Source organism: Propionispora vibrioides (assembly GCF_900110485.1).
Taxonomy (GTDB): domain Bacteria; phylum Bacillota; class Negativicutes; order Propionisporales; family Propionisporaceae; genus Propionispora; species Propionispora vibrioides.
This window is the reverse complement of the sequence record NZ_FODY01000001.1, coordinates 230,686-345,011: the sequence shown is the minus strand read 5'-3', so window position 1 is coordinate 345,011 and position 114,326 is coordinate 230,686. Positions and strand designations below refer to the sequence as shown.

Below are 114,326 nucleotides of genomic sequence, written 5' to 3'. Positions count from 1 at the left end.
CCTGATTTAGCGATAAAAGTAACGAAAGAGGACAAGGGGGAGAAGGTATGAGCAAAGCTTGCTTAATGCAGGGTAATCAGGCTTGTGCAGAAGGGGTTTTAGCCGCAGGCGTTACGTTTTTTGCCGGCTATCCGATTACGCCAAGCACGGAAATAGCAGAATTTCTAGCTGAAAAACTCCCTCGTATGGGTGGAAAATTTATTCAGATGGAAGATGAAATTGCCAGTATGGGAGCGATTATTGGCGCTTCCCTGGCTGGTGCCAAGGCCATAACGGCTACCAGCGGACCGGGGTTTTCCCTCAAACAGGAATTGATTGGCTATGCGGCGATGGCCGAATTGCCGCTGGTCGTAGTCAATGTGCAGCGTTCCGGTCCAAGCACCGGCCTGCCGACATCTCCGTCGCAGGGCGATGTCATGCAGGCTCGCTGGGGTACTCATGGTGACCGGGGTGTGATTGCCTTGTCGCCGGGGTCGGTGCGAGAAGCTTTTGATGTCGCGGTAAAAGCCGTTAATTTTGCGGAAAAATTCCGTACACCGGTAATTTTGTTGTTGGATGAGGTAATTGGTCATATGCGGGAGCGGGTCGAATTGCCAGAGTTGTCCGAAGTGGAAGTTGTTAACCGGAAAAAGCCGACTGTTTCTCCCGACGAGTATCGGGCTTACAAGCCGGACGAAGACGGAGTTCCGCCAATGGCGCCGTTTGGAGAAGGGTATTTTTACCATGTGACGGGCCTGGTGCATAATTATGAAGGACAGCCTTCCCAGTCCGCCGCCGTGACTGATGAACTGGTCCGCCGGCTGCATACGAAAATCGAACGGGCTCAGGCGGAGCTTACCTTGTACACCGAGCATTTTCTGGAAGATGCCGAAGTCATTGTCGTCGCTTATGGTGGCTCGTCCCGGGCCGCTATTGCCGCAGTTAAGGCGGCCCGCAAACAAGGTGTGAAAGCCGGTTTGCTTAAGCTGATTACTCTATGGCCGTTTCCGGCTGCCTTACTGCAACAGAAGGCGCAAAAGACCAAGAAAATCATCGTGCCTGAAATGAATTACGGACAGTTGGCCTGTGAGATTGAACGGTATGTAAAGCAGGAAAAAGTGGTATCGGTTACTAAAGTAGACGGGACTTTCTTCAGTCCCGATGATATTTTGCGGCCGATCCTGGCGGCAGGGGGGCTGGAATAATGGCTGATATAGAAAAATACTTGCGTAAATCCGCTTTGCCGCACATTTGGTGTCCGGGCTGCGGCAACGGTATTTTGCTGACGGCTATTTTGCGGGCCATTGACAAGCTGCAGTTGGATCAGCAGAAGACCATTATTGTATCGGGCATTGGCTGTTCTTCCCGTGCCTCGGGTTATATGAATTTCAACACGGTTCATACTGCCCATGGCAGGGCGCTGACGGTTGCTACGGGTATTAAAATGGCCAATCCCGAACTGGAGGTTATTGTAATTACCGGCGACGGTGATTGCACTGCCATTGGGGGCAATCATTTCATTCATGCCGCCAGACGTAATATAGGTCTTACCACGATTGTCTTTAATAACAGCATTTACGGTATGACTGGCGGCCAGTCTTCGCCGTTGACTCCTATCGATAGCCGGTCTACGACGGCGCCGTTCGGTCATATGGAACGGTCCTTTGATATTGCCCAGTTGGCTATTGCAGCCGGTGCCACCTATGTGGCGCGGGGAAGCGCGTACCATGCCGCCATGTTGACAGATCTCATTGTCAAAGGGATTGAGAATAAAGGGTTCTCCGTGATTGACGGTATAACCCAGTGTCCGATCGGTTATGGCCGGAAAAACAAAATGCCTACGGCGGCAGCCATGCTGCTATGGCAGCGTGACCATGCCGTTATGGTGAAGGCCGCGGCCAAGATGACGCCGGAAGCAATGACCGGCAAGTTTGTTATCGGTGAGCTCTACCATTCGCCCACGGCGGAATATACGGCGGAGTATGCCAGATTGGTGGCACGGCTGCAGGAAGGGGGCAGGGCGTAATGCTGGAAATCAGTTTAAGTGGTACCGGCGGACAAGGGTTGATTCTGGCCGGCATCATTTTAGCGGAGGCCGCCATTCTTGACGGAAAACAGGCCATACAGACCCAGTCGTACGGACCGGAAGCCCGTGGCGGAGCAAGTAAGGCCGAAGTCATTATCAGTGAAGAAGAGATTGATTATCCCAAGGTATTGGCGCCGGATATTCTGTTGGTGATGAGCCAGGAAGCCTGCAACAAGTATGCCGGTATTCTAAAGAAAAACGGCAAACTGCTGGCGGATTCCACGCTGGTAAAGGAAATCTCCGGCCGTGAGGCCGAAGTGATTGACTTGCCGATTACCAGGACAGCCCGCGAGGAACTGGGCAATGCCATGTTTGCCAATATCATTGCACTCGGGGCGCTGGTGGCCGCGACCGGCGCGGTTAGTGAAGAGTCTTTAACCAAGGCTGTACTGGCCCGGGTGCCGCGCGGTACGGAAGAAAAAAATCAAAAAGCCCTGGCTTTGGGTAAACAGTTATATGCCCAGCGGTAGCTATTCGGAGGGAAACGTTCAGGCAAGGTTGAACGTTTCCTTTTTACATCCGGTCTGTCTGTATAATCTGGCTCTGTTAGGGAACCATTGATGTAATGAGCCTGTCGGTCTGGCGGAAAAGGGTTCGTCAGGCTGTGTACGTGCTCAGGAATAATAAACAGTGTCTTAACGGACCGGCCAAGCAGGAAAACAAGGCGCCGGGGTGGAATAAGATAAAATAAGACAAAATTTGCAAGGGAACCGCTGATAGGTAACCACTGATTAATTCACGCTGCGCGTCCTGACGGATCTTTTTCCGCCTGGCTACGTCAGCAAAACCTTGCCATAGGGGCCGCTATTCCTGCGGTTTTACTTCTTTGCCAGACGAAAAAATCTCTCGCCAGGCCGGCAGGTTCATTTAATCAGTGGTTACCTAGAATGAGTGATTTCCCGGTGTTGCAGGATGGTTTCAGACGATATTGCCGTAGCTGAATAAGGAAGGAAATAGGTGCTTGTCATGCTTAAAAGGGAATGCCGGTGAAATTCCGGAGCGGTCCCGCCACTGTGATGGGGAGTATATTCGCGTTAGCCACTGGGATAACCGGGAAGGTGCGGGTATGTGTTGATCCGAAGTCAGGAGACCTGCCTATTTTAACACGCACCGTTATGACCTACGAAAGATGGGCAGGTGGGTAAAATCTACATTGTGTTGCTTTTTACCCCTTTGTCACAGGGGGTTTTTTAGTTTGTCCAAGCAAATGCGAACAGGGATTACCACAGGTACCTGTGCGGCCGCGGCAGCCAAGGCCGCTGTGTCAGCCTGGCGCGGGCAGCCGGTGGAACAGGTTGTTGTATTATCGCCGCAGCAAAAGCCTATCGCCGTTGTCATTGCCGGCAGCAGCAGAACCGAACGGGGCGGCAAAGCAGCGGTTGTGAAGGATGCCGGTGACGATCCCGATATTACTAATGGCGTTACAATTGAGGCGGCAGTGGAAGTGGCGGAAGGCGCGGATATTGTTTTACGAGCGGGGAGCGGCGTGGGAACGGTTACGCTGCCCGGCTTGTCCGTGCCTGTCGGTGAACCGGCCATTAATCCGGGGCCGCGCCAGATGATTCTGTCGGCTGTCCGGGACGCTCTGCCACCGGGCTGGGGCGCAGTTGTCACCGTATCCATTCCCGGCGGTGAAGCGTTGGCGGCCCGTACTTTGAATCCCGTGCTGGGAATTGCCGGCGGACTGTCGATTATCGGTACAACCGGGATTGTGGAGCCCATGTCGGAAGAGGCGTTTAAAAATTCTTTAGCGCCTCAAATCAGTGTGGTTAAGGCGCTCGGCTATGATACGGTGATCTTTGCGCCGGGCAAAATCGGCCAGGACATTGCGATAAAACAATGCGGTCTGCCGGCCGAGCAGATTGTGCAAACCAGCAATTTTATCGGCTTCATGTTAGAACAGGCCGTTCGGTACGGGATGAAGCAGGTCTTGCTGTTTGGACATTTGGGCAAGATTTGCAAAGTGGCGGCTGGCATTTTTCACACTCATAACCGTATGGCCGACGGACGCATGGAGACACTGGCGGCTTATGCTGCTGCGTTAGGGGCGTCACAGCAGACGGTGCAGGCCATTTTGCGGTGCGCCACCACCGAGGCCGCGCTGCCGATCATTGAAAACGCCGGCTTGCGGCAAGTATATGCAGTGCTGGCGGAGAGGGCCACTCACCGGGCTATGCGGTATGTGTTTCAGGACCTGGAAGTGGGAACGGTTATTGTCACGCTGCAGGGAGCTATATTGGGCATGGATGCAGGTGCTGTCAAGATAGGAGAGAAGTTAGGGTGGAACATAAAATAATTGTGGTAGGTATCGGCCCCGGCTCGGCGGACTATCTGCTGCCGGTTGCCAAGCGAACCATTGAGCAGGCCCGCGTTCTGGTGGGCGGCAAACGGGCGCTGGAAACGCTGGCGCCGGCCGGTGTGAAAAGCAAAGTCATTGACGGCGATATTGCCGGCGTGTTGTCTTATATAGAAGCGGAACTGACTGCGCAGGATGTGGTTGTCATGGTGTCCGGTGATCCGGGGTTTTACAGCTTGTTGCCGGCGATTCGCCGCCAGTTTCCCCAAGGGTGCATCGAAGTGATTCCCGGCATCAGTTCCCTGCAACTGGCATTTGCCCGTACAGGCGATTATTGGCAGGATGCCACACTGATCAGCCTGCATGGGCGCAAAGCGGATGAAACAGGGCTGGCTTACCGGTGTGATAAAAAACTGGGGATTTTAACAGACAGTGAAAACAATTCCTGCACCATCGCCCGGCACTTGCTCCGGGCCGGCTGGCCGGCTGCCACGCCGGCAGTCGTTTGCCTGGCGCTATCCTATGAGAATGAACAGGTTGTTACGGCTACCTTAGAGGAGTTAAGTAACAGGGAAGGATATTCACATTGTGTGATGGTGGTGAAAGCATGACCTATCATGTGGGAATCAGCGACGACCGGTTCATCCGGGGCAATATTCCGATGACAAAAGCCGAGATCAGGATACTTGTACTGGCGCGGGCGAAAATCAATCCCGGCGATACGGTGATTGATATTGGAGCCGGAACCGGTTCGCTGTCGGTTGAAGCGGCCCTGCAAAGCGGCTCCGGCGAGGTATATGCGATTGAGCGGGAGCCGGAGGGCATTGAACTGATCAAGCAGAACGCGGCCCGGTTTGCGGCGGTGGTCCGGCCGATAGCGGGGGCGGCGCCGGAAGCCCTGCAGGGGTTACCGCAGGCCGATGTGATTTTGATCGGTGGCAGCGGCGGGAAGCTGGAGGCTATTTTAACCGAGGCCTGGCAACTGCTGAAACCGGGCGGCCGGCTGGTTGTCACCGCTGTGACCGTGGAAACGCTGCAGCGGGCGCTGGCCTTTCTGGACAGTTGTCCGGAATTTTCCGTGGAAACCATCTGCGCCCAGGTGACAAGGCTGCGTAAAGTCGCATCCAGCCATATGATGCAGGCTCTTAATCCCATTTATATTATCGCGGCTGAGGCGAACGTAAAAAGCGCAGGTAGCGTGTAGAGATACAGGAGGAATGGATATGCAGGTTTGGTTTGTCGGTGCAGGTCCGGGCGATCCGGAACTGATTACGGTTAAAGGGCAGCGGTTGGTCAGTGAGGCCGATGTGATCATTTATGCCGGCTCACTGGTCAATCCGGCGTTGCTGTCGCTGGCTAAGCAGGGGGCCAGCATTTATAACAGCGCGAAGATGACCTTGCCGGAAGTGATTGAGGTTATGGTCAAGGCTGTGGCCGAACAAAAAAAGGTGGTCCGTTTACATACCGGCGACCCCAGTATTTACGGGGCGATTAAAGAACAGATGGACGCGCTGGTTAAGCACAATATTGCCTATGAGGTAATACCGGGAGTCAGCTCGTTTTTGGCTACGGCGGCGGCGCTGAAATGTGAATACACCTTGCCGGAGGTCTCTCAGACCGTCATTGTGACAAGGCTGGAAGGCCGGACCCCGGTACCGGATAAGGAGAAACTTGTCAGCCTGGCTGCCCATAATGCTACCATGTGCATCTTTTTAAGTGTGCACATGATGGATACGGTGGTCAAAGAACTGGTCGACGGCGGCTATTCGCCGGACACGCCGGTGGCCATTGTGCAAAAGGCTTCCTGGCCGGAGCAAAAAATATTTCGCGGCACACTGGCCACCATTGCCGGAACGGTGGCGGCGGAAGGCATTGACCGGACGGCCATGATTGTGGTGGGCCATTGCCTAGGCAGTGATTACGCGCTGTCCCGGCTATATGCTCCGGAGTTTGGGCACATGTACCGTGATGCCTCATGCGATTAGCGGCGATAGCGGTAACGAAAAGAGGGGGCGCTTTAGCGGCACGCCTGGCCCGGGAACTGCCCGGAACGGTTACGGTATATGTGAAAGCGGGACGGGCTGCGGTAGACGGGGCGGAAGAGTTTGATTCGCTGGGAGAATTGATAGGCCGGATTTTTGACCGCTATGAGGGATTGATTTTTATCATGGCTACGGGAATTGTAGTTCGCGTCATTGCGCCCCATATCCGGGATAAAAGGCATGATCCGGCCGTGGTCGTGCTGGGCGATGACGGTCACCATGTGATTAGTTTGCTGTCGGGCCATTTGGGCGGCGCTAATGCTCTGACCATTCAGATCAGCCGGACGATTGGTGCTGAGGCGGTGATTACCACCGCGACCGATCTGGCGCAGCGGCCGGCGCCGGATGTACTGGCTAAACAACTGGATTTTGCCCTGGAACCGTTCGCTCAGTTAAAAACCGTTAACGCCGTCATCGCCAATGACGGTGTGGTAAAATATTTTTTGGATGATACGCTGCCCGGTCAGGCAGCTATCCGTACGGCTGCAGCGGAACTGGGCATCTGTTGGGAGTCTCTGGCGCAGTTGGCGCAGCCCATGGATGCTGCGGTTATTCTCAGCGATAAGTTGTGGAACGCGCCGGTACCTCATATTTATATCCGGCCGCCTGTGCTGGCCGTCGGAGTTGGCTGCCGCCGGGGAACGACGGCGCAGGAGATTAGGCAGGCCATTGAACAGGTGCTGACCGAGAACGGACGAAGCCTGTGCAGTATCGCTGTCCTTGGCAGCAGTGTGGTGAAGGCCGATGAGGCAGGGCTACTGGAAACCGGTACTGCTTTGCAGGTACCTTTGCGTTTTTTTAATAATGATGAATTGCAGGATACGATTGATCAACAGGGACTGGGAATTTCAAGTTTTGTCAAACAGGAGATAGGAGTGGGAAATGTATGCGAAGCGGCAGCTTTACTGGCGGGACAGAGCGACAAACTGCTGGTGCACAAACAGAAAATCGGACGGGTAACGGTGGCGCTTGCCTTAAGCAAGTAGCGGTTATCGGTATCGGTCCGGGCAATCTCGCCGACATGAGCCTGCGGGCCAGGGAAGCGATTCTGGCGGCAGAGACCATCGTCGGCTATGATACGTATATTGAATTGATTCAGGACCTGCTTGCCGGCAAGCAAGTGGTCAGTACCGGCATGATGCAGGAGATTGACCGCTGCAAAGCTGCGGTGGAGATCGCTATGACCGGGAAGCAGGTTGCCGTCATTTCCAGCGGCGATCCGGGAATTTATGGCATGGCCGGTCTGGTGCTCGAACTGGCCGCCCAATATCCGGCCGACGTACGGCCCCAGGTAACGGTCATTCCGGGAATCAGCGCCGTGGGCGCCGCCGCTGCCGCCTTGGGAGCGCCGCTCATGCATGACTTTGCCGTCATCAGCCTGAGTGATTTGCTGACTCCCTGGGATGTGATCAAGAAGCGGGCCGAAATGGCCGGCGCCGGTGATTTTGTTGTGGCTATCTACAACCCCAAAAGCTCCAAACGGGTCACGCAAATTGAAGAGGTGCGGGAAATTCTGTTGAAGCACCGTTCGCCGGCTACCCCGGTGGGCATCGTCGGTCATGCAACGCGGGAAAGGGAACAAGTTGTTATCAGTGACCTGGCCAACTTTACCAAAGAATATATTGATATGTTTTCGCTGGTTATTGTCGGCAACAGCCATACCTATGTCCGGGACGCCCGCATGGTAACCCCGCGGGGCTATAAGCTATGATCCTGGTGCTGGCGGGGACGCAGGACGGCCGGCAACTGGCGGCGCAGTTGGCAAAAGGCTATAAAGTCATAGTTTCTGTGGTCAGCCAGTATGGCCGGCAGTTGGCGTCGGAGAGTCAGGTGCAGGCCCAGGAAGGCATGCTGGATACGGACGGCATGATAGAGTTGCTTCGCCGTCAGCAAGTGGAACTATTGGTCGATGCCAGTCATCCTTACGCGGTCAATGTTTCGCGCAACGCCATGGAGGCTTGTGAAAACTGCGGTGTGGCCTATTTGCGCTACGAGCGGCCGCAGGCGGCGCTACCGGCTTACGATAAATTATATAAAGCTTCCAATTATGAAATGGCGGCTAAGCAGGCGATGGTTCTGGGGAAGGTCATCTTTTTGACTACCGGCAGCCGTCACTTGAAAGTCTTTAAGGCGGCGGCCGACCCGGCTGTTCACCGGTTAATTGCCAGAGTTCTGCCGGAACCGGGTGTTCTGACGGAATGTCTGGAACTGGGATTTCAACCCCGCGACATTGTCGCCCTGCAGGGGCCGTTCTCCCATGAATTAAACAAAGCGCTGTTTAAGGAGTTTGGGACTGAGGTGGTGGTTTCCAAAAACAGCGGTCAAATTGGCGGCAGTGACACCAAATTTTCGGCCGCCAGGGAACTCGGCCTGCCGCTGGTGATCATTGACCGGCCGGTGCTGCCTTATAAAACGGTGGTTTCCTCTTTTGCAGAGGTGCTGGCTTATGTCAATAAACACATGGCTGGCAGCCGTGCGGTAAACGGCTGCCGGTGATGTAAAAACCGCCACACACGAGGAGGGTTATATGATGGAATTTATAAAAGATCCGATGGCTATTGAGCGGCGCAGCATGGAGATTATCGCCCCCTATCTGGACGGGCTGCATTTGTCATCGGAAGCGATAAAAATTTTTTCCCGGATTATTCATGCGGCCGGTGACCCGGACTATGCAAAAGTAATCCGGATTCATGAAGCTGCCGTGGCAGCGGGTTGCCAGGCGCTAAAGCAGGGCTGTGATATTTTTTGCGATGTGGAAATGGTCCGCACCGGCATTAATAAAAAGACTCTGGCCGGCTTGGGCGGTCAGGTCCATTGCCTGATTGCCGACGAGAGCGTGGCGGCAACGGCAAAACAGGAAGGCATCACCCGGTCGATGGCGGCAATGCGCGCTTTCGGCAGCCGGCTGGACGGGGCGGTTGTGGCGATCGGCAATGCGCCTACCGCTTTGTTTGAAGTCATCCGTTTGATGGAAGAAACCGGTATCCGGCCGGCGCTCGTTATCGGTGTGCCTGTCGGATTTGTCGGGGCCAGCGAATCAAAAGAATTGCTGGCGAAAACTTCACCGGTGCCCTATATTACGGTGGAGGGAACCAAAGGCGGCAGCCCGATTGCGGCGGCTACCGTCAATGCCTTGCTGTACATGGATCAGCAGCGGTAGGGAATCACTGTTTACGAGATAACATGGGGCCAGCGTAGCGTCTATGGGGAGGAATGGGTATGCAGAAGAATATACCACGGATTGTTATAGCCGGAACGCAGAGCGGCGTGGGGAAAACGACGGTGGTCACGGGTCTTTTGGCGGCGTTGGTCGCCCGGAATATGAATGTACAGTCCTATAAAGTAGGCCCTGATTATATTGACCCCGGCTTTCACAGTCTGGCCAGCGGCAAACCGGCCCATAATCTGGATACCTGGCTGATGCCGCCGGAATTGACGGCCAGGCTGTTTGTCAATACGGCGCAGACCAGTGAAATGGCTGTCATCGAAGGCGTCATGGGGCTGTACGACGGCGGCCGTCGGGGAATCAGCAGCACGGCGGCTCTGGCTAAACTGCTCAAAGCGCCGGTTATTTTAGTGGTAGATGCCAAGTCGATGGGAGAAAGCATTGCCGCTACCGTATTGGGTTATAAAAATTATGACCCGGAGGTGCATATCGCCGGGGTCATTGTAAACCGCCTGGGGTCGGCTACCCATAAGGAACTGGTGCTGGAGGCGCTGCAAAAAATCCATATACCTGTGCTGGGCTGTTTGTTTCGTGATCCGGGCATTGTTTTGCCGGAACGCCATTTGGGGCTTACGCCGGTAACGGAATATGCGCCGGAGACCTTTGTGGCGGATTTGGGCAAGGTTATGGAAAACCAGCTTGAACTGGACCGAATTATCGAATTGGCCGGTAAAGCAGTGCCCTTGGATATGCCGCCGGCGGAGCATGTTCCGGAAGTGCCGCGGCTGCGCATTGGTGTGGCACAGGACCAGGCATTTTCTTTTTACTATCCGGAAAGCCTGAATGTATTGCAGGTGCTGGGGGCGGAGCTTGTACCTTTTAGTCCCTTAACCGACCAAGACCTGCCAGCGGTGGACGGACTGCTGCTGGGCGGCGGTTTTCCTGAGATGTTTGCTCAAGCTCTGGCTGCTAACCGGACTATGCGGGAGGCCATCCGGGTGGCTGCCCAACATGGTATGCCGGTGTATGCCGAGTGCGGCGGCTTGATGTATCTGACACGGCAACTAGTGGATTTTTCCGGCCAAGCTTATGAAATGGCGGGAGTCATTCCGGCGACCTGTGTTATGGAGCAAAAATTGCAGACCGTAGGTTATGTGGAGGCTATGCCGCTCAGGGATAATCTGTTATGCTCAGCGGGACAGTCGCTGCGGGGCCATGAGTTTCATTTTTCCCGGCTGGTTCCCGATGCGGCGGAAAGTTTTCCCTGGGCGTTTACCATGATCAAGCTACGGACGGGAACCGGCTATCCCGGCGGTTATGCCGCCAACAATGTATTGGCCTCTTATTTGCATATGCATTTTGCCGGCAATAAACCGGCGGCGCACCGTTTCATGAAAGCTTGCATGCAGTACCGGGAGCAAAAGCAAACCGGATTAAATAAGTAAAGTAAAAACCTGGAGTGAGGGTATGGCAGGGAAAATTGTTTTAATCACCGGTGGCGCCAGGAGCGGGAAAAGCAGCTTTGCCGAGCAATATGCGGCAGCGGCGGGAGAAAAGATAGCTTATATTGCCACGGCGCAAATCTATGATCAGGAAATGGAACAGCGGGTGGCGCTGCACCGCCGGCGGCGCCCGGCAAGCTGGCAAACTTTTGAGGCGCCTTACCGGGCAGAGCTGGCTATGGCGGCAGCCGCCGCAGCGGATGTCATATTGTTTGATTGTCTGACACTATATACCAGCAATCTTATGTTATCCCCCGAGGCGCCGACTGAGGTGGAAGCCAGGCAGCAATATATACTGGACGCGGTGGAGCGGCTCTTACAGAGTGCGGTGACGACGCAAAAGACGGTTATATTCGTAACCAACGAGGTAGGCATGGCCATTGTACCGGAAAACGCATTGGCGCGGGAATATCGCGATATTGCCGGTTGGGTCAATCAGAAGGCGGCCCGGTATGCTGGAGAAGTATATCTGATCGTATGCGGCCTTCCCGTAACCATAAAAACCGGACAACAAAGAGGTGTAACGACTAACGATGGCTAAACCAGTCATGATTCAAGGGACGAGTTCCCATGTGGGTAAAAGTATACTAACGACGGCTTTATGCCGGATTTTTCTGCAGGACGGCTTTCAAGTCGTACCTTTTAAAGCGCAGAATATGGCGCTTAATTCCTATGTGACCAAAACCGGCGAAGAGATGGGCCGCGCTCAGGTGGCCCAGGCCGAAGCGGCCGGCTTGGAACCCATGGTGGAAATGAATCCGGTACTTTTAAAGCCGACGGGCAATGCAAAGTCGCAGGTGATTCTCAAAGGCAGTCCGGTCGGTAACATGTCGGCGGCGGAATATCACAACGGCTACAGTCTGAAAGCCCTGCATGTTGTGGAGGAATGTCTTAAGAAACTGGACCGGGAATACGAAATCATGGTTATTGAGGGAGCCGGCAGTCCGGCCGAAGTCAATTTAAAGGCTAATGATATTGTGAATATGCGCATTGCCAAGCTGCTGCAGGCGCCTGTACTTCTGGTGGCCGATATCGACCGGGGCGGGGCTCTGGCCGCTGTTGTGGGAACGCTGGAGCTCTTAGAGCCGGAAGAGCGGGAGTTGGTAAAAGGCATCATCATTAATAAATTCCGGGGCGATATCCGGCTGCTTCAGCCGGCGCTTGAGTTTCTGGAACAGAAAACGGGAAAGCCTGTTTTGGGCGTTATTCCCCATCTGGAACGTCTGGGGATTGATGATGAGGATTCGGTATCGTTGGATGAGAAGAAAACGGCAAGCCAACGTGATTTGGAAATTGCCGTAATCCGGACTCCCAAAATCTCCAACTTCACCGATTTTGACGTGCTGGCCGGCGAAAGCGACGTTGCTATCCGGTATGTGAAGCGGGGAGAAGCAATCGGGCAGCCCGACCTGATTATTCTGCCGGGCAGTAAAAACACGCTGGAGGATTTGCTGTACCTTAAGGAAATGGGCTATGACCGGGAACTGGAGCGGCTTTTGGCGGCAGGTACACCGGTGATCGGAATTTGTGGCGGCTATCAGATGCTGGGCAAAGAAATCCTTGACCCGGAGCATACCGAGTCGGAATTGGAGTCTGCCGCCGGCTTAGGCTTACTTGATACGGTTACCACCTTTGCGGCGGACAAAGTGACCCATCAGGTCAGTGCGACCTGCAACGGAGCGGGGTTCCTCGGTATTGACGCTGCCGGTCTGCCGGTTACGGGCTATGAAATTCACATGGGGCGTACCGAGTTTGGCGAAACGGTGCAAAGCGCCTTTTCCATTCACCGCCGTTCGGAACAGGAAGTGGCCTGCCAGGACGGTGTGGTTCGCCGGGATGGCCTGGTTATGGGGACTTATATTCACGGTATTTTTGACAATGACCAATACCGCCGGGCCATATTGAATGCCCTGCGGGAACGGAAGGGATTGGCGCGACTTGACAGTATGAGCAACAGCCGGGCAGAAAAGCAGGCCAGCTATAACAGGTTGGCCGATACGGTGCGAACTCATCTGGATATGGCTGCCTTATACCGCATCATGGGACTGCGAGGCTAAACTATGGACATCTATTTGCCGTTAGCGGCAGTGCTGCTTGACTTGGTTTTGGGAGATCCCCGTACAGCCTGGCATCCGGTTGTGCTGCTGGGCAAGCTGATTGCCTTTTTCGAACAAAGGCTGCTGAACCGGCAGGCTGCGGCCGGGCAGAAAAGGCTGGCCGGTGGCCTTTTGGTCCTGGGTGTTTTGCTGATTACCTTTGGAACGGTATACAGTCTTACCCAGTGTCTTAGGCAGTTGCCCGGTTGGTTTGCCTTCGGCTTGGAAGCCCTGCTGGCCTCTTTTGTCATTTCGCCCCGTAGCCTGGCAGCGGCCGGCCGGGAAATCCACGATTTTTTGGTTGCCGGCAATCTGGAACAGGCGCGCTATAAGGTGGGCTGGATTGTGGGACGGGATACAGCCAGTCTGGATGTGGCCGAAATAACCAGAGCCACCGTGGAAACGATTGCCGAAAATATTGTTGACGGTATTATTGCGCCGCTTTTTTATTTGGCGCTTGGCGGTTTGCCGCTGGCTTTTCTCTATCGGGCGGTCAACACCATGGATTCCATGATCGGTTATAAGAATGAAAAGTATCTTGATTTCGGCATGATTGCCGCCCGGATTGACGATATATTCAACTATCTTCCCGCCCGAATTACCGGCATTTTGTTGGTGCTGGCCGCCTGGCTGCTGCGTTATGATGCGGTTCGTTCGGCCAAGACCATTTGGCGGGATGCCCATAAACATCCCAGCCCTAACAGCGGTATCCCTGAGTCGGCTACGGCCGGTGCTTTAGGTATCCGTCTGGGCGGGTTAAATTACTATGGCGGTGTCGCTTCCCATCGCGCCCATATGGGCGATGGCACTGCGGCACTGCGACCGGAACACATCACCCGGACCAGCTATCTCATGTATGTGAGTACGGTATTGTTTGTTTTGCTGGCGGGTGTTTTGACACTGATAAAATAAAACTGGAGGCAGGCTGCTTAGACCTGTTTTCAAACTATCCGCAACATTCCCTGCCGGAGCCTTTGTGCCTTAATTAAAATTTTTGGATAGTAATCACTATTCCAAAAAATTTTAACTAGTCTGGTGCAACAATCACTCGCCATGGATTATTCCGTTAGTTTGGAAGCAGCCCTAGCCTGACTGGATGGATGAAAGATTTTATTACTGGCTTGCAATTTTTAACCCGCATCCGGATTTACCGGGAAGTGGAGTGGTCGGCAGAACGTTTTGGCCGCAGCGTGGTCTATTTTCCCCTAGTCGGGGCAGTAATCGGTGCGCTGCTGGCAGGCAGCTATTGGCTGTTGCAGGCGTATTTGCCGCTGGTTCAGCTTGCTTTCCCGCCCCATGCCCTGGCTGCGTTTTTAGTGGGGGCGCACATTTTGCTAACCGGCGGGCTGCATTGCGACGGATTTATGGATACCATGGACGGCATTTTTTCCGGCCGGTCCAGGGAGCGGATGCTGGAGATTATGAAGGACAGCCGGGTCGGCGCCAATGGCGTTACAGCCTTTGCTTTGTTTATTTTGCTCAAGTGGTCGTTACTGCTGGATATGTCTGTGGCAAAGCTGCCGGACGTTTTATTTCTCATGCCTGTGATCGGGCGGCTGGTTATGGTCATCGGAATCACGTCTTTTCCCTATGCCAGGCAGGACGGCATGGGCAAGGCTTTTGCCCAGTATGCCGGAAAAACCGCCTTGCTGGTGGCCGGTATTTATACTTTCGCGTTGGTGAGTGTTTTTGGCATGACAGCTCTGCTGCTATGTCTGGCGGCAGTAGGCGCCGGGCTTGGCATAGCCGGTTATATCAGCCGCAAACTGGGCGGTCTGACCGGGGATGCCTATGGTGCTATTACGGAATTAACGGAATTGGTGGTGCTGTTCTTATATGCGCTTTTTTTTAGTTAACAAAAGAGGCGGGGAGAACCGGTCATGCGGGTAAAGGTGAAAGTACCGGGGTCTTGCGGCGAACTGGTGCAGGGAGTGAGTAAGGGCACCAATTTTCTGATTACCTGCCCGGTCAATCTGTATTCCACAATTGAACTAAGCTCCTGCCGGGAGACGGCCAAGAACGACCTGACAAAAGTGGAACTGGCGCTGGAAAAGACCTTCCGGTATTTGAATACTGAGCCGGCCGGCTACCAGGTCCGGCTTTTTTCCGATTTGCCGCGCGGCAAAGGCATGGCGTCCAGCAGTGCCGATATCAGCGCCGCCTGCCAGGCTGCTGCTCTATGGTCGGGCAACAGACTCAGTGCTGATGAAATAGCCGACATTGCCTTGACGATCGAACCAACCGACGGGGTTTTTTATCCGGGCATTGTCATGTTTGACCATTTATACGGACAACTCAGGCAGCCGTTAGGCCCGCCGCCCGCTTTGGACATCCTTGTGCTGGATGCAGGCGGTGAAGTGGATACGCTGCAGTTTAACCGGCGTCAGGATTTGCGACAACTAAACGAGGCAAAAGAGGAGCAGACAGCGCAGGCTGCTGCCTGGGTTATACAAGGAATTAAAACAGGCGACAGCGAATTAATTGGTAAGGGGGCTACTTTAAGCGCGCTGGCCAATCAGTCGATCCTGCCCAAGCCCTGCTTGCCGGAGGTCATTTCCATTGCCCAAAGCTACGGGGCAGTAGGAGTTAACGTGGCTCATAGCGGGACGGTGCTGGGTATTTTGTTTCCCCCGGCGTTGCGGGAATTTCAGGCAGGCTGCTTACAGGCGGTGCAGTGTGCCTGTCCTGCCGTACGGTATTTGACCACAGTAAGACTGATTGCGGGCGGGCAATCTATGGAAGCAGGTGAAGAGGAAGCTTATGAGGAACTTTGAACATGGCGGCAATCTGTATGCGGCCATGCGTGAGCAAACCGGGCAAATGGTGGATTTTCTCGATTTCAGCGCCAATATAAACCCTTTGGGGGTACCGGATAGCGTAAAGGAGGCGCTGGCCGGAGCTTTGCCGCATATTATTCATTACCCGGATACGGAGGCGGCGGAATTAAAAAAGGCCATCAGCCGCCAGTACGGAGTGGCGGTTGACCATATCACGGTAGGCAATGGGGCGGTTGAACCTATTTATCTGTTGTGTCATATGCTAAAGCCTAAGCAAGTGTTGGTGGCAGCACCGGCGTTCGGCGAGTATGAGCGGGCAGCCAGGGCCGGCGGAGCGCAGGTCCGGTATGTTTACTTGCATCCGGAGGAAGGTTTTGGTATTCAGCCGGAAAAAATCTTGCAGCAGGCCGGTAGTGCCGACATCATTTTTTTAGGCAATCCGAATAACCCGACAGGAACCTTGCTGACGAGTACTCAAATCAGAGTTATTTTAGACAAAGTAAAACAGCAGAATACGCTGGTGGTCGTCGATGAATCGTTTCTTGATTTTCTGCATGACGACAGTGCATATACCTGCCGCAGTTTGTTGCCGTTCTATCCCCGGCTGGTCATTATCCATTCGCTGACCAAATTTTACGCCATTCCCGGACTTCGCCTGGGCTTTGCCTTGGCCGGACCGGATATAACGGCCTTGCTGCATGCTGCAAAAGATCCCTGGAACGTTAATTCACTGGCGCAAAGTGCCGGTGTGGCTGCCTTAAGGGATGAGGCTTACCGTTTGCATAGCAGGGATTTTGTGCAAAGGGCCAAACAGGAGTTGTATGAGAAGCTGACCGCTTTTCACGAATTGAGTGCTTTTGCGCCGGCAGTTAATTTTATTTTGCTGGACATTAAACGGACCGGTTTTACCGCAGGCCAATTGCGGGAAAGACTAAGAACCGAATGTGTTTTGATACGGGACTGCAGCAATTATCCCGGTTTGTCGGATACCTATGTCCGGGTGGCCGTAAAACGGCCGGAACAAAATGAGCGGTTGCTGGCAATTTTACGAAAAGTGATTGATGAGAGGTGAAGTTATGACGAGAGTAATTATGGTGCGACACGGGCAGACAGCCTGGAATCTGGCCCAGAAATATCAGGGACACAGTGATATTGAGTTGAGTGAAGCCGGTATCCGCCAAGCGGAACTGGCGGCTGCCCGGCTGGCGGATGAGCCGATCCAGGCCGTTTTTGCCAGTGATTTGGGACGGGCCTATCAAACAGCCAAGACGATTGCCAGAAACCACAGGCTGCCTGTTCACAAGGTTGCCGAATTGCGGGAAATTAACTTCGGCATTTGGGAAGGTCTCACCTATGACCAGATTTATACCGGCTGGCCGGAGCTTATTGAGCAATTGTACCAGAAACCCGATGAAATACAAATACCGGAAGGCGAAACCTTCCGGGAGTTAAAACAGCGGGCAGCCGGCTGCCTGCAGCGACTGGTGGCGGAGCATGACGGCAGCACGATTCTGCTGGTATCCCATGGTGGGACGATACGTACCTTATTGTGTGCCGCATTGGATATTCATTTGAATCATATTTGGCAGATCAAACAGGATAACACGGCGGTGAGCATCCTGGAATATCATGATAATTACCCGGTTGTAACGCTGCTTAACGATACGCATCATTTACGGTAATGTAGACTGTACCTTGTCAGTCTTAAAACTTAAGGCTGACAGGGTACCAGGGCGTGTTTACAAGCTAACGGAATGATTCATGGCGAGTAATTTTTGCGTCAGACAACTTAAATTTTTGCAGGAATAGTGGCCCCTATTTCAAAAAAATTTAAGGAAGTATGGCATAAAAAGCGCCGTGAGGGAGCGTTTTGGATAGTTTGCAAACACGTCCTAGGTCCAGGCCTTCCAGATTTCGGGCCGGTAGCCCACCGTAGCGGCGGTGCCGTTGCGAACTACCGGGGTATTTAAAAGCATTGGATTTTGCAGCAGGGCTTCGCCGATATCGCGGACCATATGGGTTTTGTATTGACTTTGATAGAGCTTGCCCGATGAGTTGAGCAGGTCGCCCCAGGCAACCTGCTGACTAACGCTTTTCAGTTCGCCTTTGCTCATTCCTTTGATAGTCAGGTCAATAAACTGGTACTTGATGCCCCGTTCTTTAAAAAAGCGTTCCGCTTTTCTGGTGTCCTGGCATTTTTTTATACCGAATATTTGTATGTTCATGTAGGCACCTCTTTCACTATTTAGGAGAATTTTAGAAAACACTATAATCCGTCTGATTTTTTGGAGTATAATATTTGTAGGCGGATACAGAATATACCAAGGAGCAGGTTGTCTTCCCTGCAGAGGAGGAATCACATGCAGGCAAATTTTGAAGCTCTCATTTTAGGAAAGGAACTAAACCTGAACAAAGTTGCTCAGCATTTTGCAATCAACCGCAAGTTTAAATGGGAAGACTCACTGGTGCTGGACGGTACTTATTTAAGGAGCATCCTTCCTGATTCGGAACATAAGGTTGTATACCTTTTTTATTTTGGCAGCGCAGTGTTTATCAATTTTGAACATCACGAAGTGATTCAGGTGGTCCGTTATCTGAAGGAAATTGAACCGGAGGTTGACTTTTCCTATCTTTTCAAATATGTCGATCATTACCAACTGACCATTGATCCCTGCCATGCGCCAACACTAAGCAATGATTATATTATTGCAAACAAGCCTGACGAGTACCATCTGGAAATTATCTCTATTATTTTAGCAAAGTCGGTGGCATTAGAAAAGGTCGAAATTGAAATCGGTGTTCTGCTGGATCAGATTGAAAGCGTCATTGATAAGCTAAATGAAGGACAGTTGGAGGTTTCCGATAAAAAACTGGCAAAAATGTCGGCGAATATACTGGGGTTCAAATTGGACACCATATCTTATATTATGTTGCTGGATAAACCGGATATCACCTGGGAGAACGAGGAAGCAGGAAAACTGTTTGATGAGCTGATGCTGCTGTTTGAATTAAATGACCGCTATAATAATATTCATCATAAAACAGCCGTGTTGATGGACATTACCAATGTGTTTGCCGGTCTGGCCCAGTCAAGCCGCGGGACTCGCCTGGAATGGGCCGTTATTATATTAATTGCGATTGAAATTGTTTTGTCCTTATTTGATATGTTCATTAAGGGAATATGAAACATATTCGCTTCCATGTAGATATAGATTATTACATTAAAGGGAGGTTTTTTATATGTCCACCATTGTTAACGCAAACCGGGAAAATTTCCAGGAGGAAGTTATTGAATCAGCCACACCGGTGCTTGTTGATTTCTGGGCCCCCTGGTGCGGCTACTGCACTAAATTATCGCCTATTTTAGATGAACTGGCGACCGAGCACGCAAGCAAGATGAAGGTCGTTAAAGTCAATGTGGATGAAAATCGTTCATTGGCTCAGGATTACGGTGTTATGAGCCTGCCGACCATGCTGCTCTTTAAAGACGGAGTGCAAACGGAAAAATTAATGGGCTATATGCCGAAATCAGCTATTAACGCTAAACTATCCCCGCTGTTATAAATAAAAGACGCGCTGCATCGCAGACGCGTCTTTTATTTATCGATAGTGCAGTTATTTTTGAAAAGCCTGGCACCTGCCAGGCTTTTCTTATTCATATATCGGCAGAATTTTGCATAGAAGATATTACTATGCTTAGGGAACCGTTGATTTATTCGCCCTGTCCGTCCTGACCGATCTTTTTCCGTCTGGCTGTGTCGATAAAACCTTGAAATAACCTAGTACCGTGTAACATCTAAAACCATACTATTCTGGCGGAATATTTCTCGCCAACCTACGTTGTCGTCAATCGGCGTAGGAACCGCTACGCCTCCTTCCTCCGCCTTGTCTGGCGAAAAATCTCCTCGCCAGCCTATGTATGGTTTTAAAGGTTACAAGGTACTAGCTTTTAGGTTTTGCTTCCCTGTCAGATAAAAAAAGCTTTCGCCAGGTCGACAGGCCCATTACATCGGCGGTTCCCGGGAGGTGGAGGAATGACCGTTGCTGAAAGTGGCGCTGGTAGGCTCGCCTAATGTCGGTAAAAGTGTAATTTTTAATTATTTAACAGGGCGCTATGTTGCTGTGTCCAATTATCCCGGTACTACTGTTGAGGTGGCAAAAGGCTTGGTTACCCTGCGGGGCGTAGCTTGTGAAATTGTGGATACGCCGGGTATCTACTCGTTAATCCCGTTGACGGAAGAAGAGGCGGTAACCCGCCGGCTGCTTTGTGCCGAGCGGCCCGATGTGGTTGTGCACGTGATTGACGCTAAACAAATCAAACGCATGCTGTCATTGACGCTTGACTTGCTGGAAGCCGGGTTTGCCGTTGTTCTGGTCGTTAATATGATGGATGAAGCCAAGCAGGCGGGGCTTCATTTGGAATTGCCCCGGTTAGCTGATAAGCTGGGGATCCCGGTGCTTGCCACTGCGGCGGTAAAAAAGCTGGGACTTGGCGAATTGACCGCCTGCATCGCTTCCTTTCAAAAGCCGGGCAGCCCCGTTCGTTATCACAGCCATTTCCCGCCGGAACTGGAAACGGCCATTGCCGATATGGAAAGTGTTCTGTCCTCAGATTATGGTCTGTCGAAGCGGCTGGCGGCACTGCTATTGCTGCAGCAGGATCCTGTGCTTTTAGCGCGCTTTTCGCCTAACGGTAGTGGCAAGGCGGTGAGTGACAAGCTAAACCGACTGGGAAAAGAAGATCTGTCCTACCGGATTGCCCTGGAACGGCAAAAATCAGTTACCGGCTTATTGCAGGATGTGGTGAGCCGGCAAGCCTCCCAAGCTTTTGTTTTCCGGAATAAACTGGGGGAATGGGCTCGCCGTCCGGCAACTGGTATACCATTAGCTTGCCTGGTACTCTATTTCGGTCTCTACTTGTTTGTAGGGAAATTTGGCGCCGGTTTTTTGGTGGATTATTTTGATCAAATTATTTTTAAAGCATATATTATACCCTGGATAAAAGCTATTGTTCTTGGTCAGATTCCCTGGGAATGGGCGAGAGACTTATTGATCGGTGATTATGGCCTCGTGTCGCTTGGCTTTCGTTATGCCATAGCCATCATATTGCCGGTAGTAGGAAGCTTTTTTTTTATATTTGCCCTCCTGGAGGATTGCGGCTATCTGCCACGACTGGCCATGCTGGCCGACAGACTGTTTAAGTGCCTGGGCCTTAATGGCCGGGCGGTCATTCCGGTCATTCTTGGTTTTGGCTGCGGGACCATGGCGGTCATTGTCACCCGGACACTGGAGACTAAACGGGAACGAATACTGGCCACTTTTTTGCTGTCGTTGACTATTCCCTGTTCGGCCCAGCTTGGCGTGGTTGTCGCGCTATTGTCGGTAAACCCGCTCGCTTTGGGTATTTGGGGTGGGTATATAACTTTACTGTTTATTGCGGTGGGCTGGCTCAGCAGCAAAGTGCTGTCAGGAGAAAGAAGTCCTTTTTATATGGAAATACCACCTTTGCGTCTGCCCGTACTGGCTAATGTATTGATGAAGGTATATACAAGAGTAATATACTATTTGGCGGAAATTTTACCGGTCTTTTTGATTACTAGTTTGCTGCTGTGGTGTGCTGACTATGGCGGGCTTTTACCGGTCCTTGTTTCTTATATTAAGCCTGTGACGACCCTGTTGGGACTGCCTGAAGCGATGGCGTCAATCTTTCTGCTGGGATTTTTTCGCCGCGATTACGGGACAGCCGGCTTGTACGACTTGTTCCGCCTCGGTGCATTAAGTACCGGACAACTCTTAGTGGCGGCGATTACACTGACCCTGTTCGTGCCCTGTGTGGCTCAACTGGCGGCTATGATCAAAGAACGCGGCCTGCCGACCGCATTGGTTATGCTGCTGTTAATTATTCTGCTGTCGGTACTTTCAGGCTTTTTAGCCAATGTTTTTTTGTATTTAGTTGCTGCTAATTGGGAAGGCGGGTTACTATGAACCTGACTCAGTTAAAGTCCGGGGATGCCGGGTTGATCACTGCCTTACAGAGGCTGTCCGGGGCGGATCAGCGGAAGCTGATTGCTTTTGGCCTGGTGCCGGGAGCCTTGCTGCAAGTTCTGCAAACGATGCCGGTCTATGTAGTGAAGATAGAAAATACCGAATTGGCTTTGGATTACGAGATGGCCCGTGCCATTGTGGTGAGACGAAAATTTTAGTGAAAATAAGAAGCAAGCAGCGCACCGTTCTATGGTGTGCTGCTTGCTTTTTATAGTGACCGGCGTTTATTAAGCTTGTGATGTTTGCTGTGCCACTTTATTAAGGTCGGCAATGAGTGCATCTATATTGATGCCGTGAGCGGCAGCTCCCTGGGCAATATTCTCAAAACGGGCGGCCGCACAACCCAAGCAGCCCATGCCATAGCTGCGGAATACATCCACTGCTGCCGGATAGGCCTCTACAACCTCAATAATGCTCATGTTTTTATCAATAGTCACGCTGGTAAACCTCCTTTGCACTAATACTGATCATAATGAGTATAGCATATAAAGCCTTTGCTTACCATGGGACAATATAAGCATTAGTATACCATATCAGTAAAACTTCATACCATGATCTTAGGACTGTGGTCCTATTATGGGACCTAGGAACTAAAATTTGGAAAAAGTATAAAATCCTTTATTTTTGTGAAGGATTTTTATGGTTTTTTCAGAATTTATATATAAAAAGTGGTTTAAAGTGGTGGAAAGTGGTATGAAAGTCCTGGCGGGATGGTGAAGCAGCGGTGTTGATGGGAGAATACCTTCATAGTATTGATAATAAGGGCCGTCTCATCTTGCCGGCAAAATTCCGCGAGGAAGTCGGCGACAACTTCGTTGTTACCAAAGGACTTGATACCTGCTTGTTTGTATATACCAAAGAGGAATGGGGCAATTTAGAAAAAAAATTAAAGCAATTGCCTTTAGCTAAAGCAGACGCCAGGGCCTTTGTACGGTTTTTCTTTTCCGGAGCCTCAGAACTTGACTGTGATAAGCAGGGGCGTTTTTTGCTGCCTGCCAATTTACGGGATTATGCCAAGCTTGATAAAGATGTCGTTATTATCGGCGTATCCAGCCGGATTGAAATATGGAGCAAGGATGCCTGGGATGCTTATAATAGTGAAATCGGACCGACGGTGGCTGGAATTGCCGAAAATTTGGTTGATCTGGGGATATAACGCAAGGAGTGAAACGGGTAATGGAATTTAGTCATGTAAGTGTTTTATTACAGGAAAGTGTCGACTCCTTGGTTACTGACGCCGGCGGAACCTATGTGGATTGTACCTTGGGTGGCAGTGGACATGCCGGGATGGTTGTTACCAAACTAAACAAAGCGGGACGCTTCATCGGTATCGATCAGGATCCGGCAGCTATTCAGGCCGGACGGGAGCGGCTGGCGCAGGCTGTCTGCCGGGTTGATATTATCCAAAATAACTTTTCCCAGCTAGAACGGATTTTAGATGAGCTGGAGATTGAAGCGGTAGACGGAATTCTGTTTGATCTGGGGGTTTCTTCCCATCAGCTTGATGTGGCGGAACGGGGATTTTCCTATATGCAGGATGCACCGCTGGATATGCGGATGAATCCGGCGGCGGAATTTTCCGCTTATCATGTGATCAATGAGTATAGTGAAAGCCGTCTGGCGGCAGTGATTGCCGAATTTGGCGAGGAACGCTGGGCTAAACGGATCGCCAAGTTTATTGTGGCTGCCCGGGCTGACGGCAAAATAAACACAACAGGGCAACTGGTTGATATCATCAAAAGTGCTATTCCGGCAGCAGCCCGGCGGGATGGTCCTCATCCGGCCAAGCGTACGTTTCAGGCCATTCGTATTGAAGTGAACAAGGAACTGGACATACTGAAAGCTGCCTTTACCGCGGCGGTAAACCGGCTTAAAATCGGCGGCAGGATCTGTATCATTACGTTTCACTCTTTGGAGGACCGGATCGCCAAGCAAACTCTGGCTGAGTTGGCCAAAGGCTGTGAATGTCCCCCGCGGTTTCCGGTGTGTGTGTGCAATAAGCAGCCTATTGTTAAGTTGGTGGGCAAGCCTATTAGCCCGTCGGCGGAGGAACTGGATGTGAATCCGCGGGCAAGAAGCGCTAAGCTGCGAGTCGCTGAAAAAGTGTAGGCAACTATGATGTTGTTCTAATATCCAGGGAGGGTAAATACATATGTTAGTGAATAAAAAAGAGAATTGGGATAGTTATTATCAGGAGCAGGCTAATCAGACCATATCGACGCAAGTAAAAGAAAATTCACGTCCCAATTTGGCTTTGCGCGCCAAGTGTTTTGCTACTGTGTTACTACTGGCTGCCATTGCTATTGTATTTACCATTCAAAGTGAAGCGATGATAAGGGCCGGCTATACCCTGGTGCAATCTAAAGCGCAACTGGCTAAAGTGGAAAAAGAAAATGAACAGCTCCATCTTGACATTGCTAAATTAAAATCACCGCAGCGCATTCAAACCATTGCGACCAGTGAACTGGGGATGGTTTTACCTAAGAATATATACTATGCCGTCAATGAAACGGCAACTGTTTCACCGGCCGCTCCACCGGAGGAGAAATCGCTAACCAATCAGTTGATCGGTTTTGTTAAAGCAGCCAGGGCAGAAGCACATAAGGCGCGGTAATCTGTTGGGGAGGAGATGCCGTTGCCGCTGATTACCCATGTTGTTGTCCGCAAAAGGGTGGCTTGTTTGCTGCTGCTCGTCGGTTTTGTTATGGCAGCCCTGTGCTGCCGCTTACTGTATCTTCAGTTTTACAAGAGTGAATGGCTGACCGAGAACGCTACCGACCAACGCGTCCGGGATATTCCCGTCGAGGCGAAGCGGGGGATTATCTTTGACCGTAATGGAAAAGAGTTAGGCGTCAGTATCAGCTCCGATTCTGTTTATGCGATTCCGGCCGAAATACGTGATGTTGAGGACACAGCAGCCAAATTGGCTGCTATTTTGGTATTGGATAATAATAAGCTGGTAAAGCAGCTTAAAAAGCGCCAGGCTTTTACCTGGATAGAGCGTAAGGTGGGCTCGGACCAGGCAAAGGCTATCAAGGCGCTTAACCTGCCCGGGATTGGCCTGACTGAGGAAAGTCGACGCTATTATCCGCACGATAATGTGGCAGCCCATGTTTTGGGCTTTACCGGGATTGACAGTCAGGGCCTGGACGGTGTGGAAATTACTTTTGACAGCTACTTGAAAGGACGACCGGGCAGTATTGTTGTTGAATATGACGCCCGTGGCCGTGAGATTCCCTATGCCGTGCATAAATTTATGCCGCCGACGGACGGGAATAATATCTACCTGACCATTGATCTGATTATCCAGCAAATTGCCGAGCGGGAACTGGATAAAGTGATGAAGGAGACCGGAGCTAAAGCGGCGACAATGGTGGCCATCAAACCGCAAACAGGCGAAGTTTTGGCCCTGGCCAACCGGCCTGATTATGATCCCAATCATTTTGCCGATTTTTCACCGAAGCTCTGGCGCAATATTGCCGTCTCTAACGCTTATGAACCGGGTTCTACCTTTAAGATTATTACGACTGCCGCCGCGCTAGGTGAGGGCGTGGTCAAACTGTCGGACCGTTTTTTTGATCCGGGAGAAGTGGAGGTACAGGGCCGGATCATTCACTGCTGGAAGGATGGCGGACACGGCAGTCAGAGTTTTGAAGAGGTTATCGAAAATTCGTGCAACGTGGGTTTTGTCAATGTAGGACTGAAATTAGGCATCGAGCCTTTTTACCGTTATTTGCAGTCCTTTGGCTTCGGCAAGGCAACTGATATTGACCTTCCCGGCGAAGCGAAGGGCATTTTGATTAATTCCGAGCAGGCCAAAGCGATCAATATCGCTACGATGGCCATGGGGCAGAGTATTGCCGTTACGCCAATCCAACTGGCCACTGCGGTGGCGGCGGTCGCCAATGACGGGCAATTGCTGCGGCCGCAGATTGTTCGCGAGGTCCGGGACAAAAACGGGCAAATTCTCCGGGATTTTAAACCGGACAGTGTAAAACAGGTGATTGATCCGGCTGTGGCAAAAGAAGTAAAAGGAGTTTTGGAGAAGGTTGTAGAAGAAGGTACAGGAAAGAATGCCTTTCTTGAGGGCTTTCGCGTAGCCGGTAAAACAGGAACAGCGCAAAAGGTGGGTGGCGGCGGCTATATGCCGGGGAAATATGTGGCATCTTTTGTCGGGTTTGCCCCTGCCGATGATCCTCAGGTGGTGCTGCTGGTGATTATTGATGAGCCGGTAGGCATGTATTATGGCGGGCAGATTGCCGCGCCGGTGTTTGGCTCCGCTATGAAGGATATTTTACAATATCTGCAGGTGCAGCCCAAATTGGCAGAAAAACCGACGGGAGTAGAGCAAAAGCCGCATGTTGATGTTCCCGGCGTTATCAATCTTTTGCCAGATGAAGCCAAGGCGCAACTTGCCAAACTGGATTTAACGGGAATCGTGGAAGAAAACGGGGAACGGATTGTCGATCAAATTCCCAAGCCGGGCAGCAAAGTTCCTGCCGGTTCTAAGGTACTCTTATATACCTCGACGCCAAGGTATAACTGGTCAGAAGTTACTGTGCCGGATTGCCAGGGGCTGTCCGGTGAGGAAGCTGCCCGGATATTGGGCGAAATTGGCCTGAGCGTCCGACCTGTCGGTGATAGCAAGGCGCAAGTTACCAGCCAGGAGCCGCCGGTCGGCAGCAAGGTGCCTTCCGGTTCGATTGTCACCGTTTATTTTGAATGATCCCCCCCGACAATATAATCAGTAAATATGGTAATAATAGTTATAATAGACCTCCTCAAGAATTAGTTCGCAGTGGCGAGAACGGTCTTTTTTGCGCCTATCTTTCGTTGGCAGAACCCGCCAATACCTCCAGTATTGACGGAACCTGCGGCCTTGCTAGACACAAAAAATCCTCGTTCATCCACTTGCGCCCTAATTCCCGAGGAAGTCTAATACAGGAGGAGCGAACTATGATGACATTAGGTGATTTGCTGGCACATTTGCCGGATGCCGTGCAGGCGGGCCGCATAGAGAGAACACAGGAAGTGAAGTCGATTACCTATGATTCGCGACAAGTGACCGATGGTTCGGTATTTATCTGTCTGAAAGGTGCAAAAACTGACGGCCACGATTACGTGGCACAGGCTTGCCGGCAGGGTGCTATCGCGGTCATTATTGAAGAGGATGTTAACGTTCCGGCCGGAGTCGCTAAAATAAAAGTTTCCGACACGAGGACAGCCATGCAGGGGATTGTCCCTTCTTTTTTTGGTTTTCCGAGCCGGAAACTACGTATGATCGGTGTAACGGGCACTAACGGCAAGACGACGACCACCTATTTGCTGCGTGATATTTTAACCCGTGCCGGCTATCGGGTCGGTGTGATTGGCACCATTCAGACCCTGATCGGAGACCGGGTGTTGCCAGTGAAGAATACGACGCCCGATGTGGTGGAATTGCAGGGAATATTGGCTGAAATGGTAGCTTGCAATATGGATTATGTGGTGATGGAAGTATCTTCTCATGCCCTGGCGCTGAACCGGGTGGCCGGTTGTGAATTTGACGTAGGCATATTTACCAACATGACTCAGGATCATTTGGACTTTCATGGCAATTTCGACAATTATCTGGAGGCCAAGGCCCGTTTATTTTCTCTGGTCAGTGATCCGGCGGCCTCAAAGGAAAGAAAAACGGCGGTGGTCAATTTGGATGATCCGGCGGCCAAACGCATTTTGCAAAGTGCAAAGTGTGCCACACTGACCTATGGTGTAAAGGCGGCGACGGCGGATTTGCGGGCCTTACAGGTGGATGTAAAAGCTTCCGGCGTGAGTTTCACCGTTCGTGGCCCTGCCGGTGATATTGATCTTGCTTTGCCGATTACCGGCTTGTTCAATGTATACAATGTATTAGGTGCTGTGGGCGCGGCTTTGGCGGAGGGGATTGAGCCCCAGATTATTAAAGCAGCGCTGGAAGGCTTTAAAAGCGTTCCCGGCCGGTTTGAACTGGTCAACGCCGGACAGCCGTTCAGCATCATTGTGGATTATGCCCATACGCCGGACGGACTGGAAAACATTCTGAAAACGGCCCAGCAAATTGCCAAACGGCGCATTCTTGTCGTATTCGGCTGCGGCGGTGACCGGGACCGGACCAAACGGCCCATTATGGGGCGGCTGGCCGTGGAATATGGCGATGTGGTCATTGCCACGTCGGATAATCCGCGAACCGAGGACCCGGCAGTGATTTTAGCAGAAATTGAAGTGGGAATCCGGGAAAAGCTGGTTGAAGGTAAGCTGTATGAGAAAATCGCTGATCGCCGGCAGGCGATCAAACGGGCCTTGGAACTGGCGCAAACGGACGATATTGTGATCATTGCCGGCAAAGGGCACGAAACCTATCAAATACTAAAGGATAAAACCATTCATTTTGATGACCGGGAAACCGCGGTGGAACTTGTCAAGGAGCTGATGTAGCCGTGCAGTTTACCATAAAAGAGATTTGTCAGGCTTTGGGCAGCGAACTGGTAACGGTGGAAAGCGCTGCACCGGATATTGTCTTTAGCGGAATTTCCATCGATACCCGGACGGTAAAGCCGGGAGATTTATTTGTTGCTCTGATTGGTGAACGTTTCAACGGGCATGATTTTCTGACTAAAGCGGTAGCAAGCGGGGCAGCCGGACTGGTAGTGCAGGATGTCTGTCCGGCGGGGCCGCTGAAGCTGCCGGTCATAACCGTAGGAAATACACTGAAGGCTTTGCAGAATATTGCGAGGTTTCACCGGTTGCGTTACTCCATACCGGTGATCGCCATAACCGGCTCCAACGGTAAAACGACCACTAAGGATATGACGGCGGCTATTTTGGCGAGCCGCCGTAGTGTATTGAAAACACAGGCAAATTACAATAATGAAATCGGTCTGCCGCTGACGCTGCTCAATCTGACGGAAAAACACGAAGCGGCCGTGGTGGAAATGGGCATGCGTGGTTTGGGCGAGATTAAGGAACTGGCCGGTATTGCCCTGCCGACAGTGGGTGTGATTACCAATGTCGGTGAAACTCATATGGAGCTCTTGGGATCGCTGGACAATATTGCGGCTGCTAAGGCGGAATTGGTGGAAGCCATACCACCGGAAGGTTTGATTGTCTTGAATGCCGATAATCCCCATGTCCTGGCCATGGCCGGCAAGGCGCGGGGGAGCGTGCTGACTTATGGTTTAACGGAGCAGGCTGATATCCGGGCCAGTGAGGTCGTGCTGGGCGACGGTGGCTCCACGTTTACCTGTCATGTGGGAGCGGAAACCTTTCCCGTGACTGTGCCGGCGCTGGGCAGGCACAATGTGTTCAACGCGCTGGCGGCGATCAGTGTCGGTTCGGCGCTTGGCTTGCAGCCTGTCGATATACAGCGTGGCCTGGCTGCGTTTGAAACGGCGGCTATGCGGCTGGCGGTGAGTAAAGTATCAGACTATGTGGTGATTAATGATGCCTATAATGCAAGTCCGGCTTCGATGGCTGCTGCCGTGGATACGCTGGTCGATATCGCGCCCAACCGGGCGGTTGCCGTGTTGGGAGATATGCTGGAGCTGGGTGATATTGCCGTCGAAGCCCATCGTCATATTGGCCGAAGGCTGGCCAACAGTGGTACCGGTCTGGTGGTTACCGTCGGCGAGCTGGCTGGTGAAATTGCCGGCGCGGCCCGTGAGCATGGTGTGCAGGAAGTTTTCGCCTGCCGTGATCACGCGGCAGCCAAGCAAATCCTTGCAGATAAGCTGCGGCCGGGCGATACGATACTGATTAAAGGCTCACGGGGTATGAAAATGGAGCAAATATTAGAAATACTAGGTAATCACTGATTAAATGAACCGGTCGGGCTGGCGAGAGATCTTTCGTCTGACAAGGCAGTAAAACCGCAGGAATAGAGGATAGAGGCTCCTATTGCAAGGTTTTGCTGGCGCAGCCAGGCGGAAAAAGCTCCGTCAGGACACGCCGTGTGAATTAATCAGCGGTTGCCTTGGTTAACCATGGGAGGTTTATCATGCAAGAGTTGTTGTATGCCGCCGGTATGGCGTTTTTAATTGCCATACTGTGCGGCCCGCTGCTGATTCCCGTGTTGAGGCGGCTAAAATTTGGTCAGAGCATTCGGCAGGAAGGGCCGCAACGGCACTATGCAAAGGCGGGAACGCCTACAATGGGCGGCATTATCATTCTGATCGCCTTACTGATTCCATCTCTGTTTTATGGCGGAAAGAGTGCCGAGGTGTTATTAGCCTTGTTTGTCACCTTTGGTCACGGACTTATTGGTTTTTTGGATGATTTTATTAAAGTAGTACTAAAACGTTCCTTAGGTCTAAAGGCCAGGCAGAAATTGGTGGGACAAATTATTATGGCGGCTGCGCTGGCTTATATTGCTGCCGTATACATGGGACGGGGGACGGATCTGTGGATTCCTTTACTGGGAATTCAGCTTGATTTGGGGCCGTTCTATTATATATTAATTTTTCTGGTGCTTGTCGGCACAACGAATGCGGTTAATCTGACGGACGGACTGGACGGTCTGGCGGCGGGAACTACTACGATTGCGGCGCTGGCTTATGGGGCTATCTGTCTAGTTTTTGGCAAGTTTGACCTGGCTGTGTTCTGTGTAGCGCTGGCCGGAGCTGCCTTAGGCTTTTTGCGGTTTAACGCTCATCCGGCCAAAGTGTTCATGGGCGATACCGGTTCGCTGGCTCTGGGTGGCGCGTTGGCCGCTGTTGCCGTCATGACAAAAACCGAGCTTTTATTGGTGCTCGTTGGCGGCGTGTTTGTCGTAGAGGCGCTGTCGGTCATTGTACAGGTCATATCCTTTAAGTCAACAGGTAAGCGGGTCTTTCTAATGAGTCCGATTCACCACCACTTTGAACTGTCGGGCTGGTCGGAGACAAAGGTTGTGACTGTCTTTTGGCTGGCGGGAATTGTGTGCAGCGCCGTGGCATTGCTGGTATTGACCGCAAGCAAATCAGGAGGCTAGGGCATGTTTGAAATCTAACCGTTTCGGATAGTTTTCAAACATGCCCTAAAGGAGGATGAGCAAGATGGGTTTTGCAGGAAAAAGAATGTTGGTGGCAGGGGCTGGCGTCAGCGGCGTGGCTGTAGCCCAAATATTGCAGAAAAAAGGTGCCCGTGTTACCTTACAGGATACGAAAACGCTTGACGAACTGGGAGACCGGGTCAAAAGCCTGCAGCAGCAGGGCATTAAACTGGCGCTGGGGCAACAAAATGAAATTTTGGTGAGCGATTTTGATTATATAGTTGTTTCACCGGGAATATCTATTTATAGTCCCCTAGTTTTAGCAGCCGAGCAGCAGGGGGTAGAGGTTATCAGTGAAGTAGAAGTTGCCTACCGGTTATGCCCGGCGCCCATACTGGCTATTACCGGAACGAATGGGAAGACCACCACCACCACCCTGGTGGGGGAAATGGCGAAGACCACCGGCAAACGGGTAGTGGTAGGCGGCAATATCGGCAAGGCCTTGTCGCTGGAGGTCGAGGACGTAACAGACAAGGATTTGGTGGTGGCCGAGATATCGAGTTTTCAGTTGGAAGGCGCCAGGACCTTTCGCCCGGTTGTCGCCGCCGTGCTGAATGTAACTCCCGATCATCTTGACCGGCATAAAACCATGGGAAATTATATGGCTATGAAGAGCCGGATCTTTACCAACCAGTCTTCACAGGATTATGTGGTGGCCAATTACGATGACCCGTTGGTACGGGAAATGATGAATAAAGCTGTGTCGCAAGTTGTGTATTTCAGCCGGAAAACGGAGCTGGCGCAGGGCGTTTTTCTAAAAGGCGACATGATTACCATTGCCTGGAAAGGCAAGACTTATCCGGTATGTTCCATTCATACGCTGCGGATTATTGGCAGCCATAATGTGGAAAATGCTTTGGCGGCCTGCGGTGTGGCTTTCTTTGCCGGTGTTGCAGTTTCCGACATGGCTGTGGTGCTGGAACGTTTTGAAGGAGTCGAGCACCGGATTGAACGAGTGGCTACTGTTCGGCAGGTCACTTATTATAATGACTCGAAGGCTACCAATCCCGAATCCTCCATCAAGGCCTTGGAGGCTTTTCGCGGTCATGTGATTCTTCTGGCCGGCGGCCGGGATAAACATACCGATTTGACTGAGTTTATGAAACTAGTTAAGGAAAAAGTCGATTGTCTGATTTTAATCGGCGAGGCTGGTGAGCGCTTTGCTCAGGCTGCCCGGGAACAACAGGTAGAACATATTGGGCGGGCCGACAGTATGGCGGCGGCGGTACAAATGGCACACGACCTGGCACAGCCGCATCAGGTAGTATTGTTGTCGCCGGCCTGTGCGAGCTACGACATGTTTAAAAATTACGAAGAACGTGGTCGCGTATTTAAGGAACTGGTACATAAACTTTCGTCCTAGGGGGTGTTTTCGAGCTGACGAAATGCTCCCAGGGCGAGTGAGTTTTGTGACGCGGCAATTTTTTGAAATAATAGTCTTATTCCAAAAGATTTTAACCAAGTAGAATATGCTGTAAAAAACGCCGTCATGGGACCGTCCGGATAGCTTGAAAACACGCTCTAAGGAGGAATGCAGGTGAACAGGCCAAAATCTCCTGATTATGTTATTTTTTTCGCCATTATAGCATTATTGGGAATTGGAGTCGTCATGGTATATAGCTCCAGTGCGATTTCCGCCTATGTGAATTTTGACGATAGCTATTATTTCCTGAAACGGCAGTTGATTTGGGCTTCGTTAGGAATAGTAAGCATGCTGTTCACCATGAATATTGATTATCATGTCTGGCGCAAGCTGGCGAAGCCTATATTGTTGGCAACACTGGTACTGCTGGTACTGGTGCTGGTGCCGGGCCTGGGCAGGGTGGTAAACGGTGCGCGTCGCTGGCTTGGTTTTGGCTCGCTCTACCTTCAGCCGTCGGAAATTGCCAAATTAAGCATGGTTCTTTACTGTGCCACCAGTCTGGCCCGCAGTCAGGATAAGATAAACAGCTTTATGAAAGGTGTTGTTCCTAATCTAGCCGTGCTAATGCTAGTGTTCGGCCTGATTTTGAAAGAACCTGACCTGGGAACGGCGCTGGCCATTGGTGCGACGGTATTTATTCTGCTTTTTTCCGCCGGTGCTAAAGTCACCCATTTGGCATCCCTGGGGTTAACCGGTGTGGCCGGTGTGGTTGTGGCTATTTTAGTCGAGCCGTATCGGTTGAAACGGTTGATTGCCTTCAGCGATCCCTGGGCTGATCCTTTGAATACAGGTTATCATATTATCCAGTCGTTATATGCTATCGGATCAGGTGGCTTGTTTGGCGTAGGGCTGGGACGGAGCCGGGAAAAGTTTTTATATTTGCCGGAACCGCATACCGATTTCATCTTTGCCATTTTAGGCGAAGAGCTTGGCCTAATTGGTACACTGGCGGTTATCCTGCTGTTTTTTCTATTTGCCTGGCGCGGCTATAAGGTGGCAATTTCAGCGCCCGATGTGTATGGCAGTTTGTTGGCAGCAGGACTTACGACCATGATTACCATTCAGGCACTGATGAATATTGCCGTGGTTACGGCTTCCATGCCTGTCACCGGAATCCCGCTGCCTTTTTTAAGTTTTGGCGGTTCGGCGCTAATTTTTACGCTGTCCGGGGTGGGCATATTGCTCAATATTTCACGGTATGTAAGTCTCGAATAAAAATGTTTGCAGGAGGCTTAATTTTTATATGCGTGTGATGATGTCAGGCGGGGGGACCGGAGGTCATATTTATCCCGCCGTTACGATTGTCAGGGCCATGGAGCGGCTTGGACCCTGTGAAATTTTGTTTGTAGGGACGCAGCAGGGATTAGAGGCGGATATTATACCCAAAGAGGGATTTCGTTTGGAGCTGATCACGGTAAAAGGGTTTGAACGCCGGCTTTCCTGGGCAAATATTAAAAATCTCTGCAGTACGGCAGGCAGTGTCTGGCGTTCCATGCAGCTTATCCGGGAGTTTAAGCCCGATATTGTAATTGGTACGGGCGGCTATGTTTGCGGCCCGGTATTGCTGGCGGCCAGTCTGCTGAGGGTTCCTACCATGATTCAGGAGCAGAATGTCATACCGGGGATTACCAACCGGATATTGGCCCGGTTTGTCGACAAGATTGCAGTCGGTTATCAGGAAGCGGTCCAGCATTTTAGTCCGGGCAGTCAGAAAAAAATTCTTGTCAGCGGTAATCCTATCCGTTCCGAAGTGATGACCGCCACCAGAGAGGAAGGAGTGGCGGCGTTGCAATTGTCCGCCCATAAGCGTACCGTGCTGATATCAGGCGGCAGCCGGGGTGCCCGTAGCATCAATCAAGCTATGCTTTCCGTACACCGCCATTTTGTCGGACGGGAGGATATCCAGCTATTGCATGTTACCGGACAGAGCGAGTATAATAACATAGTTGGAAATTTAAAGAAATACGGTATAGATGAAAAAAACAGTGGCAATATTATCATCAAGCCCTATCTGTATAATATGCCGCAGGCTTTGGCCTGTAGCGATCTTGCTATATTCCGGGCAGGTGCCATCGGACTTGCTGAATTGACGGCGCGGGGAATCCCCGCTATTTTGGTGCCCTATCCTTATGCGGCCGAAAATCACCAGGAATATAATGCCAGGGCGGTGGAACACAGCGGTGCTGCCGTAGTGATCCGTGACAATGAGCTAAATGGGGACAAACTTATTGCCGTCATTGAACAGATTATGGGAAATACAGCGGTATTAAGCGACATGGCCGTGGCCAGTAAGGCATTGGGGCGGCCGGAGGCGGCCGTTGAAATCGCCAGGGCTGCAGTGAATTTGGCCGCCGGTAAGCACTCATAAGTAACCATATTACCGATTATTGCATAATATAAGATACGCATATCGCCAGGGATGCCTCATCCGGCGGGTTATGGGGTAGAGTGCCGAGAATTTTTGTTGTCAGGCTTTGGCGGAAGAGGCGAGCATATCGGACATATGTAAGCCGAAGACAACGAAGCCTGGCGACGAAAAGGCCGGAACTTATTCCATGTTCTCGCTGGATGAGGCACTAACCAATTTTTGTTCTAAAGGCTGGCTGACTGTGAATGTTTTCCCGGCAGATGGTAAAGGCCGGTAGCATTCACAAGAAAGGAGTGAATTCTTTTTGTTAAATACGATTAAAAAATTCCATTTTGTTGGTATCGGCGGTGCGGGTATGAGTGCCATTGCCAAAGTCCTCCTGGAGAAGGGGTACTGTGTCACTGGCTCTGATGTGGCCAAAACCGAGGTAACTAAGCGTCTGGAGATACATGGTGCGACGATTTTTCAGGGACACGATGCGGCGCATGTCCAGGATGCCGAGGCGCTTGTCGTTTCGACCGCCATTGCCGCCGATAATCCGGAATTGAAAAAAGCGGAGGAACTAGGCATTCCGGTATTCCACCGTTCAGATGTGCTGGCGGCATTGATGAATGAGCGCCGGGGTATTGCGGTTGCCGGAGCACACGGTAAAACAACGACCACTTCCATGATTGCGGTTATGATGGAAAAGGCGGCGACGGACCCTACGATTATTATCGGGGGTGAGCTTGATTATATTGGCGGTAACTCCAAACTCGGCAAAGGGGAATATTTGGTTGCCGAAGCGGATGAAAGTGACGGCTCCTTCCTGAAATTTACCCCTGCTGTGGCAGTAGTCACCAACATCGAAAATGATCATATGGATTATTACAAAAATATGGATAACATATTGCAAACTTTTGTGAAGTTTTTGCATAGATTGCCGGAGGACGGGACCGGCATATTATGTTTTGATAATGCTTATATCCGTGAAATCAGCCCGCTGGTTAACCGGAAAATCATATCCTATGGGCTGGATTATCCCGCCGACTACACAGCTCGCAACATTTCCATGCTGGGAGCCAACACATCCTATGATGTGTATCACGGGGAAAATCTGCTGGGAACGATAAAATTAGCGGTGCCGGGCATACATAACGTGGCCAATTCGCTGGCGGCCGTGGTGGCCGGGCTGGTTACCGGACTGCCTTTTGACAGGATTGCCGAAGGGCTGGCACTTTTCCGGGGCGCCAAACGCCGCTTTCAAACCAAGGCGAAAATAAACGGTGTTTGGATTGTTGATGATTATGCCCATCATCCGACCGAGATCAGCACAACGTTGAAAGCTGCCCGGCAGACCAAGCCGCAGCGCTTGATTTGCGCTTTTCAGCCGCACCGCTATTCACGCACCGATTTTCTGCGCAAGGAATTCGGGCAGGCGTTTACAGCGACGGATTTATTGATTCTGACCGATGTGTATTCGGCTGGTGAAAAGCCGATTCCCGGTGTTACGGGAGAGACCTTGAAGGATGAAATCGAGGCGCAGACCGGGCAAAAAGTCATTTATATTCCTGATCGGAACCAAATAGCCCGTTACCTTAGCGAAATCGTGGAGTCCGGTGACCTGGTAATTACGATGGGGGCGGGAAATATCTATTTGGCGGGAGAAGAACTTGTTGAAAAGCTTGTCCAGCGGCAGGAGTGCAAGTGAAACTATTATATATAATGTAAAGGGTGATTGTACTTTTCTGGGAGGGAAGACGATGGAGAAGTTTGTCGTCACGGGAGAAGTACAACTTAACGGCACCATCCGGGTCGGTGGTGCGAAAAATGCAGCATTGCCGATTATGGCGGCAACACTGCTATGTTCGGGAGTCAGTGTCATCCATGATGTGCCTTGTCTAAGTGATATTAATGCCATGCAGGAGATTATGCGGCTCTTAGGGGCCAAAATAACACGGGAAGGACGCACTTTAGTCATCGATACAACGGCCATACATAAGAACGAGGTGCCGGAGCATTTGATGCGGGAAATGAGAGCTTCCGTTTTTTTAATGGGGCCTTTACTGGGCCGCTTCCATAAAGTCCGGCTTTCTTATCCCGGTGGCTGTGCCATTGGACACAGGCCGATTGATTTGCACTTGAAGGCTTTAGAGAAAATGGGGACAGTGGTAAAAGAGAAATTTGGCTATATTGACGCCGAGGCCGCCAGTTTGTCAGGGGGAGAAATTTATCTTGATTTTCCCAGTGTGGGTGCCACAGAAAATGCAATGATGGCGGCTGTGCTGGCAGAAGGCGTTACCATTATTTGTAACGCCGCCCGTGAGCCCGAGATTTATGATTTGCAGTCATTTCTTAATAAAATGGGAGCAAAAGTCAGTGGTGCCGGTACGGACACCATTCGGATAGACGGTGTCCGCCGACTTAAGCCGGCGGAACATACTATCATTTGCGATCGCATTCAGGCGGGAACCTACTTGATTGCCGGTGCTATTTCCCGCGGCGATGTGGTAGTGGAGAATGTGGTTCCCGAACATTTATTTTCGGTTATTGATAAGTTGGAGGAAATTGGCGCAGTTCTCGAAGTGGGAAGTCGGTCGATCAGGGTCAGAAGCAAGGAATTACGCGGTGTTGATATAAAAACCCTGCCTCATCCCGGTTTTGCGACCGATTTGCAGGCGCCAATTCTATCGCTGTTGACCATTGCCAAGGGAACGAGTATTGTTACGGAGACGATTTTTGAGAACCGTTTCAAACATGTGGATGAACTCATGCGTATGGGGGCCAAAATAAAGGTAGAGGGCCGGACAGCCGTCATTCGCGGTGTACCGAAGCTCACCGGCTCAGCAGTAACCGCTCCCGATCTTAGGGCCGGCGGTGCCCTGGTATTAGCCGCTCTGGCTGCGGAAGGCACCACGGAAATTGAACAAATTTATCATATTGATCGAGGATATGAGAATTTGGAGGAGAATTTAAAAAATCTAGGGGCTCAAATTGCTCGGGTAAAATCAGTGTAGAAGGTGTTGGACTATGAAAACTAAAAAAGTTGCAGTAGTGATGGGAGGCCCGTCCTCGGAGCGCGAGGTATCTTTACGGACCGGGCAGGCTATTTTGCAGGCACTTCAGTCAAAAGGATATCAGGCTGTGGGTTTGGAGCTAAATCCTGCTCAATTTGTTGATGATATCCGGCAGGCAAAGGTTGATATTGTGTTTAATGCGGTCCACGGAAAATTTGGTGAAGACGGCATGTTGCAGGGGACCTTGGAAATGCTGGGCATACCCTATACGGGCTCAGGGGTTTTGGCCAGTGCCATAGCCATGGATAAAAGTATATCTAAACGCCTGTTTTTATCGTCCGGCATACCGACGCCCCGGTCGCAAGTTTTTAATAAATACAGTGATGGCGAAGAGGTGGCGGCGGCTATTTTGGCCGATTTTACCATTCCTGTGGTGGTGAAATCTTCCGCTCAGGGCTCAAGCATCGGCGTGACTATTGTTGACAAGGCGGAAAAGCTGGCGGCAGCGGTCAAGGAAGCCTTTGCCTATAGTGATAATCTGGTTGTTGAAGAGTTTATTGACGGACGGGAAGTCACTATTGCCGTCTGGGGCAATAAAAATCCGGCAGCCCTGCCAATCATTGAAATTGTGCCCCACTCCGGCTGCTATGATTATCATTCTAAATATACCAGCGGGGCTACCGACTATATCGTGCCGGCACCGCTTGAGGAATTAGCGGTGGAAAAACTACAGAAGGTGGCGGTGCAGGCCTTTAATCTGCTAGGCTGCCGTGGCATTGCCAGAGTCGATGTCATGCTGGATAAAGCGAATCAGCCCTATGTTCTGGAGGTAAATACCATTCCGGGAATGACGGCCACCAGCCTGGTTCCCAAAGCCGCGGCAGCATCAGGAATTTCTTTTGCCGATTTATGTGAACGGTTGCTGTTAATGGCCGGGGAGTAAGTCTTATTTTGCTCATGTTTAATTGCATAGGCATTAAGAATGACTATGGTTTTTACCACTATCCATATTTTGGTGAAGGCCGAGTCTTTCTTATTTTTATTTATCTTTGTAAACTTTTTTTGTATAATTATAATTACTGTTAGAATTCCTTGATCATTGTTCCGATATTCATAGTCCTTCGGCACTCTAAAAAGGTACTGGTCTGTATATCGGATAGCAGGAGGAGGGTTATATGCTTAAGTCAGACAGGCCGAACAGGCGCCAGCCACTGGATCAACGTTTGCTGCCGCCCAAAATATTTGCCGTTTTGCTACTGTTATTCGCTTGTCTGCTTGCAGGCTATTTGCTGATTAATTCATCACTGTTTGCCATCGGCACGGTGGTGGTTGAGGGAAATAAGTACATGTCGGTGGAAGATGTCCACCGGGTGGCCAATATTCCTGAACGGCTGAATATTTTCCGGCTGGATATTGATGAGATAAAACACCGCCTGACCAAAGACCTGCGTGTAGCCGAAGTGGCGGTTACCCGGCGGTATCCCAGCACGATTGTGATCAGCATCAAAGAGAGTCAGCCTTTGGCGTATGTGGCCGGTAGTTACGGTTTTTTTGAACTGGACAAGCAGGGAATGATTTTGGCTGTTTATAAAAACGTAAAGCAGTTGAATGTGCCGCTGATAACCGGACCTAAGCTGGATAACGGGTATGTTGGCGACAAGGTCAATGAGCCGTTGATTCAGTCTGTTTTAGTTTATCTGGCGGCCTTGGATGAAAAAACGCTGAACCAGCTGTCGGAAATTAACATTCAGGCTTCCGGACAAATGACCGCCTATACGCTAAGTTCCGTGCATATCCGGCTGGGTAATGGCGACCGGTTGCCGGAAAAAGCCAAATTAACTAATGATATTCTTCAGGATGTAAAGGATGCAAAGTCAATCGAATATATTGATCTTACTTATGCTTCGCCTTTTATCCGTTTTAGATAGTGTCTCATCCGGTGGAAAGATGTAGTATGGCACCGAGAATTTTTGCCGTCAGGCAAGACGAAGGAGGCGCGCATATCGGATATATGCAAGTCGACGACAACGAAGACTGACGGCAAAAAGGCCGGTGATCTGCTGCAGATTTCTGCCGGATGAGGCACTAGGAACTTATCTTTAATTTTTAAGAAAGGAAGTGTTGGCATGCTTCCCATCAAACAAGGACAGGTATCTATCGCATTTGTATGCGTTGTGTTAGGAATAATGCTGGCCGTGCAATTTCGTACCACCCAGGATATTCGTTCCAGCATCCCCTATCAAAGAGTGGAGGATTTATCGCAGCGGCTGGCTCAAACGGAAAAAGAGCGTGACGGGCTTTTGAAAGAGGTCCATGAACTGCGCCAAGCTTCCGGTAGTGAAGCGAGTTCCAAGGAAGCGGAACTGATTAAAATGAGCGCCGGTGTATTGGCAGTCGAGGGGCCTGGCATTATTATTACCATTGACGACAGCAAACGAGTATCTAAACCGGGTGAAAATCCTAATCTGTATTTGATCCATGACGACGATATTTTAAAGGTAATCAATGAACTGTGGGCGGCCGGCGCCGAGGCGATGTCGATCAATGAACAGCGGTTGATTGCCAGCTCGGAGATCCGTTGCGCCGGACCTACTTTATCGGTCAATAACGTACGCTATTCTCCGCCCTATGACATACGGGCCATCGGTGATCCGCAGACGTTGGAAAACGCTTTGAAAATGCGGGGCGGTGTAGTTGAGACCTTGCAATTCTGGGGTATTCAGATTACCATTAAGCCGCAGGAGCTGGTTACTATTCCCGCCTATAAAGGCACCCTGCATTATGAACTGGCTAAGCCTGTTAAGGAGGTCGTGAAATAATGTTTCTGCCGATTGCGGGTCTGATCCTGGGCATTCTCCTAGGTACATTGTTTCCTTTCAGCATTCCTCAAGAATACGCAAAATTCATGTCGATTGCGCTGCTGGCCTCGCTGGATTCAGTATTTGGCGGACTTAGGGCCGGGGCGGAAGAAAAGTTTGACAATACGGTGTTTATCACCGGCTTTTTCACTAACGCCCTATTGGCCGCCGGCCTGGTTTATGTTGGCGAACGCTTGGGAATTGACTTATATTATGTCGCGCTGCTGGCCTTTGGTTTGCGTATTTTCCAAAACCTTGCCATTCTTCGACGGTATTTCTTAAAGAAATAGTCATTTGGTTATGTGTCTTTTTCCTAATCAATGTTTATTTGCAAATATATCTATATTTATTTTCCAAATAGAAAGGGAAAATGCTACTTTTGTTGAAACATAAGGAAGAAAGCGTAACCTATAGAAAACTCTCTTGACCGTACATGCGTTGTAAAGTAGAGTTGCTATTTGACGATGATTTAGTTTCGGTAGATTACTGTGAGTTATTAAGGGAGGAAACTTTACATGCTTGAATTTGATATGGATTTGGAGCGTTTTGCAGCGATTAAAGTTATTGGAGTTGGCGGCGGCGGAAATAATGCGGTAAATCGTATGATTATGTCCGGCTTGCAGGGAGTGGAATTTGTTTCAGTAAATACTGATGCTCAAGCTTTGTTGCACGCTCAGGCTCCATACCGTATTCAGATTGGTGAAAAATTGACAAAAGGGCTGGGGGCCGGCGCGAATCCGGAAGTTGGAGAAAAGGCTGCCCAGGAAAGCCGTGAAGATATTATCAAAGCTCTGAAAGGGGCTGATATGGTGTTTGTTACTGCCGGTATGGGCGGCGGTACGGGAACGGGGGCGGCGCCGGTTGTGGCCGAGTGCGCGAAGGAAGTTGGCGCCTTGACGGTAGGTGTGGTGACCAGACCATTTTCTTTTGAGGGCCGTCGCCGGCAGGCGCAGGCCGAACGGGGCATTGCCAAATTAAAAGAGAAAGTGGATACGCTGATTACCATCCCCAATGATCGTTTGATGCAGGTTGTGGACAAGCGGACGCCGATCATGGAGGCTTTCCGGATTGCCGATGACGTACTGAGACAAGGCGTACAGGGGATTTCCGATCTGATTGCCGTGCCCGGGCTTATTAATCTGGACTTTGCCGATGTAAAGACCATCATGACCGAAACCGGTTCGGCTCTTATGGGAATTGGCATCAGCTCTGGTGATAACCGTGCCGTGGTGGCTGCCGAAACGGCAATCAAAAGTCCGCTCTTGGAAACCTCGATTGAGGGTGCCCGCGGCGTATTGCTTAATATTACCGGTGGAACCAATCTTGGTTTGCATGAGGTGAATGCTGCCGCTGAAATTATTGCCAGCGCGGCCGATCCGGAAGCCAATATCATCTTTGGCGCGGTTATTGACGAAACCTTCCAGGATGAAGTGCGGGTCACCGTCATTGCCACAGGCTTTGACCCTAAACCTGCCAAAATAACTCCCGGTAAGATAGAAACTACTACGATTGAACCGTTTAAGGCAAACAACTTGGAAATACCGACCTGGATGCGGCGGTAGTATAATAAAGAAAAATCAGTCCTGAGGGGCTGATTTTTTTTTCGAATTTTGGGGGGATTTGTGGTTCGGATAGCATCCATAAAATTACATTTTTCCAGCCGATGACCTGTTATACTGGTAATAAATTAGAAACTACGCTCATATATTTTTTAAGTGACTATAACGCTGGCGGCTACCAACTCTCAGAGTTGTGCGATTATATAAGCCGGCTGGAGGCAGGATGGTGCTATGCAAATATACGGAGATGTTGTGCTGCTAATTAATATCTTGGTAAACAGTATACTTTTCCTGCTGACAGCCTGGGGAACAGGCATTTCCTATTCGCTGTGGCGCATTTTTGCGGCCGCTGCTGCCGGAAGCGTATATTCATTGGCGGAGGTTTTCATAGATTTTGGCCTTCTGTATACCATACCGGCCAAATTGCTGGTTTCCGCCGTATTGCTGCTGCTTTGTTTTGGCAAAAGACCGGTCAAAACATTTTTATTACTGTTAGGAGTTTTTTATGCCGCATCTTTTTTCTTAGGCGGAGCTATTTTAGGCTGGCTATATTTTATCCAAAACCACGGGTGGCTGGAACGGTCGCAGCTTGCCTTGCAGAGTGTCACCTGGAAGCAGGTGAGCGGCGGGTTAGCAGTGGGAGTTTTTCTGATTTATTTCGTTTTTAAACGGATGCTGAGTCGTGTAGAAGCGAAAAATTCCTTATACCAGCTTGTTATCGATTATGCGGGGAAAGCAGTTCAACTCCCGGCTATACTGGACACAGGCAACCATTTGCGTACCATGCTTGGCAGAACGCCTGTTATCGTCGTTGACTACCAAGCGCTGGAGAGCATTTTGAGCGAGCAGGCCGCTCAGTTTTTGCGTGAGACTCCCCAGGAATTTTGGTTGTCTGACTTCGTCGAGTGCAAGGATAGGGCTTGGCTGCAACGGGTGCAGATCATTCCCTATCGTTCCGTGGGCGACTGTAGTATGATATTGGGTTTCCGGCCCGATCGGATTACTGTCCTGACACCGGACCGTGAATTTCAGGTGGATGATGTGGTTGTGGGGATGTATCCGGCGGAATTGGCGGGAGATCGATCTTTCAGGGGATTGCTGCCTGGCGGGATATTTGCGGAAAGTCACATTATTAGCAGTAAGATTAGGGAGGCAGGTAGTGTATGCGCTTAAGTTGGCTCAAATTCAAGTTGTTAGTAAAGTTGAAATTTATTGTCCTATTGCAGTTCCTGCACATCTTAAAACCGGATGAAGTATTTTATGTGGGCAGTACGGAAATCTTGCCTCCGCCGCTCAGCAATGATGAAGAGGTTTTTCTCCTAACCCGTCTGCAAAAAGGTGACAAGGCGGTAAAAAGTATTTTCATCGAACGTAATTTGCGACTGGTCGTATACATTGCACGAAAATTTGAAAATACCGGAGTAGGCATTGAGGATTTGGTCAGTATCGGCACAATTGGTTTGATTAAAGCGGTAAATACCTTTGACCCGGTCAAAAAAATCAAGCTGGCGACTTATGCTTCCCGCTGTATTGAAAATGAAATTCTGATGTATTTGCGGCGCAATAGCAAAACCCGGACAGAAGTTTCTTTTGACGAGCCGCTCAATATCGACTGGGATGGCAATGAACTGCTGCTGTCCGATGTATTGGGAACGGAAAATGATATTATCTATAAATCCATTGAGGAGGAAGTGGACAAAAACCTGTTGTACCATGCGATGAACACGCTGTCTGGCCGGGAGCGTAAAATCATGGAGCTGCGGTTCGGTCTTAATCAGGACGGAATTGAACTGACCCAGAAGGAAGTCGCTGATATGTTAGGCATTTCCCAGTCGTATATTTCAAGACTGGAAAAACGCATTATTAAGCGATTGCGCAAGGAGATTATCAAAATGGAATAGTGGTGGTATACTAAATAAAGTGGCATTGTTTGCTCTTTATCTTTTGTGGGACTTGGCACAAGCCAAGTCTTTTTAGCTTTTGGCAGGATATTTGCTTTTGGTAAGGAATTTATTCCGTAAAGTATAGAGGGCGTGTTTTCAAACTATCCGAAACATTCCCTGACGGTTCTTTTCGTCCATCTTTCGTTAACATTTTTTGAAATAGGGGCCACTTTCCTGCAAAAAGGTTACCTCGTATGGCGCAAAAATCACCCGTCATGGAACATTTCATTAGTTGAAAACACGCCCTAGTCTAGGAGGAAAATACGTGGGGACATTGGATGAGAAGTTTTTAGACTCGAAGTTTGTCTATGACGGTCGTTTGTTAAAGGTATATTCAGATAGAGTGCTGCTGCCCAATGGCAAGGAGTCTTTCCGGGAAATCGTCAAGCATCCGGGGGCGGTTGCGGTGGTTCCGGTGCTGGATAACGGTGATATTGTCATGGTCCGGCAATACCGGTATCCGGTTGGCGATACCATGCTGGAGATTCCCGCTGGAAAACTCGATCCGGGAGAAGCCCCGGAGACTTGTGTGGTACGGGAGCTGGCGGAGGAAACCGGCTATGTATCGGGGCATATTCGGAAGTTGACAGCCATTTACACTACGCCCGGCTTTAGCAATGAAGTGATTCACATTTATCTGGCCACGAACCTGGTTATGACCGAGCAGCATACCGATGAGGACGAATTTATCAACGTGGAAACCTACAGCAGGAAACAATTGAAGGAGATGGTTATCACCGGCGTGATTCAGGATGCCAAGACCATTATTGGCCTGTTGCTGGCCGACCTATAGCTGCGATGAAGCAGTTTTTTGCGGATTTACATATTCATGTCGGGCAGACGGCTGGCGGCAAGTGGATAAAGATTCCTTCCTCACGCCATTTGACGGTGGAAAATATCCTGGTAGAGGCTACCAAACGCAAAGGACTCCAAATGGTGGGCATTATCGATGCCCTGTCGCCGCTGGTAATGGCTGATGTAACGCGGCTGGTGGAACAAGGCCTGCTGCGACAGGCGGGAGGCGGCGGTTATCTGTATGAACAGGAGACGCTGCTGTTGCTGGGGGCTGAGATCGAAACGGCGGAGGCTGACGGCCGGCCGGCCCATACCCTGGTATATTTGCCTGATCTTGATACGATGCGGGATTTTTCGCGTTATATGTCGCGTCATATAAAGAATGTGGAGCTGAGCACCCAAAATGCTCATATGCCGTTTCAGAAGCTGGTACAGCTTGCGGCTTCCTTTGAAGCTGTCATTATTCCAGCTCATGTGTTTACGCCGTTTAAGAGCCTCTACGGCGCTTGTAGTGAGCGGTTGTCATATCTGGTGTCCGACCGGGAGTTGGCCAAGCTTAGTGCCATTGAGCTGGGCTTGAGTGCCGACAGTGATATGGCTGATCGGTTGGCCGAGTTAGCCGGGTTTTCCTTTGTAACCAATTCAGACGCCCATTCGCCGCAAAAAATAGCCAGAGAGTATACCGCTTTTTTGCTGGAAAGGGCCGACTTTAGTCAATTCCGGGCGGCTTTGGCGCGAACCGGCAGTAACCGCATTCTCGCCAATTATGGCCTTGATCCCCGGCTGGGAAAGTACCACCGTAATTTGTGCAATGCCTGCGGGCAAAGCGGTATCGAGCTAGTCGGTGGCCCGGAACCGGTTTGCTCCCATTGTGGCAGCAAGAAGGTGGTTCGCGGGGTCCGGGAGCGGATCGAAATCCTCGCCGACTGGGAAAGTCCCAGGCATCCGGCGTATCGACCACCTTATTTCTATCAGATTCCTTTGGAATTTATTCCGGGCCTGGGTACTAAATCGTTCAGCAAACTGCTCACTTCGTTCGGGACAGAAATGAACATCCTGCATCAGGTTTCTCTGCTTGAACTGGAAAAGGTGGCTGGAAAGGCGATTGCCGGACAAATTGCCAGAATCCGCAGTGGCTCTGTCAGCATCACGGAAGGCGCCGGCGGCATTTATGGAAAACTAAACATAGAATGAAGGCATAGGTATAATCCCTGTCTGACGGGCATACATTTTAGCAGGTATGGACAGGGAGGAAAATCTATGTGGGGATATGTACGTCAAAATTTAATTCAGCATGTAAGAGCCAATGCCGTTGCCTACTTCTTTACCATTCTTATTTTTCTCATTGGGGTGGTCCTGGGAGCCCTATCGGTTAAAATTTTGCCCGCCGATCAAAAGGCGGAGCTGGCCGGATATTTGCAAATTTTTTTTAACGGTCTGGGAAGCGGACAGGGAGATGTGGCAGGACTGTTGGGGACTGTCATGTTTCACAACGCGAAAGTCATTGGGCTGATGTGGTTGCTGGGCTTTACCATTGTTGGCATTCCTTTCGTTTTGTTCATCTTATTTACCCGGGGTTTTATTATTGGTTTTACTGTGGGATTTTTGGTGAATGAATATATTGTGAAGGGTTTGCTCTTTGCTTTGGCTGCTGTTTTGCCGCATAATTTTCTGGTTATTCCCGCCGTTTTCATTACCAGTGTAGCGGCTACGAACTTTTCCCTGATGCTTTTAAAGCGCAAGGGAAATGGCAACAGCAATTTGCTGTATGCTTCCTTTGCGTATTCCTGTCTTTGCCTGATCATGGTCATCGTTATGCTGCTGGCCGCCCTGGTGGAAGTATATATTTCACCTGTATTTATGAAGATGATTGTCAATATGTTTTTGAACGGGTAAAATCCGCAGTGCCCGGTAGACTGTCTGCTATTTCTGTGAATAATCCCCATTTCAAACGAATAATTATAGTATTAAGTTAAGAACCTGTATTCAGCCATTAAAAAAACGCTGTATCGGCGGCGATTTTTCCGCCATACTATGTTAAATTTTCTTGACATAACCCCATTATGCCCACGAAAATTTGCCTCGTCTGACGAAAAAATCACTCGCCGCTCCAGCATTTCCATGACTGAATACAGGTTCTAAGTTTGCGGAAATGGGAGGGCATTATGACAATTATTATCAGCAGGGCGGGAATACTACATAAGATAAGAATCCTTTTGCGGAGCACAATTTTCCTGCTTGTCCTTGTGTTTGTGCTCTTACAGATTATCAGCATGGTCTGGACTGCCGGGACAGAAAACCGGGACTTGCATCGTCAGCAGTTGCTGGAGAAGCCGCTAAGAGTATGTAGTGACAGTGTAAATAGCAGCTGAATTTCCCGAATCGACAGATAAACTACAAAATTATCGTAAATATGCATTAATTTTACAGGGAAACAAAGGAAAAACCAGGATTATGTTGAATAACATAATGAATTATGTTCGATTGAGTGCAGCTAACTTCATGACCGGAAAACCTGAAAAAAAGGGTGGTAAAAATGGAAGGCTTTGTTAATGAGTTTATTACTTATTTGGCAGTGGAACGGGGCCTGGCGCAAAACACGTTAGAGTCCTACGGACGTGATTTGCGCCAGTTCCAGGAATATTTGGAAAATAGTAAAATGGAGTTTTTGAAAGATTCAAACCGTAACACCATTCTAGCTTATTTAACTAATCTTCAAACCAAGGGGAGAGCCGTATCTACTATTTCCCGCAATTTGGCTGCAATAAAGTCTTTTTATCAGTATCTGGTCAGAGAACATTATTTGGAGAAAGATCCGGCTGCTCATTTGGAATCGCCTAAGCTGGAGAAAAAGCTGCCGAAAATTTTAACGGTTGGCGAAGTGGAAGAACTGCTCAAACAACCTAACAGTTTTTTACCGGCCGGTTTAAGAGATAAAGCTATGCTGGAACTCTTATATGCTACGGGAATACGGGTATCGGAGCTGATTTCGCTCAATATTTCCGATGTCAATCTCGATATGGGATATATAAAATGCTATGGTAAAGGCTCGAAGGAACGGATTGTACCGCTTGGTTCGATTGCTTCCAAGTGCGTTCAGGATTATATGTCGAAAGGGCGTCCTAAGCTGGTACGCACCTATGAGGAACCGTCCCTCTTCGTCAATCATCACGGCAATCGCCTCACCCGTCAGGGCTTTTGGAAAATCATCAAGAAATATGCCCAGGAGGCCAACATCACCAAACAGATTACGCCCCATACACTACGACATTCCTTCGCCACGCATTTGCTGGAAAATGGCGCCGACCTGCGTTCTGTCCAGGAAATGCTGGGACATGCGGATATTTCGACGACCCAGATTTATACCCATGTGACCAAAAATCGGCTAAAGGAAGTATATGATAAGGCCCATCCCCGTGCATAATACATAATAAGAAAACAAATAAAGGGGAGCACAGGACATGTTTAGACGAATTATTATCGTTGTACTGGATAGTGTCGGCATTGGCGCTTCGCCGGATGCAACTGAATATGGCGACAGCTCCAGCGTGAACACCCTTGCCAATATTGCCCGCTCGCAGGGCGGGCTTTTTCTGCCTGTTCTGGAAAAACTGGGCCTTGGCCGTATCGCGTCTATTCAGGGGGTTGAGCCGGTAGCTAAGCCGTTAGCCGGATTTGGTAAAATGGCCGAGTTGTCCAAAGCTAAGGACACAACCAGCGGTCACTGGGAAATGGCCGGCTGCCCGGTATTTACACCGTTTCCTGTTTATCCGGAGGGCTTTCCGGCGGAGGTTATCGAGCGGTTTGTCACTTACACCGGCTGCGGCAGTGTGCTGGGCAATAAGCCGGCTTCCGGTACGGTCATTCTGGACGAGCTGGGAGCGCAGCACATGGCGACAGGCCACCCGATTGTCTATACTTCGGCCGATAGCGTGTTTCAAATTGCCGCTCATGAAGATATTATCCCTTTATCCAAGTTGTATGAATTTTGCCAGATTGCCAGGGACAAGGTTTGCGTCGGTGAACACGCGGTAGGCAGGATTATCGCCCGGCCGTTTATCGGTGAACCCGGTGCGTTCAGCCGTACCGCCAATCGTCATGATTACAGCCTGGAACCTGGGGCAGTCACTGTGTTGGATCGGTTGAAGGATGCCGGACAGCAAGTAATTGGTATTGGAAAAATTGGCGATATTTTTGCCCAACGGGGCCTGACTCAGTCCTTAAAGTCCAAATCAAACGACGAGGGGATGAGTCATCTTGCCAATCTACTCAGCCAACCGGGGCAACCGGGTCTGATTTTTGCCAATCTCGTTGATTTTGACAGTGTGTATGGACACCGCAATGATGCGACCGGTTATGCGAAAGCCCTGGAGCGGTTTGACGCTCAACTTTCGCTGCTCTTACCTCAGTGGCAGGCCGACGATTTGCTGCTGATTACCGCCGATCATGGTTGTGATCCAACCTCTACCGGTACCGATCATACCCGTGAATACGTGCCGCTCATTGCTTATTATCCAGGTGCCGCAGGGACCGATCTGGGGATCAGAAATACCTTTGCCGATATTGCGGCTACCATTGCGGAAAATTTCTCCCTGCCGTCGCTGCCTTATGGACAGAGCTTCCTAAAAAGCTTATAAAAGACAATAAACTGATTAGTTAAAAAGAACCGGAATTTTCCGGTTCTTTTGTCGTTCCCAAGCCTCGGCAAATTGCCGGGGCTTTCTAAATTTTCCTGTGTAAGGGCTTTTTATCGTGGACAACCTAAAAAAAAGTTAAAGGAGTGATAACCATGCATCGATGGCAGCGGAAAATGGTTTCGGCAATACTCACCGCGCTTTTGCTTTTATTAACTTGTCTAGCACCGGTATTTGCCGCCAATACCAAGGAAAAGTCAACTCAACTGACTACTACGGCGGAATCAGCCGTACTCATGGACGCGAATGGCACGGTGCTGTTTGAAAAAGACTCTCATAAAAGGCTGCCACCGGCCAGCGTAACCAAAATCATGACGTTGCTGCTGGCAGTGGAAGCAGTGGAACAGGGTAAGGCCAGCTTAACTGATGAAGTCAGTATCAGCGAAAATGCCTATAAGCAGGGCGGCTCTCAAATTTGGCTGGAGCCCGGAGAAAAGATGAATTTACGGGAACTCTTAATTGCAATTGCCGTGGTAAGTGCTAATGATGCGGCGATGGCGGTTATGGAGCATATTTATGGTTCAGAGCAGGCCGGTGTGGAAGCTATGAATCGGCGGGCGGCCGAACTGGGGCTGGCTGACACGCATTTTAACAGTGTTAATGGTCTGCCAGCGCCGGAGCATTACATGAGTGCTTATGATACGGCAATCATTGCCAAAGAAGCGGTTACCCATCCCTTATATCTGGAATTTTGCGGTATTAAAGAATACTGGCTGCGGGGCGGGAAAAACTGGTTGGTAAATACCAATAAATTACTATGGTGGTATAAAGGCGCTGACGGACTAAAAACAGGCTGGACCGAAGAGGCCAAATATTGTTTCGCCGGCACAGCCAAACGCGACGGTTTGCGGCTGATATCGGTTGTTTTTGCCACTCCCGAGCCGCGCTCTCATTTACGGGAAAGCATGAAGCTGCTGGACTGGGGTTTTGCTAATTTTTCGGCAGCACCGATTGTTACACAGGGAACGGTTGTTGAACAGGCAAAAGTAATGAAAGGCGTGACTAAAGAGGTTCCATTGGTAGCAGCTAAAGATTTAACGTTGCTGATGGCGAAAAACAAGAAAAACAATATCGAAAAAAAGGTTAACATAGAATCTGATATTATGGCTCCGGTTAAAGAAGGAGAAAAGTACGGCGAGTTGATTGTCACTCAAGATGGGCAGGAAATTGGCAAAGTGGATCTGGTAGCGGAACAAGCTGTGGAAAAGGCCGGTTTTATTCGGATTTTGCAGGACATGCTGACAGGTTTGTTCACTTTAGGCTAATCATAAAATTTTGAGGTTACGGTATTATTTTTTACCGGAAACCTCAAAATTTTTTTGTTATTTAAGGAGGAAATATTTTCCTTTTTAGCGAAAGGAAAATAAGGAAGGAGGAGATGGATTGAAAACTACAACCGTACTTAAACAAGGGGTGTTAATTGTTCAGATAGAAGGTGAACTGGACATGCATGGCGCCGATAAATTCCGGGAGACTATCGATACGGCACTGGATGCCTGCGGCGCCAAAAACATGATTTTAGATTTGCAGGATGTATCTTTCATTGACAGTTCCGGCCTGGGTGTTATCCTCGGACGGTACAAACGTTTAAGCGCTCTGGACGGAAGGATATTGGCCGTTCACGTTCAGCCCCAGGTGGCGCACATTCTGGAGTTGTCGGGACTTCTAAAAATTATCGAAGTTTATCCATCGCAAACGGATGCCTTGGCACAATTATAGGGAGGATGTCATGGAGATAAAAAATCAGCTAACAATGAAATTACAAAGCCTCAGTGAAAACGTGGGCATTGCCCGCATTGCTGCCGCCGCTTTCGCCGCACAGGCCGATTTGCCAATCAGTGAAATTGACGAAATAAAAGTGGCTGTCTCGGAGGCTGTTTCCAACAGCGTTATTCATGGCTATGGCAATGACCCTAAAGCGGGCATTATTGAATGCACAATGACGCTATATGAGGAGATGCTGGAATATATTGTTATCGATTACGGTAAGGGAATAGAGGATATTGCTTTAGCCAGACAGGCTTCCTATTCTTCCGATCCCGAGCGCATGGGCCTGGGGTTTGTTTTTATGGAGTCGTTTATGGACGAGCTGGAGGTCCGTTCCGAAGTGGGCCAGGGAACCACCGTTAGAATGTGTAAAAAATTTAGCCCCCGAAAAACGCATTAGGTGGGGTGGCTATGCTTGCAGACGAGGAAGTGCTCAGATTAATCGAACAGGCTCAGCAGGGAGACCGGGCGGCAAAGGACCGCATATTGGAAAACAATTTGAATTTGGTACGAAGCATTGTATATCGTTTTGTAAACAGGGGATACGAATGGGATGACTTATTTCAAATCGGCTCGATTGGTTTGATGAAGGCTATCGAGCGATTTGATGCGAAGTTTGGTGTGAAGTTTTCCACCTATGCAGTACCGATGATCATCGGCGAGATACGTCGGTTTATGCGTGATGACAATCCGATCAAGGTCAGTCGCCCGCTGAAGGAACTGGCTTATCGGGTTCATAAAAGCCAGGAGAAGCTGCAAGGATTAATGGGGCGGGAACCGACCATCCACGAAGTAGCCGAGGATTTGCAAATTGCGCCTCAGGAGATTGTGGCGGCCTTGGAGGCCGTTCAACCGACGGCTTCGCTTTATGAGTCGGCTTTCCGGGAAGATGGCGATAAGGTGCTTCTATTGGATCAAATCAAATATTGTGAGCAGGACAATTCTTTCTTCGATAACCTTGTGCTGAAAGAAGTCCTGTCCCGGCTGCCTGTCAAAGAACGGCGAGTTATCGAAATGCGGTTTTTTGAGGACCGAACCCAGGCAGAAATCGCTTCATTAATTGGTTTGTCCCAGGTGCAGGTATCACGAATTGAAAAGCAGGCGCTCCGGCTGATTAGAAATTTTTTACAGACTTCTTAACGCAGAGGTCTGTTTTTTTATTTATAACCGATTATATTAGGACATACTAGTGTAGTGACATGTTCACATTTCAACTAAAGGACGCAGGATACATTTTCATCTGCAAGGCGGAGGAGTGAGGCATAGTGGTTCCTACGCCGATTGACGACAACGACGCAGATGGAAATGTAGACAAGTAATTTAGCGAAATGTGAATGTGCCACTACACTGGGGTCATCGAGGTGAGAATATGTCGGGAAAAAAAGCGTACATCTTATTATTTATTACGGCTATTTTGCTGGTCGGCAGTGTGACTGCCTGGTTCTATTTTTTTGACGATCTTCCCAAAAAGGTTCCTGTTCGTTCACGACAGGTCCAGTGGCATGATGCCGTTGCCGAGCAGGCCTTTTCTGTGGCGCCTTTTGGTACGTATAACATCGTCTCAGGCGCGCACACTATACTTGCATATTCGCAATAAAAAAAAGAAAAACAGGAGGTATTTGTTATGGTGGTAAAAGTCATTGAGCTTGTCGGGACTTCGCGGCACAACTGGACGGATGCGGTAGATAATGCGGTTATGGAAGCCTCGAAAACACTTGAGGATATTCTTGGCGTGGAAGTAACTAATTTTACGGCCAACATTGATAACGGACATATTGAAGAATATAGAGCGGACGTGAAAATTGCTTTTCAAGTACATTAAACAGTAGACAAGCTTATCGGGCCGACATGTTCATTGCAGCAAGGGAAGCGTTGATTTAATGAGCTTGCCAGGCTGGTGAGAGATTTTTCCGGCTGGCAAGGAAGTAAAACTGCAGGAATAGCGGTCCCTATTTCAAGGTTTAGCTGACGCAGCCAGACGGAAAAAGATCCGCCAGGATGCGCAATGTGAATAGATCAGTGATTCCCAAGAGTTTCCTGGGAGCGCTTAGGGCGCTCCTTTTATCTTACGCATGATTTTGAGGTTTTCGGACAAAATAGTCAGGGGTGATGTTATGGTAGGAAAGACGGAGAAGGAGAAAATGCAGCAGCGGTATCAGGATAAATTTAATCAAGTTAAACCTAAACCGCCGATCATTAAAAATATTATCTGGGCCTTTTGTATCGGCGGGCTGATTTGTCTGCTGGGGCAATGGATTGCCAATTACTTTATGAGCAGCGGACTGGATAAGAAGGAAACTGCTGCCGCTACTTCCGTGGTCATGGTCTTTTTAGGTGTCTTTTTTACAGCTCTCGGCGTATATGACGAACTTGGCAAGCATGCCGGCGCCGGCTCGGTCGTTCCCATTACCGGTTTTGCCAATTCAGTGGCCGCACCGGCAATGGAGTTTAAACGGGAGGGCTTTGTCTTTGGAGTTGGGGCGAAAATGTTTGTCATCGCCGGTCCGGTAATTGTGTACGGGCTGGTAACGGCATTTATCATGGGAATGATCTATTGGGTTAGACATCAGGGGGTTATGTAGCGGTGAAAAAGAAAATAGGCAAACAGAGTATAGCCTTCCTCAAGCAGCCGGTTGTTACCAGTACGGCCAATATTGTAGGACCTATGGAGGGGGAAGGCTATCTTGCCGAGCATTTTGACCGAATTATGAAGGATAATTTGGATGGTAACCAATCCTGGGAGCAATGTGAATCGTCTATGATGGAATGGGCCATTAGCCAGGCCGTCAAAAAAGACAATAGACAGATGGCCGACATTGATTATGTTCTAGCCGGTGACCTGTTGAATCAATTGATGAGCACCCACTTTGCGCTGCGCGGGCTGGAACGTCCGTTCCTGGGACTTTACGGCGCCTGCTCCACTCTGGTGGAAAGCCTGCTGCTGGGAGCTGTCCTGATTGACGGGGAATTTGGTGACACGGTGGCGGTGGCTGCTTCCAGCCACCATGATGCATCGGAACGGCAATATCGTTTTCCTACGGAACTTGGTGTGCAAAGACCGCCGATTGCCCAGTGGACAGTAACCGGTGCGGGAGCGGCCGTGATCGCAGCGGCCGGTAATGGGCCGCGCATCACGGCGGCTACGGTTGGGAAGATTAATGATCTGGGGATTAAAGACCCCAACGCTATGGGGGCGGCAATGGCGCCGGCGGCCGTGGATACTCTGTGGCAGCATATTCAGGATACCAAACGGCAGCCGGCCTATTATGACATGATTTTTACCGGCGATTTGGGCAGTATCGGAAAAACCCTGGTATTGGAGCTATTTAAGGAAAAGGGACTGGATATAAAAAGTAATTATGAAGACTGTGGCTGCATGATTTACCGCGATGAGCAGGATGCTCATGCCGGAGCAAGCGGCTGTGCCAGTTCGGCGGTCGTTTTCTCGGGATATATTTACCGGCAATTACTGGAGCGGAAATGGCGGCGGGTGCTGTTGATCGGAACAGGCAGCCTGCATAGTACGACTTCTTATCAGCAAAAGGAGTCCATACCTTGTATAGCCCATGCCGTTGCACTGGAAATGTAGAGGAGAGGTGAGCTGATGCAGGATTATCTTATGGTTTTTGTTGTTGGCGGACTTATTTGCGTGATCGGTCAGTTGCTAATGGATTTGACGCCGCTGACGCCGGCCCATGTGCTGGTTTTGTTTGTGGTAGTAGGCGGGATTTTAAGCGGTCTTGGCCTATATCAGCCGCTGGTGGATATGGCTGGAGCCGGGGCCAGCATTCCGTTGACCGGTTTTGGCCACTCTCTGGTGGCAGGTACGTTGGAAGAGGTAGATAAGTTAGGCTTTTTAGGAATATTCACCGGTGCATTGAAAGCAAGCGCCGCAGGCATTACGGCAGCCGTTTTGTTTAGTTTTCTGGCCGCGTTGCTATGCAATCCCAAGGGGTAAACCATGGTTGTTGTCGATATTGTTGGCCTTTTGTTTACCGTAGTGCTGGTTGGCGTACGCTACCCTCACTATGTTCTTGCCGCGGCGATGATCCATGAAGTGGGAAGAATTGCGATGACGGTATTTTTACATCAACATATAGAATTGCTGGTAGCCGCCGGTGCCTTTGGCAAGACTACCATCAATAATCAGGAAACGATGCTGGCGGCCGCCTGTATTGCAGTCAGTGGTCCTTTGGCCAATTATATCGTGAGTGCGGTTGTTGGCGGTATCGAGTATGAACGGGGCGGTACTCTGCTAAATCCTCTGGCCCGGTTGAAACATCCTTTCGGGGTAGTCAATTTACGGCTGGCTGTAGTTTCTTTTGTGTTAAGTATGATACAGCTCCTATGAGAAAGGTGGTTTACATATGCAGACCAGGTTTTCGCGCCGTATGCTCAGGCGCAGCAAAGAGGAACCCAGAGAGGAACAACAACGGGACGTTTTTGAGGAAAAAAAAGCCGAGCCGTCAGCACCGGACCAATCTTTACCGTCCTCGGACGCTGCGATAGCCGATCTTGCCAAGAGTTTCATGCGGCTGCAGGCTAACGCCGGCCAGACGGCTGCGGACAACACGAACCAGGAAGTAATCGGTTTGCTGGAAAAGCTTAACAGGCAATTGGAGAACCTGCAGCAGAACGCTAAAACCAAGGACCGCACCGATGAACAGGGACAAGAGAAAACAGCGCCGCAAAATTCCGAGGAACTGTGCAAGCTGTTCAGTCAATATTTGCAAAGTAACGGACAGGAAAAAGAAAGCGCCATGAACAGTGAACTACTGGGCGGTCAGGGACAGAATGCCGGCACGAAGACAGCGGGCGGCGCGCAGACGGCACAGGAACTGCTGGCCAGGACACAGTATGAATTGGCCAACGAGCTGGAGGACAGTCTGAAAAAATTAAAGCAGGTGATCCAGGAAAGTGAGAAGGTTGCAGCAAGGATCAGTCATATGCTGGATGGCAAAAAAAATTGATGTTGAGGTGACTATATGCCGGAGAAAGTGAGAGTTATTTTGGTTACTGACGGAGATAAAGTAGCACAGAACGTTGTGGAGGATTTGGCAGCTTCGTTGGGACTGCGTTGTATATCGGCATCCGGCGGAAATCCGACACCGATTAGCGGCAAAGAAATTGTCAATTTGCTGAAAACAGTAAAATCTGACCCCGTTCTGGTTATGTTTGATGACCGGGGCAGGCGCGATAGGGGGCAAGGCGAGCGGGCTATGCAGTATGTAGCCGATCATCCGGACATCGAAGTGCTGGGGGCGGTCGCGGTAGCCTCCAATACCGGTGGCAGCGGCGGCATCGAGGCAGACGTCTGTGTAACGGGAACGGGCAAGATGGTGGATCACCCGGTTGATAAAAACGGTGATGTAAGAAACAGGAGCAATCATATGGTAATCAAGGGAGATACGGTAGATGTGCTAAATGAGGTAGAGGTGCCTGTCATTGTCGGTGTCGGCGATATCGGCAAAATGGATAAGGCCGATGATATTTCCCGGGGAGCGCCGATTACCCGCCGGGCTATTGAAGAGATTTTGAAACGGAGTGGCATTCCCTATGACGGACAACAATGAAGAACAGAAGATTCACAAAGAGCTTGATGACAATATTAACTATTTAAAGGAACTGCTGGGGGTCGGTGAGAGCTTTGATATTGTTTTCCGGGAATATAAGGTAGGCCGGAGACGGGCGGCATCCTTTTCGATTAACGGCATGACCAACGATGTACTTTTAACCAATATATTCCAGGACATGATGCTGTTTAATCAGGAAGATTTGACGGTCAACACGCTGCAGAAGATATTTTATTCACGGGCCACCCATTCCCAGGTTAAGCTGGTGGATGCGATGGATCCGGCATTGACTAGTCTGCTGTCGGGAGAGCTGGTATTTTTTATTGACGGCGAAACGCAGGCTATTGTATTCGATGCCAGAGCCTATCCCGTCCGGGCACCGGCAGAATCTAATATTGAAAAGGTGACCCGGGGTTCCCGGGACTCTTTTGTGGAAACCATTCCCTTTAACACAGCCTTAATCCGCCGGCGGCTGCGTGATCCCAATTTGCGTTTTGAGATAGTAAAAATCGGCAGTCGGTCACAAACCGATGTGGCCGTCTGTTATATAAAAGATATTACCAATCCGGAACTGGTGGATAAAATCAAGGAACGGCTCAATAAGATCAATGTGGATGGTATTCCGATGGCGGAAAAGGCGATTGAAGAGTTTATAGTCGGCGGCCGGCGCTGGAATCCGCTGCCGTTAGTCCGCTATACCGAGCGGCCTGACGTGGTTGCCGTACATATGCTGGAAGGGCATGTGTGCCTGGTGGTGGATACATCGCCTAACATCATGATTTTACCGACAACCCTTTGGCACCATGTGCAGCATGTGGAAGAATATCACCAGCATGTGCTGGTGGGTTCGTACCTGCGGCTGGTGCGCTTGGGGGGAGTGGGTTTATCTCTGATTCTACCGCCGCTATGGCTGTCCTTGGTATTGCAGCGTCATCTGCTGCCTGCTTCGTTAGCATTTTTAGGACCCCGCGATCCCGGTATTGTACCACTTGGTATTCAATTTATTGTGGCCGAGCTGGGGGTAGAATTGGTGCGGATGGCAACGGTGCATGTGCCGGCGGCACAATCGACGGCTCTGGGCTTCATTGGGGCTTTTATGCTGGGTGAATACGCAACCAAGGTAGGGCTGTTTGGCAATGAAACCATTTTATATACGGCCATTGCCGCCGTAGGCGCCTTTGCCACGCCCAGTGTCGAGTTTGCCCTGGCCGTACGCCTGTTCCGGGTCATTTTGCTGCTCCTGGTTCTGTTCTTTAAATTACCCGGGCTGCTATTTGGACTGGTGGCTCTGTTTGTATTACTGGTTACTACGAAATCCTTTGATGTACCCTATCTTTGGCCGGCGATTCCGTTTAATTTCAGTGCCATGAAAGGCGTGATCCTGCGATTGCCTATCCCCAGCAAGCTGCTGCGTCCGGCCGCGTTAAAACCGCAGACTCGGGTGCGTTACCGTGAAGAAAACAATAAAGATAAAGATGAAGACAAAGATGAAGATAAGGACAAATAATAAAAATCATCCCCGGCTCAGTGAATGCCAGGGATGATTTTTTTATTTACCGCGGTAAAAATCGCGGATACGGCCCATGCTATAATTAATATTGGCAACCTGCTCATCAAAGGCTCCTTTGTTTTCACCGTTGACGGCATCTTTCATTTGGGTGACCGCCGAGTGACCCTTTACGATTTCATCCAGGATACCGACGCTTTCCATACTGGTTTTAACCTGGCCCCAGGTACCTTCCAGGGCCTTGACTTTGGAAGCGGCTTTGCTCCAATCCTGGTCTTCGACGTAAAAACAAACGCTGCGGATAGCATTATCAACGGCTATGATGTCCGCCAGGGGCGAGAGTTTGTAGGATTTCCCGATGTCGCTGATGCTGCCCATGAACTTGTTCAGTGTTTCATAGGCTTGTTCCTGCGTTTCTTCGTCAATGGCCGTTGTCAGTTGACCGAGGGCGGCGTTGGCTTCTTTGACGCCTTTTTTGGCGCCAATCGCCGGTTGTACTTTCTCCCAAACGGTGGACAGATTGTTAAGTCCCTCTTTTGCCTGCTGCCAGTTTTTTTTGTTGACGCCTTCGAAAATTACGCCGGCAGTGGCCGCCAGATCATAAAGTTCGGCCGGAGGAGAGACAAAGCGCTGGTTAAACGGCGGATTTGGCAGGGAATCAAGCGGCTTTCCCGCCGGGCCGATTTCCGGCTTTGGCGCCGGCTGGAGCATACTGCAGCCGCTTAGCGCGCACAATAGAAAAACGGTTATCACCGTCATAAGTATAGTATTTTTAGTCATTCTTGCCTGGATACCTCCTGCTAGATTTTTCTTACCGGTGTGCCGGGCCATTTGTCGGTTATAGGTTCTGCAAAGTGCAAAAAAATATGCAAAGCAAGCCGAAGCGCACGGTTTACTGAATTTTTTATGTTTTTTGTATGCCAAAGCTTGCTAATATATTGGTAATATGACACAATAAATAGATGACTGGTTATAGTGAATGGTTACAAGGGGGAAACAGCGTGTTCGGTTTTGATCCTGATATGATTTTTCGTATTCCTGCATTACTTGTCGCATTGACGCTTCACGAATATGCCCATGCCCGGGCCGCGGTCTGGCTGGGTGACAATACGCCGCGCTACCATGGGCGATTAACGTTGAATCCAGTAGCACATCTTGACCCATGGGGCCTCATTATGTTGTGGCTGTTTAAATTTGGCTGGGCCAAACCGGTGCCGATCAATCCGAGTAATTTTGATAATTACCGGAAAGGGACTATCCTTGTGTCCTTTGCCGGCCCGGCGGCTAATTTATTGATTGCAGTCACCTCGCTGTTGTTGCTTTTTCTGCTGGAAAGGACTTCGTTGCAGAGTGTAATGACCGGTAAATTGCTAGTCAATATGTATTATTTAAATCTGGGTTTTGCTTTTTTCAATTTATTGCCTATACCGCCGCTGGATGGATCGAAAATTGTTTCCAGCCTGCTGCCGGCCCGGTTATCTTACAAGTTCGACAAGCTGGAGCCGTATGGTATGATTATTATGGTTGCTTTGTTGTACCTGGGCATTATAGGTCTGGTGCTAGGGCCGATCATGTCTGTATTTACCAGCATACTTTATTTATTTTTGAGCTAGGGGGAATCTATCATGGTAAAGGGCCGTATCTTTAGTGGTATGCAGCCGTCAGGTAAGTTTCATTTGGGAAACTATTTGGGAGCATTGGAAAACTGGGTTAAATTACAGAAGGACTACGAATGCTTTTTCAGCATTGTTGACTGGCATGCGCTAACTTCTTCCTATGAAGACACCAGCAAGCTGCAGCAAAATATTTTTGACATGGCTCTGGACTGGCTGAGCGCCGGTCTGGATCCGGAGCATAATGTGATTTTTGTTCAATCCCATGTCAAAGAGCATGCCGAGCTGCATTTACTTTTGTCGATGATGACGCCGCTTTCCTGGCTGGAACGGGTGCCTACCTATAAAGATAAAATACAGCAACTGGGCAACCAGGGAAAGGATATCAATACCTATGGTTTCATGGGGTATCCCGAGCTGATGACGGCCGATATTCTGCTATACAAAGCAGACACGGTACCGGTAGGGGAGGACCAATTGCCGCATTTGGAGTTGTCCCGCGAGATTGCACGCCGGTTTAACCATATGTACAAGCCAATATTCCCCGAGCCCAATCCTTTCTTAAGCAAAGCTTCGCTGCTGCCCGGCATTGACGGCCGGAAGATGAGTAAATCCTATGGCAACGAGATTCCCTTTGCGGCTAGTCCGGACGAGCTGCGGGCCAGAGTGCGCCAAATGATTACCGATCCGCAGCGGGTGAAGAAAAGCGATCCGGGCAATCCCGATGTCTGTACCGTGTATACCTTCCATAAAATCTATAGCCCTGATGAGCTGGAATCTATTGGAACCGCCTGCCGGCAGGCTACTATCGGCTGTGTTGAATGTAAGAAGCGCCTGGCGGAACGGATGGTTACCGCCCTGGCCGATATTCATACGCGACGCATTGCTCTGGAGGCGAACCCTGGCAGGGTAAAAGAAATTTTGGAATATGGCGCTGAACGGGCCAGGGCGGTGGCTGCGGCCACCATGGCCGAGGTCCGTCAAGTGATGAATCTGAGCTGACCATGTCAGAGTATAAAATAAAGCTGGAAGTGTTTGAAGGGCCGTTGGCGCTCTTGATGCACTTGATTGAAAAAAATAAGATCGATATCTATGATATACCAATTGCCGTGATTACCGAGCAATATATAAATTATCTCCGTGACTGGCAGGAGTTTAATATTGATATTGCCAGTGAATTTCTGGTTATGGCGGCCAATTTGCTGCAGATCAAATCCCGCATGCTGCTGCCACGTCAGCCGCATGCCGCCCAGCTTGAGGAGGAAGAGGAAGATCCGCGCAAGGCGTTGGTAGACCGCCTGCTGGAATACCGTAAGTTTAAGCAGGCTGCCTTGGAACTGGAACAGAAAAAGCAGGAGCGGGACCAGTATTTTTTTCGTTTGCCTCAGGAATTTTCGGTGCGCTACACCTTACCGCAGGGGCTTGATCTGGATGTTTTGATCACCGCCTTCGCGGCTGTCTGGGAAGGGACGGCAGAGGATTTTGCCGTTGTCGCGCGGGAGGAAATCAGCGTCCAGGATAAGATGCAGGATATTGTCAATTTGCTGCATAAAAACCGGGGCAGGCTGGACTTTAAGGAAACTCTGATTCGGCAGGGATCGCGAGCAGAGCTTATTGCCGCTTTCTTGGCTTTGCTGGAGCTGATTAGGCTCAAGCGGGTGACCGTTCGCCAGGAAAAAAGCTTTGCGGCCATATATATTTTTCTTAATTATGACGGACAAGTTCAAGCACAGGAGGGTGATCTGCCCTGATGTTTTATAATCACCTAAAGGGGCATATTGAGGCACTGCTGTTTGCCTGCGGCAAACCTATGCCGGCCGGTCGTTTGGCAGAAATACTTGAGGTGACGGAGCAACATATTGAGCTTTTAATTGCCCAGATGAATGAGGAAATGGCGGATAACTCCCGCGGATTGGTGATCAGTCAGGTGGCTGGCGGCTATCAACTGTGCACCAGACCGGAATTGGCTACAGTGATTGAACGTCTGGGGCAGGTGCAGGAAACCAGGCTGTCCATGGCCGCCATGGAAACGCTGGCGATCATTGCCTTTAAGCAGCCCATTACCAAGCAGGAGATTGAAAGCATTCGCGGCGTCAAGGTGGATAGTGTTGTCAATCTGCTGGTAGAGCGTCAACTTATCAAGGAGATGGGACGGAAGGAAGCCATTGGCCGTCCTATCCTGTATGGAACAACCGAAGAGTTTTTGAGTTGCTTTGGTCTGGGCAGTTTAGAGGAACTACCGGATCTGGCGCAATTCATACCGACAGAATAGCATTAGTGCTCCGCCGACTTTGAAAGTGTACTTTCAGCGTTGGTGGGGCACTAAGGCTGTTCTGTTTATTTATATCTTCCGTTACATAATCATGGCGTTTTCTGCCCAAGCTATAGTAAGGAACCACTGATTTATCCGCATTGCGCGTTCTGACCGATCTTTTTCCGTCTGGCTGTATGAGCAAAACCTTGAAATAGCCTAACTATCCTCCAGGTTTTACTTTTTTGTCAGGCGAAAAAATCTCTCGCCAGGCCCACAGGCTCATTACATCAGCGGTTCCTTAAATTGGGCTGACGGTTTTAAGGTGATCGCGGTACCGGTGACCGGCAACGAGAAAGGGCATTGTCTTATATGGAAATCGGGATAATCCTTGCCGTGGATTTTTTTATTTTGCTGTTAATACTGGCTAATATTCCTCTATATCTCCAGCTTTGCTACCGGCGCAATGCGTCGGATGACTATATTGTGGTGACCGTATATGCAGTATACCGCCTGCTGCATTATTCCATGAAAATTCCTGCTTTGCAATTAGAGAAGGAAGGAAAGGTATGGCCGACGGCAGAAGTGGCCAAAGGGCAGGAGTCTGTCGACAGTGATCCGGGGAGGGAGCAGGTATTTGTAAAGCGATTTATCGAAAGATATGTGTTGCATCCAGGGCGGTTGCGGCATGTTCTGGCGGAGATCAAGGAACACTTTATTGTTTACCGCCGGTTCATGAATGCCTTGATCGGCAAGCTGACCTGTGTACACTTAGCTTGGCGAACCCGTTACGGAATGGAGGACGCGGCGCTTGTCGGAATTTTGTATGGCGTAATCTGGAGTGGCAAGAGTTTGCTGCTAAAGCGGCTTGGACAAAGGGTGACTTTTTCCGCCAGACCTATTGTAGCTTTGATCCCTGTCCAGGGGAGAAGCCTGTGGGAAATTGAATTTGACTGTATATTCAGCTTGAAACTTGGCAATCTTATAACTGCAATTGGAATGATGGTTTATATTATGGCCAAGGAGGCGAGAGATAGTGGCAGAGCATCCGATACAAGGCTTAATGAAGACGGCTATGGCAAGTATCAAGGAAATGGTTGATGTTAACACCATTGTTGGCGATCCGGTGGAAACCCCGGACGGGACTGTTATCATACCGATTTCACGCGTAACGTTTGGCTTTGCTGCCGGCGGTGGAGACTATGAACCGGAAGAAGTCGAGAGCAATGAAGTTGTTCAATCGTTTGGCGGCGGCAGTGGGGCAGGAGTCAGTGTGAAACCGGTGGGTTTTTTGGTGTGTTCGCCCGTAAACGGTGTCCGGTTTATGCCGGTTGACGGTGATTTACTGTTGGATCGGGTCATTGATATGGTGCCTAAGGTACTTAACAAGCTGCAGGAAATGATCCAGGATAAAGAGGAGGATAAGCAATTGGATGCCTTGGCCGAAACGGCCGAGACTCAATATAAGCACCAGGAGCAGCGAGTATAACCAACGATAACAGGCCATGCAGCAGTCTGCATGGTTTTTTATTGTCAATATACTGCTTTAAGAATGCCGGTACGGCATAACTGCAGGGACACAAGCATATAAAATATACAGGGATATTGTTGATTACAATATCCCTGTATATTTTTCTGCAGGAATCATTAGAGAATCACTGATATAATGAGTCTGCCGGCCTGGTGAGAGACTTCTCACCTGCCAAGGAAGCAAACGTGCAGAAATAATTGGGCCATTTCAAAATTTTGCTGGCTAAGCCAGGCGGAAAAAGATCCGTCAGGCGGCTCAGTACGAGTAAAGCAGCCGTTCCTTAGGAAAGCTGTTCCAGCTTGTCCTTAATTTGGGTGGCGTGTAAGGCTTCGGCTTCGGCAAAATGCTTAAACATTTTGGCGATGTCGGGATCATTGATTTGACCGGCAAACGACTGATAGTCGCGGACTAACTCCTGCTTCTGAGTCAGGGTAGAGCGCAAAGCCGTCTTTATGTTTAATGTTTCCAGGGATGCTCACCTCCTCTATAGGATAAAAGTTGTTGGGATTAAAGAGTTTTTAACGAATAAGAAATTTGGCAGAATAGGCTCTTTAACCCTCTTATCTGCTTCTATTATTGCCTGGAGGTCTTACAATCATGTATGGTGGCTTTGACGATCGGGAAAAACATATATATAATATCTTGGTGACTGTTTTGTAATATATCTTGTGTCTCCTAAATACATGGATCATCTTGCCGTCTTTTTCTGTCCTGCCTCGTTGTCGTCGCCTTACATATGTGCGATATGCGCGGCTCCTCCGTCTTGTGGGACGAAAAAATCCTTGCAAGCTTATCCTCAGGCTTAAGTGACGCAAGGTACTCGCCGACTACTTACTATGCTGAGAGGGTTTTTTTAGTAATGAAAATCAAAACAACTGTACTTTGTATCTTAACATTATTGATAGCGTTATATGCTGTTCCGTCTTGTCAGGCGGCAGAAAATGCCCCGGACATAACAGCGAAGTCGGCCATCGTCATGGAAGCCTTAACCGGTAAGGTTCTGTATGCTAAGGCCGCGGAAGAACGGCGTTATCCGGCCAGTACGACTAAAATCATGACCCTGATCACGGCATTGGAGTATGGTAATCTTGATGATATGGTAACCGCCAGCGAGAATGCCGCTAATACGGAAGGATCCTCCCTGTGGCTGACGCAGGGTGAACAACTGAGCATGCGCAATATGCTGTACGGCATGATGCTGGTATCGGGCAATGACGCTACCGTATCGGTGGCGGAACATATCGCCGGATCTGTTCCGAAGTTTGCCGCGCTTATGACGGAAAAAGCCCATGCTATAGGGGCCATTCATAGCAATTTTGTCAATTCAAGCGGGTTGCCCGATGAGAATCACTATACTACGGCACACGATTTGGCGCGGATTACGGCATACGGTTACCAAAACAAAGAATTTCGCGAAATTGTCAGTACGAAGAATAAAGTGATTCCTTGGCAGGGCAAGGAGCATGACCGGGACCTATATAATGAAAACCGGATGTTGTGGCTGTATGAGGGCGCCAATGGCGTGAAAACAGGTTATACCGATGCGGCGGGACGCTGCCTGGTATCCGGGGCCAACCGTGATGGTGTTCAGTTGATTGCCGTTGTGCTGGACAGCGAACACATGTGGGACGATTCGATTGCCCTGCTGAATTATGGGTTTTCCCAGATGCATACTGTGAATGTGCTGGAAAAGGGAGATATACTAAAAACGCTGCAGGTCCGTCACGGCAAGGCGCAGACCGTGCAGGCGATTACCGCTGCGGCGCTGACGGTGCCTGTAACCGAAGAAGACCGGCAGGAAATACACACCGTGGTTGAGGCTGATCCCACGGTGGAGGCGCCTGTCGCTGCCGGGCAAAAGCTGGGCGTGGTACGGGTATTTTATAAAAATACGCCGATTGCCACGGTAGACCTGCTTGCCACCGATACGATCGAACGTAAATCCTTTTTTACGCAAATCTGGAGCTCTCTGTTGCAGGTGTTTTCTTTGATTTTCCATAACCTTGCTTAGGTCATGTCTTCGAACTATCTAAAACGTTTCCTGACGGCGATTTTTGTGCCATACTTCATTAAACTTTTTTGAAATAGGGGACCACCGCTATTCCCGCCAAAATTCGCGTGCCCTTTAGGGTATAACTCGTCTGGCGCAAAAATCGCTCGTCATGGAGCATTCCGTTAATTTGAAGACACAGACACACCCCGCGTTTCAGCTCCGGTTAGCAAGACGCTTATCTTTCAGGGTAGTCATATCCTGTACGGGATAATGAGAGTTCTATTCGCCGCTATTGCCTCATACGTTCTTAAGAGGTGATGGCGGTGATTAATTTTATCTGGATGTCTCTTATAGCCATTGGCATTATTTACGCCGGGCTGCAGGGCAATATACAGCTTGTGGTGCAAAGTGCGATGATCGGGGCAGAAACCGCTGTTGAGCTGGCGCTTAAACTGACCGGAGTTATGTGTCTGTGGCTGGGAATGATGAAAATTGCCGAACGGGCCGGGCTTGTTACACTCTTGGCGCTGCTGCTAGGGCCGCTGATCCGCTGGTTGTTTCCCGAAGTCCCCCGCCGGCATCCGGCTATGGGGGCTATTGTTATGACTTTAAGTGCCAATCTGCTGGGGCTGGGGAATGCCGTCACGCCGCTGGGGATTAAAGCGATGCAGGAGCTGCAAACCCTGAATCATGATAAGAGGACGGCTTCAGCCAGCATGTGTACTTTACTAGCTCTTTGTACAGCCGGCTTTACGTTAATTCCGGCCACGATGATCGCGCTGCGGACTGCGGCCGGTTCAGCCAACCCCACGGAGATCATTGGCCCGACGCTCCTGGCAAGTCTTTTTGCGACGGTTGCCGTTATTTTTGCTGATCGGATTTGCCGGACCTGCTTCACTTTGCGGGTACGGAGGTAACCGGGATGTTTCTTGCGGCTTGTGCACAACTTTCCCTTTGGGCTATTCCGTTGCTTTTGCTGCTGATTCCCCTGGCGGGATTGCTGCGTGGTGTCAAGGTATATGAAGCTTTTGTCGAGGGGGCCGCGGAAGGCTTTGCCACCTCGGTCAGAATTATGCCTTTCCTTGTGGCGATGCTGGTAGCCATTTATATTTTCCGGGCCTCCGGCGCTCTGGCCTTTTTGACATCCCTGCTGCAACCTCTATTGGAAATCATCGGCATCCCGGCCGATTTGGTGCCACTGGCAATCATGCGCCCTTTATCCGGCACAGGTTCGTTAGGCTTGACTGCGGAGCTGATCAACAACTTTGGACCGGACTCGTTGCTGGGCCGCATGGCTTCAACGGTTATGGGCAGTACCGATACGACCTTTTACATTTTGACTGTTTACTTTGGGGCAGTGGGTATCCAGAATCCCCGTTATGCAGTATTTGTCGGACTACTGGGCGATATAGCCGGTTTTTTTGGAGCAGTGTATCTTTGCCGTCAATTGTTTTCATAAGATTTGATTGCCGAATCTCATATATTCTGTTTCGAACGCTTGTGGCAAACTCTGCCAGGGGCGTTTTTTGCTTTACAGTGGCATTTACTTCCGGTAGGAATAGACTATATTGTGCAATGAGAAATGGAGGGGTGCCTGTGATAAAAGTGATAGTTGCCGGAGGTGGATGGGCAGGCTGTGCCGCCGCATTATCAGCAGCGAAAGCCGGTGCTCAGGTGCTGCTGATTGAACGTACCGACCTATTGCTCGGGACCGGCCTGGTTGGTGGAATATGCCGCAATAACGGGCGGTATACGGCAGCGGAAGAAGCCATTGCCATGGGCGGCGGCGATTTTTTTGTGGCCATGGATGCCAACAGCCGTCACCGGGGCATCAGTTTTCCCGGTCATAGCCATGCTTCGCTGTACGATGTAACCACAATGGAACCACTGGTGAAAAAGATACTGCAAAACTATGGCGTGGAACTTCGGATGATGAACCGGGTGGTGGACGTTCAGAAATACGGCAAGAAGATACAGGCAGTAATGCTGCATAGCGGTGAAGTGACCAAAGGCGATGCCTTTGTCGATACGACCGGAACGGCAGGTTCGATGGGCAATTGTCTGAAATACGGCAACGGCTGTGCCATGTGTGTACTCAGGTGTCCCTCGTTCGGGCCCCGGGTTAGTCTGGCGGCCAAAGCTGATGTAAAAGAGATAATGGGACAAAGAGCGGATGGTTCCTATGGCGCGATGAGCGGCTCCTGTAAATTGAATAAGGATTCCCTGAGTGAAGAAATCCGGGGCAAACTGGATACGGACGGTGTAGCGATTGTCCCGATCCCGGAAAAACTGCGCAAAAAGAATTCTCTGACGAAGAAAGCCTGTTCCCAGTATGCGTTACCGGCGTTTGCCGAAAACCTGGTTCTCCTGGATACGGGCCATGCCAAGCTGATGACATCCTATTTTCCGTTAGAAGATTTAAGGGCCATACCCGGCTTTGAAAGTGTCCGTTTTGAAGACCCTTATGCCGGCGGCATGGGAAACTCAATGCGTTATTTAGGCATTGCTCCCTGCGATGATTCGTTAAAAGTGGAGGGTGTCGATAATTTATTTTGTGCCGGAGAAAAATCCACCATTCTGGTAGGTCATACGGAAGCTGTACTTACCGGTCTTTTAGCCGGCCACAATGCCGTGAGGTATTGTCTGGATATGAGGTATCTTACTTATCCGCGCAGCTTGGCAGCCGGTGATTTTATTGCTTTTAGTCATGAACAGATGTTGTCGGAAGAGGGTAAAAAGGTCCGGTATACCTTTTCTGGCGGGGTATATTTTGCCAGGATGCAGGAACTGGAATTGTACTCGATTAACCGGGCGGAAATTTCCGAGCGTATTGCCAGCGCCGGACTGACCGATATTTTTAACGGCTGTCTGGTCTAAGGAGGCGAAATATGCGTAATATACATTTAAGGTGTATTGATCTTAACTCCAAGTATTGCCCCTGTCTGTTGGCGCAGACCAATAACTGTGTTTTTTGCAGTCAGTTAAGAGGGGAAAATACCTGTGACTGTAACTGGTGCGGTATTTGTGTGCTATACGAAAAATTCTGGCAAACCGCGGTGGAGGGGCAGGGAGAGAAGGTCCTGAGCCGTCTGGAGGAAGAGGCAGAATATACTATTGTCAAGGCTATGGCAGATCATATGTATATTCTGGAGTTTCCCGTATCGGCGCCATTGGCTGAACAATTGCAGAAGACAGGGTCCTTTGTTTTTTTACGTAAGCCTGATGATCCACAGTTTTGCCAGTTTCCGGTAGGAATTATGGATGTCACGGCCAACAAAATCAAAGTGGCCATTGAAGTGGTCGGTCCTAAATCGGGCCGGATATTCTGGAAAGGTAACCGGCGTTTAGCCGTGAAGGGGCCTTATTATAACGGAGTCTTTGGGCAGCCCTGGATTGAGAACCTTACCGGTGGCCGAGTGCTGGTGGTAGCCGGCGGCATTGGCCAGGCACCGGCATTGCCATTGATTAAAAAGCTGGTGGAAAATAAGAATCAGGTAATCGCCATTTTGGCACCGGGTAAAGTAAAAGCGCTGTTTATTGAAGAAGAACTGCGACAATTGGGTGTAACTGTTGAGCCGGTGCGTTCCATGCGGCAAAACGGCATGAAACGCCTGGATGAAACCATTCGTGGCAAAATCGATCTGGTAGTCAGTGCCGGCCCGGATGAACAGCACCAGGCCGTCATCGCCGCCATGCAGGCCGCCAATATCAATATCCCCATGGCAGCCACCAACAACGCCACCATGTGCTGCGGTGAGGGCATCTGCGGCAGTTGCGAGAAGGAAGGCAAGAACGGGGAAAAATTAAAGCTCTGCAAAGTGCAGAGCGATGTGGAGAATATCATAGGGGAATAAAATTAAAAACAGTCATTCAACTGTTGAGAGCGAATGACTGTTTTTAATTCCTCTAAGATAAATCGTTATTGTATTGTATCAATGCCAGATTAACTATCGTATTGTGTTAATAAGTACTAGTACCAAGTTCCTACTTCTACGGTTGAAGCAGATCCTGATTCCGATGAATCATCTATTAATTGATTATAATTCATGGCTTCTTTTGAATAGGTTATTGTATTATTGCCACTGGAAGTTATATTGCCCTTTGCATATACTGCCCCACCGTTTAAAATTCCACTATACGTAATTGAGCCATATGATATATACACCGCACCACCAAGATTACTGCCACTCATTGTAATGCTATTTCCAGCAACCACTAAACAATTAGAATTAAAATTCATCGTTCCAGAATAAGTAATATTACCAGACACCAGCAGGGTCGTATTATTGAAACTCTTATTACCGGCCATAGTTAAGTCCCCATTTATAATAATAGTCTGGTTGTTATAGTTTTGGCCTGTAAGATCACTACTACGAGTTATCTTTGTATTTATAGGCCTATTCGTGCTATCAAGAAAGCTTTGCGCAGTTTTTGCGGTTTTAAAAGTATTGTAGTCAGCAAACCACCATTTTTCTTTTGGATTTTGTATTATTGCAGAATCGTGATCGCCATAATTTACTGTCCCGCTGCGTGTTACAGTTCCCTTTGCTACCAGTTTTCCATGCAGAAGTAGATTACCTGATAGAATAATATTACTATCTGAATACATTGCGTAATCAGATCCAGAAGGAACAGCCGGGCCAGTCGGATCACCTCCTGAAACAGTTACCGTAACATGTGTGGTTTTGCTTGAATTTCCCTCTCTACCTGTTGAGGTAACGGTATAAGCTCCCGCAGTCGCTGGACTTGAGGGAACTGGGCTAATCTGCACATTATATTGTGCATCTCCTATGTCTTGCCAACTATTTAACCACTTCCAGTCTTGAGATGATTGGTAAAAAGTAGAAATCGCTTTCTTGGCGCCTGACTCAGCTGCGTACTGAGCAGATAGTGAATTATGCTCTGTGCTGCTGGCGAATATAGCATTATTTAATTTTGGAAATAAAACAGCCATCATCCCGAGTAGAAAAACAGTAGTAAGTATTGACAATATAGTAGCATATCCTTTTTGATTCATAATATCACCACACTTATTCTATTGTAGCAGAATTAATGGTCGTAATGGTAACCGTGTTATTACTTTTTCCGTATAAATTAAATATTGCAGTAATAGTTGCTTTGCCATTACTATTTTTAGCGGTAAAGTTTAAGCTTTCAACTTGCCCGGGAGCAATGATAAATTCATTAGCAATTAAAGCGTGTTGTATTGTATCCAATTTTATTTCACGGCTATTAGATGCGACAGTGTATTGCAAGGTTGATCCTAATGCTTTAACTTTACTAGCATACCGAAGTTCGTTGGTAATTGCTGCGGAAACCTCTCGGTTATATGTGGCCGCATCAAGTCTACTAGAAGAAGTGTTATATATTTGATTTGAGGTAAACATGATTCCAAATATCCCTGCACCGATAATTGATAGAATTGCTATTCCGACAAGTAATTCGACTATGGTTAACCCTTTTTCGTTTTTTCCCATTTTCATGGTTTTAAATAATAGTAGTTTGTTATAGTCATGTTATTCGCTCCCCAAGATACGGTTATATTAACAGATAATAAATTAGCGTTTCCTGCAACTGGTGCCGGTGTCGAGACACTAACAGTATAAGTCATATTTCCAGTTGTTATTTTATCGGGTATATTGATGGTAAAGCTGTTTGTACCATCATTCACTCGTAATGCCTCGGCTGCTTGTTGTGCTATACGTAAAGCACCGTTATAGTTTTCAACGTATGATGATGCACGTACAGAATGTTGAAAGGCGAAGCCTATAGAGAGCAATGCCACTGATAGTATTAAACACCCAATTAAAATATCAATTAACAAGGAGCCCCTTTGATTTTTCATATTTTTTCCCTCAATGTAAAATGGAGAATAGCTTAAATATTATATTAATATGTATAATAATATAATAGTCTTCCGGATTATTATACCAGATAATACAAATATTGAGCATTGTTTTTCTAAACATTTAACGATTAATTTTTTAGTTGCCTAACTTTGTTTCTTAATTTTAATGAATTATCTTTAGCAGCTATCAAAAATTTACGAAATAACTTCCCTGTTTGTGGTCAATGGCTAAGTAGTAGCCATATGATAGAATTGTTATAATTAATACAAATTGATTAAAAATAATGGTTCTTAGCCACAAAAATATTACAATTGACAAATTACAGCAAAATTAGTGGTTGACAAAAAAGGTAAAATAAATAATGATTATAAATGAAAGTTTTTTACAATATATGCGTACATTTTGTATGGAAGCGATGAATATTGGTTTGTATCTGGACGCTTGAACCAATAGGAGTGAGTAGCGTAACCCCCCATCTGAATATTTTCAGATGGGTTTCTGTTTTTTGTAGAGAAATTTATTAGATTATTCTAGAATGGAAAATCAATTTCTCTTAAAAGGCACTAGATATAGAAAATTAGATGTATTTTTATACTTTATACTAAAAGGACGGTGCGATCTTTTTGAAGATTAAACAAGATATGTCATCTTTGTCGTCGAAGCTTATCGCAATTATAGCCATAGGTGTGACGGCACTAGCTGTCTATATATATGTCGCGCCGGATCATACTGGCGAATCGGTTCCTCAACCAGTTCTTGCCGACAAAAGCGTTCAAGTGAAAAAGGCGGTTGTAGTCAAAAACGTTAATGTAACCATTCCTGCCGTTGAAAAAAAACAGGAGGCAGTTCGCAATCCCTTCGCTGTTCCACCGGAATATTTAAATAACCAGGCCAAAAGCACGGATGGTAAAGAACCACCAGAGCAGCAGCTATCGCCGGGATCAGGGCAGATGTCTTCTTTCGATGATGGACATGGGGCAGCAAAAGCGGCAACTGAAGTTCCTAAAATCAGTGTTACAGGTATTGTAAGCAGTGATGACGGGCAACAATTGGCTGTTATCAATGACGGCAAACAGTCCAGAGCCTATCGTCTAGGAGAATGGATCGGCCTTTATCGAGTTAAAGGAATCGCGTCAGATATAGTGTCGCTAACCGGCCCGGCCGGAGAGATCATTCTACCTATCACTGACAATATAAAATCGGAAAAAGGCATAGCAAAAGAAAGGACAGGTAGTGGCAATGACCCAATACATAACATGGCGCAATAAGGTAATCGCTGTAATTACGATAATTGTAATTCATATCTTTGTCGTTTCTCCATTATGCTTTGCTAATCCGGGTTCGATCAGCTTAAATTTTATTCAGGAGGATATCCGGATTGTCTTACATACGTTATCGCTGTTAAGCGGTGTTAATATGATTATTGACGAATCGGCAGCCAAAGATTCGCCGACCATTACGGTCCGAATGGAAAATGTTTCGCTGGACACGGCGATTGATTTAATTGCCCAGGCCAAAGGACTTACATATCATAAAGTGGATAACACCATCATTTTTGAACGGGCTGATGTGGCCGATTCTGCGGTAATTAAATTGCAATATGTTACGGCACCGGATATGAAAGATACTATTACGTCAGCGGCAGAAGGGTTAAAAGTAAAGGTAGAGACCGATATTCCTTCCAATTCCCTGCTGGTTACCGGTTCCTCGCTTGGGATTTCCCGAATAAAGCAAATCGTTGGTGAACTGGATAAACGGTTGCAGCAGGTAGAGCTGGAAGCCAAGGTAGTTGCTATTAGTAAATCAGCAACTAAGGATTTAGGGATTAGCTGGACTTGGGATGAGACGCCGAAGAGTGTGGAATACGATCCTCCTACCTATAGCTATGATTCTGATACAGGTAAATATGTTATGACTGATCAGGGGACAATTACTCGTCATGCAAGTTCTAGTGTAGGTGGTGGTTATCCGGGAATTATTCAGTTCGGTTCATCACCTATAAACGGGTTGCCTTATGAATTTTATTATTCAGCTAAAATCAATGCTCTTGTAAGCAAAGGGAATGCAAAGATTCTGTCTCAGCCTAAGGTTATTACTGTGAACGGTAAACAGGCCCGTATATTAATAGGAGACCGGATTCCGGTGCAGACTAATACTGTGGCCAATGGGACAACTTCTACTTCTACAACCTATATTGATACAGGGATAAAGTTAACTTATACTCCGGTAGTAGGGGCTGACGGGCAAATAACCGCCAATGTGCGGACTGAAGTTAGTACGCCGCAGCTGGTTTCTGATATCAAGCAATATCAAATTACGACAAGGGAAGCCGAAACCAATGTGCGAATGAAGGACGGAGAAACTATGGTGATTGGCGGTTTGATTGGCAGTCAGGAGTCAAAGACTATTACGAAAGTTCCTTTCTTAGGTGATTTACCCATATTGGGTTCACTGTTTAAAAGTGTAAGCAATACGGGCAGCGAATCGGAAATTGTCATATTCTTAACGGCTCATGTTCTTCAATAAAGGCTAAATTGCTTTTAGTAGGGGGTATTTGACGATTCTTTTTTATAAACTTTTTTGTCCTGATCTCTATGTAAAATCCCTCCAGGAGATTCCTTGGGCGGGTATTTCGCAAAAGAACATTAAAGGTTTACTTTTTGATTTGGACAATACGCTTCTTCCCTGGGGAGGTTGTCAAATTCCCGGTGAAATCAGCAACTGGCTGCAATGCGCAAAAGAGAAGGGGTTACAACTATGCCTGGTTTCCAACAGCTATGAAAAGCGGGTAGCTGGAATTGCCCGAAGCCTTAATATTGATTATATATCCTGGGCACGTAAACCGGCTAACTACGGTTTTGCCAAAGCTATCCGTAACATGGGTTTAGTACCGCAAGAAGTAGCCGTTATTGGTGACCAGATCTTTACAGATATTTATGGTGGGAATCGGCTAGGTTGCTATACGATCCTGGTTGTTCCTTTGAGTAGCCATGAATTGCCTATTACTAAGCTGGTACGAATGTTAGAACGCAGGTTATTGGTAAAATTGGAACAAAGAGGATTGTTGATAAAGTTAAATAAATAACAAAACAGATGACTATGTGCAAGGATTGAGGAACTCGTTATGATAACAGGGAAAACAAAAAAGATTGGAATCATCGGCTGGCCGGTAGGACATTCTCAGTCACCGGCAATACAAAATGCCGCTTTTAAAGCGGCCGGGTTGGATTATGTGTATGTTCCACTACCCGTTGAACCTGAGCATTTGGAAGCTGCGGTTGAGGGATTGAAGGCGCTGGATTTTGCCGGAGTCAATGTTACCATACCGCATAAAGTGGATATTATGAAATATTTGGATAAGCTTGATGAGAGTGCGACGAAAATCGGCGCGGTTAATACGCTCGTCATTCGCGAAGGAGTTTGCATCGGTTATAATACCGATGGCGACGGTTTTATTAAAGCTCTTTTGGCGAAGGGTGTAAACCCTTCGGGAAAAAAAGTAGTAATCCTGGGGGCGGGGGGAGCGGCCCGGGCTGTGGTTTGTGGCTTGTTGCAGCAAGCTGTGACGTCAATTACAATATGTGCTCGCGACCAGGAAAAAGCAATGCATTTTTTAAAGCTCTTTTCTAATTCTGATAAAGTTACTTTTTGTTTGTGGCAAGAAGGAACGGAGTTTAGCGAACAGCTAAGTGCCTGTGATATTCTTGTAAACTGTACTTCCCTGGGAATGGTGCCTAAACTGGATAGTCAGCCTTTTGTTGACTGGCAAGCTGTCTCTAAAACCATTACGGTTTGTGATTTGGTATATAATCCATTAGAAACTGTTTTTCTAAAAACAGCGGCTGCTTTGGGACATAAAATTGTTACCGGTGACGGTATGTTGATTGAACAGGGCGCGTTAGCCTTTTCGTTGTGGACAGGATGTGAAGCTCCTGTACCTGTAATGTATCAAAGCTTTAAAATGCCGGATTGCTAAAAAGTTCTATTGCCAGGTTAGTAATTTTTCATTCTGCTATGTAAGGCGGTGGTATGAGTTTTGATATCCAATCGGAAGAGACTGGGTGACCTGTTGGTGGAAACCGGGTTGATCACACCGGAACAATTGGCAAAAGCCTTGCAGGTGCAGCGCCAGACCAAGGAAAGAATCGGTAAAGTGATCTTAAACTTAGGCTATATTACCGAAGAGAATATGATCGAAGTGCTGGAATTTCAGCTGGGAGTCCCTCATATAGACCTGAGTAACCTGCATATACCGGCAGCGGTTGCCGGGCAGATACCGGTGCAGATGGCGGAAAAGTATAAGGTAATTCCGGTCAATAAGCAGGGACGTAAATTAACCTTAGCCATGGTGGACCCGACTAACTTTTATGCGATCGATGATGTCCGTTTGTTTTCCGGCTGCGAAGTGTTGCCAACTATTGCCCGAGAGAGAGATGTTCTGCGGGCGATCAGTAAAGCCTATGGTGTCAATGAGTTGGTGGAAAAGGCAATTAACCGTCTGCGACCGGAAGAAACGCTGGAGATGGAACAAATCCAGACGGCGGATGATGCGCCGGTCATCGGAATTGTAAATAGCTTATTCAGTCAGGCTGTACGCGAACGGGCTAGTGATATTCACATCGAACCGCAGGAGGTAAATCTGCGGGTCCGTTTCCGGATTGACGGTGTACTTAGGGAAATATCTTCTTTTACCATGAACATTCATGCTGCCATTATTTCGCGGATTAAAATTATGAGTCAAATGGATATTTCGGAGCGGCGGGTACCGCAGGACGGCCGTATCCAGATTCAGGAGGCCGGTCGGACTATTGATATCAGGGTATCTACCCTGCCGACCATTTTTGGCGAAAAAGTGGTTATGCGAATACTGGACAAGCAGGCGGTTATGCTGGATATTGCCCGTTTGGGGTTTTCAGCGGATAATCTGAAGCAATATCGAAAACTGTTCAACCAGTCCTATGGGATGATCTTGGTGACCGGCCCTACCGGGTCAGGTAAAACGACTACGTTATATTCCACTTTGGGTGAGCTAAGCACACCGGCTAAAAATGTGATTACCATTGAAGATCCCGTGGAATACCGTCTGGAAGGTATCAATCAAGTGCAGGTCAATCTCAAGACAGGTATGACCTTTGCAGGTGGACTGCGGTCTATTTTACGGCAGGATCCCAATATTGTGATGGTAGGGGAAATCCGGGACGGGGAAACGGCTGATATTGCTATAAGGGCTGCTTTGACTGGGCATCTAGTGCTAAGTACCTTACATACCAATGACGCGCCGGGGGCAATTAGTCGGTTGCTGGATATGGGAGTGGAGCCTTTCTTGGTGGCTTCTTCAGTACTGGGGGTTATTGCTCAGCGCCTGGTCCGGGTTATTTGCCCGGCTTGCAAGCAAGCCTACTGTTCGGCACCAGGATCACCGGAACGAGCTTTTCTTGGCGAACAGAGCAGCCAGGAGGTTGTGCTTTACCGGGGAACCGGTTGTTCAGAATGCGGCAACAGCGGCTATCAGGGGCGTATGGCTATTCATGAAGTGATGCCGGTTTCGCCGCTGTTACGGGAATTGATAGCCAAGAGGGTTTCAGCTGATGAAATCAAGAATATGGCGATTAAGCAAGGGATGTATTCGATGAAGGATGATGGACTGCAGAAAGCCCTACAGGGTTATACAACAGTGACCGAAGTCATGCGAGTTGCTTATGCAACCTTATAAGTTGATTGACTTTATTGGGAGATATAAACTATGTTGAAACAATTATTGCAAGAAGCGGTAGAGCGCCGTGCATCTGATGTTCATATTACAGTCGGCGTTCCGCCGGTTTTCCGGATTAACGGGCAACTGGTTAGAACGGAACATCCCGTTCTTTCCGTCCAGGATACTGCTTCTTTTGTTGAAGAGATTACCAAAGAAGAACAACGGCAGCGGTTTATGGAACAGGGTGAACTTGATTTTTCTTTTGCTATTCCCGGTGTCAGCCGGTTTCGGGTGAATTTATTTCGGCAGCGCGGCTCCATGGGATTGGCTATCCGGGTGGTGAATGAACGAATTTCAACGCTAGACCAATTGGGTCACCCTGAGATATTAAAAACGTTGGCACGCAATTCTAGAGGACTGGTATTGGTCACCGGTCCAACCGGCAGTGGTAAATCAACAACTCTGGCTGCTATGATTGATTTAATTAACAACGAGCGGGCCTGTCATATTCTTACTTTAGAGGATCCGATCGAGTATCTGCATAAACATCGGAAAAGCATTGTCAATCAGCGGGAAATCCACGCCGACAGCAAATCCTTTGCCAATGCGTTACGGGCAGCTCTGCGGGAGGATCCTGATGTCATTCTGGTGGGAGAAATGCGGGATGCTGAAACTATCGGCATTGCGGTAACGGCGGCTGAGACAGGACATTTGGTGTTTGCTACCTTACATACCGGTGATGCCTCCCAAACGATCGACCGGATTATTGATGTGTTCCCGCCTTATCAGCAGCAGCAGATACGTGTACAGTTATCATTAACATTGCAAGGGATTATTTCCCAGCAACTGATCCCGCGCCGTGATGGGACAGGCCGGGTAGTGGCTCTGGAAATTTTGACGGCTACGCCGGCAGTGCGTAATTTGATTCGTGAGGGGAAGAGCCATCAAATTTTGTCAATTATCCAGACAGGCGCTCGTAATGGGATGCAATCAATGGATTCTTCCTTGAAAGCTTTATATACCAGCGGTGCCATTACTTATGAAGATGCCATCATCCGGGCCAGCAATCCGGAGACGTTTGTGAAATTAACGCAGCAATATTGAGTCTTGACAGTACGTGAGGTGGATAGGATATGGCCAAAAACTTTCAATATAAGGCACGGGACCGTTCCGGCCACATCTTATCTGGTGTGGTACTGGCGGAGGATCAGACGGCTGCTGCGACCTATGTCCGGGAACAAGGGTATTTTATTACTTCCCTGCAGGAAGAAAAGAGCAAAACCTCTACCGGGCAGTTATTAAAAAGTCTGCGTCGGGTGAAAACGAAGGATTTGGCGGTGATGTGTCGCCAATTCAGTACGATGATTAATGCCGGTATGCCTATTCTATCCTGTGTAAATATTTTGGTGGAGCAGTGCGAGAACTCCTTATTGAAGGAAGCCTTGCAGGATTGCTATAAACAGGTGCGGGAGGGAGATACACTCTCGCGGTCATTAGGAAAGTATCCCCGTATTTTCCCACCCTTAATGATTAACTTAATTGAGGCTGGCGAACTAGGTGGGGTGCTGGATGATGTACTGGAGAGACTGGCTGCTCACTTTGAAAAAGAGCATAAGCTGAATGAAAAGGTAAAGTCAGCGATGGTTTATCCTGCTGTGGTTATGGGGATTGCCTGCTTGGTGGTTGTCTTTATTCTTACCTTTGTATTGCCAACTTTTACTAAAATGTTTGCTGATATGCACGTAGAGCTGCCGTTTATGACGAAACTGCTCCTGGCTGTCAGCGATGTATTACAACATCATTACTTGGTGCTCTTGGTATGTATTGGCGGTTTAGGTTATGGCTTTGTCTTTGCTTTACGCAAACCTTCCTTCCGTAAACAGTTTGATCAATTAGTTCTGCGCCTTCCAGTGGTTGGCATTTTGACCCGCAAGATTTCCATCGCCCGCTTCAGCCGGACATTAAGTACGTTGCTGCGAGGCGGTGTGCCGATTATCGTAGCCTTGGAGGTTGTCGAAAAAATACTGGGCAATTTGAGTATGACCGAAGCTATGCGCCAAGCTAGAGTTAGTTTGCGTGAGGGTCAAGGCTTGGCACAGACTCTGGGTGCCAGCCGGATTTTTACACCGATGACGGTGCAGATGGTAGCCATCGGTGAAGAAAGCGGCAGTCTGGATCAGATGCTGGAAAAAGTGGCCGATTTTTATGATAATGAAGTGGAAGATATGGTGGGCCGGTTGAATAGCTTGATAGAGCCATTGATTATCGTGGTTTTAGGCATCACCATTGGCAGTATTATTCTCGCAATTATGTTGCCAATGTTTGATATTATGACAGGTGCAACATTGTAATCATTTTGAAAGGGGGTGATAAAGATGATATTCAAAAAAATCCGTACCTTATTGAAGCGTCAGCAAGGGTTTACTCTGATTGAATTGCTGGTTGTAGTTGCTATTATGGGTATTTTAGCGGCGATTGCGATTCCTAAATATGTAGACTCCACAGCTTCAGCCAATGGAGCAAAAATGATGGCTGATTTACAGGCACTTGACAGTGCTATACAGCAATATACGGCTGATCATGGCGGAACTGCGCCTGCGGCAATAGCTAATCTTAATACCTATTTTGCTGGTGATACTATTCCGACGGCTCCGACTGGAAAATTTAAGGGGAAACATGTAACTACTGCCACTGATATTCCTGCGGGTGGATACACACTAGGTGCTGAAGGAGCAGATGCTGGACGTGCAGTTATTGGTAATTATCGGGCTGATGAAATATAAGCTCCCATACAAATATAGGTAAAGGTGTGGCATGGTTTAATTTCTAGTAGATCAAGGCAGTTTGCTATACTGTCTTGATCACCTTTTCTTTTTATAATGAGGTACTATAATGATTGTTATATATTTCTTTTTATTTGGTCTATGTATGGGTAGTTTCCTTAATGTTTGTATTTATCGTTTGCCTCAAGGAGACTCTATTGCCTACCCTCCATCGCACTGTATGCACTGCCAGAGTCGATTACAGATGGTTGATTTAATCCCAGTACTAAGCTATTTGTTTTTACGTGGACGTTGCCGCCAGTGCGGTACTCCTTATTCTATTCGATATACTTTTGTGGAAATCCTAACAGGCTGCTTATTTATCTGGTGCTATACGGTCTTTGGGATAGGGTTTCCTTTAATTAAAGCTCTTATACTGACTTCTTTTTTACTTGTCATTACTTATATTGATTACGACCACCAGCTTATTTTGGACAAGGTGTTATTATTTATGGCCGGGGCTGGTGCACTGATAGAATGTTTGACACCGTCTGTAGGATTACTTTCTATTATAGCTGGAAGTTTAGCTGGCGGCGGACTGTTGTTGCTCATCGCCATTGCCAGCAAGGGTGGCATGGGCGGCGGCGATATTAAGCTGGCGACGGTGCTGGGAATTTATTTGGGTGCTAAACTTACCTTGCTGGCACTGTTTCTCTCATTTGTCATCGGCGGAGTTGTTGCTGTTTTTATTCTCTTGTTCAAGCGCAAGGGACGGCGGGATTGTATTCCCTTCGGACCGTTTATTGCTGCCGGGGCTTTTCTTAGTCTGCTCTACGGACAGGAATTGATCCGGTGGTATTGGAGCTTATGTATGGGGTGAGCGTATGCAGCGCGGTTTTACCTTCCCCGAAGTGTTAGCTATTTTTCTGATTGTCGCGTTGACGGCTACCATGGCGATTCCGGCGGTAAATAACGGATTGGCGGCACGGGACCTTGAATCGGCAGCTGTGCTGCTAGCCTCTGATTTGCGTTATTTGCAGCAGCTTTCGCTCAATGCGGCGCCAGGGAAAACCTATACATTGGTATTTCGAAACGCAGCTCCTTTTGGTTATTATCTGATGAGCAATTTACAGGTTGTTAAACAGGTTCAATTCGATTCATCCATTGAATTGAAAGCGCCGCCACCTTCGGTAAGTTTTTCTGTCGCCGGAGTGCCGAAAAGCGGCTATACTATTACCTTACGCAGCAAGAAAATCGGCAGATTTAAGTATATATTGATTGAAGGGGCCATTGGCAGAGTTCGTGTAAGTGACAGCGGTGCATAAAGCGAAAAGGTGTGAAAGCTTATATGCGTTACTTTCGTGGGCAGACTGGTTTTTTCCTGATCGAAGCATTATTTGCCGCGCTGATTCTACTCATTGCATTACCTTCTTTGACGATATTGACAACCCAAGCCTTTCAGCGTGCGCAGCATGCTCACCGGGCTGTGCTGGCTGCTAATCTGGCACGGGAAAAGCTGGAGGAGTTAAAGGCCGGCATTGAGACCGGAAAACAACTAAATTTTGTTGAGCTTCCCTGGCAATTGCCGGAAGAGCGGCTGAGCGAGCCCGGTGGACAAGCGGTTTATATCCGAAACGGGCAGGTTACCGAGGCTGGGCCGGTTGGCCGGTATTCGCTCGTACAGGTTTCGGTACAGGTGACCTGGCAGGAGCATAGTCAGTCGCAGAAAGTCGTACTCGAAACTTTTTGCGTGCTTACTCAAGTGTCTGCCGGCAGCGAGAATGGCCGGCCGGTGGTTGTATGAAACCTTGTCGTTGGTCTATGGCAGGTATCTCGTTTGTAGAGCTGCTGGTAGGTTTGCTGTTGAGTACGCTGGTGATGACGGCCGCACTGCCGGTGGGAACGCAAAGTCTCCGGCTTTGGCAGCAGCATCGACAGCAGATTGATTCCCGGCAGGCAGCCCGGTTTGCCATGGATTTTATGGTACGGCAGCTGCGTTATACCAGCTATATTTACCTGCCTGTTCCGAACGGCAGGGAAGCCGGTGAGCTTGATTTCCAGGACTCTGACCTCCCTAACCCTTCCGGGGGAATATTATATAAAAAATCAGTTTCCTTTAGGTTGGGAAATGGTGCCGGCACAAGAATGAAAACCCTTTACCGGAGTGTGCCGGGCACCAGCCAGCCGGTAACCGAGGAATGTATTGCTAATTTATCCTTTCATCGTGATCCCAGTATGCCGCAGCAAGTGTCCATTGAATTTGATATTTGGGAGCCTGTGGCCAGGCAAACTGTCGGACATTTGAGAACGGTCGTTTATTGTCCCAATCTTTCATTGCCGTGAGGTGTTGATCATGAAGGATGTATCCATATGAGATGGTCAAAGCCCTGTTTGAACGAGCGTGGCATGGTAACCGGCGTGGTATTAGCCGTGGTGCTGCTAGTCCTGGGTATTGGCGGTGCTATGCTGCAGCTCAGCGCTTCAGAGGGAGCGTCTGCCGACGGGTATATCGACGGTATGGCTGCCCATTATTTAGCTGAGGCCGGTGTAAAAAAAGCAGTCAGCCAATTGCCGCAAGATCCGTTATGGCCGGGAGAATCGGCAAAACTGGGGGAAGGGATGTACCAGGTAACGGTGAATCCCCTGTCTGGTAAAATTAGTTCAACCGGCAAAGTTCACACAGCTGCCCGGCAGCTTACCGTTTCCTATACCATTTCCGAAGATGATAAAACAGGAAATAAAATTATTCAATATACGTGGGACAACAATTAGGAGGGATGATCGTGGAAGTTAGAAACTGCATGGAAGACTTGGTGTTTGAAGTACTGGATGAAGTGATTGAACGGAATAAGGATATGTGTAAGTGCCCGAAATGCCGGGCGGATATTGCCGCAATTGCCTTGAACTTTTTGCCTTCCCGTTATATTGCTACTGCTCGGGGAGAGATGTATTCCAAGATTAAAACCTTGGAGCAGCAGTTTGCCATTGATATTATTACCGCGATTACCTATGCCTGCCAAATTGTTGGTAAAAACCCGCACCATGGACAAGGGGAATGACAGATGAAAACGTGGGCTGCAAAACTATTTAAAACCAAAGCATCTTCACATGTAGGGCTGGATATCAGCGCCACATCAATAAAAGTTGTGGAAGTCGCCAGGCACAGAGACGGTGTAGTTGTGCAGCGTATTGGTTCGACGGACATTCCGGAAAGTGTCATGCAGGATGGGACAATTGCCGATGCGGAAAAGCTGGCGGACGTTATCCGGACACTGGTAGCGACCACGGGAATTCAGTGTAAGGAAGTAACCGTCGGATTGGGTGGCCGAAAAGCTTATTCCCGTGAAATTTCCCTGCCAGTAATGAGTGAGCCGGAGATGCGGGAAGCCATCAAGTGGGATATTGATCAGTATGTACCTTACGCACCGGGATCTTATTATTATGACTTTGCCGTACTGGACACCGTTGAAAATGAGACCAAGATACTAATTGTGGCCGCTCAGCAGGAGCATGTCAAAGTTATTTCGGACTTATGTTCCCAGGCCGATCTAAAATTGCTGACTGTTGATTTTGAGGCACTGGCCTTGCAGCGTACCTTAGTGCAGGATCAGAATATGATGGTGGTTGATATCGGTGAGATTGTTTCTCAGGTTATTATCTACCAGGGACGTTTACCGGTATTGGTGCGCACCATTCCTTTTGGCGGGCGTCAGTTTACCGAGACTGTTATTCATCACTGCAATGTAAGCTATCCGGAGGCGGAGCAGCTTAAAAACAAGGAACTGAATTTGCTGCAAGCGCAGCCGGCGATAGCAACAGATGATACCTATGCGGCACTGCGGCAGCAATTTATTATCCTGGCGGAAGACCTAAGCCGTGAAATACGCCGGACTTATGAATATTATCAAATGCAGAATCCTCGTGTGGTAATGGACCGGATTTATCTTAGCGGCGGCGGAGCTAAACTGGCCCATTTACCGGAGTTTTTGCAGAAACAATTGCAATTGCCCGTTGCTGTGCACGATCCCTTACTTACGTTACAGACTGTTCCCATGTACGATAAACAATATTTGACTGCTGAGGCGGCACGTTTGGCGATTGCTGTCGGTTTGGGCTTAAGGGGGCTTAGTGATGATTAAAATCAACTTGTTGCCAGTAGCTGAACGTCCCTCGTTGATTCCGGTTACCAGGATCATCACTGCTATGACGGCGGGAACACTGGCTCTATGTGCCATGCTGTTTTTTTATCATGCCGGCTGGCTGTGGCATTTGGAACAACAGGTTGCCGATGCGAAAAACCAGCACGAGCTCTTGCACCCGGTGGAAAACAATCGGACAGAGGCCAATACCCGCTTGGGCAGAATTAGTCAAAGAGAGATTATCTTAGCGGAGCTTACTAAGGAGCGCAAGCCTTGGAATGCCTTGATTACCCACTTGGCGGAAATCACACCGCCGCAAGTTTGGTTTACCCATGTAGGATTGGATGATAAGGAAAAGGAAAAACGCATCAAGATTGTGGGAATTGCCGATAAATATACCGATTTGGCCTCATTAATCAGCCGGCTCGAGAGCGATGACGTTTTTGCCAATCCCGTATTGGCAACAGGAGAACGGAAGACTGAGCAGGTGGTTCCTTCTACCCGGTTTGAGATTACGGTACAGCTTAAGGAGTCAAAACCATGAATACGTTGCTGAGCAAGCTGACAATGGATATTGAACAGTTATCTGTGAAAAATAAGATTGCCGGGGCTACTGCCATTCTGGCTGCTTTTGTGGTAATATTCATTATGATGGTAATTTTGCCGCAAAGGGAACGTATGGCAGAACTTACCGTTACGTTGCAGCAGGAAGAACAGGTTGTAAAACAATTGGAAGATTACTCCCGGAAACACCCGGATCTGCAGCAATATGTAGCCGAACTGGATGTGAAAGAAGTCCAGTTGGGTACTTTATTGCCCGAGTCTGCCAAAGTCAGCGATGTATTGGTGGAACTAGACCGGGAAACCAAGGCAGCAGGACTTGAACTTGTTTCGATAAAACCCGGTGAAATGATAAATCAAAAGGGTTATCGGGCATTGCCGATGGAACTGGTGGTTCATGGCGATTTTCACAACATTCTTGATTTTGTAACCAAAATGGATAATCTGTCCCGTTTTACTAATGTTCTCAGCATATCGACTGACTTGCATGATCAGATTTTGGAAACTAAATTGATTATAGCCACTTATATTTTAGGTGAAGCTCCAAATCAGAAAAAGACGGAAGAGCCGAAAAAATGAGGGCATCGCAGTTAATAGTCCTGCTGCTCAGGGAACCGTTGATTTAATGAGCCTGTTGACCTGACGAAAGATTTTTTCGACTGGCAAGGCAGGAAAACTGCAGGAATAGTTCAGCTATTTCAAGGTTTTGCTGACGCAGCCGGGCGGGAAAAGATTCGTCTGGACGCGTAGTGCGGATGAATCAGTAGTTCCCTAGTAAAATACTTGACAGAGGTGGATGGCATTGCGTTTTTTCACAGCAGGAGAGTCACACGGACCGTGTCTGACAGCTATTATTGAAGGGCTGCCGGCCGGTTTGTCCATTGATATTGACAAAATCAACCGGGATTTGGCAAGACGGCAGCAGGGTTACGGCCGGGGCGGCCGGATGAAAATTGAACAGGACACCGCCGAGGTGCTGTCAGGCATCCGTTTTGGCGAGACGCTGGGCAGTCCGGTTACCTTGGCAATTAGAAATAAGGACTGGGCTAACTGGGGCGGCCGGATGGCGGCTTTTGGTGAACCGGAAGGAAAACAGGTGTTGGAAGCGCGCCCGGGTCATGCCGATCTGACCGGGACGTTGAAATATGACCGGGAAGATATCCGGGACATTCTGGAACGGGCCAGTGCCCGGGAAACGGCGGCCCGGGTGGCGGTCGGAGGGATTGCCAAGCAGCTATTAGGCGTATTTGGTATGACCATTGTTTCTCATGTCACCAACATCGGCGGCGTGCAGATCAGTGAAAGTGTTGATTATGCATTGCTGGAACAAAGAAAGGCCGGTTCTGATCTATCCTGTATCCAACCGGATGTTGAGGAAAAGATGAAAGCGGCTATTCAGCTGGCTAAGGAAGCCGGCGATACGCTGGGCGGCATTTTTGAAGTGGCAGTGTTACAGGTCATGCCGGGACTGGGCAGTCATGTTCAGTGGGACCGGCGGCTGGACACCAGACTGGCTGCTTTACTTATGTCTATTCCGGCGATTAAGGGCGTGGAGTTTGGCGCCGGTTTCGGTTATGCCGCTTTGCCGGGCAGTGTGGCCCATGATGAGATTTTCTATAGCGAGCAGCAGGGGTATTACCGTCAGACCAACCGGGCCGGTGGCATCGAGGGCGGTATGAGCAACGGTGAAGTGATTGTGGCCCGGGCGGTAATGAAGCCGATTCCTACGCTGATGAAGCCGTTGGCCTCGGTGGACATAAAGACCAAGCAAGCGGTCAAGGCCAGTACCGAACGCAGCGATGTCTGCGCCGTTACGGCAGCGGCTGTTGTGGGTGAGGCCATGCTGGCTATTGGGCTGGCGCAGACCTTATTGGAACAGTTTAGCCGTGACAATATGGCTGACCTGGCGGCAGCTGTAAAAAGCTATACCGACCGGGTAGCTGCGAAATAAACAGTTGCTTTTATAGGGAACGATTGTTAAAATTGATGTAAAAGCTAACAAGTCGGTGTGTGTTAGTGGTTGTTGTACCGGGGGATGAAATGAAGAATATCGTATTAATCGGCTTTATGGGAACAGGCAAGACCAGTACGGGACGGCTTTTGGCAAATCGCCTGGGGCGTCCTTTTATTGATACAGACAAGAAAATTGAGCAGGAAAATAACATGACCATTCCCGAGATGTTTTCTCTTTACGGGGAAGCTTTTTTTCGCCAAAAGGAAAGGGAAATGGCCGCCAAAGTAGGACGGTATACTAATGCGATTATTGCGACAGGTGGCGGTATTGTACTTGATTCGGAAAATATTGTCCGTTTGCGATTCAATGGTTATATTATTTCCCTTACCGCTTCGGTTGAGGTGATTCTGGAGCGTACCGGCCGGCGCAACACCCGCCCGCTTTTAAACTGCGCCGACCGGGAGCAAAAAGTAACGTCTTTGCTGGCGTCGAGGGCTTCCCTGTATAGGGAAGCTGCTGATTTTGTGATTGACACCAGCGTCTGTACACCGCAGCAAGTAACCGACGAAATTATCGCCTTTTTGCGCAGAGGAGGGCGTTTACGTGGAAGAAGTTAGAGTAAAGGTAGGACAAGATGGGTATTCCATCTATATTGGGCAACATACGCTGGCGCAATTGGGCAGCCTGATGGGCCGGAACGGTTTGACCGGAAAGGCTCTGGTGCTGACTGATGCACAGGTGGGCGCTTTGTACGGTGAGCAGGTGCTTGGCATATTGGCAGAAGCGGGTTTTACCGCCGAACTGTTTGCCGTTCCTTCTGGTGAGGATTCCAAGTCACTGGCAGTTGCCGAAACGGTATTTAGCAAGGCAATTACTATGGGGCTTGACCGCAAGTCGGTTATTGTGGCTCTCGGCGGTGGTGTCGTCGGTGATTTGGCCGGGTTTATTGCCGCAACTTATTTGCGCGGCATCCCCTTTGTCCAGGTGCCGACTACCTTATTGGCGCAGGTTGATTCAAGTGTTGGCGGCAAAGTGGCTGTGAATCATGCATTGGGAAAAAACCTGATCGGCGCCTTTTATCAGCCGCGGCTGGTGCTGATAGATATTGCCCTGTTGCAGTCGCTGCCCGAGCGGGAACTGGCTTCCGGACTGGCGGAAGTGATAAAATACGGTATTATAGAAGATGCGGACCTATTTTCTTATTTGCAGAAAAACAGCCGGCCGGTGCTGGCGAAAGAACCTGAAGCGCTGCAGCACATCATTAAACGCTCCTGTGAAATCAAAGCCGGTATAGTGGAACAGGATGAGAAAGAAAACTCCCTGCGGATGATTCTGAATTTTGGTCATACCATGGGGCATGCAGTGGAAGCCGACACCGGCTTTGGTTTATACAGCCATGGTGAGTCGGTGGCTATCGGGATGGCAGGAGCCGCCTCCTTAAGCGCTGCGCTGGGACTTTGCTCCCAGGAAACAGTGGATACGATAAGGTGCATAATAACTCAGTACAAGCTGCCGCTTGGTGCTCCGGAATGTACGGCCGAACGGCTGTTGCCGTTCCTGGTGCGCGATAAGAAGGCGGTAGGTGGCAAGATTCACTGGGTGTTGGTGCGGTCTATCGGCAGTGTACTCATCAAAGATGATGTAGCGCCAATGACGGTTGACGAAATTTTACAGGAAATCACTTGCTAACAGGCAGTAAATGGTCCATACTAATATCGTAGCAACTCTGTTTTGGGAGATGCGCACCGGACCTTATCCTTAAAAAGAATATAGCAGGATCAAACATAGAGTTGTACTCCTAAGAAAACATGGGCAGGATAAAACTGTCGTGAATCAAACAGTGTTTTTCTATACTAAACGAGCAACCCTATGGCTGCTCGTTTTTTCTTGGTGAGGAATCTTTTTGGTGAATCTTTCATAAAAAGAGGCAGGAGAGTTTTCCCTAAAGTAGAATAGGTATTACAAAATTGTATTTTTGGATATGCTAAACGTTTTCCATAGAGGGACGTTGTCATATATTTGGTTTCAAAAAAAGTATTTATAGCCGATAAAACTACTTATTTTTTAGTGATGGAGGATGAAAGAATGGCACAGCGAATTGCAGTATTGTCAAGCGGCGGCGACGCTCCGGGAATGAATGCGGCTATACGCGCGGTAGTGCGTAAAGGCTTGTATCACGGTTTTGAAATGATCGGTGTGGAAAGAGGCTATGACGGTGTTATTGGCGGCAAATTCATGCCGATGAATGCAAAATCGGTTTCCGGTATTATTCAATATGGCGGAACCATCTTAAAAACGGCCCGCAGCGAAGCTTTCCGTACTTCCGAGGGCTTTATTGAAGCGATCAATCAGCTGAAACGGTTTGATATTGACAGTTTGGTGGTCATCGGTGGCGACGGTTCAATGGCCGGCGCGATGAAACTGGCGGAAGCCGGCATTAAAACGATGGTGATTCCGGCGACAATCGATAATGACATGGTCGGTACCGATTATACAATCGGTTTCGATACAGCTGTCAACACCGTGCTTGATGCGGTGAACAAGATCCGTGATACAACCGCTTCCCATGAACGGGTGGCTATTGTAGAAGTCATGGGGCGCCATGCCGGTCATATTGCCCTGATGTCCGGACTGGCTTGTGGAGCAGAAATCATTCTGTTGCCCGAACGTCCGCTGGATATTGAAAAGGTTTGTGAACGTCTGCAGAACACCTACCGCCGTGGTAAGCTGTATAGCATTATTATGCTGGCCGAAGGCGTGGCTCACGGTTTTGATATTGCCAAGATTATTGATGAAAAAACCAGCTTTGAACCCCATGTTACTGTGCTGGGCTACATCCAGCGTGGCGGTATGCCGCTGGCGACGGATAACATCATGGCCAGCCGGATGGGCGGCGCTGCCATCGACAGCATTATCAAGGGGGAGGTCAACCGTCTGACGTCGATACAGGCCGGTAAGTTGATTACCGTACCTTATGAGGAAGCCGTGAAGTACAAAAATACCATTGATATTGCCGATTATGAACTGGCAGGAGTATTGGCTACCTGATAAAAGGCAGCGGGTTATCGTACTTAGGTGCGGGTAACCCGCTTTTTTTTGAGTGCTATGTAATTTACTGTCTTATGTATAATTTTTAGTCGGTTTGGTAATAATTATGGCAATATTACTCGCCGCTAGTGGTCCGGCAATTTTGAAAGGACAAATTAATTTGCGAGGATTTTTTCGCAAGGCAAGGCGGCGTCAGCTTACCTATTGAACATAGGTAAGCTGACGACAACGAAGTCTTGCGGGAAAAGAACTGTGAAGTAATGGGGTAGTTTCAAAGTTGCTGGAATACTAAGGCAGCGGCTCAAGGGGTGCGAAATATGTTGCCATTTTCCAAATTTACCGGAAAGTTAAAAATAATAGGGTTGGTTGGCGGAATGCTGGTGGCCGCAGGATTGGGTTTTTATCTGTATGTTCATCCAAACGCTTTCCATAAACCGGATATCATACAGGATGCCGAAGTCAGCAAGCCGGAAAGCAAAATAAAAATCAATACCGAGACTGCCTTGGTCCAGCATATTCTTTATACCAAATGCAATGATGAGGAAGTCTTACAAACCAAAGCGCCGGATACCATGGCCGGCTTTACGCTGGCTCAGGTGCAGCAGGTATATCCTGGCTGGACAATCAATAAATTTGATACGGCGGAAGTGGATATGACCCTCAAGGTCGACAGCTATTGCCGGGAGCATGCCAACAATATGTTCCTGGGGATTAAAGACGGGCATGTCGCCGTTTTCTACGGGAAACCGGGACCAAAGGCCATCGTGAAAGAGGTCACATCCATCCCGGTTAACCGGCTGATGGAACAGGATTTGGCTGAACTGCGTCAGGGCCTGGTCGTCAACTCTAAGGAGGAAATGCTGCGGACTATTGAGGGATTGCAGTCACGGTAAACAAGACATAAAAAAAGAGGGGGAAGCCCTCTTTTTTTACATTATAGATAAGACGGCAGAGAGAGTAAGCTTTGGTAAACGCAGGCTGGATATAAGGCGGAATGTACCTTGCCAGGCTACACGAAAGGGAAAGTTGCCGGACTGCATAAAAAAGGAATCTACTGTCCGGCTGTAGAATTTAGTAATCCAGGATAGGAGAGGATTACTAGATGTTGGCATTAGGTATTGATCCGGGAACCGCTATCTGCGGTTATGGATTGGTCGAACTGCGGCGCAACACGTTAAAGGCTGTGGATTACGGAGCGATTGAGACCAGCCCGCAACTGACGGCGGCTAAGCGGCTGACCATTATTCATCAGGAACTGGATAGGCTTATCAAGAAATACCAGCCCGATGTGGTTGGTGTGGAACAACTTTTTTTCAGTAAAAATGTCCGGACCGCGATGGCTGTCGGGCAGGCTCGCGGTGTCATTCTGCTGGCCATTGATCAAAATAATATTGCTTTGGCCGAATATACGCCGCTGCAGGTAAAACAGTCGGTTGTCGGATATGGCAAGGCGACCAAGGAGCAGGTTATTTTTATGACGCAGCGGCTGTTAAATCTGCCCTGTAAGCCCAGTCCGGATGATGTGGCGGACGCTTTGGCCATTGCTATTTGCACAACCCATTCGGCAGGAAATAATCTTGTGTCATGGGGTACTAAATTATGATCGGTTATTTGCGGGGGGTCATTTCCCACCTTATGCCGGAATACTGTCTGCTTGATGTGCAGGGAGTGGGCTACCGGGTATTTATTGCCGGTTCAACCAGGCAGAAGCTGTCGGTTGGTGTGACGGCTTCCCTGTTTACTTATATGCATGTCCGGGAAGATGCTTTATTGCTTTATGGTTTTTCCACACAGGATGAATATGATCTGTTTATCCGGGTCACCTCGGTGAGCGGGATCGGTCCCAAGGTAGCGATGGGTATTCTGTCTGCCTGCAGTCCGACAGATTTTCGACTGGCTGTCGCCAGTAACCATATCGCCTTCTTGACCAAGCTGCCGGGAATCGGCAAGAAAACAGCCGAGCGGATTGTTTTGGAACTGAAAGATAAGCTTGGTGCTGGCCTGGCGGCAGGAGCCGACGTGCTGACTACTACCGGTCCGGCTGTTGCCGTTAACGATAGCGAGGTGGAACAGGCCTTGCAGGCGCTGGTAGCCCTAGGCTACAACCAAAATGAAATCATGCCGGTGTTGAAGGGACTGGACGGTGCCGGTCACTCAGCAGAAACGTTGATCCGGCTGGCGCTTAAGGAATTTGTCAGGAGGTAGTTATGGAGGAAGATCGCATTATAGCGGCCGATGAGCAGGATGTGGACAATTGGCAGTATAGTTTGCGTCCGCGGCGTCTGGCCGAATATATAGGACAGGATCAGGTTAAAAACAGCCTGTCCATTTTTGTGCAGGCGGCGTTAACCCGTCAGGAAGCGTTGGACCATGTGCTCTTATACGGGCCGCCGGGGTTGGGAAAAACTACCATGGCCAATATTATTGCCAATGAACTGGGTGTTAATTTTAGAATCACCTCAGGTCCGGCGATCGAACGTCCCGGTGATTTAGCGGCTCTGCTAACCAATCTGGGTGAAAAAGATGTTCTGTTTATTGACGAAATACATCGTCTGTCCCGCAGCGTGGAGGAAATTTTATATTCAGCTATGGAAGATTATGCCTTGGACATCATTATTGGCAAGGGCCCGAGTGCCCGGTCGATCCGGTTGGATTTAGCTCCTTTTACTTTGGTCGGAGCCACCACTAAAGCCGGTGCCCTGGCGGCGCCGCTGCGGGACCGTTTTGGCGTCATCTGCCGGCTGGAATATTACAGTCCGGAGCATTTGGTGTGCATCGTAAAGCGGGCCGCTCAAATTTTAGAGATTGATATTGAGGAACGTGGTGCCTGGGAAATCGCCAAACGGTCCCGGGGTACGCCGCGCGTGGCCAACCGTTTGCTAAAACGGGTGCGGGACTATGCTCAGATTGTCGGCGAAGGCACCATTACCGACGAGATCGCCGATAAAGCACTGGCTATGCTGGAAGTGGATAAGATCGGGCTGGACCGGACCGACCGGGAATTACTGCTGGCTGTGATTAAAAAGTTTGGTGGCGGACCGGTCGGTTTAGAAACTCTGGCGGCATCGATCAGTGAGGAGACCGATACCATTGAGGATGTTTATGAACCCTATTTGCTCCAACTGGGCTTTATTAACCGTACGCCACGCGGACGGGTGGCTACGGCAGCCGCCTATCAGCATCTGGGTATTGCGGTGAAGGAAGACAGCCAGGTGAAATTATTATAAAAGAGGTATCGTAAAGCATGCGAATGTTGCTGCATATGTGCTGTGGTCCGTGTTCGGCGTTTCCGTTAAAGCAGCTCCGGGAACTGGGACATGACGTGACCGGCTATTTTTATAATCCCAATATTCATCCTTATAAGGAATTCCGCAAAAGATTGGAGACGGCCCAGGATTTTGCCGCCCGCTCTCAGCTTACCATGATTGTTGATGACAGCTATACACTGGAGGAGTTTTTAACCCAGGCGCTGCAGGCGGAAAATGGCCGCTGCGGTATGTGCTATGAACTGCGGCTGCGACAAACGGCCCGGTATGCCAAAGAACAGGGTTTTGACTGTTTTACTACCAGCCTTTTGGTCAGTCCTTATCAAAAGCATGAATTGATTCGGGAAACCTGCGAAAGAGTGGCGGCGGAAGAAGACATCGCGTTCTTATATGTTGATTTCCGGACCGGCTGGCAGGAAGGCGTGCAAATCAGTAAAGACATGGAATTGTACCGGCAGCCCTATTGCGGCTGTATTTTCAGTGAGAAAGAAAGGTATATGAAAAAGCGGAGTGTGAAGTCCTGATGCTGGCGTTTGATTCTTTTGGCAAGACCTTGATCTATCTGGGAATTATCCTGGTCATTGCTGGTGTTGTCTTGCATTATGGCGGAAAGTTTTTTAGCCTTGGTCGCTTGCCGGGAGATATTCATTGGGAAAAGGGGAATTTTAGCTTTCACTTTCCTATTGTTACTTCTCTTATCCTCAGTATTTTGCTTACGGTAATTCTCAATTTATTTACCCGCCGTTGAGAGGAGAATGAGTTTGTTGCGTAAAGCCTTTGTAATTTTATTGCTTTTTTTGCTGAGTCTTCCGTTGCCAGGTTTTGCTACTTCGGCGGAACCGGTGCCAGTGCTGAAGCAGGCCGCTGCGGTGCCGCAAATCAGGGTAGGCTTATGGGTAAATCAGCCCAGTGTCGTCCTGTCTGCCGATGTGAAATTTGCGGTGGTGGACAATGATACCGGAGCGGTATTGGTTCAATTGGGTCCCAAGGAGAAGCTGGTTGCCACGGCGGCGGACAAGCTTATTTTAAATGGCCGGGCACAGACGGCTAAATCAGTCAGACTGGTGGTGGAAGATAGCAAATCATTCATCGAAGTAAACAAGCGTCATTATCGCGGTACGATTGAGCTTATGGTGGCGAAAAAAGGCTTGACAGTCATTAATCGGCTGCCGGTGGAAGAATATGTGTACGGGATTATTGGCAAGGAAATTTCCCCCTATTGGCCGATGGAAGCCATTAAGGCGCAGGCCGTGGCTTCCCGTTCCTATGCCCTGGCCAATCTGAATAAACATGCCCAGCAGGGCTTTGATGTTTGTGCCACCACCGACTGCCAGGTATATGGCGGGGTCGATGATGAAAATCTGAAAACCAACCGGGCTATTGATGAAACAGCCGGTATGGTGCTTACCTATCAGGGGAAGGTCATTCCCGGTTATTTTCACAGCAGCGGCGGCGGTTATACGGAAAATAGTGAAAACGTCTGGGGCAGTTATCTGCCTTATTTGCGCGGCGTAGCGGATTTTGATCAAAATAATCCGAACTATTCCTGGGAAAAGAAGTTTAGTGCTGCTGAATTGCAGTCCCTCCTGGAACGGGCCGGCTACGCCATCGGCAAGCTGGAAGCGGTAGAACTGTCGGCGTTGACGCCGCCGCCTGTTCGCAATTCTCTGGACCGGGGAATTTCCGGACGGGTCAATGAAATGATGTTCATTGGCTCAAAGGGCAGTGTCACGTTACCGGGGACGAAAGTCCGCAGCTTATTGTCGCTGAAAAGTACGCTGTTCGATATTTCGGTCGTCGCCCCGGCCAATAAGACGCTGGAGGTTGAAATTACTGACTCCTATGGTGACCATGAAACCAAGGAGATACCGGTCAACCTGCCGCCTAATAAGCAAAAGGGATTTTTGCTGGATCGTGACAGTATCCGTCATATAAGCGGGACCGGACAGGAGCAGATTGTATTTAATGGTTTTGGCTCCGGCCATGGTCTGGGTATGTCGCAGTGGGGTGCCAAGGCTATGGCGGAAAAAGCTCCGGCCGGTAGTTCGGAATACTTTAAAGCCATATTGAAACACTATTATCAGGGAATTGAAATTAAAAAGTTGTATTAGAAGGCCGCTGCTGTAATGAGCCTATCGCGGCTGGTGAGTGATGTTTTCGTCTGGCAAGAGAGTAAAACCGGAAAATAGCTGGAGTTATTTTAAGGTCTTGCTGACGCAGCTAGACGGAAAAAGATCCATCAGGACGTACATTGCGAATGAATCAGTGGTTTTCTAGGTATTTAAGGAGACTGACTTGATGCGATTAGAAGATTTTGACTATCTATTGCCGGAGGATCGGATTGCCCAGCTGCCGTGCGAACCGCGGGATGCTTCACGGCTCTTGGTGCTGGACCGGGGCAGGGACGAACTGGAGCATAAGCAGTTTTTTAACCTGCCAGAGTATCTGCGTCCCGGCGATACTCTGGTCTTTAATGATACACGGGTTATTCCGGCCCGATTGATCGGACATAAGGAGCAAACCGGCGCAAAAATTGAGGTGTTCTTGCTGAATCGCTTGACGGCAACCGATTGGGAGGTGCTGGTTAAGCCCGGCAAAAAAGCCCGTCCCGGCACGGTTATTGTTTTTAGCGAAGCACTGCGCTGCGAGATTCTTGACTGTACCGACTTTGGCGGCCGGGTAATCCGCTTTCAATTTGACGGTGTATTTGAGGAGATCCTGGACAAGCTGGGCGAGACACCGCTGCCGCCTTATATTAAAGAGCAGCTTACCGATAAAGAACGTTATCAGACGGTATACGCCCGGGAGCGGGGCTCGGCAGCAGCACCGACAGCGGGACTTCATTTTACGCAAGGACTTTTAGAGCACTTGCGACAGCAGGGCATTAATCTGGCCTTTGTAACCTTACATGTCGGACTGGGGACTTTTCGGCCGGTACAGGTGGAGGATATTACCCAGCATACCATGCATAAGGAATATTACACCATTACGCCGGAAGCGGCCGAACTGATCAATGCCACTAAACAGGCGGGCAACAGGGTTATTGCCGTGGGAACGACCTCGGTGCGGACGCTGGAAACAGCGGCGGCGGGCGGTCAGGTGAGGAGCGGCAGCGGCTGGACAAGTATTTTTATTTATCCCGGCTGTCAGTTTCAGGTTGTCGATGCCATCATAACTAATTTTCATTTGCCGAAATCGACGCTGTTAATGTTGATCAGCGCCTTTGCCGGGAGGGAAAGGGTTCTGGCGGCCTACCGGGAAGCGGTGGTCCGGCAGTATCGTTTTTTCAGCTTCGGCGATGCCATGCTGATTATCTAGGGAACCACTGCTTTATTCACACCGCGCATCCTGGCGGATCTTTTCCCGTCTGGCTATGTCAGTAAAACCTTGAAACAGGGGCCGCTATTGCTGCCGTTTTACTTCCTTGCCAGCCGAAAAAACCTCTCGCCAGGCTGGCAGGCTCATTAAATCAACGGTTCCCTAACGGAATTATAAACAGGGATGGATGATACATATGGCTGTACAATATGAATTAATTAAACGTTGTTCGAAAACAGGGGCGCGGGCCGGACGGCTGCATACGCCTCACGGCACCTTTGATACTCCGATTTTTATGCCTGTGGGCACCCAGGCTACCGTTAAAGCCATGTCGCCCCATGAGTTAAAGGAAATGGGTGCGGGAATTATTTTAAGCAACACCTATCATTTATATCTCAGGCCGGGTCATGAGCTGGTGGCGGAGGCTGGCGGACTGCATAAGTTTATGAACTGGGATGGCGGCATTTTGACCGACAGTGGTGGTTTTCAGGTATTTAGCCTGGGGCCGTTGCGAAAAATTACCGAGGAAGGTGTTACCTTCCGTTCCCACATTGACGGATCAAAGCAGTTTCTTTCACCGGAACGGGCCACTGAGGTACAGATGGCGTTGGGGGCGGATATCATTATGGCCTTTGATGAGTGCGTGCCTTATCCGGCTGATCATGACTATGCCAGAAAATCCACCGAGCGGACGACCCGCTGGGCCGAACGCTGTAAAGGTGCCCACACCAGGGCCGATCAGGCGCTGTTCGGCATTGTCCAGGGAGGTATGTATAAAGATTTGCGCAGTATGAGTGTCCGCGACTTGGTTTCCCTGGATTTTCCCGGTTATGCCATTGGCGGTCTCAGTGTGGGTGAGTCCAAGGATTTGATGTATGAAATGCTTGAGCATACAGTGCCGCTGCTGCCGGTTAATAAGCCGCGCTATTTAATGGGCGTGGGGACACCTGACTGTTTGGTGGAAGGCGTGCTGCATGGAATTGATATGTTTGACTGTGTGTTTCCCACCCGTGTTGCCCGCAATGGGACAGTGATGACCCATCAGGGGCGCCTGGTGGTGAAGAACGCGGAATATACCCGGGATTTCAGACCGATCGATTCCGATTGCGGCTGCTATACGTGCCGCAATTTTTCACGGGCCTATATCCGCCATTTACTGAAAACCGAAGAAATATTCGGCCTGCGCCTGACTACTATTCATAATCTGTATTTTCTTATTCATTTTATGAAAAAAATGCGACAGGCTATTATTGACGACCGCTTTTTGGAATTTAGAGCGGAGTTTTGGTCGCAATATCAAAAGTAACAAGGATTTGCCAGTTCTATGTTGAATATATTTGACTGGTACAAAATTTTATAATCAGGAGGTGATTTTTTTGCCGGGAATAACACAGGAAATCATGCAGTATGCTCCGTTGATCGTAATGATCGTTATTTTTTACTTTTTTCTGTACAGACCGCAAAAAAAACGTCAGCAGCAAAGAAATCAGATGCTGGACAGCTTGAAAAAAGGGGACCGGATTGTGACTGTTGGCGGGTTGCATGGCACCATAGTGGCACTGAATGAAAGAGTGGTTACCTTGAAGATTGCCGAAAAGGTGGATGTTACCGTTTCCCGTTCGTCGGTGAATGGGTTACAGAGTGAACTTAAGAACACTGAAAAATGAGCTGTGGTGAATAAACTTGGCGAATGATGCAGGCAGCAAAAAGAAGGAATTGCGGCAAAAAATCCTGAACCTACGGCGTTCTTTGCCACGGGAGACTATTATGGCGGAGAGTGAGGCCATTGCCGGGCAACTGTACAACTGGCCTGAATATGTTCAGGCCAGGACAGTGATGCTTTTTTTGTCCATGCCCGATGAGGTACAGACCAGGCAGTTGATTGAGCATGCCTGGCAGCAAGGTAAGACGGTTTGTGTGCCCTATCCCGGGGAAGTATATGGTTATATGCAGGCTGCAGTTATACATAATTTTGCAGAGTTGTCAGCAGGAAAATTCGGTATTTTGGTACCGGATGAAAGCACGCTTTCTTTTGTAGCGCCAGAGCAGATCGATTTGGTTATTGTGCCCGGTGTCGCCTTTGATGCCTTAGGCCGGCGGTGTGGTATGGGGGCCGGCTATTATGATCGGTTTTTGTATAAAACATCCCATGCCGTAACGGCGGGCGTGGCGCTCAGCTGTCAGATGGTTCCCGAAGTGGTCTGCGCTACGCACGACCAGACTGTTGATTACATTGTCACCGGGGATCAGCTTATAAAATGCGGTGAAGGCAAGATGTAGCTTTTGCGACATGTTGCCTTCCTTATTAGGATGATTAAACATGGAAGTGAAAATTGGCATAGCCAAAACCCATAAATATGCGATGAGCGAATGTGGCGACAGCGTAGAAGTTGCTGAACGGCCCCGCGGCGGAATTTCCGCCATCCTGGCGGACGGTCAGGGCAGCGGCAAGGCCGCGAAACTGACCAGCAGCATGGTGGTCAACAAGGCGGCGGCGCTTATTGCCGAAGGGGCCCGTGACGGTGCGGTAGCCAGGGCTGTTCACGATTATCTGTATACCATGAAGGACGGGAAAGTTTCTTCGACCTTAACGGTATTAAGTGTGGATTTGGAAACAGAAACTGTACTGTTTAGCCGTAATTCCAATTGTCCGGTTATTATTAAAAATATGTATCATACTGACGTCTATGAGCAGGAAATTAACTCCATCGGTGTGCATAAACGGATGAAGCCTTTAATGCACCAACTTCCGTTAGAGACAGGGATGATCCTGGTCTCTTATTCTGACGGGATTCAGGCTGCCGGACGCAAACGGGGCAAGACGATGGACTTTAATTATTTGCTGAAAATCATTGAGGAGAACGGACCTGCTGATGCTTCCTTTATTGCAGAATCCATTCTGGAGTATGCGCTTCAGCTTGACGATTATCGCCCCGGCGATGATATGACTGTTGTAGTTATGGGATTAACAGACAGTGAAAATGTACACAAAATTCACCGGATGAGTGTCAATTTCCCCTGCTGAGTTTCAGAACCTGTAGGTAATCATGGAAATGTTAGGGTGTGTCCTCAAACTAACGAAATGATCCATGGCGAGCGATTTTTTTCGCCAGATAAGGCCAATTTTGTGGGCATAATAGAGTTATGGAAAAGTATGGTGGGAATCGTCACCAATACAGCATTGATTATGGTTGAGTACAGGTTCTTATATAGGTGGTGTGTAAGATGAGAGTTGTAGTAGTTGGGGTGTGTGCTTCCGGCAAGACAACACTGGTGCAAAATCTTACCAGGATGGGAATCGAAGCTTATAACGCCGCACAGGAACATTCTCAAATAAAACAGTTATGGAAGAAAAAACAACCTGACATACTAGTAATGCTGGATGCCACATTAGCGACGATTCGGACCCGGCGGAAAATTCCCTGGGGTGAGGAACGGTTGATTGCTCAGCGGGAACGGCTGGCTGACGCCAGGGAGCATGCCGACTTGTTTATCGAAACCGATCGTTTAACCAAAGAAGAAGTGGCTCAAGTCATTCTGGATTATATCAGGAGGAAAAACGATGGCAGTCATAACCACCGCTAATTTGAAAGAAGATCATGAAGTAGATGTGTATCTTAGCTGCAGCACTAAATATCTCAGTGAACTTGGCTTTACGGAACATGGACAGCGCCATGCCAATATTGTGGCCCACCGGGCGTATCAGGTGCTTAGCGAGCTCGGCTGCGAGGAACGGTCCTGCCAATTGGCATCGGTTGCCGGATATCTGCATGACATTGGCAATATGGTCAATCGGTTTAATCATGGTGGTACCGGCGCGGTCATGGCTTATGCCATTTTGTCCCGGCTGGCTATGCCGCCCGAAGAGATTGCTTTGGTGATTTCAGCGATCGGCAATCATGAGGAGGAGCGGGGACAAGCTGTTAATGCGGTGGCGGCAGCACTCATCCTGGCTGATAAGTCGGATGTGTTCCGCAGCCGGGTGACTAACACCGATTTTGCCAAATTTGAAATCCATGACCGTGTCAATTATGCGGCGGAAAGCAGTGCCCTGCTTATTGATAAGGGGCAACGGACGATAACCCTGCGGCTTACTATCAATACAGAGATCTGTCCGGTTATGGAGTATTTTGAGATCTTTCTGGTGCGGATGGTTATGTGCCGGCGTGCCGCCGAGTTTTTAAAGTGCCGCTTCAGCCTGATTATTAACGACAACCAGTTGTTATAAAGGCAAGCCGATATTCCGTGTCGGGTGAGGCAATGTGGGTCTTGGGTTCCGGGTGACAACCATAGGGCGTGTTTTCAAACTATCCGAAACGATTCCTGCCGGCGCTTTTTGCGCCATACTCGTTAACATTTTTTGAAATAGAGGCTACTATTCAAAAAATGTTGCCTCGTTTGGCACAAGAATCACTCACCACGGAAATCAATCCTTGTAGTTTGAAAACACACTCTGGGGATTTGTTGACATTATTTCAAATTTTCGGATATAATTAACCTCGTGCAAAAAGGCAAGAGAATATGAGAATAGGGGGAGAAATCATTGAGAGTGGGGAATCTGACTAAGTTTTTAGTTGCAGTAGTAGCGATTTTAGCTATTGCCGGCTATTTCATTTCACCCCTGGCTACGTCCATTAAGCAAGGTCTTGATTTACAAGGCGGTACCCATGTCGTGTTGGAGGCGGTAGACACACCGGAAGCCAAGGTCGATGAGGATGCTGTGCAGCGGGTGGTCAAAATTATTGAGCACCGGATCAATGACCTGGGTTTGACGGAACCGATCATTCAACGCCAGGGAGACCGCCGGATTATTGTGGAGCTGCCGGGAATTAACGATCCTGACAAAGCGATCGAATTAATCGGCAAGACGGCTATGCTGGAGTTTAAGGATGTAACGGGAACTACCGTGATGACCGGGACTGATCTGAAAAATGCGCAGGCTCAGATCGAACAGTCAAACAAAAATGTGGTTGCCCTGGAATTTTCCGATGAAGGGGCGAAGAAATTCGCCGACTTGACAACTAAAAATGTGGGAAAGCCAATTAGCATTTTATTGGATAAGCAGGTGCTTACCAGCCCTGTGGTGCAGGAGCCGATTACCGGTGGCAAAGCGCAGATTACAGGCAGCAAGACGCTTGAGGAAGCACAGAATTTAGCCATTTTGCTGCGTTCAGGCTCTCTGCCGGTAAAAGTGGAAGTTATGGAGACAAGAACAGTAGGTCCTACCTTGGGGATGGATTCAAAGGAAAAGAGTAAAACAGCCTTTGCCATCGGCATTTCCGCCATTGTTCTGTTTATGCTGGTTTTCTATCGCCTGTCCGGTTTTGTGGCCAACATCAGTCTGGCGTTATATGTCGTGCTGCTGCTTTTTGGCTTAAAATCATTGAATGCCACGTTGACCTTGCCCGGTATTGCCGGTATTATTTTGTCAATTGGCATGGCCGTGGATGCCAACGTTTTGATTTTTGAACGGTTTAAGGAAGAATATCGCTCCGGCAAAACGCTGCGGGCCGCGATGGATGCCGGCTTTAGCCGTGCTTTTAGCAGTATTATCGACTCCAATGTCAATACACTGCTGGCAGCCGTTGTATTATTCTTTCTTGGCACAGGTCCAGTTAAAGGCTTTGCCATTACTCTGGGGCTGGGGATTATATTGAGTATGTTTACGGCAATTACCGTTACCCGCTTCTTATTGAAAATGCTGATAAGTGCAAACTTAGTAAAAAGCGGAAAAATCTTTGGGGCGTAGGGAGGCGAAAACATGAAATTTGATATTATTGGAAGACGATACCTATGGTTTGCACTCTCTGCGCTGATTATCATTCCCGGATTAATTTCCATGGTGCTGCGAGGCTTTAATCTGGGAATAGATTTTACCGGCGGAACGCTGCTGGATCTGCAATTTGTCCGTCCGGTTACGGTAGTTGAGGTGCGTACAGTATTAGACGATTATAAACTGGGCAATAGTACTATCCAGTTGGCTTCGACGAGCCAGACGGAAGCGGCGCAGAACGTCTTTATCCGGACAAGAGTGCTCGATGATGATGAACGGCGCGTTGTAATAGAGGATATGCATAAACGGCTGGGTGATTTTGAAGTCCAGCGGGTGGAGAAGGTCGGTGCCGTCATTGGCTCTGAACTGACCTGGCAGGCTATAAAGGCCGTGTTATTGGCAGCATTCTTTATGGTGCTGTACCTGACTTATCGGTTTGAGTTTAGATTTGCCGTTTCCGGTATATTAGCTATTTTTCATGATGTGCTGGTTGTACTGGGCGTTTTCTCTTTGCTGCAAAAGGAAATTGACTCTTCGTTTGTCGCCGCGATTCTAACCATTGTCGGTTATTCCATTACCGATACGGTAGTTATTTTTGACCGGATCCGGGAAAATCTAAAAATGCAGCGGAAGAATGAAAGCTTGCAGGAATTGGTAAATCACAGTATCTGGCAGACCATGACCCGGTCGCTGTACACCATTCTTACGGTACTGTTTGCCACTGCATCCTTATATTTCTTCGGTGGGGAAACAACTAAGAACTTTTCCTTTGCCCTATTGGTAGGCTTTATCAGTGGCGTATATTCGTCTATTTTTAATGCCAGCCCGATTTGGGTCACCTGGAAGGAATATGCCGACCGGAAAAGACTGGCCGGGAGAGCAAAAGCGAAATAATACATTTTCGGAAAGTCCGGTATAAACCGGGCTTTCATTTATTTTCAGCATTCTTTCACCAAGTGACGGCGTTGCTAATATCATAGTAGCAGTAAAGGCGGGTGAAAGGATATGTGGATATTTTTACCGGCTTTCTACCTGGCGGTAGCCCATATTGCGGGAGACAATGTAGCCCTTGTCCCCGATTTGGCTGCTTTTTTACCAAGAGAGGTTTTTATAGCCACCGTTGTCGTATATATCCTTCTGGGAACCGGGATGACCGGCATGGCAGGGTGGATTGGTGTACAGGGGAGACAGGAATTAACTGTGCTGGCCGGTGCGATGTCCCGGCGCTGGGGGAAAAAGCTGCTGGCTGTTACCGTGCTGTCGGTTTGCCTGCCAGCCAGTGCTTTGACCGGTGGCTATTACACGGGATATATTTTGGAAAAGCTGTTTTCCATTCCGCATTTTTGGGGTGCTCCATTTTGCTTGCTTTTATTTTCCTTGTTGGCTGCCGGGCGGGGTAGGGATATCGTGAAATTTTCCAACTATCTGGCTCTGGTGCTTATCCCGTTGGTTTTTTACCTGCTGGTTTCCACTAAACCGGAATGGTCACTGAGCTGGCCGCAGTGGCAGAATATTAGCTGGATTACCTTAAGCATTCTAATTGGCTATAATATCGGCGGTATGCGTTCCATTCTCACCGTGGAAGCGGCAGCTCATCTAGCGGGGAAGGGGTATAAGACCATTCTGCTGGTAATACTTGCCAAGCTTCTGGAAGGCATGTTTACCCTGCTGGTTGCCGAGTTGATCGTCGGGACAGCCGCAACAGGGCCGCTGGCCTTATCCGGCCTTGCCGGCCGCTTTTTAAGCGAACCGGTGTGGTGGCTTTTTCATTTGGCATTGTTTTGTACCTTTTTGAATACCATGGCACCGGCTATGCTGGTCAACGCACGACAGGTAAGTGTGTTGACAGGCTATTCTTTTTGGCGTTCGCTAACCATTGCCTATGTCCTGGTTTCACTTGGCAGCTATTTGCCTTTTACCGTTATGCTATCGATTATCAGTATTGCGGGGCTTAGTATGGTGGTGTTTTTATTGTATAGCGTATATTTCCTATACCGGCAGTAAAGGCTAGTGTAGTGGCATGTTCCTATTTTGGTCAAAGTATGTAGGATGAATTTTCATCTGCAAGACAGAGGAATGAGGTATAGCCGTTCCTACGCCGATTGATGACAACGCAGCAAATGGAAATTCAGACAAGTCATTTGATTGAAATATGAGTTTGTTACTACACTGTTTTCTAAAAGGGCGTATCCGATTGATGTTGTTATGGAAAGCGATACTGATTTTGTGGATGATGGCTGGCGTGGTTTGCACATTAGCGCCTAATTTGCCGGGAACCGCCATGATTGCCTTGGGGATTGCCGGTTATTATATGGCGACAGAGGTTTTTTTGCCGTCGTTTTTCTGGCCGGTTGTACTAACGGTTGTTCTGATCGCCGAACTGGGCGGCAGACTAGTGCGAGGCTATCTAATGAAACAACAGGCGTTGCATTTTGTCATTGATACGGCAGTCGGAAATTTTGCCGGAGTATTGATGACCAGTGCCTTTATCGGAACTTTGCCTGGCATACTTGTCTGGCAGACGTTAATTGGTAAGACTCTGATGCCTAGCCGTGATGACTTTATCCGGGGAGCCTCCTATTTATTTATACTTTTGCTATTACGGGGAGTTTGTGGTTTAATCCTGTTTGGACTGGCCGCTAACTATTTGTTTATGCCATGAAGACAACATGGCGTCCGCTACTGCCATAGTAGCTTTTTTATTGCCATTTTTAAAGGAATATTGAGAAATGTTCTAGAAATATAGTACAATTCGTCATTTTATTTATTTATTTTGCTCTGTGGAGGTATCATGTCCAGGATTTGTAGAAGATGGAATCCCGTACAGCCCCGGCCCGATATCCAGTCCCGGCTGAGTGCTGCGCTGGGAATCAGCAGGATTACGGCTCAGATTTTGCTGAACCGGGGTTTGGATAATATAGAAGAGGCAAAGGCTTTCTTGTATGGTGCAAAAGAAGCGCTCCATGATCCTCAGCAGTTGGAAGACATGGACAGAGCCGTACAGCGTATTAAGGCGGCCTTGGACAATAAACAGAAAATCACCATATATGGTGACTACGATGTGGACGGTATTACCGCCACCGCGCTCTTTTACCGGACGTTACGACAGTTGGGCGGTGAAGTGGGATATTATATACCTGACCGTCAAAGCGAGGGATATGGGGTTCACGCTGCTGCGCTGGAGCGTTTGTATGAGCAAGGGGCCGGGTTGATTGTTACTGTTGACTGCGGAATCAGCGCCGCAGCCGAAATTGCCGGTATACAGGAACGTGTGGATATTATTGTCACCGATCACCACCAGCCGCCGGAAAAATTGCCGCCGGCTTATGCCGTAATCAATCCGAAACGACCGGACTGCGGTTATCCGGAGAAACAACTGGCCGGAGTCGGTGTTGCCTATAAAGTATGTCAGTCACTCTGGTGTCACTACCAGGGAAAGGACAGCCTGCTTAATTGTCTGGATCTAGTGGCGCTGGGTACAGTGGCGGATGTGGTATCGCTCCTGGGTGAGAACCGGATACTGGTAAAAGCGGGATTGGCGGAAATGGCAAAGGGAACCAATACCGGTCTTCGGGCTCTTATGAATACCTGTAAACTGCTGCCGGAACAATTGGAAGCTGATAAAATCGGCTTTGTGCTTGCCCCGCGAATTAATGCGGCAGGGCGAGTGGGAAAGGCTGATTTGGCTGTGGAGCTATTGATTACCGAGGATGAGGTGAGAGCACAAGAAATTGCCGCATTGCTGGAAAATGAGAATACGGTAAGAAAAAATATTGAAAAACAGATTCTGGAAGAAGCCGGGCAGGCGGCCGGACAGTGCTCCGATCAGGTCATGGTACTGGCGGGACAGTGGCATCCCGGAATCATCGGAATTGTAGCTTCCCGTTTAGTCGATGTATATTACCGGCCGGTGGTTATGATTGCCCTTCAGGATGGTCAGGGACGCGGTTCGTGCCGCAGTGTTGCCGGTTTTGATATCTATCTGGCGCTTATGCAATGTGCCGATTTGCTCTTGCATTTCGGCGGACATTCCCAGGCCGCCGGCTTTAGCATCTTGCCGGAAAATCTGGAGGCTTTCCGGCAACGGCTGAATGACATTGCCGGAAAGGTGCTACCGCCGGAAGCCCTGATTCCGGAATTGCAGATTGATGCGTTAGTTTCTTTGACAGAAGTGGATTTCAGCTTGGTGGAGGAATTGAAACGATTGGCTCCCTATGGCATGGGAAACGCCGCCCCGCTGTTAGCCTGTGAAAACCTGGAGGTGTCTCAGGCCAGAGCGATCGGCCAGGAGGGACGCCATCTGAAAATGAGAGTTCAGCAAAAAAAATGCGGCAGCGATGTGATTGCCTGGCAGTTAGGTTCTTTGGCTCCGGTTATCGGTAACGGCGGCCGGGTCGATGTCGCTTTTGTGCCGGAAATTAACGAGTGGAACGGTGCCCGGAATTTGCAGCTAAAGGCGTTGGATGTACGTCCGGCAGTGAAAGAAAAAGAAAACCATGCTATAATAAAATCGTCAAACCATCATTTGGAATTGCATGATTATCGCAATGTCGTCAACAAGCTGGAACATATCCTGACAGTTTTGGCGACAGGTGAAAAAACGGTTATTTATGTAAATACAGCGGTGCAGGCAGGCGAGTTGATCGGACAGCTAACGCTGGCTGCTGACGGCCGGTTTGCCGTAGACTGGTACAGCCAGCAATGCACGGCCGAGCGGCGCGGGATGATAGAAAGCCGGTGGCAGAGCCGGGAACTGCAGGCAATTGTACTTGTGCCCAATGCCTGTGTGGACATTACCCTTCCAGCGGTAAGGCATGTCGTGTTTTACCATGCCGCATTGAATAAAAAGGAATTCAGCGAGCAATGCAGCAAGCTGGAACGGGACGCTGACAGTTTTCGGCTGCATTTGGTCTTTGGCAAAAACGATATTGGTCAGACCGGTTCGTTTCTTAAATCCAGCCTGCCTGATAGGGCGATTACGGGGTATGTTTACCTATTGCTGCGGAGCGAAACTGAGCAAGACCGACCAGTGGATATAACGGCCCAGACGATAAAAGAAATGATTTTTAAAAAGTATAATATAGTTATAACAGAAGACGGTGTGGCTGCTGCGCTGCAAATTCTGACCGAGTTGAAATTACTGGAAGTTCTGAACGGACAGGATGGTTGCTGGCGTCTAGCGCTTTCAAAACCGCCCGGGCATAAATTGGATATTGAGCAGTCTCTGACGTTTCGGGCGGGCCAAGCAAAACTGGAGGAGTTTTCCCGTTTTGCTCGGCAACTTATGGAGGCCACTGCCGGTGAAATTCTAACATGGATAGCTTAATAATACCGGATCACGAATTAGGAGGCCGTACAGATGAATTTTAAAGAAAAAATTAGAGTGGTTATGGATTTCCCCGAGCCGGGTATTCGCTTTAAGGATATCACGACGCTGCTGAAAGATGGCGAGGCTTTTCAAGCTGCCATTAATCAATTGGCCGGTTCGTTTAAAGACCAGCAAATCGATTTGGTGGTCGGCCCGGAGGCACGTGGCTTTGCGGTCGGTGCACCAGTGGCCTATGCGCTGGGAGCAGGTTTTATTCCTGTGCGCAAACCCGGCAAGCTGCCGGCTGAAACAATCCGCCATCAGTATTCGCTGGAGTACGGTCATGATGCACTGGAAGTGCATAAGGATGCTATTTTGCCGGGACAAAGGGTATTAATTGTCGATGACTTGCTGGCCACTGGCGGAACGACATTGGCCACGATTGCTCTCATTGAGGAACTGGGCGGTGAGGTGGCTGGCATAACCTTTATGATTGAACTGTCCTATTTGCAGGGCCGAGAAAGATTGGCCGGATATAATGTAGTTTCTTTAGTCAGTTATTGAAGTAAGAATTCAATTCATTATCATATGTTTTATAGCGGGGTATGCGTATGTCTACACAAACCAATATAACCATAGAAGATGTTATCAGCCAGATACAGTCTTACCAGCCGGACGCTCCGATTCATCTCGTTGAGGAGGCGTACCGCCTTGCCTATAATGCCCACGAAGGGCAAAAGCGCATATCCGGCGAGGAGTATATTCTCCATCCGCTGGGTGTCGCGAAGATCCTGGCTGATCTTCAAATTGATGCTGTAACCATCAGCGCATCACTCCTGCATGATGTCGTGGAAGATACGGAATTTTCTCTGGAGGAACTGGAAAAGAAATTTGGCAAGGAAATCGCCATGCTGGTAGACGGTGTTACCAAGCTTAGCCGGATTGAGTATAAATCCAAAGAGGAGCAACAACTGGAAAATCAGCGAAAGCTGTTTCTGGCGATGGCGAAGGATATACGGGTGGTTATGATTAAGCTGGCCGACCGATTGCATAATATGCGTACCTTGAAATATATGCCGGAACCCAAACAGCGAAAAATCGCCCAGGAGACAATCGAGATATTTGCACCACTGGCTCATCGGCTGGGGATGTCGAATATTAAATGGGAACTGGAGGATTTGGCTTTTCGCTATCTGGAGCCTGATAAATATTATGAGCTCGTTGAGAAGGTAAAACAAAAACGCAAAGAGCGGGAGTTGCTGATCAATTCCGCCATTGACATATTGACGGAACGGCTGAAGGCAGTGGAGATCAAGGCCGACATTCAGGGGCGCCCTAAGCATTTTTACAGTATCTACCGAAAGATGGTTAAAGGAAATAAGGATCTGAGTGAAATCTATGACCTGTCGGCCATCCGCATCATCGTGGATACCGTAAAGGATTGTTATGGTGCGTTAGGTGTCGTGCATACCCTTTGGAAGCCGTTGCCGCTGCGGTTTAAAGACTATATTGCTATGCCCAAATCCAATATGTATCAGTCGCTGCACACGACCGTGATCGGGACAGAAGGGCATCCCCTGGAGATCCAGATCAGGACACAGGAGATGCACCGGATTTCCGAGTGCGGCATTGCCGCTCACTGGAAGTACAAAGAGGGCAGTAAAGGGACCAGCAAAGATTTTGATGAAACGCTGTCCTGGTTGCGTCAGTTACTGGAGTGGCAGCAGGATTTACGGGATCCCAGAGAATTCATGGAGACGTTGAAGCTGGATGTTTTTGCCGACGAGGTGTTTGTTTTTTCGCCCAAAGGTGATGTCATCGATTTGCCGGCCGGATCGGTACCGATTGATTTTGCCTACCGGATCCACACCGATGTGGGACATCGCTGTGTAGGCGCCAGAGTGAACGGCCGGATTGTGCCACTGGAGTATACGTTGGTAAACGGCGATATTGTCGAAATTCTTACCAGCAAGCAAAGCAGCGGTCCCAGCCGGGATTGGCTCAATATCGTTGGCTCTTCCGATACACGAAACAAGATAAGACAATGGTTTAAGAAGGAAAAACGGGAAGAAAATATCAGCAAAGGCCGGGAACTGATTGAGAAGGAATGCAAAAAACTCGGTTATGACTGGAAAGAGGTCAGTAAAGGCGACCGGTTGAATGAAATTACCAAGAAGCTGAATATAGCGGGAAATTCTGATGATTTGTTTGCGGCATTGGGCTTTGGCGGTACTACGTCCCATGCCGTCATGGCTAAATTTATTGAAATCTATAAAAAGGAATTGCGGGAAGCGGCGCCACCCGATGTGTCGAAACTGTTGGCCGATTTGAAGCCGAAACACAATACGAAGAAAAAATCCAGCCATGGCATTTTGGTCGAAGGGGAAGGCGGTCTAATGGTGCGGTTGGCGCGCTGCTGCAATCCTGTCCCCGGTGATCCGATCTTTGGCTATATTACGCGAGGCCGTGGCGTATCCATTCACCGGGCCGACTGCACGAACATTTTAAGACATCCCGAGGAGTACGCCCGGATGATTGAGGTTAGCTGGGACATCAATACCGACAGCGTCTATAAGGTGGCCATTGAGGTACAGTGCGTTGACCGGGCTGGCATGTTGTCCGATATTCTCATGGTGATCGCCGAAAGCAAGACCAATGTCAGCTCGGTCAATGCAAGGCCGCAAAAGAATAAAACCTCGGTGATCACTTTAACACTGGATATCAGCAATTTAAATCAACTGGAGCATATTATGACCAAAATCCGTCGGGTGAAAGATGTATACAGTGTGCATCGGGCGACGCTTAGTGTAGGAGGTACGGCATGAGGGCTGTAGTCCAATTAACCGATAAGGCAAGCGTTGCGGTGAACGGGCAGATTGTTTCCCGGATTGAACGGGGCCTGACTGTTTTGCTGGGAGTTGAACAGGGGGATACCTTGCAGGATGTTCAGTATTTATCGGAAAAAATTGTAAACCTGCGCATTTTTCCTGATTCGGAGGGGAAAATGAATTTGTCCCTGCTTGATATCACGGGAGAATTACTGGTCGTTTCGCAGTTTACTTTGCTGGGAGACTGCCGCAAAGGCCGCAGGCCCAGTTTTTCAATGGCGGCACCGCCTAGTGAGGCCAATGAGTTGTACGAAGCGTTTGTAAAAGTTTGTTCTTCATTGGGAGTGAGGGTTGGCACTGGGCAGTTTCAGGCGGAAATGATTGTCACTTTGGCTAATCATGGACCGGTAACGCTGCTGTTGGATAGTAAGAGAACCTTTTAGGAGGGATTACATGGAAGTGATAGCCATCGAAGTAGGGGCATTGGGGACCAATTGTTATATTGTCTATTGTGAGAAAACACGGCAGGCCATTGTGGTGGATCCCGGTGCCAACGCGGCGGAAATATTGCAAACAGTGCAGGAGCAAAAACTCCAGGTAACGGCCATTGTGAATACCCACGGACACGCCGACCATATCACGGCGAACGATAAAATCAGGGAGGCCACCCAGGCGCCTGTTTATATTCATGCCGACGATGCAGCCATGCTGACAAGTCCGCAACGCAATCTGTCTGTTTATATCGGCGCGCCGGTAATCTGTCAGGCGGCGGACCGGCTCCTGCAGGAAGAGGATTTAGTTGCTGTCGGGGAAGGAACGCTCAGGGTGCTCCATACTCCCGGACATACGCCTGGTGGAATCTGTCTGTTGGGAGACAAGTTTTTGCTCAGTGGCGATACCCTGTTTGCCGAATCGGTCGGTCGGACCGATTTCCCCGGCGGGTCCAGCGAACTGCTGATTGCCGGGATACGGGAAAAATTGATGGTGCTGCCGGATGATATAAAGGTGCTGCCGGGGCATGGACCGGCTACCACCATTGGATGGGAGCGCCGGATGAATTCCTTCATCCGTATGTGAGACCTATGTTGACCAAGACGCAAACAGGCTATTTAAAACTGGTGGCTGCGGCCGTTATTATCTATTTGGTAAATGAAGTGAGCGCTATTTATTTACCTATTCTGCTGGCCATGGTGATATCTTTTATTTTAAATCCCGTGGTGGATTTTTTCGTAGCTGTTCCCATCTGGCCTTTTCACCGGCATTTGCCCCGGGGCGTGGCAACTCTTTTATCATTTATTTGTGCAGCCATACTGGTGACGGTCATTGCGGTCTTTTTGTTTACACCTTTTATTATTGAGTTTTATAAATTCCTGGCTGATTTGCCTGCGCTGATCTTTAAGTTAAAGATGATTTCGATAGAGTTTGAAAGAAATACACATAATGTGGAAATACCAGATAATATTCACAATATTATCGATCAAGTCTTGAATGGGGCCACAGCATACACGATTGATCTGGCGAAACGGATGCTGAATACGGCTTTTTCCGTTGCGTCGGGAGCGGTTGAACTAGTCGTTGTACCTGTGTTGACCTATTATTTTCTTAAGGACTGGCGGTTTTTAAAAGGGGATATCCTGGCGGTATTTCCCGGTGAGACCAGGCATAAAGCGAACGTCATTATCGACGAAATGGCGGAGGTGGTAAGTCAATACATTCGCGGTCAGATTCTGGTGAGTATTGTGATCGGTCTCATGGTGTTTGCCGGCATGTACCTTATGGGTGTCCAGTATCCCATGGTGCTGGGGCTGCTGGCGATGCTTACGGAAACCATTCCGATTGTCGGTCCGATTGTTGGCGCTTTGCCGGCCATTTTACTGGCTTACGCAACGGCGCCGGCACTGGCGCTTAAGGTGATTGTTTTTTACCTGATGATCCATCAGCTTGAAAATCATGTGGTTGTACCCAAGATTATGGGACATTCGATTGCACTTCATCCTGTTATCATTATTATCAGTCTGCTGGTGGGCGGAAAATTATTTGGCATTGCGGGAATGATCCTGGCAGTGCCGGTAGCGGCGCTCTTGAGAGTACTTGTTAGACATTTATGGCATAGAGAAAGATAGGTGAAATGAAAAATGAGTATTACTATGGCCCAATTAAAGGAGATGTTCCGGGAAAGGCAGTATAAATTGACTTCACAGCGTCAAATTGTGCTGCAGGCTTTTCTCGATCATCAGGGAGAACACTTAAGCGCGGAGGATGTGCATAACATTTTACGGGATCAGTCCTCGGAAATCGGCTTGGCTACCGTATACCGGACGTTGGAATTGCTGAGTGATTTATCGGTTTTGCAAAAGATGGACTTTGGTGATGGCCGTAGCCGCTATGAGATTAACGAAGACAGCACCAGCCACCATCATCATCATTTAATCTGCCTGTCCTGCGGTAAGGTGAGGGAGTTTGAGGATGATTTGCTGGATGCACTGGAAAGTGCGGTAGCCCGGAAAAGCAATTTTGCGGTGGTGGATCACCAGCTTAAGTTTTACGGCTATTGTCAGGAGTGCCAAAAGAAAAGTGAGACCTAGTACGTATTTCAGCGGAGAAAATCAGGAGCTGTTTTTACAGGATATCCGGGCCATTATGAATCTGTTTCAAATAGGTGCCGCTGGGCCGCCGCTAGGCCGGAGTTCATGGCAACAGCTAGCGGAAGACAGCTTCTATATCGACAATTATGCGGCAATAGAAGCTGACGCAGTCCGGGTCAGCACAGCGGTTTTTGTACGGGAGTCCGCGGCAGTGATCTCTTTTGAACAAGCTCATCAGGCGGCTTCCTTGCCGGTGGAAGCCGCTAAGACGGCCCGCCGGCTGGTACGCCTGAATTTGCTTTTGCTTATGCGGCGGATTACAGGTGAGAAAGGCGGACCCTGGGGCATTTTGTCCGGGGTACGGCCTGGTAAAATGGTCCGGAAATTACTGGAGCCCGGTTTGACACCGGAAACGGTGATTGATAAGCTGATTGGCGATTATGCTCTGGACAGAGATAAGGCTGAGTTGATTGTTGAGGTGGTCGGCCGTCAGAACCGACTGCCTCAGTTTCGTCATAACGCCAGGCAAATCAGTGTGTATATCGGCATTCCTTATTGTCCGTCCCGCTGCCTGTATTGTTCGTTCCCAGGCTTTGCACTCCCCGCAGAAGCCGCGGTAGGGAGTTTTTTGACGGCTCTGGCAATGGATTTACGCGCTGCCAGACAATTAATCGACCAATACGGACTGGAGCTTCAAACAGTATATATTGGCGGGGGAACGCCAACCAGCCTGCTTAATGAACAGTTCCGGCAACTACTGGAAATGGTTAAATTCTTTCTGGGAGAAACCGTTCCTGCGGAATATACCGTGGAAGCCGGCCGGCCGGACAGCTTGAATCAGATCAAGTTGGAGCTACTGAAACAGTATAACGTCAATCGGGTAAGCCTGAATCCTCAGACTATGCAGGAAAAAACTTTAAAACTCATTGGACGAAAGCATACTGTTGAGGATATAATAAGTATGTTCCAAAAATTGAGCAGTATGGAGCAATTTTATATTAATATGGATATTATCGCCGGTTTGCCGGGGGAAACGGAAGCGGATATGCAAGATACCGTTACCCGTATTGCGGCGTTACACCCGGATAATGTAACGGTACACACTTTAGCTTTGAAAAAGGGGTCCAGGCTTAAGATGTCGCTGGAGGAATGCAGTGAGTTACTGCCGGGACGCCAAACGACAGAAAACATGTTGGCCATTGCCAGACAAGCCATGGCTGAATTAAACATGCATCCTTACTATCTGTACCGGCAGAAATATATGTCCGGTAATTTAGAAAATGTTGGCTATGCAAAAGCGGGAACAGAATGTATCTATAATGTCCAGATTATGGAGG

127 protein-coding genes and 2 riboswitches (2 of these 129 only partly in view) are annotated in these 114,326 nt (G+C 49.0%); of the genes, 120 read left to right on the top strand and 7 right to left on the bottom strand.

Annotated features, from left to right (window positions below):
- From BMW43_RS01845 to cobC, 20 genes are all read left to right on the top strand, one after another.
- On the top strand, window positions 1–51 hold the final stretch of the coding sequence (locus tag BMW43_RS01845; protein WP_091743684.1) for a 4Fe-4S dicluster domain-containing protein. 153 nt of this gene lie to the left of the window's left edge; only the last 51 of its 204 coding nucleotides appear in the window; its start codon lies beyond the left edge, outside the window; the stop codon is at window positions 49–51.
- The gene (locus BMW43_RS01840) at window positions 48–1,184 is read left to right on the top strand and encodes a 2-oxoacid:acceptor oxidoreductase subunit alpha (RefSeq protein ID WP_091743683.1); all 1,137 of its coding nucleotides are present in this window, start codon (window positions 48–50) and stop codon (window positions 1,182–1,184) included. The genes BMW43_RS01845 and BMW43_RS01840 overlap by 4 nt, the downstream gene beginning before the upstream one ends.
- On the top strand, window positions 1,184–2,005 hold the full coding sequence (locus tag BMW43_RS01835) for a thiamine pyrophosphate-dependent enzyme (RefSeq protein WP_218140578.1): 822 nt from the start codon (window positions 1,184–1,186) through the stop codon (window positions 2,003–2,005). The genes BMW43_RS01840 and BMW43_RS01835 overlap by 1 nt, the downstream gene beginning before the upstream one ends.
- On the top strand, window positions 2,005–2,535 hold the full coding sequence (locus tag BMW43_RS01830) for a 2-oxoacid:acceptor oxidoreductase family protein (protein ID WP_091743681.1): 531 nt from the start codon (window positions 2,005–2,007) through the stop codon (window positions 2,533–2,535). The genes BMW43_RS01835 and BMW43_RS01830 overlap by 1 nt, the downstream gene beginning before the upstream one ends.
- A 468-nt stretch (window positions 2,536–3,003) precedes the next feature.
- Window positions 3,004–3,178: riboswitch (cobalamin riboswitch) on the top strand.
- Between the two features lie 82 nt (window positions 3,179–3,260).
- Complete coding sequence (gene cbiD, locus BMW43_RS01825) at window positions 3,261–4,361, top strand: cobalt-precorrin-5B (C(1))-methyltransferase CbiD (protein ID WP_091743680.1); 1,101 nt, start codon at window positions 3,261–3,263, stop codon at window positions 4,359–4,361.
- The gene (cbiE, locus tag BMW43_RS01820; RefSeq protein ID WP_091743679.1) at window positions 4,346–4,972 is read left to right on the top strand and encodes a precorrin-6y C5,15-methyltransferase (decarboxylating) subunit CbiE; all 627 of its coding nucleotides are present in this window, start codon (window positions 4,346–4,348) and stop codon (window positions 4,970–4,972) included. Before cbiD ends, cbiE begins: the two co-directional genes overlap by 16 nt.
- Window positions 4,969–5,565 carry a precorrin-6Y C5,15-methyltransferase (decarboxylating) subunit CbiT gene (gene cbiT, locus BMW43_RS01815; RefSeq protein WP_091743678.1) on the top strand — a complete coding sequence of 199 codons (597 nt, stop codon included), beginning with the start codon at window positions 4,969–4,971 and terminating at the stop codon, window positions 5,563–5,565. The genes cbiE and cbiT overlap by 4 nt, the downstream gene beginning before the upstream one ends.
- Window positions 5,566–5,584: 19 nt before the next feature.
- Window positions 5,585–6,346 (top strand): precorrin-4 C(11)-methyltransferase, encoded by a 762-nt coding sequence (cobM, locus tag BMW43_RS01810; RefSeq protein WP_091743677.1) that lies wholly within the window; start codon window positions 5,585–5,587, stop codon window positions 6,344–6,346.
- A complete protein-coding gene (locus tag BMW43_RS01805) occupies window positions 6,337–7,389 on the top strand; it encodes a cobalt-precorrin 5A hydrolase (RefSeq protein WP_091743676.1) in 1,053 nt (350 codons plus the stop codon). Before cobM ends, BMW43_RS01805 begins: the two co-directional genes overlap by 10 nt.
- A gap of 35 nt (window positions 7,390–7,424) precedes the next feature.
- Window positions 7,425–8,114: a precorrin-3B C(17)-methyltransferase gene (gene cobJ / locus BMW43_RS01800; protein ID WP_245732184.1), complete on the top strand. Its 690-nt coding sequence runs from the start codon at window positions 7,425–7,427 to the stop codon at window positions 8,112–8,114.
- Window positions 8,111–8,899: a precorrin-6A reductase gene (cobK, locus tag BMW43_RS01795; RefSeq protein ID WP_091743674.1), complete on the top strand. Its 789-nt coding sequence runs from the start codon at window positions 8,111–8,113 to the stop codon at window positions 8,897–8,899. Before cobJ ends, cobK begins: the two co-directional genes overlap by 4 nt.
- Before the next feature lie 34 nt (window positions 8,900–8,933).
- Window positions 8,934–9,563: a precorrin-8X methylmutase gene (locus tag BMW43_RS01790; RefSeq protein WP_091743673.1), complete on the top strand. Its 630-nt coding sequence runs from the start codon at window positions 8,934–8,936 to the stop codon at window positions 9,561–9,563.
- A 59-nt stretch (window positions 9,564–9,622) separates the two neighbouring features.
- Window positions 9,623–11,014 (top strand): cobyrinic acid a,c-diamide synthase CobB, encoded by a 1,392-nt coding sequence (locus BMW43_RS01785; protein ID WP_439331436.1) that lies wholly within the window; start codon window positions 9,623–9,625, stop codon window positions 11,012–11,014.
- Between the two features lie 22 nt (window positions 11,015–11,036).
- Complete coding sequence (cobU, locus tag BMW43_RS01780; RefSeq protein WP_091743671.1) at window positions 11,037–11,612, top strand: bifunctional adenosylcobinamide kinase/adenosylcobinamide-phosphate guanylyltransferase; 576 nt, start codon at window positions 11,037–11,039, stop codon at window positions 11,610–11,612.
- On the top strand, window positions 11,605–13,128 hold the full coding sequence (locus BMW43_RS01775; RefSeq protein WP_091743670.1) for a cobyric acid synthase: 1,524 nt from the start codon (window positions 11,605–11,607) through the stop codon (window positions 13,126–13,128). The genes cobU and BMW43_RS01775 overlap by 8 nt, the downstream gene beginning before the upstream one ends.
- Window positions 13,129–13,131: 3 nt before the next feature.
- Window positions 13,132–14,079: an adenosylcobinamide-phosphate synthase CbiB gene (gene cbiB, locus BMW43_RS01770; protein WP_091743669.1), complete on the top strand. Its 948-nt coding sequence runs from the start codon at window positions 13,132–13,134 to the stop codon at window positions 14,077–14,079.
- 188 nt (window positions 14,080–14,267) lie between these two features.
- Window positions 14,268–15,023 carry an adenosylcobinamide-GDP ribazoletransferase gene (gene cobS / locus BMW43_RS01765; RefSeq protein WP_091743668.1) on the top strand — a complete coding sequence of 252 codons (756 nt, stop codon included), beginning with the start codon at window positions 14,268–14,270 and terminating at the stop codon, window positions 15,021–15,023.
- Between the two features lie 24 nt (window positions 15,024–15,047).
- Complete coding sequence (locus BMW43_RS01760) at window positions 15,048–15,941, top strand: GHMP family kinase ATP-binding protein (protein WP_091743667.1); 894 nt, start codon at window positions 15,048–15,050, stop codon at window positions 15,939–15,941.
- A complete protein-coding gene (gene cobD / locus BMW43_RS01755; protein WP_091743666.1) occupies window positions 15,928–17,016 on the top strand; it encodes a threonine-phosphate decarboxylase CobD in 1,089 nt (362 codons plus the stop codon). The genes BMW43_RS01760 and cobD overlap by 14 nt, the downstream gene beginning before the upstream one ends.
- Window positions 17,017–17,020: 4 nt before the next feature.
- A complete protein-coding gene (cobC, locus tag BMW43_RS01750; RefSeq protein ID WP_091743665.1) occupies window positions 17,021–17,626 on the top strand; it encodes an alpha-ribazole phosphatase in 606 nt (201 codons plus the stop codon).
- 210 nt (window positions 17,627–17,836) lie between these two features.
- Here cobC and BMW43_RS01745 read toward each other — a convergent pair whose 3' ends face one another.
- A complete protein-coding gene (locus tag BMW43_RS01745; protein WP_091743664.1) occupies window positions 17,837–18,169 on the bottom strand; it encodes an arsenate reductase family protein in 333 nt (110 codons plus the stop codon).
- Window positions 18,170–18,304: 135 nt separating this feature from the next.
- On the opposite strand from BMW43_RS01745, the gene BMW43_RS01740 reads away from it, so the two are divergent.
- The 4 genes from BMW43_RS01740 to BMW43_RS01725 all read left to right on the top strand — a co-directional run bounded on the left by BMW43_RS01740 (window position 18,305) and on the right by BMW43_RS01725 (window position 22,147).
- Window positions 18,305–19,129 carry an RMD1 family protein gene (locus BMW43_RS01740; RefSeq protein WP_091743663.1) on the top strand — a complete coding sequence of 275 codons (825 nt, stop codon included), beginning with the start codon at window positions 18,305–18,307 and terminating at the stop codon, window positions 19,127–19,129.
- 55 nt (window positions 19,130–19,184) lie between these two features.
- Complete coding sequence (trxA, locus tag BMW43_RS01735) at window positions 19,185–19,508, top strand: thioredoxin (RefSeq protein ID WP_091743662.1); 324 nt, start codon at window positions 19,185–19,187, stop codon at window positions 19,506–19,508.
- Window positions 19,509–19,994: 486 nt separating this feature from the next.
- A complete protein-coding gene (gene feoB / locus BMW43_RS01730) occupies window positions 19,995–21,929 on the top strand; it encodes a ferrous iron transport protein B (RefSeq protein WP_245732183.1) in 1,935 nt (644 codons plus the stop codon).
- Complete coding sequence (locus BMW43_RS01725; RefSeq protein ID WP_091743660.1) at window positions 21,926–22,147, top strand: FeoA family protein; 222 nt, start codon at window positions 21,926–21,928, stop codon at window positions 22,145–22,147. Before feoB ends, BMW43_RS01725 begins: the two co-directional genes overlap by 4 nt.
- A gap of 69 nt (window positions 22,148–22,216) precedes the next feature.
- Here the strand turns inward: BMW43_RS01725 and BMW43_RS01720 are convergent, their stop codons facing one another.
- On the bottom strand, window positions 22,217–22,426 hold the full coding sequence (locus BMW43_RS01720) for a DUF1858 domain-containing protein (protein ID WP_177173428.1): 210 nt from the start codon (window positions 22,424–22,426) through the stop codon (window positions 22,217–22,219).
- Between the two features lie 287 nt (window positions 22,427–22,713).
- Between BMW43_RS01720 and mraZ the strand changes: the two genes are divergently transcribed.
- The 38 genes from mraZ to BMW43_RS01530 all read left to right on the top strand — a co-directional run bounded on the left by mraZ (window position 22,714) and on the right by BMW43_RS01530 (window position 58,515).
- Window positions 22,714–23,145 (top strand): division/cell wall cluster transcriptional repressor MraZ, encoded by a 432-nt coding sequence (gene mraZ / locus BMW43_RS01715; protein WP_091743659.1) that lies wholly within the window; start codon window positions 22,714–22,716, stop codon window positions 23,143–23,145.
- Between the two features lie 20 nt (window positions 23,146–23,165).
- Window positions 23,166–24,098: a 16S rRNA (cytosine(1402)-N(4))-methyltransferase RsmH gene (gene rsmH / locus BMW43_RS01710; protein ID WP_091743658.1), complete on the top strand. Its 933-nt coding sequence runs from the start codon at window positions 23,166–23,168 to the stop codon at window positions 24,096–24,098.
- 43 nt (window positions 24,099–24,141) lie between these two features.
- Entirely contained in the window at window positions 24,142–24,603 is a 462-nt protein-coding gene (locus BMW43_RS01705) for a septum formation initiator family protein (RefSeq protein WP_091743657.1), read from the top strand.
- 21 nt (window positions 24,604–24,624) lie between these two features.
- On the top strand, window positions 24,625–26,715 hold the full coding sequence (locus BMW43_RS01700; protein WP_091743656.1) for a stage V sporulation protein D: 2,091 nt from the start codon (window positions 24,625–24,627) through the stop codon (window positions 26,713–26,715).
- A 230-nt stretch (window positions 26,716–26,945) separates the two neighbouring features.
- Entirely contained in the window at window positions 26,946–28,442 is a 1,497-nt protein-coding gene (locus BMW43_RS01695; RefSeq protein ID WP_439331435.1) for a UDP-N-acetylmuramoyl-L-alanyl-D-glutamate--2,6-diaminopimelate ligase, read from the top strand.
- Window positions 28,443–28,444: 2 nt separating this feature from the next.
- Entirely contained in the window at window positions 28,445–29,818 is a 1,374-nt protein-coding gene (locus tag BMW43_RS01690; protein WP_091743655.1) for a UDP-N-acetylmuramoyl-tripeptide--D-alanyl-D-alanine ligase, read from the top strand.
- Between the two features lie 182 nt (window positions 29,819–30,000).
- On the top strand, window positions 30,001–30,972 hold the full coding sequence (mraY, locus tag BMW43_RS01685) for a phospho-N-acetylmuramoyl-pentapeptide-transferase (RefSeq protein ID WP_091743654.1): 972 nt from the start codon (window positions 30,001–30,003) through the stop codon (window positions 30,970–30,972).
- Window positions 30,973–31,036: 64 nt separating this feature from the next.
- On the top strand, window positions 31,037–32,395 hold the full coding sequence (murD, locus tag BMW43_RS01680; protein WP_091743653.1) for a UDP-N-acetylmuramoyl-L-alanine--D-glutamate ligase: 1,359 nt from the start codon (window positions 31,037–31,039) through the stop codon (window positions 32,393–32,395).
- A gap of 174 nt (window positions 32,396–32,569) precedes the next feature.
- The gene (gene spoVE / locus BMW43_RS01675; protein ID WP_245732176.1) at window positions 32,570–33,670 is read left to right on the top strand and encodes a stage V sporulation protein E; all 1,101 of its coding nucleotides are present in this window, start codon (window positions 32,570–32,572) and stop codon (window positions 33,668–33,670) included.
- Window positions 33,671–33,698: 28 nt separating this feature from the next.
- Window positions 33,699–34,823 carry an undecaprenyldiphospho-muramoylpentapeptide beta-N-acetylglucosaminyltransferase gene (murG, locus tag BMW43_RS01670; RefSeq protein ID WP_091743651.1) on the top strand — a complete coding sequence of 375 codons (1,125 nt, stop codon included), beginning with the start codon at window positions 33,699–33,701 and terminating at the stop codon, window positions 34,821–34,823.
- A 304-nt stretch (window positions 34,824–35,127) separates the two neighbouring features.
- Window positions 35,128–36,513, top strand: a complete 1,386-nt coding sequence (gene murC, locus BMW43_RS01665; protein ID WP_091743650.1) for a UDP-N-acetylmuramate--L-alanine ligase — start codon at window positions 35,128–35,130, stop codon at window positions 36,511–36,513.
- Window positions 36,514–36,565: 52 nt separating this feature from the next.
- A complete protein-coding gene (gene murA / locus BMW43_RS01660) occupies window positions 36,566–37,819 on the top strand; it encodes a UDP-N-acetylglucosamine 1-carboxyvinyltransferase (protein WP_091743649.1) in 1,254 nt (417 codons plus the stop codon).
- A 13-nt stretch (window positions 37,820–37,832) separates the two neighbouring features.
- Window positions 37,833–38,762 carry a D-alanine--D-alanine ligase family protein gene (locus BMW43_RS01655; protein WP_091743648.1) on the top strand — a complete coding sequence of 310 codons (930 nt, stop codon included), beginning with the start codon at window positions 37,833–37,835 and terminating at the stop codon, window positions 38,760–38,762.
- A 232-nt stretch (window positions 38,763–38,994) separates the two neighbouring features.
- Window positions 38,995–39,747 carry a cell division protein FtsQ/DivIB gene (locus BMW43_RS01650; protein ID WP_091743647.1) on the top strand — a complete coding sequence of 251 codons (753 nt, stop codon included), beginning with the start codon at window positions 38,995–38,997 and terminating at the stop codon, window positions 39,745–39,747.
- Between the two features lie 198 nt (window positions 39,748–39,945).
- Window positions 39,946–40,638 carry a DUF881 domain-containing protein gene (locus BMW43_RS01645; RefSeq protein ID WP_091743646.1) on the top strand — a complete coding sequence of 231 codons (693 nt, stop codon included), beginning with the start codon at window positions 39,946–39,948 and terminating at the stop codon, window positions 40,636–40,638.
- The gene (locus BMW43_RS01640; protein WP_091743645.1) at window positions 40,638–40,967 is read left to right on the top strand and encodes a small basic family protein; all 330 of its coding nucleotides are present in this window, start codon (window positions 40,638–40,640) and stop codon (window positions 40,965–40,967) included. Before BMW43_RS01645 ends, BMW43_RS01640 begins: the two co-directional genes overlap by 1 nt.
- A gap of 225 nt (window positions 40,968–41,192) precedes the next feature.
- On the top strand, window positions 41,193–42,239 hold the full coding sequence (ftsZ, locus tag BMW43_RS01635) for a cell division protein FtsZ (protein ID WP_091743644.1): 1,047 nt from the start codon (window positions 41,193–41,195) through the stop codon (window positions 42,237–42,239).
- 228 nt (window positions 42,240–42,467) lie between these two features.
- A complete protein-coding gene (locus BMW43_RS01630; RefSeq protein ID WP_091743643.1) occupies window positions 42,468–43,409 on the top strand; it encodes a sigma-E processing peptidase SpoIIGA in 942 nt (313 codons plus the stop codon).
- Window positions 43,400–44,137 (top strand): RNA polymerase sporulation sigma factor SigE, encoded by a 738-nt coding sequence (sigE, locus tag BMW43_RS01625; protein ID WP_091743642.1) that lies wholly within the window; start codon window positions 43,400–43,402, stop codon window positions 44,135–44,137. Before BMW43_RS01630 ends, sigE begins: the two co-directional genes overlap by 10 nt.
- Window positions 44,138–44,444: 307 nt before the next feature.
- On the top strand, window positions 44,445–44,972 hold the full coding sequence (locus tag BMW43_RS01620) for an NUDIX domain-containing protein (RefSeq protein ID WP_091743641.1): 528 nt from the start codon (window positions 44,445–44,447) through the stop codon (window positions 44,970–44,972).
- A gap of 5 nt (window positions 44,973–44,977) precedes the next feature.
- Window positions 44,978–46,168, top strand: a complete 1,191-nt coding sequence (locus tag BMW43_RS01615; protein ID WP_091743640.1) for an endonuclease Q family protein — start codon at window positions 44,978–44,980, stop codon at window positions 46,166–46,168.
- 66 nt (window positions 46,169–46,234) lie between these two features.
- Window positions 46,235–46,870, top strand: a complete 636-nt coding sequence (spoIIM, locus tag BMW43_RS01610) for a stage II sporulation protein M (protein ID WP_091743639.1) — start codon at window positions 46,235–46,237, stop codon at window positions 46,868–46,870.
- 269 nt (window positions 46,871–47,139) lie between these two features.
- Window positions 47,140–47,346, top strand: coding sequence for a hypothetical protein (locus tag BMW43_RS01605; RefSeq protein WP_091743638.1), 207 nt, complete (start codon window positions 47,140–47,142; stop codon window positions 47,344–47,346).
- A gap of 164 nt (window positions 47,347–47,510) precedes the next feature.
- Window positions 47,511–48,398 (top strand): site-specific tyrosine recombinase XerD, encoded by an 888-nt coding sequence (gene xerD / locus BMW43_RS01600; protein ID WP_091743637.1) that lies wholly within the window; start codon window positions 47,511–47,513, stop codon window positions 48,396–48,398.
- 37 nt (window positions 48,399–48,435) lie between these two features.
- On the top strand, window positions 48,436–49,611 hold the full coding sequence (locus BMW43_RS01595) for a phosphopentomutase (protein WP_091743636.1): 1,176 nt from the start codon (window positions 48,436–48,438) through the stop codon (window positions 49,609–49,611).
- Window positions 49,612–49,763: 152 nt separating this feature from the next.
- Window positions 49,764–50,933, top strand: a complete 1,170-nt coding sequence (locus BMW43_RS01590) for a D-alanyl-D-alanine carboxypeptidase family protein (RefSeq protein WP_091743635.1) — start codon at window positions 49,764–49,766, stop codon at window positions 50,931–50,933.
- A 118-nt stretch (window positions 50,934–51,051) separates the two neighbouring features.
- The gene (spoIIAA, locus tag BMW43_RS01585; protein WP_091743634.1) at window positions 51,052–51,387 is read left to right on the top strand and encodes an anti-sigma F factor antagonist; all 336 of its coding nucleotides are present in this window, start codon (window positions 51,052–51,054) and stop codon (window positions 51,385–51,387) included.
- Between the two features lie 10 nt (window positions 51,388–51,397).
- Window positions 51,398–51,835 (top strand): anti-sigma F factor, encoded by a 438-nt coding sequence (spoIIAB, locus tag BMW43_RS01580; protein WP_091743633.1) that lies wholly within the window; start codon window positions 51,398–51,400, stop codon window positions 51,833–51,835.
- A gap of 11 nt (window positions 51,836–51,846) precedes the next feature.
- Window positions 51,847–52,575: a SigF/SigG family RNA polymerase sporulation sigma factor gene (locus BMW43_RS01575; protein WP_091743632.1), complete on the top strand. Its 729-nt coding sequence runs from the start codon at window positions 51,847–51,849 to the stop codon at window positions 52,573–52,575.
- A gap of 229 nt (window positions 52,576–52,804) precedes the next feature.
- Complete coding sequence (locus tag BMW43_RS01570; protein ID WP_091743631.1) at window positions 52,805–53,032, top strand: hypothetical protein; 228 nt, start codon at window positions 52,805–52,807, stop codon at window positions 53,030–53,032.
- Between the two features lie 27 nt (window positions 53,033–53,059).
- Entirely contained in the window at window positions 53,060–53,257 is a 198-nt protein-coding gene (locus BMW43_RS01565) for a dodecin family protein (protein WP_091743630.1), read from the top strand.
- Between the two features lie 292 nt (window positions 53,258–53,549).
- Window positions 53,550–54,017, top strand: a complete 468-nt coding sequence (gene spoVAC, locus BMW43_RS01560; protein WP_091743629.1) for a stage V sporulation protein AC — start codon at window positions 53,550–53,552, stop codon at window positions 54,015–54,017.
- Between the two features lie 2 nt (window positions 54,018–54,019).
- Window positions 54,020–55,024, top strand: a complete 1,005-nt coding sequence (spoVAD, locus tag BMW43_RS01555) for a stage V sporulation protein AD (RefSeq protein WP_091743628.1) — start codon at window positions 54,020–54,022, stop codon at window positions 55,022–55,024.
- 15 nt (window positions 55,025–55,039) lie between these two features.
- Window positions 55,040–55,393 carry a stage V sporulation protein AE gene (gene spoVAE / locus BMW43_RS01550; protein WP_177173427.1) on the top strand — a complete coding sequence of 118 codons (354 nt, stop codon included), beginning with the start codon at window positions 55,040–55,042 and terminating at the stop codon, window positions 55,391–55,393.
- A gap of 3 nt (window positions 55,394–55,396) precedes the next feature.
- Window positions 55,397–55,786, top strand: a complete 390-nt coding sequence (locus BMW43_RS01545; protein ID WP_091743627.1) for a hypothetical protein — start codon at window positions 55,397–55,399, stop codon at window positions 55,784–55,786.
- 16 nt (window positions 55,787–55,802) lie between these two features.
- Complete coding sequence (locus BMW43_RS01540) at window positions 55,803–56,405, top strand: hypothetical protein (protein WP_091743626.1); 603 nt, start codon at window positions 55,803–55,805, stop codon at window positions 56,403–56,405.
- 15 nt (window positions 56,406–56,420) lie between these two features.
- Window positions 56,421–57,008: a stage V sporulation protein SpoVABEA gene (gene spoVAEA, locus BMW43_RS01535; protein WP_091743625.1), complete on the top strand. Its 588-nt coding sequence runs from the start codon at window positions 56,421–56,423 to the stop codon at window positions 57,006–57,008.
- A complete protein-coding gene (locus BMW43_RS01530; protein WP_091743624.1) occupies window positions 56,992–58,515 on the top strand; it encodes a spore germination protein in 1,524 nt (507 codons plus the stop codon). Before spoVAEA ends, BMW43_RS01530 begins: the two co-directional genes overlap by 17 nt.
- Before the next feature lie 42 nt (window positions 58,516–58,557).
- Here the strand turns inward: BMW43_RS01530 and BMW43_RS01525 are convergent, their stop codons facing one another.
- Complete coding sequence (locus tag BMW43_RS01525) at window positions 58,558–59,295, bottom strand: hypothetical protein (RefSeq protein ID WP_091743623.1); 738 nt, start codon at window positions 59,293–59,295, stop codon at window positions 58,558–58,560.
- 221 nt (window positions 59,296–59,516) lie between these two features.
- On the opposite strand from BMW43_RS01525, the gene BMW43_RS01520 reads away from it, so the two are divergent.
- The 6 genes from BMW43_RS01520 to ytfJ all read left to right on the top strand — a co-directional run bounded on the left by BMW43_RS01520 (window position 59,517) and on the right by ytfJ (window position 63,868).
- Window positions 59,517–60,128: a site-2 protease family protein gene (locus BMW43_RS01520; RefSeq protein WP_091743622.1), complete on the top strand. Its 612-nt coding sequence runs from the start codon at window positions 59,517–59,519 to the stop codon at window positions 60,126–60,128.
- A 12-nt stretch (window positions 60,129–60,140) separates the two neighbouring features.
- On the top strand, window positions 60,141–61,130 hold the full coding sequence (gene trpS, locus BMW43_RS01515; protein WP_091743621.1) for a tryptophan--tRNA ligase: 990 nt from the start codon (window positions 60,141–60,143) through the stop codon (window positions 61,128–61,130).
- Between the two features lie 2 nt (window positions 61,131–61,132).
- The gene (locus tag BMW43_RS01510) at window positions 61,133–61,879 is read left to right on the top strand and encodes a segregation and condensation protein A (RefSeq protein ID WP_091743620.1); all 747 of its coding nucleotides are present in this window, start codon (window positions 61,133–61,135) and stop codon (window positions 61,877–61,879) included.
- Complete coding sequence (gene scpB, locus BMW43_RS01505) at window positions 61,879–62,400, top strand: SMC-Scp complex subunit ScpB (protein ID WP_091743619.1); 522 nt, start codon at window positions 61,879–61,881, stop codon at window positions 62,398–62,400. The genes BMW43_RS01510 and scpB overlap by 1 nt, the downstream gene beginning before the upstream one ends.
- Window positions 62,401–62,751: 351 nt before the next feature.
- On the top strand, window positions 62,752–63,480 hold the full coding sequence (locus BMW43_RS01500; protein WP_143050556.1) for a DUF2953 domain-containing protein: 729 nt from the start codon (window positions 62,752–62,754) through the stop codon (window positions 63,478–63,480).
- Window positions 63,455–63,868: a GerW family sporulation protein gene (ytfJ, locus tag BMW43_RS01495; protein WP_245732175.1), complete on the top strand. Its 414-nt coding sequence runs from the start codon at window positions 63,455–63,457 to the stop codon at window positions 63,866–63,868. The genes BMW43_RS01500 and ytfJ overlap by 26 nt, the downstream gene beginning before the upstream one ends.
- A 322-nt stretch (window positions 63,869–64,190) precedes the next feature.
- On the opposite strand, the gene BMW43_RS01490 is transcribed toward ytfJ, so the two are convergent.
- On the bottom strand, window positions 64,191–64,352 hold the full coding sequence (locus BMW43_RS01490) for a ferritin family protein (protein WP_223191542.1): 162 nt from the start codon (window positions 64,350–64,352) through the stop codon (window positions 64,191–64,193).
- A 417-nt stretch (window positions 64,353–64,769) separates the two neighbouring features.
- On the opposite strand from BMW43_RS01490, the gene BMW43_RS01485 reads away from it, so the two are divergent.
- From BMW43_RS01485 to BMW43_RS01465, 5 genes are all read left to right on the top strand, one after another.
- On the top strand, window positions 64,770–65,921 hold the full coding sequence (locus tag BMW43_RS01485) for a D-alanyl-D-alanine carboxypeptidase family protein (protein WP_091743615.1): 1,152 nt from the start codon (window positions 64,770–64,772) through the stop codon (window positions 65,919–65,921).
- Window positions 65,922–66,226: 305 nt separating this feature from the next.
- Complete coding sequence (locus BMW43_RS01480; protein WP_091743614.1) at window positions 66,227–66,820, top strand: nucleoside recognition domain-containing protein; 594 nt, start codon at window positions 66,227–66,229, stop codon at window positions 66,818–66,820.
- Window positions 66,821–66,825: 5 nt separating this feature from the next.
- Complete coding sequence (locus BMW43_RS01475) at window positions 66,826–67,362, top strand: spore maturation protein (protein ID WP_091743613.1); 537 nt, start codon at window positions 66,826–66,828, stop codon at window positions 67,360–67,362.
- Between the two features lie 137 nt (window positions 67,363–67,499).
- Complete coding sequence (locus BMW43_RS01470; protein WP_091743612.1) at window positions 67,500–68,780, top strand: FAD-dependent oxidoreductase; 1,281 nt, start codon at window positions 67,500–67,502, stop codon at window positions 68,778–68,780.
- An 11-nt stretch (window positions 68,781–68,791) separates the two neighbouring features.
- Window positions 68,792–69,757, top strand: a complete 966-nt coding sequence (locus tag BMW43_RS01465) for a hypothetical protein (RefSeq protein WP_091743611.1) — start codon at window positions 68,792–68,794, stop codon at window positions 69,755–69,757.
- Window positions 69,758–69,873: 116 nt separating this feature from the next.
- Here BMW43_RS01465 and BMW43_RS01460 read toward each other — a convergent pair whose 3' ends face one another.
- Genes BMW43_RS01460 through BMW43_RS01450 form a run of 3 tightly spaced genes read right to left on the bottom strand, consistent with a single transcriptional unit; the run spans window position 69,874 to window position 71,748 of the window.
- Window positions 69,874–70,920: a hypothetical protein gene (locus BMW43_RS01460; protein ID WP_091743610.1), complete on the bottom strand. Its 1,047-nt coding sequence runs from the start codon at window positions 70,918–70,920 to the stop codon at window positions 69,874–69,876.
- A gap of 13 nt (window positions 70,921–70,933) precedes the next feature.
- Window positions 70,934–71,380, bottom strand: coding sequence for a PilW family protein (locus BMW43_RS01455; protein WP_177173426.1), 447 nt, complete (start codon window positions 71,378–71,380; stop codon window positions 70,934–70,936).
- A 2-nt stretch (window positions 71,381–71,382) separates the two neighbouring features.
- Window positions 71,383–71,748, bottom strand: a complete 366-nt coding sequence (locus BMW43_RS01450; protein WP_091743608.1) for a type IV pilus modification PilV family protein — start codon at window positions 71,746–71,748, stop codon at window positions 71,383–71,385.
- A gap of 403 nt (window positions 71,749–72,151) precedes the next feature.
- Window positions 72,152–72,234: riboswitch (cyclic di-GMP riboswitch) on the top strand.
- A gap of 141 nt (window positions 72,235–72,375) precedes the next feature.
- On the opposite strand from BMW43_RS01450, the gene BMW43_RS01445 reads away from it, so the two are divergent.
- The 47 genes from BMW43_RS01445 to hemZ form a co-directional block, all read left to right on the top strand.
- Window positions 72,376–73,020, top strand: coding sequence for a hypothetical protein (locus BMW43_RS01445; protein WP_091743607.1), 645 nt, complete (start codon window positions 72,376–72,378; stop codon window positions 73,018–73,020).
- Window positions 72,992–74,278 (top strand): secretin GspD/PilQ domain-containing protein, encoded by a 1,287-nt coding sequence (locus tag BMW43_RS01440; protein WP_091743606.1) that lies wholly within the window; start codon window positions 72,992–72,994, stop codon window positions 74,276–74,278. The genes BMW43_RS01445 and BMW43_RS01440 overlap by 29 nt, the downstream gene beginning before the upstream one ends.
- Before the next feature lie 28 nt (window positions 74,279–74,306).
- Window positions 74,307–74,837 carry a YqeG family HAD IIIA-type phosphatase gene (locus BMW43_RS01435; RefSeq protein WP_177173425.1) on the top strand — a complete coding sequence of 177 codons (531 nt, stop codon included), beginning with the start codon at window positions 74,307–74,309 and terminating at the stop codon, window positions 74,835–74,837.
- A 39-nt stretch (window positions 74,838–74,876) separates the two neighbouring features.
- The gene (locus tag BMW43_RS01430; RefSeq protein WP_091743604.1) at window positions 74,877–75,728 is read left to right on the top strand and encodes a shikimate dehydrogenase; all 852 of its coding nucleotides are present in this window, start codon (window positions 74,877–74,879) and stop codon (window positions 75,726–75,728) included.
- Between the two features lie 60 nt (window positions 75,729–75,788).
- Window positions 75,789–77,465, top strand: a complete 1,677-nt coding sequence (gspE, locus tag BMW43_RS01425; protein WP_091743603.1) for a type II secretion system ATPase GspE — start codon at window positions 75,789–75,791, stop codon at window positions 77,463–77,465.
- A 30-nt stretch (window positions 77,466–77,495) separates the two neighbouring features.
- Window positions 77,496–78,551 (top strand): type IV pilus twitching motility protein PilT, encoded by a 1,056-nt coding sequence (locus BMW43_RS01420; RefSeq protein ID WP_177173424.1) that lies wholly within the window; start codon window positions 77,496–77,498, stop codon window positions 78,549–78,551.
- Between the two features lie 29 nt (window positions 78,552–78,580).
- Complete coding sequence (locus BMW43_RS01415) at window positions 78,581–79,798, top strand: type II secretion system F family protein (protein ID WP_091743602.1); 1,218 nt, start codon at window positions 78,581–78,583, stop codon at window positions 79,796–79,798.
- Between the two features lie 24 nt (window positions 79,799–79,822).
- Window positions 79,823–80,230, top strand: coding sequence for a type IV pilin protein (locus BMW43_RS21655; protein WP_091743601.1), 408 nt, complete (start codon window positions 79,823–79,825; stop codon window positions 80,228–80,230).
- A 109-nt stretch (window positions 80,231–80,339) separates the two neighbouring features.
- Entirely contained in the window at window positions 80,340–81,089 is a 750-nt protein-coding gene (locus tag BMW43_RS01405) for a prepilin peptidase (protein WP_091743600.1), read from the top strand.
- A gap of 4 nt (window positions 81,090–81,093) precedes the next feature.
- Window positions 81,094–81,534, top strand: coding sequence for a hypothetical protein (locus tag BMW43_RS01400; protein ID WP_091743599.1), 441 nt, complete (start codon window positions 81,094–81,096; stop codon window positions 81,532–81,534).
- Window positions 81,535–81,557: 23 nt separating this feature from the next.
- Window positions 81,558–82,013 carry a type IV pilus modification PilV family protein gene (locus BMW43_RS01395; protein WP_091743598.1) on the top strand — a complete coding sequence of 152 codons (456 nt, stop codon included), beginning with the start codon at window positions 81,558–81,560 and terminating at the stop codon, window positions 82,011–82,013.
- A complete protein-coding gene (locus tag BMW43_RS01390; RefSeq protein ID WP_143050555.1) occupies window positions 82,010–82,552 on the top strand; it encodes a PilW family protein in 543 nt (180 codons plus the stop codon). Before BMW43_RS01395 ends, BMW43_RS01390 begins: the two co-directional genes overlap by 4 nt.
- A 27-nt stretch (window positions 82,553–82,579) precedes the next feature.
- Window positions 82,580–82,981: a hypothetical protein gene (locus tag BMW43_RS01385; RefSeq protein ID WP_091743596.1), complete on the top strand. Its 402-nt coding sequence runs from the start codon at window positions 82,580–82,582 to the stop codon at window positions 82,979–82,981.
- A gap of 5 nt (window positions 82,982–82,986) precedes the next feature.
- On the top strand, window positions 82,987–83,268 hold the full coding sequence (locus BMW43_RS01380) for a late competence development ComFB family protein (RefSeq protein ID WP_245732174.1): 282 nt from the start codon (window positions 82,987–82,989) through the stop codon (window positions 83,266–83,268).
- 3 nt (window positions 83,269–83,271) lie between these two features.
- Complete coding sequence (pilM, locus tag BMW43_RS01375; RefSeq protein WP_091743594.1) at window positions 83,272–84,348, top strand: type IV pilus assembly protein PilM; 1,077 nt, start codon at window positions 83,272–83,274, stop codon at window positions 84,346–84,348.
- Window positions 84,341–84,892 (top strand): PilN domain-containing protein, encoded by a 552-nt coding sequence (locus BMW43_RS01370; protein ID WP_091743593.1) that lies wholly within the window; start codon window positions 84,341–84,343, stop codon window positions 84,890–84,892. The genes pilM and BMW43_RS01370 overlap by 8 nt, the downstream gene beginning before the upstream one ends.
- On the top strand, window positions 84,889–85,488 hold the full coding sequence (locus BMW43_RS01365) for a type IV pilus inner membrane component PilO (protein ID WP_091743592.1): 600 nt from the start codon (window positions 84,889–84,891) through the stop codon (window positions 85,486–85,488). Before BMW43_RS01370 ends, BMW43_RS01365 begins: the two co-directional genes overlap by 4 nt.
- Window positions 85,489–85,711: 223 nt before the next feature.
- The gene (aroC, locus tag BMW43_RS01360; RefSeq protein ID WP_245732173.1) at window positions 85,712–86,860 is read left to right on the top strand and encodes a chorismate synthase; all 1,149 of its coding nucleotides are present in this window, start codon (window positions 85,712–85,714) and stop codon (window positions 86,858–86,860) included.
- Window positions 86,861–86,949: 89 nt separating this feature from the next.
- Complete coding sequence (locus BMW43_RS01355; RefSeq protein ID WP_091743590.1) at window positions 86,950–87,480, top strand: shikimate kinase; 531 nt, start codon at window positions 86,950–86,952, stop codon at window positions 87,478–87,480.
- Complete coding sequence (gene aroB, locus BMW43_RS01350; RefSeq protein ID WP_091743589.1) at window positions 87,467–88,552, top strand: 3-dehydroquinate synthase; 1,086 nt, start codon at window positions 87,467–87,469, stop codon at window positions 88,550–88,552. The genes BMW43_RS01355 and aroB overlap by 14 nt, the downstream gene beginning before the upstream one ends.
- Window positions 88,553–88,948: 396 nt before the next feature.
- Window positions 88,949–89,911: a 6-phosphofructokinase gene (gene pfkA / locus BMW43_RS01345; RefSeq protein ID WP_091743588.1), complete on the top strand. Its 963-nt coding sequence runs from the start codon at window positions 88,949–88,951 to the stop codon at window positions 89,909–89,911.
- Between the two features lie 317 nt (window positions 89,912–90,228).
- On the top strand, window positions 90,229–90,804 hold the full coding sequence (locus BMW43_RS01340; protein ID WP_091743587.1) for a BofC C-terminal domain-containing protein: 576 nt from the start codon (window positions 90,229–90,231) through the stop codon (window positions 90,802–90,804).
- Window positions 90,805–91,013: 209 nt separating this feature from the next.
- Window positions 91,014–91,514 carry a crossover junction endodeoxyribonuclease RuvC gene (ruvC, locus tag BMW43_RS01330; protein ID WP_091743585.1) on the top strand — a complete coding sequence of 167 codons (501 nt, stop codon included), beginning with the start codon at window positions 91,014–91,016 and terminating at the stop codon, window positions 91,512–91,514.
- Complete coding sequence (ruvA, locus tag BMW43_RS01325; protein ID WP_091743584.1) at window positions 91,511–92,116, top strand: Holliday junction branch migration protein RuvA; 606 nt, start codon at window positions 91,511–91,513, stop codon at window positions 92,114–92,116. Before ruvC ends, ruvA begins: the two co-directional genes overlap by 4 nt.
- 2 nt (window positions 92,117–92,118) lie before the next feature.
- The gene (gene ruvB / locus BMW43_RS01320) at window positions 92,119–93,138 is read left to right on the top strand and encodes a Holliday junction branch migration DNA helicase RuvB (RefSeq protein WP_091743583.1); all 1,020 of its coding nucleotides are present in this window, start codon (window positions 92,119–92,121) and stop codon (window positions 93,136–93,138) included.
- A 17-nt stretch (window positions 93,139–93,155) separates the two neighbouring features.
- The gene (locus BMW43_RS01315) at window positions 93,156–93,701 is read left to right on the top strand and encodes an epoxyqueuosine reductase QueH (protein ID WP_091743582.1); all 546 of its coding nucleotides are present in this window, start codon (window positions 93,156–93,158) and stop codon (window positions 93,699–93,701) included.
- Window positions 93,701–93,925, top strand: coding sequence for a DUF2905 domain-containing protein (locus BMW43_RS01310; protein ID WP_091743581.1), 225 nt, complete (start codon window positions 93,701–93,703; stop codon window positions 93,923–93,925). Before BMW43_RS01315 ends, BMW43_RS01310 begins: the two co-directional genes overlap by 1 nt.
- Before the next feature lie 13 nt (window positions 93,926–93,938).
- Window positions 93,939–95,288, top strand: coding sequence for a SpoIID/LytB domain-containing protein (locus tag BMW43_RS01305; protein ID WP_177173423.1), 1,350 nt, complete (start codon window positions 93,939–93,941; stop codon window positions 95,286–95,288).
- A gap of 187 nt (window positions 95,289–95,475) precedes the next feature.
- On the top strand, window positions 95,476–96,495 hold the full coding sequence (gene queA / locus BMW43_RS01300) for a tRNA preQ1(34) S-adenosylmethionine ribosyltransferase-isomerase QueA (RefSeq protein WP_091743579.1): 1,020 nt from the start codon (window positions 95,476–95,478) through the stop codon (window positions 96,493–96,495).
- A 196-nt stretch (window positions 96,496–96,691) separates the two neighbouring features.
- Window positions 96,692–97,801: a tRNA guanosine(34) transglycosylase Tgt gene (gene tgt / locus BMW43_RS01295; RefSeq protein ID WP_091743578.1), complete on the top strand. Its 1,110-nt coding sequence runs from the start codon at window positions 96,692–96,694 to the stop codon at window positions 97,799–97,801.
- Between the two features lie 61 nt (window positions 97,802–97,862).
- Window positions 97,863–98,162, top strand: coding sequence for a preprotein translocase subunit YajC (gene yajC, locus BMW43_RS01290; RefSeq protein ID WP_439331437.1), 300 nt, complete (start codon window positions 97,863–97,865; stop codon window positions 98,160–98,162).
- Window positions 98,163–98,178: 16 nt separating this feature from the next.
- Window positions 98,179–98,775: a 5-formyltetrahydrofolate cyclo-ligase gene (locus tag BMW43_RS01285; protein ID WP_177173422.1), complete on the top strand. Its 597-nt coding sequence runs from the start codon at window positions 98,179–98,181 to the stop codon at window positions 98,773–98,775.
- A 40-nt stretch (window positions 98,776–98,815) separates the two neighbouring features.
- Entirely contained in the window at window positions 98,816–99,520 is a 705-nt protein-coding gene (locus BMW43_RS01280; RefSeq protein WP_091743575.1) for a PP2C family protein-serine/threonine phosphatase, read from the top strand.
- A gap of 200 nt (window positions 99,521–99,720) precedes the next feature.
- Window positions 99,721–100,080 (top strand): nucleoside/nucleotide kinase family protein, encoded by a 360-nt coding sequence (locus BMW43_RS01275; protein ID WP_091743574.1) that lies wholly within the window; start codon window positions 99,721–99,723, stop codon window positions 100,078–100,080.
- Window positions 100,058–100,723 (top strand): HD domain-containing protein, encoded by a 666-nt coding sequence (locus tag BMW43_RS01270; RefSeq protein ID WP_091743573.1) that lies wholly within the window; start codon window positions 100,058–100,060, stop codon window positions 100,721–100,723. The genes BMW43_RS01275 and BMW43_RS01270 overlap by 23 nt, the downstream gene beginning before the upstream one ends.
- A gap of 315 nt (window positions 100,724–101,038) precedes the next feature.
- Window positions 101,039–102,244, top strand: a complete 1,206-nt coding sequence (secD, locus tag BMW43_RS01265) for a protein translocase subunit SecD (RefSeq protein WP_091743572.1) — start codon at window positions 101,039–101,041, stop codon at window positions 102,242–102,244.
- A 12-nt stretch (window positions 102,245–102,256) separates the two neighbouring features.
- Window positions 102,257–103,162 carry a protein translocase subunit SecF gene (gene secF, locus BMW43_RS01260; RefSeq protein ID WP_091743571.1) on the top strand — a complete coding sequence of 302 codons (906 nt, stop codon included), beginning with the start codon at window positions 102,257–102,259 and terminating at the stop codon, window positions 103,160–103,162.
- Between the two features lie 111 nt (window positions 103,163–103,273).
- Window positions 103,274–104,272 (top strand): hypothetical protein, encoded by a 999-nt coding sequence (locus BMW43_RS01255; RefSeq protein ID WP_091743570.1) that lies wholly within the window; start codon window positions 103,274–103,276, stop codon window positions 104,270–104,272.
- A 193-nt stretch (window positions 104,273–104,465) separates the two neighbouring features.
- Window positions 104,466–104,930, top strand: coding sequence for a hypothetical protein (locus tag BMW43_RS01250; protein WP_091743569.1), 465 nt, complete (start codon window positions 104,466–104,468; stop codon window positions 104,928–104,930).
- A 129-nt stretch (window positions 104,931–105,059) separates the two neighbouring features.
- Window positions 105,060–107,594 (top strand): single-stranded-DNA-specific exonuclease RecJ, encoded by a 2,535-nt coding sequence (gene recJ / locus BMW43_RS01245; protein WP_091743568.1) that lies wholly within the window; start codon window positions 105,060–105,062, stop codon window positions 107,592–107,594.
- 33 nt (window positions 107,595–107,627) lie between these two features.
- Window positions 107,628–108,140, top strand: coding sequence for an adenine phosphoribosyltransferase (locus tag BMW43_RS01240; protein WP_091743567.1), 513 nt, complete (start codon window positions 107,628–107,630; stop codon window positions 108,138–108,140).
- A gap of 47 nt (window positions 108,141–108,187) precedes the next feature.
- Window positions 108,188–110,401 (top strand): RelA/SpoT family protein, encoded by a 2,214-nt coding sequence (locus BMW43_RS01235; RefSeq protein ID WP_091743566.1) that lies wholly within the window; start codon window positions 108,188–108,190, stop codon window positions 110,399–110,401.
- Window positions 110,398–110,847, top strand: a complete 450-nt coding sequence (gene dtd / locus BMW43_RS01230) for a D-aminoacyl-tRNA deacylase (RefSeq protein ID WP_091743565.1) — start codon at window positions 110,398–110,400, stop codon at window positions 110,845–110,847. Before BMW43_RS01235 ends, dtd begins: the two co-directional genes overlap by 4 nt.
- A 10-nt stretch (window positions 110,848–110,857) precedes the next feature.
- Window positions 110,858–111,481, top strand: coding sequence for an MBL fold metallo-hydrolase (locus BMW43_RS01225; RefSeq protein ID WP_091743564.1), 624 nt, complete (start codon window positions 110,858–110,860; stop codon window positions 111,479–111,481).
- 5 nt (window positions 111,482–111,486) lie between these two features.
- A complete protein-coding gene (locus tag BMW43_RS01220) occupies window positions 111,487–112,527 on the top strand; it encodes an AI-2E family transporter (RefSeq protein WP_091743563.1) in 1,041 nt (346 codons plus the stop codon).
- Window positions 112,528–112,539: 12 nt separating this feature from the next.
- Complete coding sequence (locus BMW43_RS01215) at window positions 112,540–112,989, top strand: Fur family transcriptional regulator (RefSeq protein WP_091743562.1); 450 nt, start codon at window positions 112,540–112,542, stop codon at window positions 112,987–112,989.
- Window positions 112,979–114,326, top strand: partial view of a coproporphyrinogen dehydrogenase HemZ gene (gene hemZ, locus BMW43_RS01210; protein ID WP_245732172.1) — the 5' portion only. Its footprint extends 170 nt past the window's final position; the window shows 1,348 of its 1,518 coding nt (coding positions 1–1,348); its start codon is at window positions 112,979–112,981; its stop codon lies off the right edge, out of view. Before BMW43_RS01215 ends, hemZ begins: the two co-directional genes overlap by 11 nt.

Bases quoted from the DNA above. Each gene is read 5' to 3' on its own strand.
- BMW43_RS01840 (WP_091743683.1), top strand. From the start codon at position 48: ATGAGCAAAGCTTGCTTAATGCAGGGTAATCAGGCTTGTGCAGAAGGG.
- BMW43_RS01835 (WP_218140578.1), top strand. From the start codon at position 1,184: ATGGCTGATATAGAAAAATACTTGCGTAAATCCGCTTTGCCGCACATT.
- BMW43_RS01830 (WP_091743681.1), top strand. From the start codon at position 2,005: ATGCTGGAAATCAGTTTAAGTGGTACCGGCGGACAAGGGTTGATTCTG.
- cbiT (WP_091743678.1), top strand. From the start codon at position 4,969: ATGACCTATCATGTGGGAATCAGCGACGACCGGTTCATCCGGGGCAAT.
- cobM (WP_091743677.1), top strand. From the start codon at position 5,585: ATGCAGGTTTGGTTTGTCGGTGCAGGTCCGGGCGATCCGGAACTGATT.
- BMW43_RS01805 (WP_091743676.1), top strand. From the start codon at position 6,337: ATGCGATTAGCGGCGATAGCGGTAACGAAAAGAGGGGGCGCTTTAGCG.
- cobJ (WP_245732184.1), top strand. From the start codon at position 7,425: ATGAGCCTGCGGGCCAGGGAAGCGATTCTGGCGGCAGAGACCATCGTC.
- cobK (WP_091743674.1), top strand. From the start codon at position 8,111: ATGATCCTGGTGCTGGCGGGGACGCAGGACGGCCGGCAACTGGCGGCG.
- BMW43_RS01790 (WP_091743673.1), top strand. From the start codon at position 8,934: ATGGAATTTATAAAAGATCCGATGGCTATTGAGCGGCGCAGCATGGAG.
- BMW43_RS01785 (WP_439331436.1), top strand. From the start codon at position 9,623: ATGCAGAAGAATATACCACGGATTGTTATAGCCGGAACGCAGAGCGGC.
- cobU (WP_091743671.1), top strand. From the start codon at position 11,037: ATGGCAGGGAAAATTGTTTTAATCACCGGTGGCGCCAGGAGCGGGAAA.
- BMW43_RS01775 (WP_091743670.1), top strand. From the start codon at position 11,605: ATGGCTAAACCAGTCATGATTCAAGGGACGAGTTCCCATGTGGGTAAA.
- cbiB (WP_091743669.1), top strand. From the start codon at position 13,132: ATGGACATCTATTTGCCGTTAGCGGCAGTGCTGCTTGACTTGGTTTTG.
- cobS (WP_091743668.1), top strand. From the start codon at position 14,268: ATGAAAGATTTTATTACTGGCTTGCAATTTTTAACCCGCATCCGGATT.
- BMW43_RS01760 (WP_091743667.1), top strand. From the start codon at position 15,048: ATGCGGGTAAAGGTGAAAGTACCGGGGTCTTGCGGCGAACTGGTGCAG.
- cobD (WP_091743666.1), top strand. From the start codon at position 15,928: ATGAGGAACTTTGAACATGGCGGCAATCTGTATGCGGCCATGCGTGAG.
- cobC (WP_091743665.1), top strand. From the start codon at position 17,021: ATGACGAGAGTAATTATGGTGCGACACGGGCAGACAGCCTGGAATCTG.
- BMW43_RS01745 (WP_091743664.1), bottom strand. From the start codon at position 18,169: ATGAACATACAAATATTCGGTATAAAAAAATGCCAGGACACCAGAAAA.
- BMW43_RS01740 (WP_091743663.1), top strand. From the start codon at position 18,305: ATGCAGGCAAATTTTGAAGCTCTCATTTTAGGAAAGGAACTAAACCTG.
- trxA (WP_091743662.1), top strand. From the start codon at position 19,185: ATGTCCACCATTGTTAACGCAAACCGGGAAAATTTCCAGGAGGAAGTT.
- BMW43_RS01725 (WP_091743660.1), top strand. From the start codon at position 21,926: ATGAACCTGACTCAGTTAAAGTCCGGGGATGCCGGGTTGATCACTGCC.
- rsmH (WP_091743658.1), top strand. From the start codon at position 23,166: ATGGAATTTAGTCATGTAAGTGTTTTATTACAGGAAAGTGTCGACTCC.
- BMW43_RS01705 (WP_091743657.1), top strand. From the start codon at position 24,142: ATGTTAGTGAATAAAAAAGAGAATTGGGATAGTTATTATCAGGAGCAG.
- BMW43_RS01695 (WP_439331435.1), top strand. From the start codon at position 26,946: ATGATGACATTAGGTGATTTGCTGGCACATTTGCCGGATGCCGTGCAG.
- mraY (WP_091743654.1), top strand. From the start codon at position 30,001: ATGCAAGAGTTGTTGTATGCCGCCGGTATGGCGTTTTTAATTGCCATA.
- murD (WP_091743653.1), top strand. From the start codon at position 31,037: ATGGGTTTTGCAGGAAAAAGAATGTTGGTGGCAGGGGCTGGCGTCAGC.
- murG (WP_091743651.1), top strand. From the start codon at position 33,699: ATGCGTGTGATGATGTCAGGCGGGGGGACCGGAGGTCATATTTATCCC.
- murA (WP_091743649.1), top strand. From the start codon at position 36,566: ATGGAGAAGTTTGTCGTCACGGGAGAAGTACAACTTAACGGCACCATC.
- BMW43_RS01655 (WP_091743648.1), top strand. From the start codon at position 37,833: ATGAAAACTAAAAAAGTTGCAGTAGTGATGGGAGGCCCGTCCTCGGAG.
- BMW43_RS01650 (WP_091743647.1), top strand. From the start codon at position 38,995: ATGCTTAAGTCAGACAGGCCGAACAGGCGCCAGCCACTGGATCAACGT.
- BMW43_RS01645 (WP_091743646.1), top strand. From the start codon at position 39,946: ATGCTTCCCATCAAACAAGGACAGGTATCTATCGCATTTGTATGCGTT.
- BMW43_RS01640 (WP_091743645.1), top strand. From the start codon at position 40,638: ATGTTTCTGCCGATTGCGGGTCTGATCCTGGGCATTCTCCTAGGTACA.
- ftsZ (WP_091743644.1), top strand. From the start codon at position 41,193: ATGCTTGAATTTGATATGGATTTGGAGCGTTTTGCAGCGATTAAAGTT.
- BMW43_RS01630 (WP_091743643.1), top strand. From the start codon at position 42,468: ATGCAAATATACGGAGATGTTGTGCTGCTAATTAATATCTTGGTAAAC.
- sigE (WP_091743642.1), top strand. From the start codon at position 43,400: ATGCGCTTAAGTTGGCTCAAATTCAAGTTGTTAGTAAAGTTGAAATTT.
- BMW43_RS01615 (WP_091743640.1), top strand. From the start codon at position 44,978: ATGAAGCAGTTTTTTGCGGATTTACATATTCATGTCGGGCAGACGGCT.
- spoIIM (WP_091743639.1), top strand. From the start codon at position 46,235: ATGTGGGGATATGTACGTCAAAATTTAATTCAGCATGTAAGAGCCAAT.
- BMW43_RS01605 (WP_091743638.1), top strand. From the start codon at position 47,140: ATGACAATTATTATCAGCAGGGCGGGAATACTACATAAGATAAGAATC.
- xerD (WP_091743637.1), top strand. From the start codon at position 47,511: ATGGAAGGCTTTGTTAATGAGTTTATTACTTATTTGGCAGTGGAACGG.
- BMW43_RS01595 (WP_091743636.1), top strand. From the start codon at position 48,436: ATGTTTAGACGAATTATTATCGTTGTACTGGATAGTGTCGGCATTGGC.
- BMW43_RS01590 (WP_091743635.1), top strand. From the start codon at position 49,764: ATGCATCGATGGCAGCGGAAAATGGTTTCGGCAATACTCACCGCGCTT.
- spoIIAB (WP_091743633.1), top strand. From the start codon at position 51,398: ATGGAGATAAAAAATCAGCTAACAATGAAATTACAAAGCCTCAGTGAA.
- BMW43_RS01575 (WP_091743632.1), top strand. From the start codon at position 51,847: ATGCTTGCAGACGAGGAAGTGCTCAGATTAATCGAACAGGCTCAGCAG.
- BMW43_RS01570 (WP_091743631.1), top strand. From the start codon at position 52,805: ATGTCGGGAAAAAAAGCGTACATCTTATTATTTATTACGGCTATTTTG.
- BMW43_RS01565 (WP_091743630.1), top strand. From the start codon at position 53,060: ATGGTGGTAAAAGTCATTGAGCTTGTCGGGACTTCGCGGCACAACTGG.
- spoVAC (WP_091743629.1), top strand. From the start codon at position 53,550: ATGGTAGGAAAGACGGAGAAGGAGAAAATGCAGCAGCGGTATCAGGAT.
- spoVAE (WP_177173427.1), top strand. From the start codon at position 55,040: ATGCAGGATTATCTTATGGTTTTTGTTGTTGGCGGACTTATTTGCGTG.
- BMW43_RS01545 (WP_091743627.1), top strand. From the start codon at position 55,397: ATGGTTGTTGTCGATATTGTTGGCCTTTTGTTTACCGTAGTGCTGGTT.
- BMW43_RS01540 (WP_091743626.1), top strand. From the start codon at position 55,803: ATGCAGACCAGGTTTTCGCGCCGTATGCTCAGGCGCAGCAAAGAGGAA.
- spoVAEA (WP_091743625.1), top strand. From the start codon at position 56,421: ATGCCGGAGAAAGTGAGAGTTATTTTGGTTACTGACGGAGATAAAGTA.
- BMW43_RS01530 (WP_091743624.1), top strand. From the start codon at position 56,992: ATGACGGACAACAATGAAGAACAGAAGATTCACAAAGAGCTTGATGAC.
- BMW43_RS01525 (WP_091743623.1), bottom strand. From the start codon at position 59,295: ATGACTAAAAATACTATACTTATGACGGTGATAACCGTTTTTCTATTG.
- trpS (WP_091743621.1), top strand. From the start codon at position 60,141: ATGGTAAAGGGCCGTATCTTTAGTGGTATGCAGCCGTCAGGTAAGTTT.
- BMW43_RS01510 (WP_091743620.1), top strand. From the start codon at position 61,133: ATGTCAGAGTATAAAATAAAGCTGGAAGTGTTTGAAGGGCCGTTGGCG.
- scpB (WP_091743619.1), top strand. From the start codon at position 61,879: ATGTTTTATAATCACCTAAAGGGGCATATTGAGGCACTGCTGTTTGCC.
- BMW43_RS01500 (WP_143050556.1), top strand. From the start codon at position 62,752: ATGGAAATCGGGATAATCCTTGCCGTGGATTTTTTTATTTTGCTGTTA.
- ytfJ (WP_245732175.1), top strand. From the start codon at position 63,455: ATGGCAAGTATCAAGGAAATGGTTGATGTTAACACCATTGTTGGCGAT.
- BMW43_RS01485 (WP_091743615.1), top strand. From the start codon at position 64,770: ATGAAAATCAAAACAACTGTACTTTGTATCTTAACATTATTGATAGCG.
- BMW43_RS01475 (WP_091743613.1), top strand. From the start codon at position 66,826: ATGTTTCTTGCGGCTTGTGCACAACTTTCCCTTTGGGCTATTCCGTTG.
- BMW43_RS01465 (WP_091743611.1), top strand. From the start codon at position 68,792: ATGCGTAATATACATTTAAGGTGTATTGATCTTAACTCCAAGTATTGC.
- BMW43_RS01460 (WP_091743610.1), bottom strand. From the start codon at position 70,920: ATGAATCAAAAAGGATATGCTACTATATTGTCAATACTTACTACTGTT.
- BMW43_RS01455 (WP_177173426.1), bottom strand. From the start codon at position 71,380: ATGGGAAAAAACGAAAAAGGGTTAACCATAGTCGAATTACTTGTCGGA.
- BMW43_RS01450 (WP_091743608.1), bottom strand. From the start codon at position 71,748: ATGAAAAATCAAAGGGGCTCCTTGTTAATTGATATTTTAATTGGGTGT.
- BMW43_RS01440 (WP_091743606.1), top strand. From the start codon at position 72,992: ATGACCCAATACATAACATGGCGCAATAAGGTAATCGCTGTAATTACG.
- BMW43_RS01430 (WP_091743604.1), top strand. From the start codon at position 74,877: ATGATAACAGGGAAAACAAAAAAGATTGGAATCATCGGCTGGCCGGTA.
- BMW43_RS01420 (WP_177173424.1), top strand. From the start codon at position 77,496: ATGTTGAAACAATTATTGCAAGAAGCGGTAGAGCGCCGTGCATCTGAT.
- BMW43_RS01415 (WP_091743602.1), top strand. From the start codon at position 78,581: ATGGCCAAAAACTTTCAATATAAGGCACGGGACCGTTCCGGCCACATC.
- BMW43_RS21655 (WP_091743601.1), top strand. From the start codon at position 79,823: ATGATATTCAAAAAAATCCGTACCTTATTGAAGCGTCAGCAAGGGTTT.
- BMW43_RS01405 (WP_091743600.1), top strand. From the start codon at position 80,340: ATGATTGTTATATATTTCTTTTTATTTGGTCTATGTATGGGTAGTTTC.
- BMW43_RS01400 (WP_091743599.1), top strand. From the start codon at position 81,094: ATGCAGCGCGGTTTTACCTTCCCCGAAGTGTTAGCTATTTTTCTGATT.
- BMW43_RS01395 (WP_091743598.1), top strand. From the start codon at position 81,558: ATGCGTTACTTTCGTGGGCAGACTGGTTTTTTCCTGATCGAAGCATTA.
- BMW43_RS01390 (WP_143050555.1), top strand. From the start codon at position 82,010: ATGAAACCTTGTCGTTGGTCTATGGCAGGTATCTCGTTTGTAGAGCTG.
- BMW43_RS01385 (WP_091743596.1), top strand. From the start codon at position 82,580: ATGAGATGGTCAAAGCCCTGTTTGAACGAGCGTGGCATGGTAACCGGC.
- BMW43_RS01380 (WP_245732174.1), top strand. From the start codon at position 82,987: ATGATCGTGGAAGTTAGAAACTGCATGGAAGACTTGGTGTTTGAAGTA.
- pilM (WP_091743594.1), top strand. From the start codon at position 83,272: ATGAAAACGTGGGCTGCAAAACTATTTAAAACCAAAGCATCTTCACAT.
- BMW43_RS01370 (WP_091743593.1), top strand. From the start codon at position 84,341: ATGATTAAAATCAACTTGTTGCCAGTAGCTGAACGTCCCTCGTTGATT.
- BMW43_RS01365 (WP_091743592.1), top strand. From the start codon at position 84,889: ATGAATACGTTGCTGAGCAAGCTGACAATGGATATTGAACAGTTATCT.
- BMW43_RS01355 (WP_091743590.1), top strand. From the start codon at position 86,950: ATGAAGAATATCGTATTAATCGGCTTTATGGGAACAGGCAAGACCAGT.
- pfkA (WP_091743588.1), top strand. From the start codon at position 88,949: ATGGCACAGCGAATTGCAGTATTGTCAAGCGGCGGCGACGCTCCGGGA.
- BMW43_RS01340 (WP_091743587.1), top strand. From the start codon at position 90,229: ATGTTGCCATTTTCCAAATTTACCGGAAAGTTAAAAATAATAGGGTTG.
- ruvC (WP_091743585.1), top strand. From the start codon at position 91,014: ATGTTGGCATTAGGTATTGATCCGGGAACCGCTATCTGCGGTTATGGA.
- ruvA (WP_091743584.1), top strand. From the start codon at position 91,511: ATGATCGGTTATTTGCGGGGGGTCATTTCCCACCTTATGCCGGAATAC.
- ruvB (WP_091743583.1), top strand. From the start codon at position 92,119: ATGGAGGAAGATCGCATTATAGCGGCCGATGAGCAGGATGTGGACAAT.
- BMW43_RS01315 (WP_091743582.1), top strand. From the start codon at position 93,156: ATGCGAATGTTGCTGCATATGTGCTGTGGTCCGTGTTCGGCGTTTCCG.
- BMW43_RS01310 (WP_091743581.1), top strand. From the start codon at position 93,701: ATGCTGGCGTTTGATTCTTTTGGCAAGACCTTGATCTATCTGGGAATT.
- queA (WP_091743579.1), top strand. From the start codon at position 95,476: ATGCGATTAGAAGATTTTGACTATCTATTGCCGGAGGATCGGATTGCC.
- tgt (WP_091743578.1), top strand. From the start codon at position 96,692: ATGGCTGTACAATATGAATTAATTAAACGTTGTTCGAAAACAGGGGCG.
- BMW43_RS01280 (WP_091743575.1), top strand. From the start codon at position 98,816: ATGGAAGTGAAAATTGGCATAGCCAAAACCCATAAATATGCGATGAGC.
- BMW43_RS01275 (WP_091743574.1), top strand. From the start codon at position 99,721: ATGAGAGTTGTAGTAGTTGGGGTGTGTGCTTCCGGCAAGACAACACTG.
- BMW43_RS01270 (WP_091743573.1), top strand. From the start codon at position 100,058: ATGGCAGTCATAACCACCGCTAATTTGAAAGAAGATCATGAAGTAGAT.
- secF (WP_091743571.1), top strand. From the start codon at position 102,257: ATGAAATTTGATATTATTGGAAGACGATACCTATGGTTTGCACTCTCT.
- BMW43_RS01255 (WP_091743570.1), top strand. From the start codon at position 103,274: ATGTGGATATTTTTACCGGCTTTCTACCTGGCGGTAGCCCATATTGCG.
- BMW43_RS01250 (WP_091743569.1), top strand. From the start codon at position 104,466: ATGTTGTTATGGAAAGCGATACTGATTTTGTGGATGATGGCTGGCGTG.
- recJ (WP_091743568.1), top strand. From the start codon at position 105,060: ATGTCCAGGATTTGTAGAAGATGGAATCCCGTACAGCCCCGGCCCGAT.
- BMW43_RS01240 (WP_091743567.1), top strand. From the start codon at position 107,628: ATGAATTTTAAAGAAAAAATTAGAGTGGTTATGGATTTCCCCGAGCCG.
- BMW43_RS01235 (WP_091743566.1), top strand. From the start codon at position 108,188: ATGTCTACACAAACCAATATAACCATAGAAGATGTTATCAGCCAGATA.
- dtd (WP_091743565.1), top strand. From the start codon at position 110,398: ATGAGGGCTGTAGTCCAATTAACCGATAAGGCAAGCGTTGCGGTGAAC.
- BMW43_RS01225 (WP_091743564.1), top strand. From the start codon at position 110,858: ATGGAAGTGATAGCCATCGAAGTAGGGGCATTGGGGACCAATTGTTAT.
- BMW43_RS01220 (WP_091743563.1), top strand. From the start codon at position 111,487: ATGTTGACCAAGACGCAAACAGGCTATTTAAAACTGGTGGCTGCGGCC.
- BMW43_RS01215 (WP_091743562.1), top strand. From the start codon at position 112,540: ATGAGTATTACTATGGCCCAATTAAAGGAGATGTTCCGGGAAAGGCAG.